The organism is Corallococcus silvisoli (assembly GCF_009909145.1).
GTDB classification, from domain to species: domain Bacteria; phylum Myxococcota; class Myxococcia; order Myxococcales; family Myxococcaceae; genus Corallococcus; species Corallococcus silvisoli.
This window is the reverse complement of the sequence record NZ_JAAAPJ010000018.1, coordinates 1-115,343: the sequence shown is the minus strand read 5'-3', so window position 1 is coordinate 115,343 and position 115,343 is coordinate 1. Positions and strand designations below refer to the sequence as shown.

The window sequence follows — 115,343 nt, the reverse complement described above, 5'->3', positions numbered from 1 at the left end:
GGTTGCGCATTCACTCCAGTTCACTGGAAGAATACGGTTTCCATGGTTGCCTACCTGCACGCAGCACCGCCGCCTGAATCCGCCACGCCCCCAGGAGGTCGCCCGGCACTCGACCCGTCGGGTGGGGTCGGGAGTTCGGTGTTGTTGGTGGGCGCGGAGGCGCGTCCGGCGGTGACGGAGGCGCTCGTCGCGGAAGGCTTCGAGCCCGTGCGCGTGGAGGGCATGGGTGACGCGCTGGCGTGGCTGGGCTCGCGGGCGGAGCTGCCCCGGCTGGTCATCATCGACGCGGACCTTCCGGACGGAGACGGCTTCAGCCTCTGCGGCGCGCTCCGGGCGGACGCGAAGGTGGCGCACCTGCCGGTGCTGCTGGTGGCCCGCCATCAGGAGGAGTTCCACCGCGACCTCGCGGCGGGCGTGGGCGCGGACGAATACCTGGTGGAGCCGGTGGACGCGCGCGACGTGGCGGTGCTCGCGCGGCTGAAGGTCGGCCGGCGCGCCGAGGAGGACGTCTACGACGCGCACAGCGGGACGCTGCCCTGGGTGGACCTGGTGCGCGCGCTCCTGTCGGGGGTGCGCTCGGGCCGGGTGACGCTGACGGAGGACACGGGGGCCTTCACCTTCCGCCATGGCCTGGTGGTGGACGCGACCTTCCACGGTGAGCGCGGCAGCCTCGCGTTCCGGCGCCTGCTCTTCTTCGGCGCGGGCGCGTACACGGTGACGTTCGGCCCGGAGCTCCAGCGGGGCACCTTCACCATGGACCGCTCCTTCCTGTGTGAACAGGTGGTGCCGGGCCTGGAGCGCTTCGAGGCGCTGCGCATCCGGGGCCTGCCCCTGGCGGCGCGGCTCACGGTGGACTTCAACCGGTTGGCGCGCGAGCTGCCCTCGCTGCCCGAGGACGTCGAACAGGTGGTGCGCCTCTTCGACGGACGGCGCACGGTGCGCGCGATGCTGCTGGAGTGCCGCTTCCCGGAGGCCCTGGCCTACGAGGCGGCGACCCGGCTGTTCATGCTGGGCGTGCTGGTGCCCGCCATCCTGGTGGAGGAGCGCGAGCGCGCCCGGGAGTCCGCGGGGCCGCCGCGCCTGTTCGAGCCCGCCGCCGCGCCGGACACGGCTCCCGACCCCGAGCAGCAGCCGGAGCCGGCCGGGAGGCCCGCCACCGAGCCCGGCCCGGACGCGTCGTGAGGGTTTGACTCGGGCGGCCTGCTCGGGGCACAAGGCCGGAGACGCCCCGGGCTGAACGCCCGTCCACCCCACGCCGAAGCCGCCGCCATGTCCGGTCACAACCGATGGTCGAAGATCAAGCGCCAGAAGGCCGCGATGGGCGCGACCAAGGGCAAGCTCTACTCGAAGCTCATCAAGGAGCTGACCGTCGCCGCGCGCCTGGGCGGAGGTGAGCCCTCCGGCAACGCCCGGCTGCGCGTGGCCATGGGCCTGGCGCGCGAGGCGAACATCCCCCGCGACACCATCGAGCGCGCCGTCAAGAAGGGCACGGGCGAACTCGCTGGCGAGTCCTACGAAGAAGTGACGTACGAGGGCTACGGACCCGGCGGCGTCGCGCTCATCATCGAGTGCCTCACGGACAACCGGAACCGCTCCGCCAGCGACGTGCGCAACCTGCTGGGCAACTCCGGAGGCAACCTGGGCTCCGAGGGCGCGGTGGGCTGGATGTTCCACCGAAAGGGCGTCATCACCGTCAAGCCCGGCCCCAGCGAGGACCAGGTGATGGAGCAGGCCCTGGATGCCGGCGCGGAGGATGTCGTGGACCAGGGGCCGGACGGCTTCGAGGTGCGCACCGCGCCCGCGGACCTGCACGCGGTGGGCGCGAAGCTGGAGGCCGCGGGCCTTTCCCTGGGCGAGCAGAAGTGGACCTTCGTGCCGCAGAACACCGTGAAGGTGGAGGGCGACAACGCGAAGCGCCTGTTGAAGCTGATGGACGCGCTCGATGAGAACGACGACGTGCAGCACGTGCACGCCAACTTCGAGATCGACGAATCCCTGATGGAGTCGCTGTCCGCGTGAGGCCCTTCCAGGGCGCGTGGGAAAGGAACGGGCGGGTGCGTGTGCTCGGCGTGGACCCCGGCAGCCGCTTCATGGGCTTCGGGGTGGTGGAGGAGAAGAAGGGCCGGCTCGTGCACCTGGGGCACGGCGTCATCAAGGTCGTGGAGTCCGCGCCCCTGGCGGAGCGCTTGAAGGACCTGCACGCCGCGCTCGGCGCCGCGCTCCAGCGCTACAAGCCGGAGGCCGTGGCGGTGGAGGGCCTGTTCACCTTCCGCAACGCCCGGAGCGCCCTGGTGCTGGGGCATGCGCGAGGCGTGGCGCTGCTCGCCGCGGCGCAGGCCGGCCTGCCGGTGCACGAATACGCCCCCGCGAGCGTGAAGAAGTCCGTGGGCGCCAGCGGCGCGGGCGGCAAGGACGCGGTGGCGCGCATGGTGCGCACGCTGCTGGGCGTGGATGAAGCCACGCTGGAGCGCGCGGATGCCAGCGACGCGCTCGCCGTCGCGCTGTGCCACCTGAACCAGTTCCGCGTGGGCATGCCCCGCGCGAGCGCGCCCGCGAAGGGCAAGCGCAAGGGCGCCGCGTCGGTGCTCGCGGATCGCCTGTCGTCCGCCTACAAGCGCCCGGAGGCCCGATGATCGCCCGGTTGCGTGGAAACGTGTTGGAGAAGGGCGCGGAGGACGCCGTCATCGACGTGCACGGCGTGGGCTACCGCGTGAACCTCTCCACGATTGCTCTGGGCAAGCTGCCCGCGGATGGCCAGCCCGTGGACATCCGCATCCGCACCGTGGTGCGCGAGGACGCCTTCGAGCTGTTCGGCTTCCTCAGCCCGCAGGAGGAGGACCTCTTCCAGTTGCTCAACAGCGTGTCTCGCATTGGCCCGCGCATGGCCCTGGGCGTGCTGTCTGGCATGGAGGTGGGGGAGCTCATCGCGGCGCTGTCACGCGGTGAGGTGGCCCGGCTCGCCAAGATTCACGGCGTGGGCAAGAAGACCGCTGAACGGCTCGTCCTGGAGCTCAAGGACAAGGTGAAGAACCTCCACGCGGAGGCCGTCGCGCGCGGCACCGCCGCCCCGGCGCCCGCTTCGTCCGGCACGAAGTCCGACCTCGTCTCCGCGCTGCTCAACCTGGGCTACAAGCCGCCCCAGGCGGAGAAGGCCGCGGACGTGGCCTCCGAGCGGCTGGGCCCGGATGCCTCCTTCCAGGTGCTCTTCCGCGAAGCCCTGAAGGTCCTGCGCTCCGGTTCGTAAGCCAGACAACACCCCCTCGATCCAGGGGGTGAGTCGCGGTGTCTCCGATAACAAGAAGTCCTCGGAATCGCGGCGCAAGGCTTATTCCCGTACGAATCCGCTGGCGTTGTCCGACCAACGAATTTGCCGTTGGTTCAAAGTCATACGTCGATCCACGGCGCTCACGGGCTGACACAGCTGTGCAATCGCAGCCGGTGGCGAGCTGGCTCATTCCGCTGAAAACATCAATTTGCAGTGCGGGTGCGGTGGTCCCATGGGGATCGCGCCGCCCTCAGGAGGCGTGTGTGATGGCGGCGTGGCGTGGTGTCGCGGTCCTCGTGCTGATGCTCTCCGGTGTCGTCGGGGTGGGGTGTGGCGCGGTCGACGGTGAGGGAGTGGAGGCGTGGGGCGGAGTGTCGGGGGCGGTGCGGGAGGCGGCGCTCACGGGAGGGGACCCCCAGCCCTGCGGTCGATCTCCGTGGCCCGTGGGCGACCTCCATCCTGGCGAGGAGGGCTCGAGCCCGGAGCCGATGGTGGTGGTGGGCGAGCAGGTCTTCTACGCGGCGGATGACGGCGTCTCGGGCCGGGAGCTGTGGGTGACGGATGCGGGGAGCATGGCGTCGGGGCGGGTGAAGGACCTGCGGCCCGGGGCGCAGGGCGGCACGCCGCGCTTCCTCACGCGGGTGGGAGGGCGGCTGTTCTTCGTCGCGGACGACGGCGTGCACGGGCCGGAGCTGTGGCTGTCGGATGGCACGGAGCAGGGGACGGTGCTGGTGGCGGACATCCGGCCGGGGGCGCAGGGCAGCGCGCCGGATGGGCTGACGGCGGTGGGCGGGCGGCTGTACTTCACCGCGGATGACGGCGTGCATGGCCGCGAGCTGTGGAGCTCCGACGGGACCCTCAGGGGCACGCAGCTCACGCAGGAGTTCGCGCCCGGGCCGGACTCGTTCGTCCTGGATGACCTGACGGAGTGGGACGGACGGCTGGCGCTGGTGGCGTACGGCGCGGACTCGGTGACGCTGTGGGTGACGGAGGGGGACACCGGCACCGCGCGCGTGTTCTACCGGGGCCCGGCGCAGACGGTGCTCTTCTCCCTGACGCCGGCGGGGCGCGACCGCCTCTACTTCCTCGTGGACCAGGGCCGGGGGGAGGCGGACCTCTGGGTGACGTGGGGCCTGCCCCTGCTCACCCTCCCGCTGCTCCACTTCCCGGGGGACTACCCGGTGGCGCTCACGCCGCTGGGCGACACCGTGTACTTCATGGCCGGCGCGGAGGGCTTCTTCGGCGAGCCCGGGGACCTGCTCCACGGCGGGGAGCTGTGGAAGAGCGACGGCACGCTGGTGGGCACCCGCCTGGTGAAGGATGTGCGGCCGGGGCCGCTGGGCTCGCTGCCGTCGGGACTGACCGCGATGGACGGGCAGCTGTACTTCGCGGCGGATGACGGCGTGCACGGCCGCGAGCTGTGGCGCTCCGACGGCACGGCGCAGGGCACGGTGCTGGTGCAGGACCTGGAGCCGGGCCCCGAGGGCAGCGCCCCCACGGCCCTCGCGGTGGAGGACGGGTGGCTCTTCTTCTCCGCGACGACGGCGGGGCGGGGCCGCGAGGCCTGGTTCTCCAATGGCGCCATGGACCGCGCGGAGCCGATGCGCGACATCGCGCCCGCCGGACTGAGCGCCGACCCCCGCGGCTTCGTGCGCGCGGGCGGCTACGTCTTCTTCGTCGCCACCGACCCGGAGCGGGGCGAGGAGCCCTGGGCGCTGCCCTTCCTCCCCGCGGCCCGCTGCTCGCGGCAGTAGGCGCGCGCGCCCGGCTTCAGGCCGCGCGCCGCAGCGCGGGCGTGGGGTGCAGTCCGCCCGTGTTCGGCGCGGGCAGCACCACGGTGGGGCCCAGGCCGGGGGCCAGCAGGTGCGCGGTGAGCAGCGAGGACGGGTGGAAGTTCACGAACGACGCGTCGCGCGCGGAGGGGCCGGCGAAGAGCTTCTCCACCACCATGGACGCGTACTGCTCCAGCGAGTCCTCGCGCGTGTTGCCGTTGAGCACCACCTCCCAGCCCATCTGCTCCGCGAAGCGGCGCACGCCGGGGATGCGCGACAGCAGCGGCGTGTAGCTCTCCGTGCTCACGCCGTTCTCGCTCACCACGAAGACCTCGTTGGCGGTGGCCACCGCCAGGGACATGTTGCCCTGGGTGTGCCCGGGCGTGCTGAGCAGCGCCGCGCCCTGGCCCAGCCACGCGTCCCCGTCCAGCAGCACCACGCGGTCCTCGGGAATCTCCGTGCCCCCGGGCACGAACCACACCTGCTGCATGGGGTGCAGGTGCTTCACCAGGGTCCACTCGGCGCGCTGCACCAGGAGCTTCGCGCGCGGGAAGACGGGCGGGGCGCCCGCGCCGCCCAGCCAGCCTCGCAGGTCCTGGATGTGCAGGTGGTCGAAGGCCAGGTAGTCCACGTCCGACGTGGTCAGCCCCAACTGCTCCAGGTGTCCCTGCACCGTGCCGTGGCGGGTGGACATCACCTTGTCGGAGAGGAACGCGCCGTAGCGCTCGCGCAGCGCGCGGTAGAAGGGGGCCGCGTAGCCCCGCTCGTAGTCGGTGGGGTTGAAGAGCAGCGTGCGCCGCAGGCCCGTGCCGGCCTCCGCGAACTGCACCACCTGCATGCGGTTCGTCATCATCACGTACGGCGCCGGGGACAGCGCCGCCCCGCTGAAGGCGAACAGCGTGGGGTAGGGGAACGTGATGAGGTCGCACGTGGCCACCGCCGCCACCGGCCCGTCGCGCACGAAGGCCTCGCGGGCCTCCAGCGCGGCGCGGCGAAGCTTCTGCAGGCGGGCCCCGGGTGAGCGCTCGGCGCGGGCCTCCGTCAAGAGGGGCAGGGGACGGAACGGGGAGGAAGAGGAAATCATGGACGCGACTCCCTTCGAGCAGGGCAGCGGGCCCCCTGGTTGGCCGGTCGGCGTGCCGCTCCGAGTCTAGCGCCGCCAGAAGGGCAGCGACACGCGCCCCCTTCGCTGTATAGGGTCGGAATGGCGATGGCGAGGAAGTCTGACGACACCCTCTCGGGAGATGTTCAGCCGGAAGACATCCGGTTGGAGGCCTCCCTGCGCCCGCGCACCTTCGACGAGTACGTGGGACAGGGCGCGGTCGTCGAGAAGCTCAAGGTCTACGTGGCCGCGGCGAAGAGCCGGGGCGAGGCGCTGGACCACTGCCTGTTCTCCGGGCCCCCCGGCCTGGGCAAGACGTCGCTCGCGCACCTCATCGCGAACGAGCTGGGCGTGGGCATCCACGTCACCAGCGGCCCCGCGCTGGAGCGCAAGGGCGACCTGGCGGGCCTGCTCACCAACCTCAACGAGCGGGACATCCTCTTCATCGACGAAATCCACCGCCTCAACGCCGCCGTGGAGGAATACCTCTACCCGGCGATGGAGGACTTCCGGCTGGACATCACCATCGACACCGGGCCCGCGGCCCGCGCGATGAAGATCGACCTGCCGCCCTTCACGCTGGTGGGCGCCACCACGCGCACGGGCCTGCTCACGTCGCCGCTGCGCGACCGCTTCCAGATTCAAGAGCGGCTGGAGTACTACGAGCCGAAGTTCCTGGAGCAGATCCTCGACCGCTCCGCGCGCATCCTCGGCGTGCCCCTGGACCGCGCCGCCAGCCGTGAAATCTCCACCCGCTCGCGTGGCACGCCCCGCATCGCCAACCGCCTCCTGCGCCGCCTTCGCGACTTCGCCCAGGTGGAGGGCAACGGCCGCATCACCTACGAGCTGGCGCACGACTCGCTGAGCCGCCTGGGCGTGGACGCCAGCGGCCTGGACGCGATGGACCGGAAGATCCTCCTGACCATCGTGGAGAAGTTCGGCGGCGGCCCGGTGGGCGTGGAGACCATCGCCGCGAGCGTGGGCGAACAGCGCGACACGCTCGAGGACGTCTACGAGCCCTTCCTCATGCAGGAGGGCTTCCTCATGCGCACGCCCCGGGGCCGCACCGCCACGCTGCGCACCTACCAGTACTTCAAGAAGACACCGCCCCCCAGCTCACCCCAGGGGACCCTCTTCTAGCCCCCGCCCTCCGCCATGAGCCAAGCCCCCGCGCCCGCCGTGCCCACGGTCCTCTCCAGTCCCCGCGACTTCTACGGTGACCTGATGCGCGCCTCGCAGGCCACGCGCGCGGGCTTCCTCGCGGAGCGCGAGCGCTGGCTCCGGGGCGTCCCGGTGGAGGGCCGCGAGGAGCTGCTCTTCGAGTTCGAGATGTGGCTGCGCGCCGTGGAGCGCTACCTGAACCTCCACAACGCCGTGGTGGACGCCCGCGCGCGGCCGCTCGTCACCCGCGACTTCCACGAGGAGCTGGTGGACGTGCGCGACGCCATGGAGCGCGCCGTGCGCGTCGCCCGGCACCTGCAGGACCCGGACAGCGACCCGAAGATGGTCTTCCGCAAGTACGTGGAGACCCAGCTCGCGGACGACCGCGTGCGCCGGCTGCTGATTGAAGAGGAGCTGGACCAGGAGACCCCCCCGGAGAGCCTCTTCGTCGTGCGCGAGGCGTTCGACGCGCTCAAGAACCTGCTCGACAACCTCCTCCAGCTGCCGCTCATCGGCCTGTCGCTGTTCCAGGACGTGGGCAAGCTGACGCTCCGGGAGATCGTCCTCAACCGCTACTTCCGCCCGTTCCGCCCGCTGGAGTTCCGCGTCGAATACGACCGGCTTCGCTCCGTGCGGCTGCTGGACGTGCTGGGCGCGCTGCCCCACGACACGCGGCCCCTCTTCACCACCGCCTTCCTGGGCCTCTTCCGCGTGCTGCACTACCTGTCGCACGTGGACCCGGAGATGCAGCCGCCCGCGCCCCGCCGCGTGCGCGTCCTCCTGTCGCTGGTGCGAGGTGAGGTCTCCGCCGTCGCCAGCTACCTGCACACGGAGCTGTCCCCCAAGGCCGGCACGAAGCCGCTCCAGGCCGCCACGCTGCGCGCCGCGCGCGACCTGGCCCGCGAGACGGACCGCATCGCCCGCGAGGTGATGGTGGACCTGGACCGCGACCCCGCCGCCCCGCTGCGCGCCGCGGAGGCCTTCACCACGCTGCTGCGCCAGCAGATCGTCGCGCTGGTGGACGCCCTGGCCCCCAACGGCGCCCTGGGGGAAGAGGCCTTCGCCCACCTCACCAGCGCCCAGGACGCCGCGCTGCGTCTGCGCAAGGACCTGTGGGTCTACGCCCAGCTGTGCCGCGCCGCCGAGGGCCACCTGCGCGCCGACGACGTCACCGCCGCGGAGCGCGTGCTGGACGCCCTCAAGTCGTTCCTCGACTACTTCCACGACGGCGGCTACCAGCTGCTGCGCTACGCGGACTACGACGCCTTCGACCGCTTCACCTCGCTGCTGGTGGAGCTGCCCTGGCCGCCGGAGGGCCCCGGCATCCGCAGCCGCCTGGCGGAGGACCTCCGGCGCTTCTCGCAGACGCTGGAGACCACCTTCCACGCCGTCAGCCGCCGCTCCCTCCTCCAGGGCCGCGGGTTTGATCGCCCGGACGCCGAAGCCCTTCGCGACCGCTTCCTGCCGCCCGCGGCCCGCTGACCCCCCAGGGGCGGCGCGATTCCCGTCAAGCCCTGGACTCCCCGCGAAGCCCGTGAGTGCGTTTGCTTCCAGGCACTCGCCTGCGATAGAGACGCGCCGCTGTCGCGTGGGTGACACGCACTCCCGGTTGGCGTGAGACCTTCCGGGAGCGCCGGGGTTTGAAGGATGAATTCCGGACATCGCTGTCACGGTGGGCGGAGCGGTGCTGGGTTTCCCAAGAGGGGTGTCCGTGCCCCGGTCCGCGCGGTCCTGTCTCTGGACCCTGGGATCACCAGCAGTTCCAAGGGGTTGGGTCGGATGGGGCGGTCTCGCGAGGCAGTTCTTGTGTCACGGGCTGGTGGCATGTTGATTGCTGCGATGTGCAACGCGTCAGACCGCCGCGGAACGGTCTGCCGGGTCCGTACCCTGCGTGCGTCAGTTCGAAGCAGTTCCTAGAGGCGACACCGACATGCTCCAGTTCACCGACTTCCAGCGCACCCTCTCCCAGCCGGCCATCTGCCGGGGCGTGGGGCTCCACTCCGGGGCTCCCGTGACGCTGACCCTGAAGCCCGCGCCCGCGGGGCACGGCATCGTCTTCGTGCGCACGGACCTGGAGCGGCCGGTGAGCATCCCCGCGCTGGCGGAGTACGTGGTGGACACGTCGCTGGCCACCACCCTGGGCCGCGACGGCGTGAAGGTCGGCACGGTGGAGCACCTGATGTCGGCCCTGGCGGGCATGGGCATCGACAACGTGCGCGCGGAGCTGGACGGGCCGGAAGTGCCCATCATGGACGGCAGCGCCCAGCCCTTCACCCACGCCATCATGGAGGCCGGGTCGCGTGAGCTGGACGCGCCGCGCGAGTACCTGGTCATCAAGAAGAGCGTGGCGGTGACGGACGGCGACAAGCAGGCCTCGCTCACCCCGGCCCGCCGCTTCCGCATCAGCTGCACCATCGACTTCGAGCACCCGGTCATCCAGGGCCAGTCCTTCGACGTGGACGTGAACGACCGCGGCTTCTCGCGGGAGATCTCCCGCGCGCGCACCTTCGGCTTCCTTCGCGACGTGGAGAAGCTGAAGACGCTGGGCCTGGCGCGCGGGGGGTCGCTGGAGAACGCCGTCGTCGTGGACGAGGCCGCCATCCTCAATCCGGACGGCCTGCGCTTCCCGGACGAGTTCGTCCGCCACAAGATCCTCGACGCCATCGGTGACGTGTCCCTGTTTGGCCGGCCCGTCATCGGGCACATGACGGCGTTCAAGACGGGCCACGCGCTCAATCACAAGCTGGTGCGCAAGGTGCTGGCGGACCCGTCCTGCTTCGACATCGTCGTCGCGAGCCGCCGGGTGGTGGAAGGCCGCGAGCCGGGTCGCCCGAGCCTCGCGGGTGCGTTGGAGCTGGAGCCCCTGGTCGCCTGAGCGACCGGTTGGCAATTGCTTGCCAGCCCCGGGGACCTCTATTAAGTCGGCGGCCTATGTCCATGCGCTCTACTCGCATCGCTCTGGCCGCTCTCCTCGCGGCATCCCTCACCGCCGGCTGCAACAAGGAGAAGGCACCGGCCAATGCCCAGGCGCCCGCGGCACAGGCCCAGGCCGGCAATGCCGCGGAGCCCGCACCGGACACGGTGGTGGCGACCTTCGGCAACGGTCAGAAGGTGACGTTTGGTGAGCTCAACGAGCGCATCAAGGAGCCGCTGGCGAACCTGGACAAGCAGAAGTACCAGCTGCGCAAGCGCGGCCTGGAGGGGCTCGTCACCGAGCGCCTGGTGAAGGAAGAGGCGGCGAAGCGCAACATCACCGAAGACCAGCTGCTCAAGGCGGAGATCGACGACAAGATCCCCGCGCCTCCGGAAGAGAAGATCAAGGAGGTCTTCGAGGGCGCCAAGGGCCAGCTGCCCCCGGGCGCGACCTACGAGCAGATGAAGCCGCAGATCGTGGACTTCCTCTCCGGCCAGCAGAAGCAGGACGTGGCCCAGAAGTTCTTCGAGTCCCTGCGCCAGAACGCGAACGTGAAGTACGAGCTGCCGGAGCCCCCGCGCGGCCCGGTGGAGCGCAAGCAGGTCGCCGCCACCGGCCCGGCCAAGGGCCCGGAGAACGCGCCGGTCACCATCGTGGAGTTCAGCGACTTCCAGTGCCCGTTCTGCAGCCGCGCCATCGGCACGGTGGACGAGGTGACGAAGACCTACGGCGACAAGGTGCGCCTGGTGTTCCGCCAGTTCCCCCTGGACTTCCACAAGCAGGCGCAGAAGGCCGCCGAGGCCTCGCTGTGCGCCAACGACCAGGGCAAGTTCTGGGACATGCACGACAAGCTCTTCGCCAACCAGTCGGCGCTGGGCGTGGATGACCTGAAGAAGTACGCGGGCGAGCTGAAGCTGGACACCGCCAAGTTCAACGCCTGCCTCGACTCCGGCGAGAAGGCCGCGACGGTGAAGGCGGACCAGGCGGACGGCTCCAAGGTGGGCGTCAACGGCACGCCGGCGTTCTTCATCAACGGCATCATGCTGTCGGGCGCGCAGCCCTTCAGCGAGTTCCAGAGCGTCATCGATGCGGAGCTGAAGGGCGCGAAGTAGCTTCCAGCGCGCATCGAGGGAGGGATGCGGTGGCGTCCAAACCCAGGGCCACGCCCCGCGTGAGCGGTGAGGCGGCTTCGCTCGAATTGGAGCGGCCGCTCGCCGCCGTCGTTTCTCCCACCCGGCCCCTTTCGGCGCACTTCCTCGCGCCGGAGGGGCTGGTGCTCCTCCCGGAGTCCCACGGCGCGTCCGGCTTCTTCGCCGGCAGCCTGGGGACGCTCTCGGTCGAGGAGGTGTTCGCCCAGATTCTCTCGGGCATCCGCACCGGCCAGCTCGTCGTGCAGCACGGCGCCGTGCGCCGCACGGTGGCCTTCCGCGACGGCCAGGTGGTGTTCGCCACCTCCAGCGAGCGGTGGGAGCGGCTGGGCGCGGTGATGGTGCGGCTGGGGCTCATCACGGAAGGGCGCCTCACCCAGGCGCTCGCGCAGGTGACGCCCGCGCGCCGCATTGGCCAGGTGCTCACGTCGCAGGGCATCGTCACCGAGGCCAGCCTCTACAGCGCGATGACGTTCGTGGTGCGCGAGGTGGTGCTCAACCTCTTCGAGATGGTGGAGGGCAGCTTCCTCTTCCTGGAGGCCAAGGCCCCGGCGGTGGACGCGGTGAAGCTGCCGGAGCGCACGCGCGACCTGGTGCTCACCGGCATCAAGCGCGCGGAGGAGACGGGCCGGCTGCGCCGCCGCTTCCCGGACGACATGCACGTGACGCCCGGCCTCCAGGGCGCGCTGCCTGGCGAGGAGGCCCTGTTCGCGAAGCTGGGCGGGGGCACGTCGCTGGGGACGCTGCGGGCCGCGTACGCGGGCAGCCAGTACGCCTTCTACAGCGGCGTGGAGGAGGCGGTGCGCGGCGGCCACCTGTCCGTCCGGGCCGCGGAGGTGGTGCCCACTCCGGGCCCCGCGGTGGAGGGCATGGCCTGGGAGCTGCTGTCCGCGGAGGAGCGCTACAACCTCCTCCTGTCGCTGGTGCACCGCGCGCTGCGCGAGGCGGGCCGCGACGTGGACCTGTTGCGTGGCTTCGTGGATGCGCCGCCCCCGGGCCTGGAGAACGCCTACCAGGGCGTCACGGTGGGGCCGGACGGGCGCGTGGACGTGGCCCGCCTGCGCGCCAACGTGTCCACCAGCGGCGGCGAGGCGGTGGGCCGCGCCATGGCGTTGGAGGCGCTGGACGCGTTCGTGTCCTACGCCCTGTTCTCCGCGCGCAACGTGCTGCCGGCGGACGTGGCGGAGCGCCTGGCCAACACCTACCGCACCCTCCAGGGGGGACTGTCGTAGCGCGCCGCCGCGGGAGTTTCCGCCGTCGGACACCGCCCCCGGAGCCCCCCCATGTGCCCCTGGCGGCCCCTGGCCCGGGTGGCCACGTTCGTCGCCACGGTTGGTGGCTGGCGGGGGACGAGCGACATGGGCGCGATGCGGATGTTGGGGTGGGGAGTGCTTCTGCTGAGCACGGCGTGCGGCGCGTCCCGGACCGCGGTGACGAAGGGGGAGCCCGGCACGGGCGGCTCCGGCTCCGGCCATGACGATTCAGCCGTCGCGTCCACCACGCGGCGCTACGTGGACGAGGACCTGGGGTTTGAAATCGTCCGGCCCACGGCGGAGTGGTCGCTGGACGAGACGAACGAGCGCACCCCGGAGGGGCTCGCGATTCCCGTCGTCCTGCGCCACCGCGTGACGGGGGCCCAGGTCGTGCTGCAGGTGGCGCCCGGCGTGGCGACGCCCACCCAGTTCGCGGAGCGGCTGACGCAGGGGCTGCGCCAGCAGCCGGGCTTCACCACCACGGATCCCCAGCCCATCGCGCTGTCGGACAGCGCGGTGGGGTTCGACTTCCAGGTGGGGGAGGGCGTGCGCGGCAAGGTGGCCGTGCGCGAGGGCAACTCCGGCCGCGTCCTGATGATGCTGGCCACCTGGCCCACGGAGGCCTCCGCCGACATCACGGCGAGCGTGGACGCCCTGATGGCGGGCGTCCGTCCGCTGCCCGAGCCGAGCGTGGCCGTGCGAGCCACGCCCGGTGCGCCGGAGCCCGAACCCGGCGATCCGCGTTAGCGGCGGAGCGGGGCTCCGGGCCCGGAGCCCCTGAGCACTACCCGCGGGCCGCCTTGCCCTTGGCGCGCTTCGCGGCCTTCGCGGGGGCCGGCGGGGTGGGCTCCGGCTGCGCGGCGATGCGCGCGGCCTGCTGGCGCACCAGCTCCACCAACGTGCGCGCGCCGACGCCGGTGCCGCCCTTGTTGAGGTAGCCGCGCTCCTTGGGGCTGTTGGACGGCCCCGCGATGTCCAGGTGTACCCAAGGCGTGTCGCCGACGAACTCCTTGAGGAAGAGCGCCGCGTTGATGGCGCCGCCCCAGCGCTCGCCGGAGTTCTTCATGTCCGCCACTTCCGAGCGCAGCGCGTCCTTCTGCAGGTCGCTGACCGGCAGGCGCCACATCTCCTCGCCCGCGGTGCGCGCGGCCGTCAGCACGCTGTTCACCGCGTCATCGTCGTCGCCGAAGGCGCCCACGATGTAGTTGCCCAGCGCCACCATGCACGCGCCCGTGAGCGTCGCCAGGTCGATGATGGCGGACGGCTCGTGCTCGCCGGCCCAGGTGAGCATGTCGCCCAGCACGAGGCGGCCTTCCGCGTCCGTGTTGGTGATCTCCACCGTCTTGCCCGAGCGCGCGGTGAGGATGTCGCCCGGCTTGTACGCCGTGCCGGACGGCATGTTCTCGCACGCGCCAATGAAGGCATGCACCGGGAAGGGCGGCTTCACGACGGAGCCAATCACCTTCATGGCGGCCAGCACGGCGGCGGACCCCGCCATGTCCGTCTTCATCTCCACCATGCCCTCGGTGGGCTTGAGCGACAGGCCGCCCGAGTCGAACGTGATGGCCTTGCCCACCAGCGCCAGCGGCGCGCGCTTCGCGTCCTTCGCGTTCTTCGGCGTGTAGACCAGGTGGATGAGCCGGGGCTCCTGCACGCTGCCGGCGGTGACGCCCAGGAACATGCCCATGTTCAGGCGCTCGATCTCCTTGCGCCCGCCGATCTCCGCCTGGAGCCCGCCCTCCTTGGCGGCCTGCTGCGCGGCCTGCGCGAGCCGCGTGGGCGTCACGACGTTGGGGGGCTCGTTGACCAGGTCACGCGCCCAGTTGACGGCCTCCGCCAGCTTCACGCCCAGCGCCAGCGCGTCCTCGAGCGCGCGCGACTTCTCCGTGCCCGCGGGCAGCGACAGCGTGGCGCGGGTGAGCTTCGGGGCGCCCTTGTCCTCGCGCGCGGCGGACTTGTACTTGTCGAAGCGGTAGACGCCCAGCTCCAGGCCCTCCACCACCGCGCGCACGGCGCCCTCCGCGTTGTCCGTGGCGGGCACGCGGAAGCCGATGGCGGTGGACTTCAGCCGCTGCGCCGTCTTCGCCGCGCGGCCCGCGGCGAGCCGCAGCACCTCCGGCTGGAAGCGCGCGCGGTTGCCCAGGCCCAGCAGCAGGACGCGGTCGGAGCCCAGGCGCCCCAGGGTGTGCATCAGGAAGGATTGGTCCACCTTTCCCTTGAAGCCCTCCTGGGTGGCGGCGGCGCGCAGCTTGCCATCCAGGGCCGAGTCCGCGGCGGCCAGCGGCGCGGGGGCGGAATCACCCAGCTCGCCCTCGAAGAGGGGGATGACGAGCAGCTCACCGCTCACCGGCGCGGCTTCACCGGAGACGAGACTGAATTGCATGGCGACTTGGACTCCTGGACGCAAAGAGGGGGGAAGGCGATGATCCGAGGGGCGCGACTGTAGACGCGGGGCGTGTTGCTCGCAAAGCGCTGGTTGCCACTCCGGCATTGCAATGCCCCGGCGCGCTGGATAGCTGTGCACTCCCAATGCCCACCCTGCTGCTCCATCTGACGGCCATCGAACGGTTGGCGGCCCGCCCGGACGGGCTCCCCGCCGACTGGGTGCGCGCGTTGTCCGAGGACCTGCCGTACGCACGCTTCGGCGCGGCGCTGCCGGACCTGCCGCTGTGCGCGGGCGTGCGCGGGGGGCTGGGCCTGATGCTCCCAGAGGCCGGCTGGCCCCCCTTCGCGCGGCTGTACCACGAGCGCGCGCCGGTGGGCCTGGGCCTGAAGATGGCGGAGCTCGTCGCGTCAGGGGCCCTGGTGGGCACCGAGGCGGGCCTGGCCATCCTCGCGGGCTACTTCATGCACCTGAGCCTGGACCGGCGGCTCCACCCCCTGGTGGACCAGCTGGTCATCCGCCACCGCCGCAAGGGCGAGCGGGCCTGGGATGCGCGCCGCCAGGTGGAGTGGGCCCAGTCGCTCTTCTTCCTGCGTGAACAGGATGGCACGGACGGTGTTGGCACCGCCCGCATGCGCGAGCACTTCCAGGTGGTGAAGAGCGAGGGCATCCCGCTGCGCGGCATTGGCCGGGGCATCTACGAGCTGGTGCGGCTGGCGTCGCAGGAGCGCGTGGGGCAGGCGCCCACCAAGGCGGAGGTGGATGGCTGGGTGCGCGGTCTCTATGTCTCCGGCCTCTTCCTCGCGAGCCCGCTGGGGCGCGTGCGCGCACTGCCGGCGTACTCGCAGCTCTCCTTCCAGGAGCTGTACCGCAATGATCACTTCGACTTCACGGCGGAGGTGGACGCCGCGCTGGAGGTGACGCGCGGGCTGCTCAAGAGGCTGCACGGCTACATGGCGCGCGGCACCTATACGCCGCGTACGCGCGCGCGCTTCCTGGAGGAGTTTCCAGAGGGCACGCTGGGCGCCACCGCCTCGCAGTGAACGTGCAATCACGGCCCGAGTCCGAGGCCGTGTCCGGGTGCCGGGCATCCGGCCAGTCAAGCCCGCTGCCCTCCGGGGCGTAGCGCTATCCGAAGCGCGGAGTGCCTCCTATCCTCGATAGGGAATGACGGTATTCCTCCTCATGGCGGCGGGTGTGTTGGCGGGTGGGCTGGGGGCGCTCCTGGGCATCGGGGGCGGCATCGTCCTGGTGCCGGTCCTGGTGTTGGGATTCGGAATCCCCCTGGAGCAGGCCGTGCCCGCGAGCTTGATGTGCGTGGTGGCCAACTCCTGCGCCGCCGCCGCCAGCTACGTGGAGAACAAGCTCAGCGACTTACGGCTGGGGCTGACACTCGAGCTCGCCACGGTGATGGGGGCCATCGTGGGAGGGCTGGTCGCGGCCTTCGTCGCGGAGGCGATGGTGGCGGTGGTCTTCGGCCTCTTCACCCTCTTCGTCGCGCTGCAGATGATGCTCTTGCGCAAGCCCGTCCAGGAGCCGGCGACGGCGGCCAACTACCTGCCGCGCAACTACCCGCTGGGCATCTCCGGCTCCTTCGTGGCGGGCGGCCTGTCCGCGCTGCTGGGGGTGGGCGGGGGACCGCTGAAGGTGCCGCTGATGACCTACGGGATGCGCGTGCCCTTCAAGGTCGCCAGCGCCACCAGCAACCTGATGGTGGGCGTCACCGGCGCCGCGAGCGTGGCGGCCTACGCGTGGCGCGGCCAGCTGAACCTGGGGCTCGTGGCCCCGTTGGTGGTGGGTGTGCTGGGCGGCGCGTCCGTGGGCAGCCGGCTGATGCTGAAGCTGCCCACCGCGGTGCTGAAGAAGCTCTTCGCCGTCGTGCTGCTCGCGGTGGCCGGACAGATGTTGTGGAAGGGAGGGGAGGGGTTGTGGCCGAGTCTATGGAAATGAGTGAAACGGAGCCTGAGCTACGCGGTATCCCCCCGTCGATGAGGGTGCCGGACGCAGGGCCGCCACCGCGCGGCGCCCAGGCGACGTCGGTGGCGCTGGGAGGCGCGCTCCATCGAGAGCTCCAGCAAGAGCCCATCACCCAACCGGAGACGCACACCCGCGTCCGGCGGGGGGAGGGGCGGCTCGCCGCCGGTGAGCGGTGGATCGCGCGCATGCTGCGCACCGGGGCGGTCATCAGCGGCGGGCTGTTCATCGCGTCGCTCGTGCTGGAGCTGCTGCCGCGCGACGAGTCCGTGCACGTGGCCATCGACCTGCTGCGCAAGGCAGCGGCGTCCATGCTCCTGGTGACGCCGGTGGCGCGGCTGGCGATGGCGGGAACGCTGCTGGGCTTGCGCGGCGAGTGGCGCTACGCCGCCATCGCCGCGGGCGTCATCAGTCTGCTGGCGATCGCGGTGGGCGCGGGCTTCCAGGCCTGACGTTGGAGGCGCACGCACCGGACCGCGCGCGGGCTACATGCCGCGCGCGGTGAAGTGCGCGAGCACGTTCTTCACCTTCGCCACCTCGTCGTGCTGCTGGAGGTCCTCGTACATCGGCAGCACCGCCTCGAACTGCTCGCGGGCCGCTGGGAAGTCCTGGAGGTAGTAGCAGGACAGCCCCAGGTCCCACCGGGCGCGGGCCTCGTAGACGTGGTCGTGCAGCTCGCCGTACACGTCCACCGCGCGCAGCAGGTGCGGCCGGGCGTTGTCGTGGTGGCCCAGCAGCCCTTCGGATTCGCCCAGCAGGAGGTGGCCCAGCGCGAGCGCCTCCGGGTCCTCCCCCTGCTCCAGGAGCGGCACCGCTTCCAGGAAGCGCTTCCGCGCGGGCTCGTACTCGCCCTTGGCCATGCGCAGGTCGCCAATGTCCAGGAGCAGCCGCGCCATCCGCTCCGTGTTGCGCGTCTGGCGGAAGAGGATGAGCGCCTCCTGGTACTTCTCCTCGGCGGCGTCCGCCTGGCCCAGGGCGCGCAGGGACTCGCCGATGCAGGCGCGGGTGAGGGCCTCGCCCTCGCGGTCGCGCGACTCGTTGAAGAGCAGGGCGGCGGTGGCCATCTGCTCGATGGCGCCCTTGTGGTCCTCGAAGTGGGCCTTCACCACGCCCAGGCCGAAGAGGGCCTGCGCCTGGCCGGGCTTGTTGCCCGCGGTCTTGAAGAAGCCCAGGGCCTCCTCGTAGTGCTCACGGCTCTGCGCGTGGTCTTCCAACATCCCGTGCAGCTCCGCGAGCGCCACCAGCCCCTGGCCCACCTCCGTGGGGGCGCCGGTGATGCGCAGGGTGGCGAGCGCGTTCTTCTGCTTCTGGATGGCGTCGGTGATGTGGGCGCGTTCGGTGTCGGACGGGTGCATGTCAGTTCTCGTGAACCTTGCGGCGGCGGGCGCCCCTGTCCAGCGAATCGTGCTTCTCGCCGCCTTCAGCCCCGTTTCCAGCCGGCTCGTGGTGCCCGTTGCGCTCGCCCTTCTCCTTCTCGTGGACCAGCAGCGGGGAGAAGAAGCAGTCCTTCTTCGTGTATTCGTCGAACGCGAACGCGAAGCGGTAGCTGGCGGCCGCGCGCTGGTTGCAGTCCGTGCGCTCGCAGAAGCGGCAGGAGATGCCGCTGGGGATGGCGTCCTTGCGCAGGTCGTTGGTGGGCAGGCCGTACGCCAGGTACTTCGCGTTCTCCGCGTGCGTGCCCAGGCCGATGGAGTACGCCGTGCCCTTCACGATGGAGCCCTCGATGGGCTGCAGCTGCACCTTGGCGAAGCAGAAGTACGTCGTGCCATCCGGCATGATGGAGTACTGCCGGGTGATCTGCGACGGGTTGAGGAACGCCAGGTGCACCGCCCACTTCGCGCATGAGCCGCCGCCCGACGCGAAGCGGATGCCGGTGCCGCTGTAGCGCTTGGAGATGTTCCCCGCGATGTCCGCGCGCAGGAAGTGGAACGGCAGCCCCTGGCGCTTGGGGTCGGACAGGTTGCAGATGCGGTGGGCCACCGTCTCGTAGGTGGTGCCGAAGACGTTGGAGAGCAGCTCCACGTCGTAGCGCGTGCGCTGCACCTCCTTGAAGAACTCGCCGTAGGGCAGCATCAGCGCGCCGGCGAAGTAGTTCGCCAGGTTCACCTTGATGAGCCGCTCCGTCTCACCGTGCCGCATGCGCCCGGCGCCCAGGATGCGCTCCACCAGCTTCTCGCGGTCCATCACCATCAGGCCAATGGAGGCCGCCACCTGGAACTTCAGGGGCTGCTCGGTGAGGTCCGGCGACAGCGTGAGCGTGCGCGCGTCCAGGTCCAGCCGGCGCACCACGGATGAGCCGCTGGCGGCGCGCTCGATCTGCACCCGGAAGTCGAAGCGCTCCTCCAGCATCCGGATGAGCTGGCTGCTGGTGAGCTGCTGCTCCAGGCGGAAGTCGCGGCGCAGCCCTTCCGCCTGCTCCTCCAGCTCCGGGAAGTAGTTGCGGTGCTTCTCCAGGAAGTCGCTGACCTCGTCGAAGGGCGAGTAGTCGAAGCGCACGCCCGGCGTGTTGCCCACCCCGGAGGGCGAGCCCTGCGTGCGCGTGCGCTCCTCCACGTTGAGCTGCGCGAGCACGTTCTCCAGCTGCGTGCGCGTGTTCTTGTAGAGGTTGAAGAGCGCCGCGACGGTGCCCGCCAGCTTCGGTTCGGCGGACAGCGACTGGAGCGACTCCGAGTCGATGTCCAGGCTCTTGAGCAGCGGTTCGTCCAACAGCTTCGCCAGGGCCTCGTCCACGCGGCCCTCACCCAGCGTGGACATGAACTGTTCAGGGTCCTGCTCGAAGTAGCGCAGCGCCTTCCAGAGCAGCGGGAAGGGCATCACGCGCTTGCCCTTCTCGATGAGGTTCAGGTACGCGGGCGACACGCCCAGGTCCTTGGCGGCGTCCGCCTGCTTGATGTTCCGCTGCAAACGCAGGCCTCGAAGCTTCAGCCCCACGTTCGCGTTCAGAGCGTTGTCGTTGTTCATGGCTCCAACCCCCGGCGGGCCCCGTCAGGCGACGTGTTCCGACACCGGGTCTCTGGATCCACTCTGCAAATCGATTTACCGATTTGCAATCAACGTTTTCGATCCACCGCAGCGCTGTCCCGCAGGCGACGCGCGAAGGGTTGACTGCCCCCACCCTGGACTCAGGTTCACGTAATTACATGTAATCACAGCGCTTTCAGCCGGCCCCGGTGTGCGGCGGGCGCGCCGGGAGGCCGCGCTGTCAACCCTTGACCAACGCGGTGCGGCAGGACTGGGGAAAAGTCAGTAAACGGGCGCCAGATTTTTTACAACGCGCTACCGAGCCCCCGGGGCCCGTTGGAAGACGAGGGCGACGTTGGTGCCGCCGAAGCCGAAGGAGTTGCTCATCACGGCGTTCACGCGCGTCTCGCGGGCGGTGTTGGGCACGCAGTCGAGCGGGATGCGCGGGTCCTGGTGGTCCAGGTTGATGGTGGGGGGCAGGACGCCCCGGGTGAGGGCGAGGATGCTGATGACGGCCTCCGCGGCCCCGGCCGCGCCGTTCATGTGGCCCGTCATGGACTTGGTGGAGGAGATGGCCAGCGTCTTCGCCGCGTCGCCGAAGACGCGGGCGACGCCCTCCATCTCCAGCAGGTCGCCGATGTCCGTCGAGGTGCCGTGCGCGTTGAGGTAGCCGATGTCGGCGGGGGCGAGGCGCGCGTCCTTCAGGGCCGCCCTCATCGCGCGCTGGGCGCCCTCGTGTTCGGGCGCGGGGGCGGTGACATGGTGGGCGTCGGAGCTGGCGCCGTAGCCCGTCAGCTCCGCGAGGATGCGGGCCCCCCGGGCGCGGGCGAATTCGTACTCCTCCAGGACGAGGATGCCCGCCCCTTCCGCGAGCACGAAGCCGTCGCGGTCCCGGTCGAACGGGCGGCTGGCGGCCTGGGGGGCGTCATTGCGGGTGGACAGCGCCTTCATCGCGGCGAAGCCGCCCACGCCCAGCAGGGAGATGGGCGCCTCCGCGCCGCCGGCCACCGCCACGTCGAACTCGCCGCGCTGGATGCCGCGCAGGGCCTCGCCGATGGCGTGGGCGCTGGTGGAGCACGCGGAGTTGGTGGACCAGGACGGGCCCTTGAGGCCGTGGCGCATGGAGACGTAGCCGGGCGCCATGTTGATGATCATTTGGAGGATGAAGAAGGGGCTGATGCGGTCCGGGCCCTTCTCCAGCGCCTTCTTGTACGTCTCCTCCAGGCTGGAGATGCCGCCAATGCCGGAGCCGATGATGGCCGCCACGCGCTCGGCGTTCTCCGGGGTGATGACGAGCCCCGCGTCCGCGATGGCCATGTCCGCCGCCACCACCGCGAATTGCGCGAAGCGATCCATGCGCCGCGCCTCGCGCCGCTCGATGTACGCCTCCGGGTCGAAGTCCTTCACCTCGCCCGCGAAGCGGCAGTCCAGCGGGCTGGCGTCGAAGAGGGTGATGGGCCCCACGCCGCTCCGGCCGTTCACCAGCGACTCCCAGCTCTTCTCCACGCCGGTGCCACACGGGCTGATGAGCCCCATTCCCGTCACCACGACGCGTCGCTGCCCCATGGAAGCCTCCTTGACCCCGGTCATTGAACGGGATGGTATTATGACCATCCTTCCATCCATTCAAGCCTGAGACTCACGGACGGAGCAGGCGTCCGGGCATTCAAGCGGCGGATGGAATGATGTGGGTCATTCAACCGGAAGAGGAGCCCCCTGATGAGCGAGCAGCCCGTGAACCCGCGCACGCGGACGGTGACGTGGAAGGACCCCCGGGAGGGCGCCGCGGCGGCGAAGACGCTGTCCGGGTTGGAGTACCTGCGCGCCATCCAGCGCGGCGAGCTGCCGGGGCCGCCCATCGCGGAGCTGATGGGCTTCGCGCCGGTGGAGGTGGAGGAGGGGCGGGTGGTGTTCTCGGTGAAGCCCGGGGAGTACCACTACAACCCCATCGGCATGGTGCACGGCGGGCTGGCGGCCACGCTGATGGACTCCGCCATGGGGTGCGCCATCCACTCGCTGCTGCCGGTGGGCGCGGGCTACACGACGCTGGAGCTCCACGTGAACTACGTGAAGGGCATCGCGCATGACACCGGGCCGCTGCTCTGCAAGGGGGAGGTCATCCACCTGGGGGGGCGCGTGGCGACGGCGCAGGGACGGCTGGTGGACGAGAAGGGGACGCTCTACGCGCACGGCACCACGACGTGCATGGTGTTCCGGCCGCCGGCTCCGGGCGGCAAGGAGTAGGAGCCCGCGATGCGCTACACCGCCGAACACAAGCATGCCACGCACGCGCGCATCCTCGCGGCCGCGGAGAAGCTGTTCCGCGCGGAGGGCTTCAGCGGGGCGAGCGTGGAGCGGGTGATGCGCGCCGCGGGCCTGACGGTGGGCGGCTTCTACGCCCACTTCGCGTCCAAGGAGGCGCTGCTCGCGGAGTCGCTGCGCGCGTTCATGGAGGAGCGCAGGTCGCTCTGGCTCTCGGGGCTGGAGGGGCTGAAGGGCCCGGCGTTCCTGGAGCACTTCGCGCGGCGCTACCTGAGCCTCTACAACCGGGACACGGGGCAGACGAGCTGCATGATGCCGTCGCTCCTGTCGGACCTGACGCGCGCGACGCCCCGGGTGCAGGCCGCGTTCGTCCAGGGGCTGGAGGACCTGACGTCCGCGGGACAGGAGCAGCTCCCGGCCCGCGAAGGCGCGACGCCCCGGCAGCAGATGCTGGCCACGGTGGCGCTGTGCTTCGGCGCGATGACGCTCGCGAGGGCCACCGGGTCGCGAGCCCTGTCGGGGGAGATCCTCGACGCGGCGCGAGCGCTGCTGCTCGCGGGCCCACCGGTGCCAGGGGCCGGGGAGGCGGGCCCGCGGCTGCGCTCGGGGCAGGACGACGCCAGGGCGTCCTCCTCTCGGAAGAAGGCCTCGGTCCGGACGCCGCGCGCCGGTCGTTCCCGGGGGGCCAGTGGCCCGCGTCGCTCCCCGCCCGCACGGAAGCCGAAGCCCCACTGAGCCCCGGCCCTGCACCCTGGCGGCCGCCCACCTTCCGACGCTCGTCCTCGCGAGGCGTCACTCGGGACTGGACGGCATGGGGGGCGCCGTGGGGTCCTTGTCGCCGGACCGCGATGCGTGGGGGGCTGATGAGTCACGGGATGACGACGGGGCCTCGCGCCTGGCTCCTGGGCCTCGCGCTCATGCTGAACGCGTGTGCGGTGGTTCCACCCGCGCTGCCCTCGAAGGACTCCGCGTCCCTTCGCTACAACATCGCGTACACGCGCGAGCCCGAGCCGGCCCTGGACGTGGAGATCGTCCTCCTGCCGTCGTCCCCGAGCGACTTCCTCTTCCGGCAGCCGGAGCGCGTGGACACGGTGTGGGCCTGGCGCGAGGACGGCTCCTCGGACGCCCTGCGCCTGCGTGACGGCGCGGTGCACGTGCCCCCAGGGACGCGCTTCCTTCGCTACCACTACCCGCTGGCTCCCTCGCGCGGAGGCGGCTGGTCCTTCTTCTCCGGCATGGGGGACCAGGACTCCTGGCACGTCGCCGGAAAGGCCTACCTCCTGCGCCCGCGCACGGTGACGCCCCGCCTGCGCGTGGACCTCACCGTGTCCGGCACGTCCGCGCTCCTCCCCTGGCGCGCGGATGACGGCGGCGTGTACCACCTGCGCGGCGAGGACCTGGTGGACTCGGGCTTCCACGGCTTCGGGGGCCGCAGGTGCGAGGCGCGCGTCGGCGCCTCCGTGCTGGAGGTCGCGCTGCTGGGCTCCTTCACGCACCTGTCGGACGCGGACCTCTGCGCGTGGCTCCAGCAGGCCGCTCGTGAAGTGGGCACCATCCGCAAGGCCTTCCCACACCCGCGCATCACCGTGCGCGTCGTGCCCGTGCCCGGCGAGGACTCGCCCGCGCTCTTCGGCATGGTCCAGTGGAGCTCCCCGCCCAGCATCTCCATCCTCGTGGGCCAGGACGCCACCGCCGCGTCCTTCGCGGGGGACTGGGTCGCCCTCCACGAGATGCTGCACCTGGCGCACCCGACGCTGCTGCCCCGCGTGGCCTGGCTCACGGAAGGGCTGGCCACCTACTACACGGAGGTCGCCCGCGCCCGCTCCGGGCGCCAGACGGCGGAGCAGGCCTGGAAGGAGCTGACGTCGGGCTTCGCGCGCGGCCGGTCCGCCGCCCGCTCCCGCACCATGGCGGAGGTCGTCGCGCGCGAGGGCGAGTGGCAGGGCATCTACTGGACCGGCGCGTTCTTCGCGCTCCACCTGGACGTCGAGCTGCGGCGCGTGACGCACGGCCGGGCCCGCCTGGAGGACGTGCTGGAACTGCTCGCCACTCGCGGGCCCACGTCCTCGCTCGGGAGCTTCGGCGCCGCCGTGGACACCGTCGCCGGCCAGCCGCTCTTCGACGCGCTGCTCGCCCGCCACCTCACGACTCCAGCCTTCTCAGAATTAGATGCCTTGTTGGATAATCTTGGCGTCCGAATTGCCCCGGGTGGCGTCAAGCTCCATGCTGCGCCCGGCAGCCGGCTGCGTGAGGCGATGGACGGTGAGCGGTCCCCGGATGACGGGGGGTGAACACCCGGAAAGGGAAAGGGCTGTAACCGGTGTTTCGTATGGCGCGTATGGCATGCATCCGCGAGGTCCGCGGCTTCCGTAGATGAGGTCCGCCATGTTCCGCAGCGTCCTGATGCTCGCCGCCGCCCTGTCGCTGTCCGCGTCCGCCGCCGAGCCTGCTCCCGCGCCCGCCACCGCCGAGAAGCGCTTCGTCTTCAACGACCCGAACAGCCGGGACACGGTGATGTTCGTGCTGGACGCGCCGCTGGAGGTCATCAACGGCCTCTCCAACCAGGTGCGGGGGCAGGTGGAGGTGAAGGGCCAGAAGGCCAGTGGCCGCTTCCAGGTCCCGGTGAGCTCCATCAAGACGGGCAACGAGACGCGTGACGGCCACCTGCAGAACGACCGCTGGCTGGATGCGGCGAAGTTCCCGGCCATCGTCTTCGAGTTCAAGGACGTGGCCCTGCCCGCGCCGCTCGCCAACGCGAAGCCGGTGGTGGTGAAGACGAAGGGCACGTTCTCCATCCATGGCGTCACGCGCGAGGAGCCCGTGGAGGTGACGGCGACGTACCTCCAGGAGACGGCCGAGACGAAGAACCGCGCCGCGGGCGAGCTCTTGCGCGTGCGCGCGAAGTTCCAGATTCCCCTGGAGGCCTACGGCATCCAGCGCACCGAGGCGCTGCTGCTGAAGGTGGGCGAGAAGGCGGAGGTCACCGTCGACGCCTGGGGCTCCACGCAGTTCAAGCCGTAGTTGATGATCCTCCCTGTAGTCACACCCCCCACGCGGTACGAAAGGAAGCAACACATGAACGTCAAGGCTCTTGCGGCGGTTGTCGGCACCCTGTCCCTCGGCGCGCTGGCCACCGGCTGTGCGTCCACGAAGGCGGCGGAGGGCTCGCAGGCCGCTTCGTCCGAGAAGGCCGCCGAGGCCAACTGCAGCGCGAAGCCCGCGGATGCGAAGGGCGCCGAGGGCAGCTGCGGCACGAAGCCGGCCGCGACCCCGGAGAAGGGCGCCGAGGGCAGCTGTGGCGCGGGCTCCTGCGGCTCCGGTTCCTGCGGCGGCAAGAAGTAGTCAGCCCCTCGGGAGGGCCTGGGTGACAGGCCTCCTCCCAGGCTCGCGGGCGGTGGGAAGGGTTCTTCCTGCCGCCCGTGTTGTTTCCACCCCCGCCAGAGCCGTCTTCGAGCTCCGAGTTCCAGGAGGAGTGCCGCATGTCGCCCCGCTACGCAGACCGCCATGGGTTGAAGCCGCTGGGGGCGGGCATCGGGCTGCGCCGCGACTTCTACGAAGCGCTGCCGCGCACGCCGCGCGCCCTGGACTGGGTGGAGATCATCCCGGAGAACTTCCTCACGCTGGGCGGGCGCTCCCAGCGCGCCCTGGATGCGTGCCGTGAGCGCTGGACGCTCCTGCCGCACGGGGTGGGGCTGGACATTGGCGGGCCGGACGCGCTGGACGACGACTACGTGACCCGGCTGGCCGCGCTGGTGAAGCGCCTGGACTCGCCGTTCTTCTCCGACCACCTGTGCTACTCGCGGCTGGGCGGCGTGTACCTGCATGACCTGCTGCCGCTGCCCTTCACGGAGGCCGCGGTGGAGCACGTGGTGCCGCGCGTGCGCGAGGTGATGGCGCGCGTGGAGCGGCCCTTCCTCCTGGAGAACCCCAGCTACTACGCGGCCATGCCCGGCGGCACGTTGAAGGAGGCGGACTTCCTGCGCCAGGTGGTGGAGGCCGCGGACTGCGGCCTGCTGCTGGACGTGAACAACGTCTGGGTCAACGCGAAGAACCACGGCTACGACCCGCGCGCCTTCGTGGACGCGCTGCCCCTGGAGCGCGTGGTGCAGGTGCACCTGGCCGGGCACGACGTGGGGGAGACGGTGCTCATCGACACGCACGGCGACCGTGTCTGCGACGACGTGTGGGCGCTGTACCGCTACACGCTGGCGCGCACCGGCCCGGTGTCCACGCTGGTGGAGTGGGACCAGTCCATCCCCTCCCTGGACGCGGTCCTGGACGAGGCGGACCTGGCGCGGGGCGTGCTCGCGGAGGGCGCGCGATGAAGGCCTCGCTGAAGCACTTCTTCGACAGCATGGAGGCGTACCTCGCGGGGCCGCCGGGCGCGGAGGGCGTGTCGGCGCTGGCCGCGACGCATCCGGGCTGGGTCGTGGACCCGGAGCGCATGGCGCTCTATGGCCAGTTCGTGCGCGGCCACGTGCGCTCCACGCTGGAGAAGCTCTTCCCGCTGACGCGCAAGGCCGTGTCCGCCGACGCCTGGGACGCGCTGGTGGAGGGCTACACCGGCACGCGGCCCGCGCGCCACCACGAGCTCAACCGGCTGGGCGAGGGCTTCGCGCCCTTCGTCTCGGACGTCACCGGCGCGCGGGGGCTGCCCGCGTTCCTGCCCGCGCTGGCGCGCTTCGAGTGGACGGACTTCGCGGTGTTCGCCTCAGAGGAGGTCGTGCCCGAGCGTGTGGAGCGCCTGACGCCCAACCCGACGCTCGCGGTGCTGGAGCACCCCTACCGCCTCTGCGCGTTCGTGCGGAGCCGGGGCGAGGAGGCCCCTCCGGCCGAGGGGGGCGAGCTGGCGCTGCTCTGGCGCCACCCGGAGCGGCTGGTGACCTTCTACATGGAGGCCACGCCGCCCGCGCTGCTGGTGCTGAAGATGGCGGTGGAGGGGCTGTCCGAGGAGGCCGTCTCCCAGGCCACCGGGATGGCGGCCCCGGACGTCCACGCGGAGGTGGTGCGCTTCGCGAAGGACGGGCTGGTGCTGCCGCCGGCGGAGCGCTCCTGACAGGAGGCGGACGGGCGCGACGCTTCGCGCTGGCCTCCGGGGGCCGGTCGGGGGGAAGAATGGGGGGACGTCGTTCCCCACCGTGAGGTCCCCGCCATGCGCGTCATCAACTTCAACGCCGGCCCCGCCGGCCTGCCCCTGCCGGCCCTGGAGCAGGCCCGGGATGAGCTGCTCGACTTCCACGGCACGGGCATGTCCGTGATGGAGCACAGCCACCGTGGCAAGGACTACGAGGGCGTCCACGACCAGGCCGTCGCGCTGCTGACGGAGCTGTTGGGCATCCCGGCCACGCACCAAGTGCTGTTCCTCACCGGCGGCGCGTCCCAGCAGTTCGCCCAGGTGCCCATGAACTTCCTCACGCAGGGGGCCTCCGCCGACTACCTGATGACCGGGGTGTGGAGCGAGAAGGCCTTCGACGAGGCGAAGTACTTCGGCGCGCCGCGCGTCGCGGCCACCACCGTGCAGGCGGACAAGCGCTACCAGCGCGTCCCCAGGCAGGCCGAGCTCCAGCTCGACCCCCAGGCCGCGTACGTGCACCTGACGAGCAACAACACCATCTTCGGCTCGCAGTGGCACACCTTCCCGGACGTGGGCCGCGTGCCGCTGGTGGCGGACATGAGCTCCGACTTCCTCTGGAAGCCCACCGACGTGAGCCGCTTCGCGCTCATCTACGCGGGCGCGCAGAAGAACCTGGGGCCCTCCGGCGTCACGCTGATCATCGCCGCGAAGGACTTCATCGCGAAGGGGCGCAAGGACATCCCCAAGTACTTCCGCTACAGCACGCACGCGGAGAACAACTCGCTCTACAACACGCCCCCCACCCTGGCCATCTATCTGGTGCGCAACGTGCTCGCGTGGGTGAAGGGGTTGGGCGGCCTGCCCGCGCTGGAGCGGCGCAACCGGGAGAAGGCGGAAGACTTGTACGCCGCCATCGACCGGAATCCGGGGTTCTACCGGGCCCCGGTGGAGCGCGAGTCCCGTTCAGTGATGAACGTCGTCTTCCACCTCCCCACGGAGGAGCTGGATGCGGCCTTTGTCGCCGAGGCGAAGCAGGCGCAGATGGTGGGCCTCAAGGGCCACCGCACCGCGGGCGGCATCCGCGTGTCGCTCTACAACGCGGTTTCGCCGCAGGACGTCAAAACACTGACGTCCTTCATGGATCACTTCGTGAAGATGCACGGCTAGGCTCACGTCGACATTGCGCGTACCCACCTGGAGGCATTTCGTGAAGAAGACGCTGACCGCCGTGCTGCTGTCGCTGACCCTCGCCGCGCCTGTCATGGCCAAGGAGATCGCGGGGGTGAAGTACCCCGACACCGCCACCGTTGGCGGCAAGGAGCTGAAGCTCAACGGTGTCGGCCTGCGCAAGAAGGCCATCTTCAAGGTCTACACCGTCGGCCTCTACGTGGAGAACCCCACGAAGGACGCCACGGCGCTGCTCAACGCGGATGAGATCAAGCGCGTGCGCATGTTCATGAAGCGCGACCTCAAGAAGGAGCAGATCACCGAGGCCATCGAGAACGGCTTCAAGAAGAACGCCGGCGCGAACCTGCCCAAGCTCCAGGCGCGACTGGAGACCTTCAAGAACGCCATCCCGGCGGAGGTGAAGGAGGGGGAGGAGCTGGTCCTCACGTACATCCCTGGCAAGGGCACGAACGTGCACACCAGCGATGGCAAGTCCATCGACGTGGAGGGCAAGGACTTCGCGGACGCGCTCTTCTCCGTGTGGCTGGGCAAGGAGCCCGTGGATGGCGGACTGAAGGACGGGATGCTGGGCAAGGAAGACTGACGAAGCCGCGTCCCCTGGAAGCGGTGTCGCGCCCCGAGGGCGTCCCTCCTTCACGGAGGGTCGTCGCGAGGGGCGCCGCTGTTTCAACGGTGACGTCGTCCCTGCTTCAATGGTGGACAGCCCACGGCGCCCCTGTCAGACGCGCGTGAGCTGCCCCTGGAATGCCCTGGCGCATCGGGCGTTGATGCGCGCCGAGTTGCACCCACCCCTCGCTCGTGCTTGGAGACTGCTTTGAAGCGATTGGCCCTGTTCGCCGCCTCCTGTGTCCTTGGCGCCGCCTGCAAGACGGCGGAGCCCACCCCCGAGCCGCCCCGGGCCACCCCCCCGGCCCCCGTGGCCGCCGCCGCTCCAGTCGAACCGGCCTCCGCGCAGGCCTCCGTGCCCATGGCGGAGCGTCCCGTGCCTCCCGGGCTGGACGCCGCGGTGATGGATCCGTCGGTGAACCCCTGTGACGACTTCTACAAGTACGCGTGCGGCGGCTGGCTGAAGGCCACGGAGATCCCCGCCGAGCGCGCGCGCTGGAGCCGCGGCTTCGAGACCGTGGCCGAGCGCAACCAGACCGTGCTGCGCGACATCCTCACGCGCGCCGCGGAAGGGCAGGGGGAGAACACGCCGGACGACAAGCTGCTGGGCGACTACTACGGCGCCTGCATGGACGAGGCGAAGCTGGAGCAGTCGCTGCCCGTGCTGCGCGCGTACCTGAAGAAGCTCACCGCGCTGAAGACCCCGCAGGACGTGGCGAAGGCGGTGGCGTGGCTGCACGCGCGCGACGTGAACGCGCTCTTCCATGTGGCGTCGGATCAGGACCAGAAGGACGCCACGCAGGTCATCGCCGTGGTGGACGCGGGCGGGCTGGGGCTGCCGGACCGCGACTACTACCTGAAGCCGGACGTGAAGATGCGCGAGGCGCGCGCGGCCTATCAGGCGCACGTGCAGAAGGTGTTCGAGCTGTTGGGCGACGCGCCCTTCGTCGCCAGCCGCAAGGCCACGGGCATCCTCGCCATCGAGACCCGGCTCGCCACCGCGCGGATGCCCAAGGAGGAGACGCGCGAGCCGGAGAAGGTCTACCACCGGCTGGAGCGCAAGGGCCTGAAGCAGCTGGCGCCCGCCTTCCAGTGGGACACCTACTTCGCGGAGGTGGGCCTGCCCGCGGGCGAAGCGCTCAACGTGACGCAGCCGAAGTTCTTCGCGGAGGTCTCCGCGCTGGTGCGTCAGCAGCGCCCGCCCGACATGGGGCCGTACCTCTCCTTCCACCTGGTGAGCGCGGTGCGGGAGTCGCTGCCCAAGGCGGTGCGCGACGAGTTCTTCCGCTTCGAGTCGACGGTGCTCACCGGCGCGAAGGCGGACCTGACGCGCTGGAAGAAGTGCGTGGAGGCCACCGACGAAGCGCTGCCGCACGCGCTCGCGCGGCCCTTCATCGCGCGCACCTTCGGCGCGGACGGCAAGGCCACCACGCTGGACATGGTCCAGCAGATCGAGCAGTCCTTCGAGCGCAACCTGGACACGCTCACGTGGATGGACGCCGCCACCAAGGCGCAGGCCCTGGTGAAGGTGAAGCAGATCACCAACAAGATTGGCTACCCGGACCAGTGGCGCCGCTATGACGGGCTGGCGCTGAAGCGCGACTCGTTCCTGGACAACCTGCTGGCGGCGGACGCGTTCGAGCAGGCCCGCCAGCTGCGCAAGGTGGGGCAGCCGGTGGACAAGAGCGAGTGGTTCATGTCGCCGCCCACGGTGAACGCCTACTACAACGCGGCGACCAACGAGATTGTCTTCCCGGCGGGCATCCTCCAGCCGCCCTTCTTCGGGCGGGACGCCTCCGCGGCGGTGAACTTCGGCGCGATGGGCATGGTGGTGGGCCACGAAATCACCCACGGCTTCGACGACGAGGGCCGCCAGTTCGACGCGGACGGCAACCTGCGCACGTGGTGGACCCCGGCGTCCGACAAGGCCTTCCGCGAGCGCGTGGCGTGCGTGCGCAACCAGTTCGACCAGTACACGGCGGTGGACGACGTGAAGGTGAACGGCAAGCTCACCCTGGGCGAGAACGTGGCGGACCTGGGCGGCCTCAAGCTGGCGTACGCGGCGATGGAGGCCTACCTGGCGAAGCACCCGGACCAGCAGGCGAAGGTGGAGTCCTACCGCTTCACGCCGGGGCAGCAGTTCTTCCTCGCGCACGCGCAATCGTGGTGCTCGAAGATTCGTAATGAAGCGGCGAGGCAGCGGGCGCTGACGGATTCGCATTCGCCCGCCTTCCTGCGCGTCAACGGGCCGGTGACGAACCTGCCGCAGTTCCAGCAGGCCTTCTCCTGCCAGGAGGGGGCCAAGATGGTGGCGCCCGCTGCGAATCGCTGTGAGGTCTGGTAAGGCTCCGGCCCTACCTGTGGGAGGACGGCATGGGACTCTGCTCGTGGCTGGTGTTGGGCGGTATCGCGGGCTGGCTGGCCAGCATCATCAAGGGCACCAACGCCCGCATGGGGATGTTCGCCAACATCATCGCCGGCATCGTCGGCGCGATGGTGGGCGGGTGGGTGTTCAGCTTCTTCGGTGGCCGGGGCGTGACGGGCTTCAACCTGTACTCGCTGCTGGTGGCCACCGTGGGCGCGGTCATCCTGCTGTCCGTCCTGCAAGCCCTCCGGAAATAGCCTGAGGCGGACCCCGCGCCCCGGCGTCGCCTAGAAGAGCGACAGCTGGGGCGAGGTGGACGGCCGCGCGGGACGCCGGAAGGTGTCCGGCGCGGCCTCCGTGACGGACGAGGCGCGCATGCCCACCTTGCGCGCCGCCGTCGCGAAGAGCTGGTGGATGGTCTGGGCGTACAGGCCCTCGCCGCGCATGCGGTGCTTGAAGCGGTTGTCGGTGAGCTCCCCGCCGCGCGTCTCGCGGATGCGGTGCAGCACCCGCTCCGCGCGCAGGGGCAGCTTCGCGCGCAGGCGCTCCTCGAAGACGGCCTGCACCGGCCCGGGAAGCCGCAGCAGCGTGTAGTGCGCGCGCGTGGCCCCGGCCTCCCTGGCCGCCGCGAGGACCCGGGCGATGTCCTCGTCGTTGAGGCCGGGGATGATGGGCGCCACGGACACCGCCACGTCGATGCCGGCCTCCGTGAGCTTGCGGATGGTGCCCAGGCGTCGCTTCGGGGTGGCGACGACGGGCTCCATGGCGCGCGCCAGCTCCTCGTTGTGGAAGGGGAGGCTGATGCTCACGAACAGGCGGGCCTCGGTCGCGAGGCGCTGGAGGACGTCCAGGTCGCGCTCGATCAGCACGCCCTTGGTGATGATGCCCACGGGGTTGCGGTACTCGGCGCAGACCTCCAGGCACTGCCGGGTGAGCCGGAGCGAGGCCTCCAGGGGCTGATAGCAGTCGGTGACGCCGCTGAAGACGACGGTCTCGCCCTTCCACGACGGGCGCTCGAAGGCCTCCCGCAGCAGCTCCGGGGCCTGCGGCTTGACGACGAGGCGGGTCTCGAAGTCGGTGCCCGCGCCGAAGTCCAGGTACTGGTGCGTGGGGCGCGCGTAGCAGTAGGCGCAGGCGTGGAGGCAGCCCCGGTACGGGTTGACGCTCCAGCTGAAGCACACGTCGGGGCTGTCGTTGCTCGCCACGATGGAGCGGCTGTGGTCCTCCCAGACCTCCAGCTTCGCGGGAGGAATCTCATCCAGGTACTCCACCGCGGTGCTGGCCCAGGGGTTGGGCGGATTGTCGACGGGGCGTGCCTTCACCCGGCAACGGTGCGGCTGAATGCCTGTTCAGTCAAGGGGCTAGCGGCCGTCGATGACCTGCGCGCGGGCCTGGCGCACCATCTCCGCGGCGGTGCGGGTGTCGCGGTCGCCCAGCGGATCGATGGCCGCTCCCAGGAGGGACGGGAGGTGCGGCGCCATGGCCAGGGGCGTGTTGCGGAGGACCTCCATCGCGCCGGAGACGCCGATGGGGAGGTTGGTGAAGGAGCCGCCGTTCTCGTGGAAGGCGGTCGCGTGGTTGCGGATGAACTGTGGGTACTCGTCGCGCGGGAGCACCCGGCCAGTGGCCCCGGCGAACTGGAGCACCGCCGTCGCGTGGAGCGTCAGGCGCATGGACTCGCTGTAGGCGCGCGTGGTGGGGGACTCGTTCGCTTCTCCCGCCGCGAAGGACTGCTGCACGCCGGCCATCTGACGCCAGGCACCGGCGTTGCCCGTGTCCAACTCCGCGACCCGTTCGTAGAACCCGGGCGTGCCCACCGCGTCCACCAGCGGGCGCAGCCGCTGCTGGTCCTCGGGGCGCAGCCGCGAGAGCTGCTCATCGAGCATGCCCCGGACCCGCGCGTTGACGTCGGCCTGCCGCTCCGGAGGAACGGTGCGCAGCTCCGCCTGGCGCGTGGGCCCATAGAAGGGGAAGGCGGAGCGCGGCTGGACACCGGTGCTCCGCATCTCCTGGACGCGGTTGTAGCTGTCCAGCGTCCGGTTCACCCACGCGGCGCCGGGGAGCGACTGGAGGTCCAGCGCCACCGGCCGCGCGCGGGCGTCCTCGAAGCGGCTCTCCGAGGAGTACCCCGGCGTCCGGGTGGGGGCCGGCGTGGACTGCTGCACGTAGGCAGGCGCGGGCTCCCGGGGGACCGGGCGGGCGGAGATGGCGGGAGACGGGTTGCGGGCGATGGGGAGCATGATGGCTCGGAGCAGGGGCTGGCCGGATTATCTCAGAATTCCAGGGTAGGGGGCCGACCCCGAGTCACGCCAGGGGAGGAGGGCGGCGGGCGCCTCGCTCGTCAGCCCGGGGCGAGGGACGTGCGCGACATCACGGGCGATCCGGGAGGGACAGCCAGAGGGCCGGATGCTTTCCGACGATTCGCTGCGCGGCCCCGGGCTGGATTCGTGCACGAAGCAAGCCCTTGTCGTGCGCCGGGCGTCACGAATGCTCACCTACGGGGTGTGGAGCCGCACATCCATGACAGAGTGGGGGCTATCCGAATCCTCATCTCGATTGCGTTCTGGACCTTCCTCGCGCTGTCCAGCGGGGTGTTGTTCCTTGGAGCGCTCCTGCTGTGGGCGCTCACCCGCCCGTTTGACGCGAATGGGCGCGTGCTTCACCTGTACTCGTGCTTCTGGGCACAGCTGTACTTCTACGTGAACCCGATGTGGCACCTGCGGGTGGAGGGCCGCGAACGCCTGCCCTGGAAGGGCGCGGCGGTGCTGGTCTCCAACCACGAGTCGCTGGGGGACATCCTGGTCCTCTTCGGCCTCTACCGGCCCTTCAAGTGGGTCTCCAAGGCGGAGAACTTCAAGCTGCCGCTCATCGGCTGGAACATGCGCCTCAACCGCTATGTGCCGCTCATCCGCGGGGACCGCGCGAGCATCATCCAGATGATGGCCGGGTGTGAGTACTGGCTGTCGCGCGGCGTCCCCATCCTGATGTTTCCCGAAGGCACCCGCTCCCAGGACGGAGAGGTGAAGGCCTTCAAGGACGGCGCCTTCACGCTGTCCATCCAGCAGCGCTGCCCCATCATCCCCGTGGTCCTCACCGGAACCGCGCGGACCATGCCCAAGCACGGGCTCATCCTTCAGCAGGCGGTCCACGCCCGCGTGCGCGTGCTGGAGCCCATCGACCCGGCGGGCTTCGCTGGGGACGTCCACGCCCTGCGCGACCACGTGCGCGACGTCATCGTCCGCGAGAAGGCGCGCATGGAAGCCGAACGTTGAGCCTCACGCGCCGGTGAAAAGCCCACGGCGCGTCAGGCATTGTCCATGACTGGCGTTCGTTGCATGTCAAAGGCCAGCGGTCCGCGCTGGCAGTCCAGGCGGCTTCCTCGTGGATGAGTGATTGCTTCCGGCAATCAATTGACTGCTCATTGGACCCGGGCCGACGTGTCACGGCGAACCCCCTGTGGAGGGGAGTGCCGGCCCCATGATGGGGTCTGGGCATGGCCTCTTCATGACTCGAGGGTGGACATGACGAAGCGGAACGTCTGGATGCTCTGTGCCTGGCTGGGGTTGAGCCTTGGCTGCGAACAGGTCGTGGAGGAGGCGCCCCTGCCCGCGGGGGACCCGGCGTCGCACGGCCAAGGGGAGGCCCTGGACGGAGTCGCCGCCCCATACCAGTGGGAGTGCTACCCGGAGCGCTATGGCTTCACTCCATCTCCCGCAGGCCTGCGCTTCCCGGCCGAGCACGAACTCCCCGGCTCACTGCTCCTGAGCTGGGAGGGGCCGGGATGCGACCGTCCGGAACAGCTCGCGCTCATCTTCGCCGCGCTGGGGCGCATCCCGGTGCATGTGGTCGCGGCGGAGTCGCTCCACGCGGGGATTCGCCAATGCCTTTCACAAGCGGGCGCGAGCCCGGCGCAGGTTTGGGCGGTCGACTTGATCCCCTTCAAGGTGGACACTGCGTGGATCCGCGACTTCGGGCCGGATGTCGTGGTGGGCCCGGATGGGAAGCAGCGCTACGTGGACAACGTCCTTCGTCCCATGCAGGCCTTCCAGTGCTTCAGCTTCGTGCTCTACGAGCATGCAGACCGAATCCCAGGCGACCTGGGTTGGTACAGGAGCATCCCCGTGGACCGGCCCGCCGTGGTGCTGTCGGGCAGCAACCTGCTGACGGACGGCGCGGGCCGGTGCTTCCGCGCCCGGCGTGACACCAATGCGAGCAACTGCTTCGCGCAATGGTGCTACTCGGAGGAGGAGACGAATGAAGTCCTCGGCCGCGCGCACGGCTGCGACGTCGTCACCTTGGAGTCGCTGGCGGGAGGCGTCATCGACCACATCGATATGTGGATGGCGGTGCTGTCCGCCAGGACGGTGCTCGTCGGCCGCTACGACGTCCGCGACGACGCCGTCAACGCGGCCATCCTGGACCGCAACGCGCGGCGGCTGGCGGACCTGGGCTACGACGTCGTACGCATCCCCATGCCTACGCCCTACTGCCAGGACGTCGGCGACTCCTGCCTGGGAGAACCCGGGCGCGTCCGGGAGTGCGACGGCACCAACACCCGCGTCTGGGCCACGTATCTCAACTCCATCCGTCTGGGGGATGTGATGGCGGTGCCCGTCTACCGTTGGGCTCCGGCCTCCCAGGCGCACCGCCTCCAGGGACAGGAGCAGGAGGCGCTCGCCACCTATCAGTGGGCGCTGGATCGCGACTTCGGTCCAGGCGCGGTGAAGGTGGTCCCCATCCCCTCTGACACGGTCATCCCGTGCCAGGGCTCACTGCACCGGCTCGCGAAGACGCTGCTGCCCTGAGCGCGGCCCCCACGGCAGACGCTGGGGGCCCGCGTCAAACGGGGCCTGGATTGGGGGCGGACTTCAGGGTCGCGCTGAATTTCTCCAGCCCGGACTCCAGAGAAAGACAGACGGGCTCCCAGCCCGCCACCTGCCGGGCATCCCAGGCCCGTTGGATCGCGTCTTCCACCTGCTCGGACTCCTCCAGCACCGCGAGGAGCCTCTCGGGACCCAGTGTCGGCTTGGCCACGGTCAGGAACCAGTGATCGAGCCGCTCATCCAGTTCAAGGAGCTCCCGAGCCGCCGTGATGGCACGAGCGGGAGCTCCGGGTTCGGTCATCATCCGCGGGAGGAGCTTCTGGAGCCCGAATGGGGATTCGTTGCTCTGCGCTGTCTTGCCCATGCCGCACCTCTCGCGCCAGCCATCGAACACGCTGGCGCGGGCCACATACCATTCCCGCTCACGGCGCCTGGATTTGGAGCATTCGCGGGGCCCGGAAACACGAAGGCCGGTAGCCCTGAGTTTCCTCAAGAACTACCGGCCTTGATGAGTGAGCGGCGGAAGGGATTCGAACCCTCGACCCCGAGCTTGGGAAGCTCGTGCTCTACCAACTGAGCTACCACCGCAGGCGACGCGCGAAGCAGGGCCCAAAGTAGGGGCGAGGCCTGGCCTTGTCAACCGGAAGAAGTGGCGGTGTCCTCCACCCTGCCATCGCGTCGAATCCGAGGCAGGGCGCGGGGCGACCCAGGCTTCGCCGCCCCGCGGGCGCTACTCCCCCTCCTCGACGGTGAGCTGGTACGAGTCCTGGAAGTTGGCCTCGCGGTTGCGCGAGTCGCGCACCTCGAAGACGTAGACGCCGGGCTCCGCGCTGTAGCGGATGGTCTCCGGCTGGTCGCCCTTGGCGCGGTCGGACGTCTGCACCAGCGTCAGCTTCCCGTCCGGCTGCACGCGGTGCAGGTACAGCCCCACGTCCACCTTGAGGATGCCCAGCAGCGTCGCGGTGATGGCCGTGCGCACCGGCCGGTCGGACAGGTCCACCCGGAAGTAGTCCACGTCCTTCGCCGGATACACCGTGCCGCGCACCGCCTTGCCCAGCGTCAGGTCCTGCGCGCGGTCCGGCGTGTTGTTGGGCTCGCGCTCCTCGCTCCCGTTGTCCGGAACCGTGGTGACGGTGATGCGGTAGGGCTGGTCCGCGTTCTCGAAGTCCTTCACGAACTTGCCGTTCACCTTGCGGAACGACCCCTCCACCCGGAAGTAGCAGGTGCCGTTGCAGGCGACGTTGTTGAGCCGCTCCGGCTCCTTGATGGCGCCGTCGTTCGCCTTCAGCAGCACCGTCTCCTTCTGCCCGTCCCCCTGCGGCGGCTCCACCATGGACAACGTCAGGTCCAGGCGGTCCACGCCCGACAGCTCCACCTTCGCCAGCACCGGCTCGCGCGTCGTCAGCACGTAGTTGTCCACGTCCGACTTGGGCGACAGGAAGCCCTCGCGGTAGCCCGCGCCCGTCAGCGGCGTGGCCTTCAACAGCTCGTCGTTGGGCTCCAGCTCCGCGTGCGCCCCCGCCTCCTCCTGCGACACGGTCAGCGTGTACGGCACCTGCGCGTTGTACGTGCGCCGCTGCGCCTTGCCCGTCCCCACCCAGCCGCCCTTCACCACCACGTAGACGACCCGGTCCGTGGCCCTCACGCCGATGTTGCGCAGCGCGAGCGGCTCGCCCTCCTTGCCCTGAAGGGTGAACAGCGGCGCCTCCGCGGCGGACAGGACGGAGATCTCCGGCCGCACGCCCTCCACGGCGGACAGCTCGATCTTCAGCGCCACCGAGGGGACCTCGGGCTCGGGCGGTACGCCCGCATCCACCGCCGCGGCGGCCAGCTCACCGGCGAGCTCTCCCGCGTGCTCCGGCTTCGCCGCCGGCGGCTCCCCACCCGCGAAGGTGCCCTCCGGGGCAGGGGAGGGGGCCGTGCTGTCATCGATGACCGGCGTCTCGTCCGGCACGGACGGGGGCGGGATGGCCGCGCCCGTGGGAGCCGGCGTCGGCGCCCCCGGGGCCGCGGGCGTCGTGCCCGGGGCCTGCGCCCCGCTGTCCTGGGCGGGGGGCTCGCCCGGGCCGGGCAGCTCCACCCGGTACCAGTCCTCGTCCCCCGAGTGCCCCAGGTACGCCGTCACCGTCTGCCCCAGCGGCAGGGCCGCGGCGTCCACGGCGCGGTCATTGGGCTCCCGCTCCTCGCCATCGTTGGGCTGGCGGTACTTCACCTCCAACGTGTAGGCGCCGCCCATGCCCTTGCGCGCGGGCGACACCACCACCCAGCGCTCCTTCTCCACATAGAGGTTGGGGAGGCGCTCGCCCTTGCCCTCGCCCTCGCTGTTGACGCCCACCAGCCGGTTGCGGTCCTGGTCGTAGACGTCCAGCTTGATGTCCCCGCCCGGCAGGCCGGACACCGTCACGTCCGCGATGCGCGGGGTGCCAGGGGCCAGCCGGTACCAGTCCTCGTCCAGCTTGTTGGGCTCCGCCGCCAGCCCCGCCGTCACCACGCTGTCGCGCGTGAGGGCCAGCGCCTGGTCGGGCCGCTCGTTGGGCTCCTGCTCCGTGAGGGCGGTGGGGCCCGTCTCCACCGCGCCCGCGTCCGGCGGCTCCGGCGGCACGTCCTTCTTGCATGCGGCCATCCCCAGCCCCAGCACACAGACCCAGCCCCAACGTCGCATCACGTCTTCCTCCTCGGTCGGTCCGCCTTGTCGGCCTGGGCGTGTCCGGGTGTCAAGCACCCCAACCCGCGCCGGGCCTCTTTCATCCGGAGCCCTCTCCGACATGGCCGGGCCCCGGGTCCGGTGGCGGCGGAAGGTGCGCACCCGGACTGGAGCCCCGGGCCGGGGACGATCCAAGATGCACCCATGCGACGCCTGTCCCTGGCCTCCCTGCTCCTCGTGTCCCCGTCCGTCCTCGCCGCCGCGCCGGCCGCGCCCGGCTACGCCCAGGCGGAGACCTGGGTGGACCAGGAAGCGCACCCGGAGCACTACGTGCCCCTGAACCTGCTGGACGGCCGGGACACCACCGCGTGGTGCGTGGAAGGGGCGAAGCCCGCGCACGTCTTCATCGGCTTCAAGGAGCCCGTCACCCTGGACGAGGTGCGCGTCTACACGGGCGACGGCACGTCCCGCGACGCCTTCAAGGCCAACGGCCGGGTGCGCAAGTTCACGCTCACCAGCGTGGACGCCTCCCGCAGCGTCACCGTGCAGGACAAGCGCGGCCTGCAGGCCGTGCCCCTGTCCCAACCGCTGTTCGGCGCGCGCTTCACCCTGGAGGTGGCGGACCGCTTCCCAGGCGCGAAGGACGACGCCCCGGTGTGCATCACCGACCTCATCCTCTACTCGGGCGGCAAGCCGCTCAACGGCCCCGCGCTCGCCACCCGCTTCAAGTACGACGCGCGCGTGGCCCCGCTCGTGGGCACCTGGTTCGGCGGCCACGAGGGCGCCCCGGAGCGCTTCCTGTCCTTCTTCGTGGATGGCACCTGGCGCTTCTCGCTGGAGCCCTTGGAGACGCCCGAGCCCACCACGGTCGTCACCGGCACCTACACCGTGACGGGCAACCGCGTGACGCTGGACATCCCCAAGAAGGGCAAGGTGGCGGCCCGCTTCGAGCGGACGCCCGCCGGCGAGGGGCCGAAGGCGGCCGCCGCGCTGTCGCTGGACGGGACGCTCCCCGAGGAGTGGGGGAGCACCTTCCGCGGCCAGCCGTGAGGGCGTCCGGGCGCTTGAGGGGCCCGGCCGACGCCTAGATGGCGGCCTTGGCTTTCAGCTTGGCGCTGAAGGCGCGGAAGAATTCGATGATCTTCTTCTCCGCCGCCTCGGTGTCCGCCGCGTCCGCGAACTCGGACTCCAGGAAGATGCCGCCGCACGACTCGCAGGTGTCGAACTGCAAGGGGTGCTGCCGGTCGCCGCCGACGTAGCGCACCAGGTCGACCTGGCAGTCGGGGCACTGACCGGTCAGGGCCTCGGCGTCCATCTTCCCGCCCTGGCCCTCCAGCCCCGGAAGGTTGTTGTGAAGGAGGATCCGATTCAGATCCGCGACATCGATCCACAACCCGCCGCACTCTTTACATTCCCGCAACGTCTCGTGATCTCCTTCGAGATCAGTCATTTCGGCGTTGCAACCGGGGCAATTCATGGGGCGGCTCGTTCTCCTGAAGGGGGGAGCAATGGTGCTCCCCGGTGAATGGAGAATGATAGGTCGCCCAAAAATTGGGATGCAACCCGGGCCGCAGCTTCTGTTGTCAACGTGCCGTCAGGCAGCCCCCAGGGCTCAGGCACGCTCCTTCACACGGCGGATGTCGGCGCCCAGGCCCCGCAGCTTGCGCTCCAGGCGTTCGTACCCGCGGTCCAGGTGGTACACGCGGCTGACCTCGGTGTGCCCGTCGGCCCGCAGGCCGGCCAGGATGAGCGACGCGCTGGCGCGCAGGTCGGTGGCCATCACCGGCGCCCCGCTCAGCGCCTTCACGCCCTTCACCACCGCGGTGTGCCCCTGGATGGTGATGTCCGCGCCCAGCCGGTGCAGCTCGGGCACATGCATGAAGCGGTTCTCGAAGATGTTCTCGGAGATGACCGACGTGCCGTGGCTCACCGTCATCAGCGCCATCAACTGCGCCTGCATGTCCGTGGGGAAGCCCGGGTGCTCCGTGGTGGTGATGTTCACCGACTTGAGCGTCTTCGGCGCCTTGCAGCGCAGGCCGCCACCCTCGGCGGTGAGGGTGCAGCCGGCCTCACGCAGCTTGTCGATGACCGCGTCCAGGTGCTCCGGCCGCGCGTGCTTCACCAGCACGTTGCCCCCGCTGATGGCCGCCGCCACCAGCAGCGTGCCCGCCTCGATGCGGTCCGGCAGGATGGCGTGGTCCACCGGGTTGAGCGACTCCACGCCCTCGATGGTGATGACGGACGTCCCCGCGCCCTCCACCTTCGCGCCCATCTTGTTGAGCACCCGCGCCAGCTCCTCCACCTCCGGCTCGCGCGCGCAGTTCTCCATCACCGTGCGGCCCTTCGCGAGCACCGCCGCCATCATCACGTTCTCCGTGCCGGTGACGGTGATGACGTCGAAGTTGACCATGCCGCCCTTGAGCTGCTTCGCCCGGGCCTCCACGTAGCCTTCGGTCAGGTGGATGTCCGCGCCCAGCGCCTTGAGGCCCTTCAGGTGCTGGTCGATGGGGCGCGCGCCAATGGCGCACCCGCCCGGCATGGACACGCGCGCCCGCCCGAAGCGCGCCACCAGCGGCCCCAGCACCAGGACGCTGGCGCGCATGGTCTTCACCAGCTCATAGGGGGCCTCCGGGGTGATCTCCCCGGCGATGCTGATCTCACACGTGTCCGCCTTCTTGCCCGTCAGCCGCGCGGCCTCGCACCCCATCGTGCGGAGCACCTCCAGCATCGTGGCCACGTCCGCCAGGTCCGGCACGTTGCGGAAGGTGTTCGTGCCGTCCGCCAGCAGCGCGGAGGCCAGGATGGGCAGCGCCGCGTTCTTCGCGCCGGAGACCTCCACCTCGCCGTGCAGCGCGGTGCCGCCCTTCATGACGATCTTGTCCATGTCTTTGCGTGCCTTCTTCCGTGCTGCTTCCGGGCCTCACGGCCGTGGCCCTCAGGCCGCGGGCTGTGTCCCGAACGCCATGCGTTCGCGCCGCTCCAGGTCCTTCTCCACTCTCGCGTCCGCGTACCCCGCGGCCCGCAGGAGCTCCAGGACGGCGCTGCCCTGGGTCTCCCCCATCTCCAATGCAAGCAGCCCGCCAGGTTCCAGCACCCGCCGGGCGCCCTGAATCACCCGCCGGAGCGCGGCCAGGCCATCCGGTCCGCCATCCAGCGCCAGCCGGGGCTCGCGCCGCACCTCCGCCGACAGCCCGGCGATGTCCCCGGAGTCGATGTACGGCGGGTTGGACACCACCACCCGGAACGTCGCGTCCGGGGGCAGGGGCGCGAACAGGTCGCCCTCCAGCACGCGGACGCGCTCGCCCACGCCCAGGGCCTGGGCGTTCTCACGCGCCAGCGCGCACGCGTCCTTCGACAGGTCGGTGGCGAGCACCGTGGCCTGGGGCCGCTCCGCCGCCACGCTGATGGCGATGCAGCCGGAGCCCGTGCACACGTCCAGCACGCGCGACGGCGCGTCCTTGGGCACCGCGTGCAGCACGGCCTCCACCAGCAGCTCCGTCTCCGGCCGGGGGATGAGCACGCGCGCGTCCACCTTGAAGGGGCGGTTGTAGAACTCCTTCGCGCCCGTCAGGTAGTTGGTGGGCTCGCCCGCGAGCCTGCGCTCGATGAGCGCGCGGAAGGCCCCCAGCTCGTCCTTCGTCAGGGGGCGGTCCAGGTCCACGTAGAGGCGCACCCGGCCCGTCTTGAGCACGTGCGCCAGCAGGATCTCCGTCGTGAGACGGGGGGCGTCCACCTGGCGCTTCTCGAAGTGCTGCGTCGTCCAGGTGAGGACCCGGCGGATCGTCCAGACGTCGCTCATGCTTCGCTGGGGGGCCGCCCGCCGCCCGTCTGCGCCTTGAGGGCTTCGGCCTGGTAGTGGGTGCGGCAGGCGGTGATGACCTCGTCCACGTTGCCCACCATGATGGCCGGCAGGTTGTGCACGGTGAGGCCGATGCGGTGGTCGGTGAGCCGGTCCTGCGGGAAGTTGTACGTGCGGATCTTCTCGCTGCGGTCGCCCGTGCCCACCTGGCCGCGGCGCATGGAGTCGCGCTCGTTGCGGATGCGCTCCTGCTCGATTTCGTAGAGCTTCGCGCGCAGCATGCGCATGGCCATGGCGCGGTTCTTCCCCTGGCTCTTCTCCTGCTGGCACTTCACCACGATGCCGGACGGCTTGTGGATGAGGCGCACCGCGGAGTCCGTGGTGTTGACGCTCTGGCCGCCGGAGCCCGTGGAGCGCATCACCTGCATCTCGATGTCCGCCGGGTTCACCTGCACGTCCACGTCCTCCGCCTCCGGCATCACCGACACGGTGATGGTGGAGGTGTGGATGCGTCCCTGCGTCTCCGTGGCCGGCACGCGCTGCACGCGGTGCACCCCGGACTCGTACTTCAGGTTGCTGAACACCGCGTCGCCGGACAGCGTCACCGTGGCGTCCTTCACGCCGCCGGCGTTGCCCGCGCTCATGTCCACGATGTCCGCCTTCCAGCCCCGGCGGTCCGCGTAGCGCAGGTACATCTGCATCACTTCCTCCGCGAAGAGCGCGGCCTCGTCGCCGCCCGCGCCCGCGCGGATCTCCAGGATGACGTTCTTGTCGTCATTGGGGTCCTTGGGCAGCAGCAGGATCTTGAGCGACGCCTCCAGCTCCTCGCGCTGCGCCTTCAGGCCGGGCAGGGCCTCCTTCGCGTAGGCCTTCTCGTCGGGGTCGGCGCTGGACAGCCACGCCTCCACCTCGCCCAGGTCCGCCAGCACCTTGCGGTAGCTCCGGAAGGTCTCGACGAGCCGCTCCAGCCCGGCGCGCTCCTTGGACACCTTCTGGAGCTTCGCCGTATCAGCGAGGATATCGGGGTTCGACAGGTCGGCCGTGAGCCGCTCGAAGCGGCGCTCGACCTCTTCCAATTTGTCAATCATGCGTGGGTCCCGGGGCGTCTTGCCCCTTTGGCCGCCCCGTGGCAAGGGCCGAGGGCGTCAAGGAAAACCTTGGCCGTGCGGGCAGCGGCATGTAAGAACGCCCCCCGTCGCCGCCCGGTGCGGCTCGATTCACGCTCAACACGGAGTCCTTCAACATGGCCGCACAGAAGGGAAATCGTTCCAAGAAGAAGCTCAAGAACCGCGCCAAGACCCGGAAGGCGCAGCTGAAGCGCCGCCGCACGCGCTTCAAGCGCGGCCAGCGCAACAACAAGTAGGCACGAAGGCTACTCCCCCCCTCGGACACTGGAGGAGGGGAGCGGCCGGGCCCCAGGCTCCCCCGCCTCCAGGGCCGGAAGCATCCGCTCCAGGCCGGGGGCCTGCGACGCGGTGCGCAGCAGCGTCATCACCCCTTCGGCCTCGGCACCCGTCACGGGCACCGGCTGGACGGGGAACTCGGGATAGCGGTCGGTCCTGAGGGGCAGCACGTCACTGGAGAGATAACCCGTGGAATCGAAGCGCGCCCGCCACAGGACGCTGCGCTTGTCCCGGGGATTCCAGTTCCCGCCGAACACGAAGTTGCCCAGCGAGTAGAGCACCGGCCTGCCCCGGTAGAGCTCCATGGACTGGAGCACGTGGGGGTGGCTGCCGAGCACGCCCGCGGCGCCCGCGTCGATGGCCGCGTGCGCCAGCCGCACCTGGTACGGCTCCGGGGTGGTGTTGCCCTCGATGCCCCAGTGGAAGAAGGGCAGCACCAGGTCCGCCCGGGCCTTCGCCGCGGCGATGTCCTCGCGCAGCATCCGCTCCATCACCTCCACGTCGGAGAAGTGCCCGGCCACGCCCGGCGTGGTGTCCGTGGCGTAGACCTGGGGCGGCTCGATGTTGCGCGAGCCCAGGAAGAAGTAGCCCAGGAACGCGATGCGCTGGCCCCCCACGTCGAGGAGGGCGGGGCGGCGGGCCTCCGCGAGGGTGCGCCCCGCGCCGAAATAGGGGATGCGCGCGGCCTCCAGGGCGGTGAGGGTGTCCAGGAGCCCCTGCGCGCCGTAGTCCATCATGTGGTTGTTGGCCAGGCTCACCACGCCCACGCGCCCCGCGGTGAGCACGTTCACCAGCTCCGGCCGCGCCTTGAAGTTGAAGTTCTTGGGCAGCTTCTGCGTGCTGTCCGTGTACGGGCACTCCAGGTTCACGACGAACAGGTCGCCGGAGTCCACGATGGGCATCACCTCGCGCAGGCCGTACGCGAACATCTCCTCGCGCGAGCGGCCCTGGGCCACCTGCGCGTCGAAGTACTCCTCGTAGTGGTACCCCACCGTCACGTCGCCGCCCACCACCAGCGTCACCGGGCGGGCGGGTGCGGGCCCGGCAGGCCGTCCGGAGGCGCTCGCGGGGGACTGGCCGTCCGGGGGACCGCCCGGGTGTCCGGTAGTGGACCCGCCCGGGGCGCCCTGGGTGCCCCCTGGAGCCGGCTCCGTCCCGGGCGGGGGCGTCGTCAGCCCTGGGGGCGGAGGCGCGGGCGTCGCGGGGCGGGGATGGCAGGCGGCGAGCGACAGCAGGAGCAGCAAGGCGGCGTGGCGCATGGGCAAGGGGAAACTCTACCTTGCACCGGGAAACGCGCGACGCGTAGATTGCCGCGCGCTCCATGGCCCGGGAAAAGGACAACATCGCTCTGTCCGATGAGCACAACACCCGCGGCATCGAGCTGGCGGATCGCGGCTGGCTGGACGAGGCCATCAAGGAGTTCCGCAAGGCCATCGACCTGGACCCCACGTCGGCGCACGCGCACGACAACCTGGCCACGGTCTACGCGGAGAAGAAGCAGTTCCGCGAGGCGCTGGCGGAGTACCTCACCGCGCTCAAGCTGGAGCCGGAGAGCGCCACCGCGCACTACAACCTGGCCTGCTTCCTCTCCACGCACGCCAGCGAGATGGCGGTGGAGGAGTACAAGGAAGCCATCGAGCTGGATCCGGAGTACCCGGACGCCCACCTCAACCTGGGCCTCACGTACGCGGACCAGGGGCGGGTGGAGGAGGCGATGCGCGAGCTGCAATCCGCCATCGAGCTGGATCCGCAGGACGCCTTCCCCCGGCACGAGCTGGCGGCGCTGATGATGGACGAGGGCGACTACCGCTCCTCCATCACCCAGCTGAAGGAAGTGGTGCGGCTGGAGCCGGACAACTTCGAGGCGCAGCTGGACCTGGGTATCTGCTACGCCCAGAAGGGCTTCTACGCGGAAGCCGAGCGCGCCTACGAGCGCGCCCGGGCGCTCAATCCGGACGACCTGCTTCTCAACTACAACCTGGCGGCGCTGTACGCGCTGTGGGGCCGTCCGAAGGACGCCGTCCAGTACCTGCAGAAGGCGCTGGCGGCGGACCGGCAGAAGGTCCTGGGGTGGCTGTCCGCGGACCCCATGTTCGACGTGCTCAAGGGCGATCCGGACTTCGAAGCCCTCTTCTGAGGGAATCACGCAATGGAATGGGTTTTCCTGGGGCTGGCGCTGCTGCTGGTCGTCGCGAACGGCTTCTTCGTGGCGACGGAGTTCGCCATCGTGAAGATCCGCGCCACGCGCCTGCAGTCCCTGGCGGATGAAGGCACGCCCGGCGCGAACATGGCCCTGAAGATGGTGGGCGAGCTGGACGCGTACCTGTCCGCCACGCAGTTCGGCATCACGCTCGCGTCGCTGGGGCTGGGCTGGCTGGGAGAGCCCGCGTTCGCGCACCTGCTGGAGCCGGTGCTGACGCGGCTGGTGCCGGAGGGCTCCGCGACCACCGTCGCCCACAGCGTGGCGGTGGTCATCTCGTTCAGCATCATCACGTTCCTGCACATCGTGCTGGGGGAGCTGGCGCCCAAGAGCCTCGCCATCCAGCGCGCGGAGCAGACGACGCTGGCGGTCGCGCTGCCCATGCGCGTGTTCTACTTCCTCTTCTACCCGGCCATCCGGCTGCTCAACGGGTTGGCGGCGCTGGTGCTCAAGGCGTTCGGGCTGCACTCGGCCAGCGAGTCGCACGAGGCGACGAACGAAGAGGAGCTGCGCGTCATCCTGCACAGCTCCGCGCAGGCGGGCGCCATCACCACGGCGCGCGCGGAGCTCCTGGAGCGCGCGCTGGAGATGGCGCAGAAGACCGCGCGTCAGGTGATGGTGCCCCGCAACCAGATGCGCTACCTGGACGTGGAGGAGACGCTGGACAAGAACGTCATCGACGCGCGGGCGTCCGGGCACACGTGGCTGCCGGTGTGTCGGGGCAACCTCGACGAGCTCGAGGGCGTGGTCAACGTGAAGGACCTGTTCTTCCTCCTGTCGCGCGGTGAGCTGCGCAGCCTGTCCCAGGTGCAGCGGCCGGTGCTCTTCATCCCGGAGAACGCGACGCTGGAGCAGCTGCTCACGGAGTTCCGCCGGCGCCGGCGGCAGATCGCCATGGTGGTGGACGAGCACGGCGGCACGTCTGGCCTCGTCACCATCGCGGACGTGGTGGCGGAGGTGGTGGGCGACGTGGCGGAGCTGGGCCGGCGAGTGGAGGAGGTCCGGGCGCTGCCGGGAGGCCGCTTCGAGCTGCCGGGCACCGCCCAACTGGACGACCTGGAAGCGCAGCTGGACGTGACCTTCGACCTGAGCGACGACGAGAAGGGCGAGGTCACCACCATCGCCGGCTACCTGATGACGAAGCTGGGCCGGGTGCCGGAGAAGGGCGACAGCCTCAAGCTCGACATGTGGCGCATCCTCGTGGACGAGGTGGACGGCCCGCGCGTGGTGCGCGTGACCGTGGAGCCCCAGTCGCGCGCCGGCGCGCAGGCCCCCGGGACGGGCCGCCCGCCGGAGCCTCCCGCGTCGTCCGGCGAGACGGGGTAGGGCCCCGCTCCAAGCCGAGCGCCCCCAGGAGGCGTCAGCCCTTGGTGGCCCGCGTCTTCTTCTTCGCGCCCCCCTGGATGGAGGCCGGCTTCACCTTGGCGGCGGGCCGCTCCACCTTGAGCAGCTCCAGGTGCGTCTCCCCGTCGGTGGTCAGCTTGAGGATGCCCACGTCCGGCGCGAACCACATGTAGCTCTCCATGGACCGCCCCTCCGAACCGGGGCGGCTGGCGCGGGCCGTGGTGATGTTGCGGATCTTCAGGGCCTTGAAGGTGCCCGCCTGCACGGTGATCTCCTCCTCGCCCACCACCGTGGCCTCCTTGTCGAAGGTCGTGGCGATGATGGGGCGCAGGCCGCCCTTCCTCGCCGGCGGCTGGAGCTTCACCGACAGGCTGTTCTTCCAGGTGCCCCCGGGGACCATCACGGAAGGGGCCGGCACGGCCGCGCCCTCCGCGCTGACCACCTGCACGTCCATGCCGGACGCGGACAGGAGCGTGCCCTCCAGGCCGCCCAGGCCCGTGCGCACGCCCTGCGCGTCGCAGGTCAGCTCCGTCTGGCCGCTCCGGCCCTTGAGGCTCACCGCCAGCGTCGCCTTCACCGTGCCATCCGGCGCGGGCACGACGTCCTTCGTCGCCAGCACCAGCTCCGACGCGTGGCCCGCCCGGTACGTCAGCGTCAGGCCGTCCTCCATGGGAAACCAGGGGTTCGGACAGGGGGCCGGCGCCGCCGCCACCACCATGTCAGACCGGGGTGCTACCTGGGACGTCGGGGACGCACCTACGAGGAGCGACAGGGCGAGCAAGGGCTGGAACGTAGGACGCCTCCAGAAAGATCAAGAGGAAGGTAGGGTGGGTCGGCTGCTTTGCAAGGGTGATGCGAGGCCGCCTGCCCTCCATCCTGTAGCACTGGACGTAGGGTCATGCGTGGCATGGTCACGCTTGATCACCGGTGGGGTGCTTGGTACTCCTGCCGGACGCTGCGGAGCCGATTTTCCGGCCTCGCGCGCGTTTTCATCCCGTCTCACCGTCGGCCTGTAGGGAGCCCGCTGGCATGCGAATCAAGCGCCTGGACATCACCGGCTTCAAGTCGTTCATGGAGCGGAGCGTCTTCTCCTTCGACGAGGGCGTCACCGGCGTCGTCGGCCCCAACGGGTGTGGCAAATCCAACGTCGTGGACGCCATCCGCTGGGTGATGGGCGAGCAGAGCGCGAAGAACCTGCGCGGCCGCGGCATGGAAGACGTCATCTTCAACGGCTCGGAGAACAAGCCGCCCCTGTCCATGGCGGAGGTGTCGCTCACCTTCCTGGTGGACGACACGGACACGCTGGCGCCGCAGTACCAGGGCTTCAGCGAGATCACCGTGACCCGGCGCCTGTTCCGCAACGGCGACTCCGAGTACCTCATCAACAAGACGCTCTGCCGCCTGCTGGACATCACCGAGCTGTTCCTCGGCACGGGCGTGGGCACCAAGGCCTACTCCATCATCGAGCAGGGCCGCGTGGGCCTCATCGTCTCCAGCAAGCCGGAGGACCGCCGGCACCTCTTGGAGGAGGCCGCGGGCGTCACCAAGTACAAGGCCCGCCGCAAGGCCGCCGAGCGCAAGATGGAGGCCACCGAGGCCAACCTCCTGCGCGTCAACGACATCACGGGCGAGCTGGAGAAGCGGCTCGACACGCTGTCGCGTCAGGCGAAGAAGGCGGAGAAGTACCGCAAGCTCAAGGCGCGCATGCGGGAGATCGACCTGCACTCAGCCAGCCACCGCTCGCTGGAGCTGATGGCGGAGAAGCGCGTGCTCCAGTCGCGCCTGGAGAACCTGGGCGGCGAGGAGCGCGAGGGCCTGGACCGGGTGAAGGAGCTGGAGGAGGTCATCACCCGGCGCCGCGCGGAGCTGGACGCGGAAGGCGCCGCGCTCCAGCAGTTCGCGGGAGAGGTCCACGGGCTGGAGAGCGCCCTGCAGCGCGACGCGCAGGAGCTGGCGTACGGCCGGCGCGACTTCGAGGAGACCGGCACGCGCGTGGACGCGGCGCAGGCGGAGCTGGACGCGCTGCTCGCGCGGCAGGCGGAGGTCGTGGAGACCATGACGGCCCGCGAGGCGGAGCTGTCGGGCATCGCCGGCTCGTACAAGGAAGACGAAGTGGCCATGCAGGTGGCCCTGGAGGAGCAGCGCCGCGTCTCCGTGCTCCAGACGGAGATCTCCCTGCGCCTGGAGCAGGAGCGGGCGGGCCTGGTCGCCGTGGCCACGCGGCTGGCGAACCACGAGAGCAACCTGGTCAACCTGGCGCGGCAGCGCACCGACCTGGAGGCCCGCCGCGCGAAGCTGTCCGCCGAACTGGAGACGCTGCACGCCCAGGAGCAGGCGCTGGACGGCGTGCGCACCCAGGCGGCGAAGCACGTGGAGGACACCCGCCACCTGGCCTCCGAGCTGGCCGAGCGCCGGGGCCAGGAGGAGGAGGCCCTCACCCGCACGCGCGAGGCCTTCACGGAGAACGAGGTCCAGGTCATCGCGCTGCGCGAGGAGCTGAGCGACAAGCGCAGCCGCCTGTCCTCGCTGGAGGACATCCAGAAGAACTACGACGGCTTCGACCGGGGCGTGCGCGCCGTGATGGTGCGCGCGGCGGAGGCGGCGCGGGAGCAGGGCATCTTCGGCCTGGTGGCGGACGTGCTCACGGTGAACTCGCCGCGCTATGAGCGCGCGGTGGAGGCCGCCCTGGGCGAGCGGCTCCAGCACGTCATCGTGGACAGCCGCGAGAAGGGCGTGGAGCTGGTGGAGTACCTGAAGGGCCACGCGGAAGGGCGCGGCACCTTCCTGCCGGTGCCCAGCGGGGAGCAGGGCCGGGGCCTCGTGGAGCCGGACCTCACGCGCCCGGGCGTCCTCGCCCACGCGCTGCGCGAGGTGTCCTGCGAGCCCGCGCTGGAGCCGGTGCTGCGGCTCTTGCTGGGCGACGTGGTCATCGTCCAGGACCTGCTCGCCGCCCGCGAGTACGCCGAAGCCAGCCCCGTCCCGTGCACGCTCGTCACGCTGGAGGGCGAGGTCTTCCGCACCGACGGCTCCATCACCGGCGGTGAGCGCGAGGGCGCGGCGGTGGGCGCGCTCCAGAAGAAGCGGGAGATCGCCGAGCTGGCGTCGGAAGTGGCGCGGGTGGAGGAGCGCTACAACGAGATCCTCACCCGCCACTACACGCTCCAGAAGCAGATGGGGCAGGCGGAGGCCGTCCTCAAGGGCCTGGGCAAGGAGCAGCACGCGGAGGAGGTCAACCTGGCCAGCCAGGAGAAGGACCTCCACAAGGCGAGCGAGGACCTGGCCCGGGTGCGCGAGCGGCTGCGCTCGCTGGAGGGCGAGGCGGGGCAGCTGTCGCAGAGCCACACCGCGCTCGCCAACGAGGAGGAGTCCAGCCGGGGCGAGGTGGCCCACGGCCAGGCGGACCGCGAGGCGCGCGAGGAGCGCGTGCGCCAGTACGCCGGGGAGCTGGAGGGGCTGCGCCAGCGCGCGGACATGGCGTCCTCGGACCTGATGGGCCTGCGCGTGAAGGTGGCCGCCGGCAGCGAGCGCGGCGAGTCCGCGCGCAAGGAGCTGGAGAGCCTGGTGTCCCAGCGCCGGGACATGGAGGCGCGCGTCGGCCGGCTGCAGGGCACCGTGACGGAGGGCCGGGCCAAGGTGGAGACGCTCCAGGGCCGGCTCGCGGAGCTGGAGTCCACCCGGGAGCAGCGCGCGGAGGCGCACCGCGGGGCGGCGGAGACCCTGGAGGCGCGCCGCGCCGCGCACACCGCGGCCACCACCGAGGTGCGTGAGCAGGACACCGCCTTCCGCGAGCTGCGCGGCCGGCTGGATGAGCTCATGCAGGGCCTGTCCCAGATTTCGCTGCGCGAGAAGGAGATCGCCCTGGAGATGGAGCACCTGGCCTCCGGCATCCGCGAGCGCTACCAGCTGGAGCTGGCCGCGGAGCTGCACCAGTACCACCTGCTGCCGCCGCTCTCGGACGAGGTGGAGGGGGAGCTCAAGGACCTGCGCGCGCAGGTGGAGAAGATGGGGGAGATCAACCTCACCGCCATCGACGAGCACGCGGAGCTGTCCAAGCGCTACGAGTTCCTCTCCACGCAGCGCCAGGACCTCCAGGCGTCCATCAGCCAGCTGAAGGAAGCCATCGTCCGCATCGACGCGACGAGCCGCGAGCGCTTCAAGCAGACCTTCGACGTGGTGAACGACAAGTTCCAGGCCATCTTCCCGCGCCTGTTCGGCGGTGGCCGCGCCAGCCTGGTGCTGACGCAGGAAGGCCCCAACGGCGAGCCGGGCGTGGAGATCGTGGCCCAGCCGCCGGGCAAGAAGCTCCAGAGCGTCAACCTGCTGTCCGGTGGCGAGAAGGCGCTCACCGCCGTGGCGCTCATCTTCGGCATCTTCCTCATCAAGCCCACCCCCTTCTGCCTCCTGGACGAGGTCGACGCCCCGCTGGATGAGGGCAACGTGGGCCGCTACAACGACATGGTGAAGGAGATGAGCCGCCAGTCGCAGTTCATCCTCATCACCCACAACAAGCGCACCATGGAGGTCGCCGACACGCTCTACGGCGTCACCATGGAGGAGCCCGGCATCTCCAAGCTGGTCAGCGTGAAGATGCGCGAGGCCGCCGCGCACAACGACGACAAGGTCCCCGCCGCGTCGTAGCGCGGCAGGGCAGGGACTCCGGGGCCTCTCCAGAGGCTCCAGAAAAGACGACGGGCGCCCCGGGAAGTCTCCCCGGAGCGCCCGTTCTCTTTCGACCGCCGGGAGGACTCCCGGTGGCCCGCGTGCCTACTTCTTCTTGGGCGCGGTGTAGTTCACCTTCGGGCAGGCGCTCTGGTCCGCGGCCAGACGCTGCTGGGCGCCGGCGACGTCCTTCTGGGTGTTGGCGAGCGCCTCCTGGCTGGCGGTCTCCACGGGGGCCCAGTTCTCCTCCTTGGCCTTCAGGCCCTGCACCAGGGTGAGCGTGGTCTGGTCCACCGTCTCCTGCGCCTTGAGGGCGTTCACCCACGCGGTGGCGGACTCCACCAGCGCGTTGCACTTGGAGGACAGCTCGCTGGCGAGCTTGTAGTCCTTCGTCTTGGTGTACTTCTGAACGACGGCGTCATACGTCTCCGCCGCGTTGCTGCGCTCGCCGTAGGCGATGGCGGACGCGGCGGCCGTCTGGGTGCGCGCCAGCTCCAACTGGAAGAAGCGCAGCTCCGGCGGCATGTCCGCGGAGGCCTCCAGCGGGGCCTGCGAGTTGAAGTACACGAAGCGGAAGGGGAACTTCAGCTCGCCCGTCGCCTTGGTGGGCATCGCCGCGACCTTCGCCTTCAGGCAGGACGCGAGCTGGTCGCCCTCCGTGCTTCCGGTGGGCTTGAAGGTGACCTCCGTGGGGTTCGGCTGGCCCTTCATGATGTGGATGTCGAAGGCCAGCACCGGCGGCGTGGACGCCTTGTAGCCGGCGAAGCACTCACACCAGTCCTTCTCCGCAAGGCGCACCGCGCCGGAGAAGTCCGAACCCTCGTTGATGCCCAGGGTAACGGAGGGGTTGTTGGCCGTGGCGTGTTCGTACTCGTACGTGGACTCCACCGGCTGGGCGTTCGCCGCCAGCGCCGCGGGCTTCACGTACGTGTCCACCACCTTCTGGACGCACTGGGTGCCCGCCGGGGTGAGGTTCTCCCCGGAGACGGCGTGCGTGGTGCCCTGGGCGCTGACGGTCGTCTTCACCACCACCTTGGTGTTGGCCGCGGGGCCGCGGTTCGCCGGATCCACCAGGCACTCCAGCACGTCCGGACGGACGCTCAGGAGCGCGCCCACGAGGATGCCCTGGTTGGCGGGGGCGGGCAGGGTCCGCTCATGCGGGAAGCAGGAGGCCAGGTCGAAGGGCGGCTGGTTGGTGATGCGCAGCCGCTCTTCCTTGGTCATCTCCTTCTGACCTTCGGTGGCGTCGCCGGTCTTCTGCTGACCGGCACAGGCGGCGGTGAGGATGACGGAGGCGACGGCGAGACGTCTCAGCATGGTGAGGCTTTCTCCCGGTGGGGTGGGGTGGGTGGGTGCTGCGGTCGGGCTCTCACTTCTCCAGTCCCTCGGCGTTCTTGAGGTCCTTGAGGCGGAGTCCGTTCTTCTTCAACAGGCGATAGAGGCTCTGCATGGACAGGCCGGTGCGCTGCTCCGCGGCCTTCATGTCGAAGGCCACCTCGCGCATGATCTCCGCGAAGTACAGTCGCTCGAAGTCCGCGAGCACGCGGTCCTTGGCCTCGTGGTACGGCATGCCGGAGACGATGGCGGCCACGTTGGTGGCGGGCTCGCTGCCCTCCGCGCGCTTGGGCGTGTGCGCCAGGAAGTCCAGCCAGCTGGTGTTGCCCGTCTCCTGCATCAGGGCGCCGCGCTCCAGCACGTTGCGCAGCTCCCGCACGTTGCCCGGCCAGTCGTAGCCCTCGAAGAGGGCCAGCGTCTGCGGCGTCAATTCCAGGGCGGCCTTCATCCCGCGCGACAGCGCCTGCGAGAGCGTGGGGATGTCGTCTCGGCGGGTGCGCAGGGGCGGCAGCCGCACGCGCGCCACCGCGAGCCGGAAGTAGAGGTCCGCGCGGAAGCGGCCCTGGCGCACGTCCTCCTCCAGGTTGCGGTGCGTGGAGGCGATGACGCGCACGTCCACCGCCACCGGCTGCCCGTCCAGGGACGGCACCTCCCGCGTCTCCAGCACGCGCAGGAGCTTGCCCTGCACGGACATGGGCAGCTCGCCCACCTCGTCCAGGAAGAGGGTGCCGCCGCGCGCCGCCTCGAAGATGCCGCGCGCGCCCTTGTCCTCGTTCTCCCCGGCGCGCAGCCCGCCGAACAGCTCGCGCTCCGCCTTCTCCTCGGAGATGAGGTTGCAGTCCACGACCTTGAAGGCGCCGTGGCGGCGCAGCGAGTGCTGATGCACCGCGCGCGCGGCCAGCTCCTTGCCGGTGCCCGTCTCACCCTCGACGAGCAGGTTCATGTCCTCGCGGGCGATGCGGCGCAGCTCCGTGAAGACCCAGCGCATCTTCTCCGAGCTGCCCACGAGCTGCCCGAAGGACTCCGTGCCGGCGACCTCCACCTCCGTCGCGCGGGCGGCCACCTTCACCGCGAGCTTCGTCTTGCCCAGCTCCACCTTGTCGCCGCTGGAGACGAAGGCCTGGAGGATGCGGCGGCCGTCGATGAACGTGCCGTTGCGGCTGCCGGTGTCGCGCAGCAGCAGGCCCTGCGGCAGCCGCTCCACCTCCAGGTGGCGGCGGCTCACCGTCGGGTCGCTCAGCACCAGGTCCCCCGCGCTGTCGGAACCCACACGCACCAGCGAATCCCGCGTGGTGACCTTCTTCCCCTTGTCCGGACCCCCCACGACTTCCACCGTCCACTCGTGGAGGGGGACGCGGGTGGACTGCCCCTCGCGCTCCGCCTGCACGGTTTCGGTGACATCCGGTCTGTCAATCATGATCACGGACCCCTGGTCGCACCGGGTCGCGGGGGGCGAAAGGACCCCTCCCCGCCCTGAATCCCGCCTGTTTAGGGGGGACTGCACACAGGGGGCAAGCGGAAGAAGTGGACTCGGAAACGTCCGTTGAAGGTGAAGACAGATGGAGCCCGCGCGCCCCTACCGGGGACGTCGGGCTCGTTTCCGGGCGTGTCTTCGCGCGTCAGTACGTCCCTGGGGCGTCGCTCGCGGGGAACGACTCCTTGGACTGCTCATCCACGGAGTCATCCCCGGGGCTCCCCCCGGAGCGCACGCTGGCGTTGGTGGGCTCCCGCACCTCGCCCGCTGACGCCTCGCTGGAGGCGTTCGCCTTGCCCCTGGGGCGCTTGGACGGGGCCGGGGAGGGGGGGCGGCGGCGGGGGGCGGCCTGCGCGTTCACCATGCGCGCGCCCAGCAGGTTCTTGGCGCGCTCGGCCAGGTTTCGCTGTTCGTCCCGCCAGTCGCGGAAGAGCTGCGCCAGCTCCGGGTCTCCGGAGGCTTCGGCTTCGCGCAGGTACTGCTCGCTCGCCGACGCGCCCTTGAGCAGGTGGTAGAGCGTGCTGATGAGGGCGTGGTGTTCGTCCCGGGTCCCCGCCGTTGCCTGTCCGCCCGCCATGGTGTTCCTCCCGTCAAAGGGGTGAATTCCGCTGGAGAGAAGGTAGGCACGGCGGGCGCGGGTGGCGTCCGGACCCGGGGCCCGGACGCCTGCCTGCTTCTAGCCCTGGAGCAGGGGGTCCAGCCGCTGCTCCTTATCCAGCTGCGCCAGGTCCGAATAGCCGCCCACGTGCGTGTCGCCGATGAAGATCTGCGGCACGGTGCGCTGGCCGTTGCTCATCTCCACCAGCTTCTCGCGGGCGTCGTCGTCGCCGGTGACGTCGACCTCCTCGTACGCCACGCCCTTGCGCTTGAGCAGGTCCTTGGCGCGCACGCAAAAGCCACAGTAGGTCGTCGTGTAGATCTTCACGGGTTTCATGGATTCGATTCCTCCTGGAGTTCCTGATGCCAGACCCGGGGGCCCGTTGCACGCGGGGCCAAGGGGGGCCGGGTGCCGGGCCGCTTGAAACACGACGGCCCCCGGAGCCCGTGGGGGCGCCGGAGGCCGTCAGGTCCATCCCCTGTGTCGCGCGGGGACGGGGGGCGACTACATGCCCATGCCGCCCATACCGCCCATGCCACCCATGCCGCCCATGCCACCGCCCGCGGCGCCCTTGTCGTCGTCCGCCTTCGGGCGCTCGGCGACCATGGCCTCCGTGGTGAGCATCAGCGAGGCGACCGACGCGGCGTTCTGCAGCGCGGTGCGGCTCACCTTGGCCGGGTCGATGACGCCGGCGGCCAGCAGGTCCTCGTAGGTCCCGGTCGCGGCGTTGAAGCCGTAGGCGCCCGTGCCCTCCTTGACCTTGTTCACCACCACGCTGCCCTCCAGGCCGCCGTTGCCGACGATCTGACGCAGCGGCTCCTCGACGGAGCGGCGGATGATGTCCACGCCGGACTTCTCGCCGTCGCCGACCTTCAGGGTGTCCAGCGCCTTGAGGCAGCGGATGTAGGCGACGCCGCCGCCGGGCACCACGCCCTCCTCGACGGCCGCGCGGGTCGCGTTGAGCGCGTCCTCCACGCGGGCCTTCTTCTCCTTCATCTCCGTCTCGGTCGCGGCGCCCACGTTGATGACGGCCACGCCGCCCACGAGCTTCGCGAGGCGCTCCTGGAGCTTCTCACGGTCGTAGTCGCTGGTGGTGTCCTCCACCTGCGCGCGGATCTGCTTCACGCGCGCCTCGATTTCGGACTGGCTACCCGCGCCATCGACGATGGTCGTGTTGTCCTTGTCGATGGTCACGCGCTTCGCGCGGCCCAGGTCCTGGAGCGTCAGCGTGTCCAGCTTGATGCCCAGGTCCTCGGCGATCATCCGGCCGCCGGTGAGGGTCGCGATGTCCTCGAGCATGGCCTTGCGGCGGTCGCCGAAGCCCGGCGCCTTCACCGCGGCCACGTTCAGCACGCCGCGGATCTTGTTCACCACCAGGGTGGCCAGGGCCTCGCCCTCGACCTCCTCCGCGATGATGAGCAGCGGCTTCCCGGCGCGCGCCACCTGCTCCAGGATGGGCAGCAGGTCCTTCATCGACGAGATCTTCTTCTCGTTGATGAGGATGAGGGGGTCGTTCAGCACGACCTCCATGCGCTCCGGATCCGTCACGAAGTACGGGGACAGGTAGCCGCGGTCGAACTGCATGCCCTCGACGACGTCCAGGGTGGTGTCCAGGCCCTTGGCCTCTTCCACCGTGATGACGCCCTCCTTGCCGACCTTCTCCATCGCGTCCGCGATGATCTGGCCGATGGTGGTGTCGCCGTTGGCGGAGATGGTGCCAACCTGGGCGATTTCCTTGTTGCCCTTGGTCGGCTTCGCCAGCGTCTTCAGCTCGGCGGTGATGGCGGCGACGGCCTTGTCGATGCCGCGCTTGATGTCCATCGGGTTGTGGCCCGCGGCGACCAGCTTCGCGCCCTCGCGGAAGATGGCCTGCGCCAGCACGGTGGCCGTGGTGGTGCCGTCACCGGCGACGTCCGACGTCTTGGAGGCGACCTCCTTGACCATCTGGGCGCCCATGTTCTCGAACTTGTTCTCCAGTTCGATTTCCTTCGCCACCGTCACGCCGTCCTTCGTGATGGTGGGGGAGCCGAAGCTCTTCTCGATGACGACGTTGCGGCCCTTGGGCCCCAGGGTCACCTTGACCGCGTCGGCCAGGATGTTCACGCCGCGCAGGATGGCGTCGCGCGCGCGCACTTCGAAAATGATGTCCTTCGCCATGGTCTGAATCCTCTAGAAGTTGTGGGTGGGAAGACGAACGGCGGGCTTCACTTCTCGATGATGCCCAGCACGTCCTCTTCGCGGAGGATCAGGTGATCCTCGCCGTCCAGCTTGATCTCCGTGCCCGCGTACTTGCTGAACAGGATGGTGTCGCCCGCCTTGATGTCCATGGCGCGCACCTTGCCGTCCTCCAGCACCTTGCCGTTGCCGACCGCCACGACCTTGCCCTCGAGCGGCTTCTCCTTCGCCGTGTCGGGGATGAAGAGGCCGCCCTTGGTCTTGTTCTCCTCGGCGACGCGCTTGATGATGAGCCGATCCTGCAGGGGACGAATCTTCATGGCTTGCTCCTGTGAACCGCGGCTGCCGGAGGCGGACGGAAGGGTCCGGACCGGGACGCCGCTGGGGGTTGAAAAGGGCCTGTGGGCCCCGGCGTTGGCACTCGCACCTGCTGAGTGCTAACGCCTAGGCGCGGCGGATAATAACCAGGGACTTCACCTCGTCAAGCGACGTCGGGGCATCCGTCCGTACGCGGCTAAACACCCGTCCCGCCTGCGCTTTTCCTGGAAGATTCCCCCTGGGCCACGCCTGCCCGCCAGGCCGTCCCAGGTGTCGGCCCGTTGGCACTCGTCCATTCCGAGTGCCAACGTAAGTCCTTGATAAGACTTGAGTCCCTTTTGCCGACGCCGTGCGACATGGCTACGCTTGCCCGAAGCGTCTCCTGGAGGCCATGGCGCCTTCCAGGGACCCCTCGGGAGGTGTGCTCGATGAGCGGACTGGTGACGTCCTCTTCCTCGCTGAAGGAGTTCTTCCGCGAACTGCTCCTGGAGGCCGCGGCCCGGCAGCGGGTGGCGCTGGGAGAGTCCACCGAGTTCTACCTGGTGAACCTGCTGGCGGAGTTCGCGGCCACGGACAAGCTGTTCAGCCGGGACGCGGAAGGCCGGCGCGACCACGAGCCGCTGGCGGAGCTGTACCACCGGGCGCTGCAGCAGGAGCGCGACGAGCGCATCCGCACGCTGCGGCGGCTGGGCGACGTGTCGCTCTACAAAGTGGGCTTCTTCTCTGGCGCGCTGCAGCAGGGGATGGTGGGCCCGGACTACTACATCCAGATGGGCGGAGCGGCGTACGGCCAGGTCGCGGAGCTGGTGCCCCCGGGGGGCTTCACCGGCGTGTACCGCGAGCTGTGCGACAAGTTCCGGTCGCTGGTGGAGGTGCTGGAGGAGATCAGCGCGCGCGGGCTGGTGAGCGCGGGGCCCGCTGGCGCGCTGCGCGTCTACGAGTCCTGGGCGCGCACCGGCAGCGACACGCTGGAGCGCGTGCTGGTGGACGCCGGGTGGGTTCCGCGCAAGAGCTCCCTTGCCAACTGACGCCGCGGACTTCCCGCTCGTGGGGCGGCTCCAGGCCCACCTGGAGGCCATCTACGGCTTCCGCTGCGAGGCGCGCGCGGAGGCCTTCGTGGTGGTGGACGCGGAGGTGGCCGCGCTCCTGGGCGGCACCGGCCGCGCGCCGGAGGAGCTGCTGGTGCTGGAGGCCCGGGGCGGACTGGAGCTGGCGCTCTACCTGGCCCCGGCGCTGCGCGAGCGCATGGAGCGCTATGACGCCAGCCCCCTGGGCTCCGTGCTGGAGGGCGACCTGGATGGCTACTGCCAGGTGACCGAGGGCGTCAGCCACTTCCTCTACGTCGCGCACACGGCGCACTACGAGCGCACGGTGTCGCTGCTGGAGTTGGAGGCCCAGGCGGAGGTGGACAAGTTCGTGGTGTGCCTGCTGCACCGCTGGGGCGAGGGGGTCGCCGGGTGGTCCCGCGAGCTGTTGGGCCGCCTCTTCGACCGCGTGGCGTACCAGCCCCGGCTGTCGGTGGAGGAGCGCTGGCGCTACGAGGAGGCGAACCGGCTCTCCCGCCGCTTCTGCGTGCGGCTCATGGGGCACGTCGCGAGCCGGCGGTTGGACAAGCTCCTCGGCGACCTGCGTTATGCCTACCGCCTGGGGGCGGAAGCCAAGCTGCGGCACTTCGCGCACGGCGGTTGATGGCCCGGCCGCCCCTCGCTTCGGGTAGGGTGGAGCCATGCCGCGCGAGGCGTCCTCAGGAGGCATCGTCATTCGCTTCCAGGAGGGCGCCTGGGAGGTGGCGGTCATCCGTCCGCACGGGCGGCACCTGTGGGCGCTGCCCAAGGGGCACGTGGATCCGGGAGAGACGCCGGAGCAGACCGCGCGCCGCGAGGTGCGGGAGGAGACGGGGCTCTCCGTGGCGCTGCTCGCGCCGCTGGGGGAGATCCGCTACGTCTACCAGTTCCGCGGGCAGCGCATCTTCAAGCGCGTCCACTTCTTCCTCTTCCGCTACGAGGCGGGAGAGCTGGGGCCGCTGCCGGGGCCGCGCGTGGAGGTGGACGAGGTGCGCTGGCTGCCCTTGGAAGGGCTGATTCCGGCGCTGGGGTACAAGGGTGAGAAGGCCGTCGCCGGCCGGGCGCTGCGGTGGATGCGCGCCCAGGGCCTGGCGCCCGGGGCTCCTCCCTCCGTGGAGGGGAAGGAGCCGGCGTAGCGGCAAGCGGGGGAGGCTACTTCTTGGCTTCCTCGCCCACGTACTTGCCGGAGAGCGCCTCGCGCACGTCGCGGTCGAACTTCACGCGCTGGGTGGCGACCTCGCGCAGGGCGAGCACGGGCGGCTTGTTCTTGGAGGTCTCCAGGATGGGCCGGGCGCCGGCCATCAGCTGGCGCGCGCGCTTGGCGCCCAGCAGCACCAGCGCGAACCGGTTGTCCACGTAGGGGAGGCAGTCTTCAACGGTAACGCGGGCCATGGAACATCCTTCTTGGCTCTGGTGAGCCGGTGGAAGCCTCTCAACCTAAAGAGCAGGGTTGGATCAGTCAAGGAAGGATGGCGGGCCGCACGCCCCGCCTGAAGCCCGGCCGGGCTTCGCCTGCCCGTCCGCCCCCTGCTCCTCCCCACGCCTGCTCCCAGGCCTCCCGTGTTGGGTGCCGCACACCGGGTTCTCATCCTCCGGAATTCAAGAGCGGGTGGCCTCAACGGATCAGGAGGGGTGCGTTTTTCCGAGGTGGGAATGGGATGTGAAGGTGGGTCTAAACCACCCCGTGCCGGAGGATGTCCGGCGCCGCGGGTTCGCATGAGGAGTCTTCCGCATGAGCGCAGTGGCATCGCGCGGCGCCGGCCGTGCCGGGTGCATGTCGGGTGGGAGGGGCGGGCCATGGGAGGGGCGTCCGTGAGCGGGCCGGTGCTGGTGACCGGGCCCACGGGCAACGTGGGGCGCGCGGTGGTGCGGGCGCTGCTGGCGGAAGGGGTGGCGGTGCGCGCGGCGGTGAAGTCGCCGGAGCACGCCACGTCGCTGCTCAAGGAGATGGACGGGGACGTGGCGCCGGTCCCGCTGGATTTCCTGCGGCCGGAGACGTTCCTTCCCGCGCTGGAGGGCGTGCGGGGCGTGTTCCTGATGCGGCCGCCGGCCATCTCCCACGCGGAAGGGGCGCTCAACGCGTTCATCGACGCGGCCGCGGCGCAGGGCGTGAAGCAGGTGGTGTTCCTGTCCATGGCGGGCGCGGAGAAGCGCTCATGGGCGCCGCACCGCGCGGTGGAGGAGCACCTGAAGCGCGCGTCCGTCGGGTGGACGCTGCTGCGTCCGGCGTTCTTCGCTCAGAACCTGGGGGACGCGTACCGCGAGGACATCCGGCAGGACGGCCGGCTCTACATGCCCGCGGGCCACGGCAAGGTGGCCTTCGTGGACGTGCGCGACATGGGCGAGGTGGCTGCGCGGGCGCTGCTGGACACATCCCTGCGCGACCGCGCCTTCACCCTCACCGGGCAGGAGGCGGTCACGTTCGGCGAGGTGGCGTCGGTGCTGTCGGAGGTGCTGGGCCGGCCCATCCGCTACGTGCCCGCTTCGGTGCCTGGCTACGTGCACCACCTGCACCAGCGCCGGCTGTCGTGGGGACAGCTGGGCATGCAGACCCTGATGCACGTGGGCCTGCGGTTCGGGAAGGCGGAGCAGGTGAACCCCACGCTCACCAACCTCCTGGGCCGCCCCACGCGCACGGTGCGCCAGTACATCGAGGACCACGCGCCGCTCTGGCGCTGACCGTCCTCAGACGTACCAGAGCGCCCACAGGATGAGCACCCCCTGCAGCGGCAGCCGCAGCCAGAGCAGGGCCGGGGGAAGCTTCCGGAACCGCTCCGGGTGCAGGGCCATGTGGAGGTTCGCGGGGAACACCGCCACGAAGAGCGCCACCAGCCCCCAGGCCGCCAGCCGCGTCGTGGCGGGCACCACCAGGAACACGCCCAGCAGCACCTCCGCCACGCCGCTGAGCAGCACCAGCTCCTTCGGGCGGGGCAGGTACGCCGGCATCATGCGCATGTACACGCGGGGGTTGAGGAAGTGGTTCACCCCCGCGCCGACCATGGACACCGCGAGCAGGTACTGCAGGACTGTCTTCACATCCATGGGGGTGGGGCTCCTCGCGGCGGCATCGAAGCCTGGGCGGGGCGCCCCGTCCACGCCTACTTTCCGGCGAACGCCTCTCCGACGATGGCGCGCGCCTCCTGGACGATGGTGTCCAGGTGCGCCTGGTCGCGGAAGCTCTCCGCGTAGATCTTGTAGACGTCCTCCGTGCCGGACGGGCGCGCGGCGAACCAGCCGTTCTCCGTCGTCACCTTGAGCCCGCCCAGCTCCGCGTTGTTGCCCGGCGCGCGGGTGAGGCGCTGGAGGATGGGCTCCCCCGCGAGCGACGTGGCCTTCACGGCCTCCGGCGTCAGCTTCTTCAGCGCGGCCTTCTGCGCGGACGTGGCCGGCTGATCGATGCGCGTGTACAGCGGCGCGCCGAACGTCTTCGCCAGGTCCTGGTAGTGCTGGCCGGGGTCCTTGCCGGTGCGCGCGAGGATCTCCGCCGCGAGCAGGTCCAGGATGATGCCGTCCTTGTCGGTGGTCCACACGGTGCCGTCGCGGCGCAGGAAGGACGCGCCGGCGCTCTCCTCGCCGCCGAAGCCCAGCGACCCGTCCAGCAGCCCGTCCACGAACCACTTGAAGCCCACCGGCACCTCCACCACGCGGCGGCCCAGGTCCTTCGCCACGCGGTCGATGAGGCTGCTGCTCACCAGCGTCTTGCCCACCGCCGCGTCCGCCTTCCAGCCCGGCCGGTTGCGGAACAGGTAGCTGATGGCGACGGCGAGGTAGTGGTTGGGGTTCATCAGCCCCTGGCTGCGGGTGACGATGCCGTGGCGGTCGGAGTCCGTGTCATTGCCGAAGGCGAGCGCGTACTGGTCCTTGAGCTTCACCAGGTTCGCCATCGCGTACGGCGACGAGCAGTCCATGCGGATCTTCCCGTCGTGGTCCGCGGGCATGAAGCCGAAGGTGGGGTCCACCGTGGGGTTCACCACCGTCAGGTCCAGGCCGTACTTCCGCGCGAGCGGCGCCCAGTAGTCCAGGTTGGAGCCCCCCAGCGGATCCGCGCCCAGGTGGAGCTTCGCGCCCCGGATGGCCTCCAGGTCCACCACGTTCGCCAGGTCCGCCACGTACGGGGTGATGAAGTCGTAGGCCTTCACCGTGGCGCTGGCGCGCGCCCGCTCGTAGGGGACGCGCTGGACGCCCTGGTTGCCCGCGGCCATCAGCTCGTTGGCGCGCTTCTCCACCCGCGAGGTGACCTGGGTGTCCGCGGGGCCGCCGTTGGGCGGGTTGTACTTGATGCCGCCGTCCTCCGGCGGGTTGTGGGACGGGGTGATGACGATGCCGTCCGCGAGCCCGCTCGTTCGACCCCGGTTGTACGTGAGGATGGCGTGGGAGATGACCGGCGTGGGCGTGGCGCCGTCCGTGTAGCGGACCTCGACGCCGTGGGCGGCCAGCACCTCCAGCGTGGTGCGCTGGGCGGGCTCCGACAATGCGTGGGTGTCCATGCCCAGGAACAGCGGACCGTCATAGCCCTGCTGCTTGCGGTACTCGCACAGGGCCTGCACCACCGCGAGGATGTGCGGCTCGTTGAAGCTGCGGCGCGCGGCGCTCCCGCGGTGCCCGGAGGTGCCGAAGGCGACGCGGTGCTCGGCCACGGACGCGTCGGGCGTGTCGTCGTAGTACTGCGCGCGCAGCTTCTCGGGGTCGATGAGCAGGTCGCGCGAAAGGGGCTTGCCAGCGGAGGGGTGGGCCATGACGGAGCCACCCTAGTCGCGCGCGCTGACGGAGGGGAGCCGAAGTCGCGGTCCCTGTCGGGCGCCGCACCGGTCATGACGCGCTCCGTCCAGTAGCGGGCGGGAGCGCGGACCGGGCGGGTAGGGGCGCGTGTCCGGAAGCCGTCAGCGCGCGGCGGCGACGGAGGGCGCCGTGGGCGGCATGGCCTCTGGCGCGGAGGGGGGCTCCTCCTCCACGGGTTGGGCCGCGTTCTCGGGCAGGAACATCAGCAGCACCAGCGCGGGGATGGCCGCCACGGCGGTGAAGCCGAAGAAGGTGGGCCAGCCCATCCACGTCGCCAGGTAGCCGGACACGGAGCCGATGAGCCGGTTGGCGATGGTGCCCAGCGCGGACAGCAGCGCGTACTGCGTGGCGCTGAAGCTCTTGTGGCACAGCGACATCAAGAACGCCGCGAACGCGGTCACGCCCAGGCCCGTGCACACGTTGTCCACGGCGATGGTGCTCGCGAGCATCACGTCGTTCTTGCCCACCAGCGCCAGCGCCATGAAGGCCAGGTTGGTGATGCCCTGCGCGGCGCCGAAGATGAAGAGCGCGCGGCGCATGCTGAGCTTCACCATCAGCAGTCCGCCTATCAGGCCGCCTCCGATGGTGGCCAACATCCCCAGCGTCTTGCTGAGCGCGCCAATCTCCGTGTTGGAGAAGCCCAGCTCGATGTAGAACGGCGTCACCATGCTGGCGGCGATGGCGTCTCCCAGCTTGTAGAGCACCAGGAACGCCAGCACCCCCAGCGCGTACTTGCGGCGGAAGTAGTCCACGAAGGGCCGCACCACCGCGTCCGCCAGGTTGCGCGGGGGCCGGACGCTCTGCGGCTCTGGGGCCAGCAGCGTGGCCAACACGCCCACGCCCATGAGCACGCCCATCACGTAGTACGTCCGGGACCAGCCCAGGTGGTCCGACAGGATGAACGCGAGCCCGCCCGCGACGAGCATGCCCAGCCGGTAGCCGGTGACGTAGATCGAGTTGCCGAGCCCGCGCTCCTCCATCGTGAGGCTGTCCGTGCGCCACGCGTCCGCGACGATGTCCTGGCTGGCGGACAGGAACGTCACCACCACGGCCATGCACGCCATGGCCACCGGCGCGTCCTTCGGGTTGACGAGCCCCATGGCCGCGATGGCGCCCATGAGCAGCACCTGCGTGAGCAGCATCCAGCCGCGGCGGCGGCCCAGGAAGGGCAGGGTGTAGCGGTCCATCAGCGGCGCCCACAGCACCTTGAAGGTGTAGGGCAGCGCCACCAGGCTGAAGATGCCGATGGTCTTGAGGTTCACCCCCTCGTTCTTCATCCACGCGGACAGCGTGACGCCGGTCAACCACAGGGGGAGGCCGGACGCGAAGCCGACGGCCATCAGGAGCCAGATGCGCCGGCTCTTCAAGACGGTGAGAAGCGAGGAATTGGGCATGGAGGGCGCGGGAGAACAGCCGCCAGCATAGAGAATCCACCCGGCGCGTCACCTTCCATGGGGCAGGGACTGTCCGCCCGGCTGCCCACCGGGCCGAAACCCGGGCCGCTTCCGGGGCTCAGAGGTCCAGCGCGGACACGTCCGGGCAGGTGCTTCGGTTGCCTTCGGTGGGATTGAGGAAGTCCCAGTTGCGCTGCATGAAGGTGATTCGCGTCCGGGCGTCCCAGCACTCGGTGTACTTCGCGCCCTTCGCGTCCCCCTCCAGGATGGTGAGCACCAGCACGCCCCGGCCGTCTGGCGTCCAGCGCGCCACGATGTCCAGCGTCTCCAGGAGCCCGCCGGGCACCAGGTCCTCCCCTGGCAGCCGGAAGGCCATCTCCCCCAGCCCCTCCGGCGTCTGACGCGACGCATAGCGCGTGTCGGGGAGCGCGGCGCCCTTGGCGGTGAACAGCAGCAGCACGTTCGTGGGCGGCGTCTTCGTCTGGTAGGCGATGTCCAGCCGGTCCACCCCCTCCGCGCCCTTCGTGTCGAAGCCCTTCGCGCGGGCCGCCTTGAAGTCCAGCGCGAGCGTCCCCTCGCCCTTGCGGATGCCGCCGTCCGCCTTGAAGCTGCCAGGCAGGTACGTCCACCAATCGCCTTCGCCCGCGCCCTGGGGACGGAACTGGAGGAGGTAGTTGAACTCCGCGCCGGTGCGCTCCATCACGAAGCGCAGCTCGTGGCCCGGGTGGTCGTCCGCGGGGAAGGGACCCCAGATGCGCCGGTCCGTCTCTCGCGTGGTGGGCGGGGCGTTGCGGAACAGCTCCAGCAGCGCGAGCAGGCCGTCCACGCTCGCGTTGAACTGCGAGCCCGCCGTGTACGCCTGGAGCGCCAGGCCCGACGTGCCCCCCAGCACCTGGAGGCCCAGCCGCTGGGTGCGCGTGCCCAGGCCCTGGCTGGCGCGGGCGGAGGCCGGCAGCTTCGCGGCCAGGTCCTCGCGCTGGGGCAGGGCGTTCTGGAACTCCAGGTCGTCGTTGGAGAAGTCGCCGCCGCACGCGACCGCGAGGAGGCTGGTCAGGGCCAGGGCTAGGTTTCGCATCACGTGCTCCCTCATGGCTCGTACGTGAGGAGCGCCGCCAGCTCCCAGTACCCCAGGGAGCGCTGCGCATCGACCGTGTATTGGAGATACTGCAGGCGGCTTCGCGCGGTGAGCTGCACGCGGGGCGTGAGCCGGAAGCGCGCTCCGGTCACCAGTCCCGGCGACACCATGGCGAAGTGCTGATCCGGGAACGCCGCGTCGTCGAACCGGCGGTTCATGACCAGGTACGCGACCCGCGCGCCCACGAAGGGCGCGACGCGGCCCAGGGGCCACTCGGCGGTGAGGCTGGTGCCCACGTTCACCACGGAGTACCGGTAGGCCGGCCCCGCGAGCGTGGGCAGCGCCAGCACGCTCTTCGTGCCGCCCACCACCGCGTCGAAGCCCCAGATCCAGTCGCGTCTGAAGTAGTCGTGCAGCTCGGCCTCCGCGCCGAAGAGGGGCACGGAGAGGAAGAGCGACTGGCGCACTTCCGGGTCGAAGAAGGACTGGAGGCCTCCGGTGAGCCCGAAGGCCCACCAGGAGCCCCGGTCCCGCGCCGCGCCCTTCACGGGATCGTCGGAGAAGGGGGCGTCCTTCAGCCGCGGCTCCTGCAACACGGTGGTCCGGCCGCGAGTGACCTCCACCTCGCCAATGCGCAGCCGGTCACTGAGCCGGCGCTTCACGCGGTACGTGCCGGGAGCCAGGGCCACGCGGCGCTCCGCGTCCTCGGCCTTGTCCAGCTCCGCGACGACGAGGCCGCCTGGATCCACGAAGTAGTACGAGCCCGCCGGGGCGCTGCCGGGCACGACCAGCCCCTCGGCGCTCGCGCGCAGGTCGGTGAGGACGAGGTCGCCGTTGCCCGCGAGGTCGTAGCTGAAGGTGGGGTGCTGGGGGCCCGCGCTGCTGTCGGCGGTGTCCGCGACGGTGCGCGCGTAGGCGTGCGAATAGGCCTCGAAGAGCGTCACGCGCCCATCGCCGCTGCGGTCCGCGTCGCCCAGCAGCCCGCTCGCCAGGTGGTGGGAGAAGTAGCTGCCACCCAGCGCGTCCGACTCCTGGGAGTCCTCGTCCGCGGCGCTGGAGGTGAGGATGACGACGCCGCGGGCATCGCGCGCCGCGCCGGACTCCACGTCGAAGGCGGGGGCCTTGCGCGCGCCCTTGGTGCGCGTGAGCGCGCCGGAGCGGCACGAGTCCAGGATGGCGATGCGGATGTCCACGGGGGCGTCGGCCAACCGGCGCTTGAGCGCGTCGAAGGCCAGCCGGGAGTCACCCAGGCGCAGCGCGCCGTCCTTCGCATGTCCGGAGTAGTAGACGAACAGCGCGGTGCGCTCGCCTCGCGCCTGCGCCGCGCGCGCCCGTTGCTCCAGCTCCGACAGCGCGAGGAGGAAGTCCTTCGCGTCGTTGTTCAGCAGGAGCTTCGCGTCGGACGGCGCGACACCGCCCAGCCGCGTGAGCAGGTCGTGCATCTTGCGCGCATCGCCGCGCGCGTAGCTCAAGGGCCGCGTGTCCGCTCCGCCTGCGTCGTTGCCCGCGATGAGCGCGAAGCGGTGCAGCGTGTCCGCGTGGGCGGTGGACACCCAGGCGACCACGAGCAGGGGAAGCCATGCGCGCGCGCTCGCGATAAAGGGGGCCGCTCTTTGTCCTGGCGCGCGAAGGCCCCGCACGACGGCCGACACCCACGCGGGGATGGAGGCCACCACGGCTCGCGTCCGGCGGAGCTGGACAGGCGGTGTCCGTCCCGGCGCGCGGTGTCTGACGGGGCCGTTGCTCATGGCTTCAGCAGGACCCACTGCGTCTGCGCTCCCGCCACATCCAGCGGGGCCATGCGCGTGACGTCCCGCCCCGCCGCCGCGAAGGCCTTCCGGGCCGCGTCGCTCAACGTGTCCATCGACACAGGCGTGTCCGTCAGGACCAGCACCACGCGCTCCGCGCCCGCGCCGGTGAACTCCACGCTCTCTGGCAGCCAGTGCTGTCCGGCGCCCGGCTCGACCGACAGGCTGTCGCCGGACTCGGGATACAGCGGCGTCACCTCACCCTGCGCATCCACCGACAGCGCCGCCACATAGCGGAACGCCTCCGCTGAATAGCCCAGCCGCACCCGCTCCCCGGGCCGCAGCCCCTCCGGCGCGTCCACGCTCGCCACGCGCTGTGGTTCCCCGCCGCCACCGATGCGCAGCTCCGCGCTCGCGCCGCCCTTGAGCCGGTTGCCCGCCACCGGATCCGAAACCCCGCCGCGCTCCAGCATCGGCCGCGCCAACACCAGCACCCCCACCGACGCCGCCACCGCCATCAGCGGCCGGACCCAGCGCGTGCTGGGCGCCGGCTCACTCCGTGCCTGGGGCTGCTTCTCGCGGGCCCGCTCCACGCCCGCCTCGAAGCGTTCGAAGGGCACCTCCGCCTCGAAGGAGGCCTGCGCCTCCGCGAACGAGCGGAGCGTCGCGCCACACCTCTCGCACGCGTCGGCGTGCTCCCGGGCGCGGGTGGCTTCCAGGGCGGGCAGCTCGCCGGCGTGCAGGCGACGCAATGTCCAGGTCGACTCGTGCGCGCTCATCGGACGCTCAGCTCCTCTCCACCCAGCTCCGCGAAATGCTCCAACCGCTTCCTCACCGTGGGCACCGACCGCCCCAGCACCCCGGCCACCTCTTCCAGGGTCATTCCATCCACGTGGTAGTGGATCGCCGCGGCCTGCGTCTCCGGGTCCACCCGGGCCAGCAGCTTGCGCACCAGGTCCCGCGTCTCCATCTCCTCCGCTCCGCCGTGGCCCTCCGAGCGGGCCGCCGCGTCCCTCGCGAACCACCGGCGCCACGCCGCCCCTTCCGAGCGCAGCTGGTTGAGGCAGTGGTGCGTGGCGATCTTCATCAGCCACGTGAGCGGAGAGGCCTCCGCCCGGAACGAATCCCCGTGCACCAGCGCGCGGGCGAAGACGTCGTGCATCGCGTCCTCCGCCCGGCTCGCGTCCTTCAGCAGATAACGGCAGCGCTCACGCACGCTGCCGCCGTACTTCACATACAGCTCGCGCAGGACGGCCCGCCGGTCCTCGGTGGGACGGGGAGGCACCACCTTCAGGGCCAGCGGGGTCGGTCCGGTCACGCGCGGCTCAGCCTACCGCGAGGAACCTCACAGCGACGAGTACACCGCCGCGTTGAAGCCACCGCAGGCGGCCTCCACTTCGCCGTAGCCCAGGCGGGGGTCCAGGCTGACGCGGAAGTAGGTGCTGAGGAAGTTGGCATCCCAGCACTCGTTCAGCGTGGCCTCGCCCACCAGGTCGCCCCCCGTCACCTTCACGTCCGAGCGGCCCACGCCCGTCGCCGCCCAACGGCTCTTGATGGACAGCTTCTCCAGCTTCGCGCGCAGCGGGTTGCCGTTGTCGATGTCCTTGTACGTCGCGAACTCGAACTCGCCGCCCGCCGTCGCGGACGCCTTGTAGTGGTAGTTCCCGTCCACGCGCTTGCTGGCGTCGTTCTCGTCACGCACCTGGTGGAAGTCCGCGTCCACCGTGGCCTCCGCCGTGGCGCTCGGGCGCGCGTAGCGGATCTCCACCGTGCCCACGTTGTCGTCGGCGTCCGGCAGGGTGCGCGACGCGTCCCAGTCGATGAGCAGCTCGCCGGAGCCGAAGCCCTTCATGCGCTCGCCGTTCGCGTCCACCGCCACCACCTGCGTGCCGGACAGCACCGCGCGGAACGCGCTGTCGTCCGCCGCCTTCGCCTTGCCCTCCAGCACCCACGAGAACGACGCGTCCCCTGACTTCGTCACCGTCAGCCGCCACGTCGTGGGGCTCAGGGCCTCCGTGCTCGGACCCCACACCGCCTTGTTCTCCTCCAGCGTCGTCGGCGGGTACTTGGTGATCTGCTCGATGAGGCCGAGCACCCACAGCGTGCCGCCGTTCACCGCCAGCGTGGCCGCCACCGTGGCCTGGTAGTACTCGGCCTTCTGCCCCTGTCCGTACATCGCGGACGGCCCCTCCGCCGTCAGGCCCTGGCCGTTCTGCTTCGGCGCCTTCACCTGCGTCATCTCCTTGGAGGGCAGGCCATCGCGGAACGTGTCGGCGTCGGTGCTCTGGGCATCGTTGCAGCCGGCGAACAGCAGGGAGGCACACAGCAGGCTCTTGCGCAGCATGGCGTCGTGTCCTTTCGGGGCCCGTCATGCGGGCCGTGCGGCAGGGAATTCGCTCCTATGGACACAGGCCCGCCGAAAAACAGAAAAGGGGCTCGCTTGGCTTGGAAACGCCCAATGAAACCAGGGGCTTGGCGGCTGGCTGGCTGCTCTCCGGCCGCCCTCGGCCGCCTGCCCGACGGTCGAAATGGGCCGTCCCTACCTTTCGCCCATGGAAAAACGACACCCGAACCATCCCGGGGAGATGGGTACGGACGCCACGCTGGCCGAGCGGGAGCGTGCTCCGGACGAGATCAACGCCCGGGCCAGAGCCGTCGGCCTGCTCCATGAGGCCGGGATCCCGTTCGTGGTGGGGGGGGCGTATGCCTACGCCACCTATACCGGCATCTATCGCGACACGAAGGACCTGGACCTGTTCCCCCGCAAGCGGGACGCCATCCGGGCCCTGGCCGTGCTGGAGAAGGATGGGTGGCGCACCGAGCGCCCCGACGAGGTGTGGCTCTACAAGGCCTTCAAGGGCGACTACTTCGTCGACTTCATCTTCTCCTCCGGCAACGGCGTGGCGACGGTGGACGACGAGTGGTTCACCCACGCGAAGAAGGCCACCATCTTCGGCTACGAGTGCCTCATCGCGCCGGCCGAGGAGATGATCTGGTCCAAGGCCTTCGTCACCGAGCGGGAGCGCTACGACGGCGCGGACATCAACCACCTCATCCTCAAGGCGGGGCGGGAGATGGACTGGGAGCGCATCCTCCGGCGGTTCGACCGCTATTGGGAGGTGCTCCTCAGCCACCTGATGATGTTCCGCTTCGCCTATCCCAGCGAGCGCGACATCGTGCCCAACTTCGTGATGACGGAGCTGATGGGGCGCACGCTCCAGACCGTGCGCGACGGCGGTTGGGATGAGCGCCTGTGCCGCGGCAACCTCGTGTCCAAGGTGAACTACCACGTGGACATCCACCACTGGGGATTTGGGGACGGCCGGGCGTGGGACGAGCAGGAAAGACCCGAGGGGGGAACACGTGGCGCGAGATCCGAGCTCGAAGATACGGCTGGCGGCGGTCGGTGACCTGCATTGCCGGGACGACCAGCACGGGCGCTTCCGTCAGCTCATCAAGCAGGTGAACGCCTCGGCGGACCTGCTGTTGCTGTGCGGGGACCTGACGGATCGCGGGATGATTGAAGAAGGCAAGGTGCTGGCCGAGGAGCTGTCGGCCCTGCGAGTCCCGTGCGCGGCGGTGCTGGGCAACCACGACTATGACCACGGGCAGGTGAAGGACATCTGCTCGGAGCTCTCCAAGGTCGGTGTGCACATCCTCGACGGCGACCATTTCATCTTCGAGAAGGTGCTGGGCGTCGCGGGCGTGAAGGGCTTCGGCGGTGGCTTCGGCAACGCGACGTTGCAGGCGTTCGGCGAGGGGCAGACGAAGTCCTTCGTGCAGGAGGCCGTCACGGAGTCGCTCAAGCTGGAGGCGGCGCTCAGCCACCTGGACACGCCCAAGAAGGTCGTGATCATGCACTACGCCCCCATCCCGGAGACGCTGGAGGGGGAGAACATCGAGATCCGCCCCTTCCTGGGGACGAGCCGCCTGTCGATGCCCATCGACCACTATGGCGCGGCCTATGTCTTCCACGGCCACGCGCACCACGGCGCGCGCGAAGGCAAGACGAAGAGCGGCATCCCGGTGCTCAACGTGGCCATGCCGCTGCTCACCAAGTTCACGCCCGAGCAGCGCTTCGCCCTGTTGGAGGTGTAGCGCTCCTTCAGGGCGCGGGGGCTCCGGCGTCGGGGCCCCCGGGCGGCGCCTCCTGAAGATCCGCGGCGTGCGTGGGCAGATCCTCGACCGCGCTCGCGGACAGCTCCACCAGGTCCGGGCCGGAGCCGCGCGCGTAGAGCCGTTCTTCCTCGCCGGGGACCGCGTCGCCCAGCCACAGCCGCGCCAGCTCGCGCCCCTCCGCGTCCCGGAGCACGACGCCCCGGAACGCGTCGCGGATGCCGTAGCGCTCCCAGCGCTTCACATTCGCTTCGCCAAACGCGGCGGCTCTCAAGGTCTCCAGCCTGCCCAGGAGCTTCACCACGCGGAAGTGCAGGGCGCGGCCTCCGTCAGGCCCCTCCACCTTCCACGCATCGCCGCCTTCCGCGCCGCGAGACACCACCACGGGGGCCGCCTTGCCCCCGGGGTGGAACTCCATGCGCCGCACGGCCTCGCGTGGGAACGCGAGCACGCGCCGGTCCTTCAGCTCCTGCACGCCAACATCCAGCGTCGTCAGCGCGCGCGCATCCACCTCCGCCAGCGTGGCCTGCGTGCCCTGCTCGCGCAGGGCATGGACCGTGGGAGTTCCCTCTCGCGTCACCTGGGCCAGCCGCACGCGGATGGGCTCGCCGGAAGAGGGGACGAAGCGCGCATCCACGACCGGGGTGTCCAGGCCCAGGGCCTTGCGCTGGGCGGCGGTGTCCTCGGGGAACGACAGGGCCTGCTGGCCCGCGAACTCCTTGAGCAGCTCCGCCAGGCGGCCGGCGTTCGCGCGGGTCTTCTCCGGCTTGTCCATCCGCCACGCCTTGCCGTCCACTTCGCGCGTCAGCACGTACGCGTGGCCCTTCGCCGTGACCTCGATGGACTGGAGCGACGCGACGTCCAGCGGCCCCAGGAACTCCTTGGCGCGCAGCTCGAAGGGGCCCTTGTCGAGCGAGTACCGCACGGCGCCGTCCGCCGCGTAGACGGTCGCATCTCCCTCACGGCGCACGTAGACGGAGCCATCGAAGGGGTTCTCATCCCCGCCAGCCAACGTCACCGTGCGCTGCCGGGCTGGGGTGTCCGCGCCTTCGCCGTTCGAGTCCGGAAGGTAGGCCCGCGCGGTCACGGTGAAGGCCGGCGACGCAAGGCCGTACTTCCTCAGGTCTGCGTCCGACGGCGAGGCATTCACCGTGGCCTTGAACTTCGCCGAGGTGAGCTGTTGAACCAGGGCCTCCACCGCGTACGGATCCGCCTTCGCCTCCACGGGGGCCACGAGCCGCCAGCCCTCCGGGGTGTGTTCCAGCTCTGTGGTGGCGCCCCGGGCCTTCACCGTCAGGTGGGTGAAGACGGGCGCCGCCGAAGGCGCCGGGCCGCGCACTGCTTCCACGGGCTCCGTCGCGAAGAGCCTGGGCGGTGGTGGGGGCTTCTCCGCTTCGCGTGAACACGCCAGGGGCCACACGGCCACGAAGCCCAGCAGCACCCCGGCGAAGGGCCTCACCGGTTCCTCCGCGACAGCCAGACGGCCAGCCCCACCCCCAGCAGCGACAGCGGGAGCAGGTCGGTGGAGACGAAGCGCAGCGTCCGCATCTGGTCCTCGCTCAGCTCCAGGGTGGAGGTCTCCCGGTCGGGCGGGCGCAGGGTGATCTTCTCCACCTGATGGGAGGCCCAGCCCAGGGCATTCATCACCAGGTTGCGGTTGGCCTCATGGCCCCAGTTCGGATCCAGCAGCAGCTCCGAATCCCCCACCGCCACCAGCCGTGCCTCGTCGAAGCGTCGGGCTTCCGCGCCGCGCGTGTCCCGGGTCGCGGCGGCCACGAGCGTGAGCTGCCCCATCTTCTCGCCGTCGGACGGCGTGGTGTCCTCCTGGGGCTTCGTCTCCACCCAGGCATAGGGCGAGCTCAGCAGCACGGGCTCCACCGCCACCCCGGGCAGGAAGCCCTCGCGGAACAGCGTGAAGCTGCGCACGGTGGGCAGCTGCACGTTGAACCCGCGCTCCTGGAGGGGGCGGGTGATGACGTGCTTGCCGTAGAAGTTGGACACGAGGACGAACGGGTTGCCCGAGTTGAACTGCGAGTCCGCCGCCACGCCTTCGTCCACCTGGATGCCGTAGTCCGCGAGGAACAGGCCCAGGCCGTCCGCCGTGTTCACGTCGGTGAAGTACAGCAGCCGGCCGCCCTCGCCCAGGTAGGTGCGGAGGGCCGCCACCTCCGGCGCCGTGTAGTCCTCCTTCGCTCCCGCGATGACCAGCAGCCCCGCGTCGCGAGGCACCTCCTTCAGGCCCAGGAGGTTGAGGGGTTCGGGGCGATAGCCTTCACGCAGCAACTGGCGCCGGAGCTCCGACAGTCCGTCGCCAGGACCCTGGGGGCCCTGCGGTGTCTCCAGGGGCCACTCGCCGTGCCCCTCGACGAAGTACACCTTCTGCGTGCCCGCCGCGCCCAGCTGGATCAGGGCGTTGGTCAGCTCCTGCTCGGAAGGAATCGGCAGCGGGGTGTGCGGCGCGGCGTCACCCTCGCCGCGGGACACGACGACTAGCGTCTGGCCTTCCTTGAGCTGGTACTTCGCGGCCAGGGACGGCTCGCGGCGCGGATCCACGAAGGCGAAGTCGAACGTGTCCGGTGCCGCCTCGTGGTAGCGCCGGAACAGCTCCTCCAGCTCGCCATAGGACGGGTGCGTGGGCGGGATGAGCGCCAGCGCGTGCGCCCGCTCCTTCAGGCGCGCGAGCGTCTGGAGCGTCTGGGGCGCGAGCGAGAAGATGCGCTCCCGCGTCAGGTCCCACCGCCGGTTCTTCTGGAAGGCGATGACGTTGAGCGCCACCAGCACGCCCAGCACGCCCAGCGTGGTGAGCACCGTGGACGCGAGGAACCGGCCCGTGCGGCGCGAGCCCGCGCGCCTCAGCTCCTGGCGGTGCGTGACGACGTACGCCGCGAGCATCGCCGCGCCCAGCACGGCCTTGCCTCCCGCGAGCGCCACGCTGCCGGAGGTGAGGAACAGCGTGAACGGGCTGGACAGCAGGAGCAGCAGGCCAAAGGCCCCCAGCACCCGGGTGACGTGGGTCGCTCTCATGGTCACGCGTAGCGCTGCGCTTCCACCGCGCGGTGGGTGAGCAGCAGCGAGAACAGGATGACGGACGCGAAGAACACCAGCGCCTGCACTTCCAGGACGCCCTGGATCATGCCCTGCAACTGGGTATCGAAGGACAGGTAGCTCAGGAACGAGCGCAGGGGCTCCGCGGTGGACTGGGCCACGCCCCGCAGGAGCATCCACGGCAGCAGCACGGTGAAGGTGAGGAAGGCCGCGAGCATCTGGCTCTCCGTGAGCGCGGAGATGAACAGCCCCACCGCCATGCAGGTGGCGCCCCAGAGCAACACCGCGCCGTAGCCCAGGAGCACCGTGGGCCACTCGAGCGCGGGCCCGGATACGCCCGAGCCCACCACGGACAGGAGCACCGGGAACACCAGCGTCAGCCCCAGCGTCACGAAGATGAGCCCCAGCCCGCCCAGGTACTTGCCCAGCACGATGTCCACCGGCCGCACCGGCGTCGTCAGGAGCAGCGCGAACGTCTTCTGGCGCTTCTCCTCCGCGAACAGGCGCATGGACAGGAAGGGCGCGACGAAGAGCGTGATGATCAGCACCACGCCCCACAGCTGCACCACCACGCCGTCGGTGAGGTTGCGATAGACGATGGAGTCCGGAGGCAGCCGGCTCCAGCCGTGCTCGCGCGCCAGGGACTGCACCTGCTGGAACTGCTCCAGCAGGCTGACGAAGAAGAACGACGACAGCGCCGCCATGGCCGTGAACACGGCATAGGCCCACGGGGTGGTGAAGGCGACGGCCAGTTCCTTGCGGGCAATGGCCAGGGCGGTGCGCATGCGCGGAGGTTCCTTGGGGAGGGGGAGGGCGCGGCCGTCAGGCGGCGGTCAGCTTGATGAAGACTTCTTCCAGCGACGCGTGCTCCGCCTGGCCATGGGACTTCGCCAGCCGGTCGATGGCGTCATGGGCCACCACGCGGCCCTGGTGGAGGATGAGCACCTTCTCGCACGTCACGGTCACCTCCGGGAGGATGTGCGTGGAGAGCAGCACCGTGTGCTTCCCCGACAGGCCGCGAATCAGTGCCCGCAGGTCCGCGCGCTGCGCGGGATCCAGGCCCTCTGTGGGCTCGTCGAGGATGAGCACCGGCGGTGACCCGATGAGCGCCTGCGCGATGCCCACGCGCTGCTGGAAGCCCTTGGACAGGTTCTGGAGCACGCGGCCCAGCACGTCGCTCACGCCGGTGAGCCCCGCCACCCGCTCCACCTCCGCCTTCACGGCGCGGCCGGGCAGCTGCTTGAGCGCGGCCACGAACGCCAGGTAGCCGTGCACCGTCAGCTCCGGATACAGCGGGGGTGTCTCTGGCAGGTACCCGATGCGCCGTTTGACCTCCATCGGGTGCGTGGACACGTCGAAGCCCGCCACCTTCGCGCTGCCCTCGGAGGGCGGCAGGAAGCCGGTGAGGATCTTCATCGTGGTGGACTTGCCCGCGCCGTTGGGCCCGAGGAAGCCCAGCAGCTCCCCCTCACCCACGGTGAAGGACAGGTCCTCGATGGCCACGCGATCGCGGTAGCGCCGGGTGAGGTTGCGCACCTCGATGATGGGCTTCTCGGTGATTGGCATGCGCGGGGGTGAACTCTACACTGCCCGGGAAGCGAGGCGTGGATGCCAATCGTGGTGCAGAAGTACGGCGGCTCATCGGTCGCTGATGCGGAGAAGCTGGGCAAGGTCGCCCGTCGCGTGAAGCAGAAGCGGGACGCGGGGTACCAGGTCGTGGTCGTGGTCAGCGCCATGGGCGACACCACGGACGACCTGCTGGCGCTGGCCAAGGGCGTGTCCCAGGATCCGCCCCGGCGTGAACTGGACATGCTCCTGACCTGCGGCGAGCGCATCTCCATGGCGCTCCTGTCCATGGCGCTCCAGGAGCAGGGCGTGCCGGCCATCAGCTTCACCGGCAGCCAGAGCGGCATCATCACCAACGACGCGCACGCGCAGGCGCGCATCGTGGAGGTGCGGCCGTATCGCATCCAGGACGAGCTGGCCAACGGCAAGGTCGTCATCGTCGCGGGCTACCAGGGCGTCTCCTACAAGAAGGAGGTGACGACGCTGGGGCGCGGCGGCTCGGACACCACCGCGGTCGCGCTGGCGGCGGCGCTGGAGGCGGAGGCCTGTGAAATCTACTCGGACGTGGACGGCGTCTTCAGCGCGGATCCGCGCGTCGTGCCGGACGCGCGCAAGCTGGAGTCGCTGAGCTACGACGAGATGCAGGAGCTGGCGAGCGCCGGAGCCAAGGTGCTCAACGCCCAGGCCGTGGAGTGGGCCAAGTCGCGCGGCATCACCATCCTCGCGCGCACCGCGCACGGTCAGGGCACCGGCACCCGCGTGCAGGAGCTGGCCGTGCCCACCGACAGCCGCGTCAAGGGCGTGACGGCCGACGCGGAGATGGCCGTGCTCGTCGCCCACGCCAGCGTGCCCTTGCAAGAGCTGCTGGAGTTCCTGGACGCGCGCGCGGTGCGCGGCCGCACGCTGGCCCATGACGCCCTGCCGGGTGCGCAGGGGCGCGCGTTCCTCGCGGTGCCGCTCGCGGATGTGCACGGCCCGGAGGCGCTCCAGCGCGAGCTGGCCACGCGGTTCGGCGCGGCGGTGGAGTGGCGGGACACATGGGGCACCGTCACCTGTGTGGGTGTGGGGCTCAACGCGGACTGGGTGCCGCTGCGCAAGGCCCTGTCCGCGGCCGAGGACCTGTCCGCCCAGGTGCACGCCGTGAGCACCTCGCCGCTCCAGGTGACGCTCCTGGTCGACAAGACCCACCTCAAGACGTTGACGGCCCGCCTGCACCGCGAACTGCTGGGCAGCTGACATCCGCGGCGCCGCCGGACCTTCGTTGATCCGGTGACTTGCGCGCCGCACTGGGGGGCAGGCGGCCATCAACTGTCGAACGCCGGTTCCCTATCAGGGGAGGGCGCTTCCCTCCCTGAAGTCGATGCCTACCCTCCGTTCCTGAACACCGGGGAGGGTCGGGCATGCGACACGGGCATGGGTGGATGGGGCTGGGGGTGGTGTTGGCGCTCCTGGCGACGGGCGCCACCGGATGCAAGGACTCCGGCCCGGCGCCTGGAACGCCTCCGCCCGGCGACCGCCACGATGAGCCACCCCTCAGCCATGACGGCGGGGGTGTGTGGGCCGGCTCTGACGGTGGCGTCGTCGTTCCCGAATACGACGCGGGCATGCCGGAAGACGAATCGGATGCTGGCACGCTGCCGGACGGGGGCTTGGCGCTGCCCGCGCGTGACGCGGACGCGGTGCGCCGGGAGAACCAGAGGAAGGGCACCACCAGCTGGCGCATCGACAAGAACGCCAACAGCCGGGAGATTGAAGGCTACGCCCTCCAGTCCACCGTGAAGCCGGGTGAGTCGCTGCGGGTGGCGGTTTCCTTGTCGGAGGCGCGGAAGTTCTCCTGGTTCGTCTACCGCATGGGCTACTACGGCGGCACGGGAGCCCGCGAGGTCGCGCGCGGCGGCCCGGTGCAAGGCACCCGGCAGCCGGACTGTCCGGTGGATCCGACGACGGGCATCATCGCCTGTGGCTGGTCGCCCACGCTCGACATCCCCATCCGGGAGGACTGGGTCCGCGGCGTGTACGTGGTGAAGCTCGTGCGTGACGACCGGCCCTCACGCTACGTGCCCTTCTTCGTTCGCGACGCCAACCCTCGCTCGGAAGTGGCGGTGCTCATCCCCACCGCCACCTGGGCGGCCTACAACACCTGGGGCGGCACCAGCCTCTACGATGATCAGCAGGGCGTGATGAAGGCGCATGGTGTCTCGCGCGCCTTCCAGTCCTCGTATGACCGGCCCTTCTACCGGGGGCAGGGGGCAGGGCACCTGATGACGGACGACCTCAGCCTCGTGACGTGGCTGGAGTCCCAGGACCTGGACGTGGGCTACTTCACCGACGAGGACCTGGACGAAACCTACGATGTCCTGCGGGGCGCGAAGGTGTTCGTGATGTCCGGCCACGATGAGTACTGGTCATCCCGGCAGCGCGACTTCGCGGACCGCGCGCTCTCCGAGGGCCGGTCCGTCCTCAACCTGGGCGCGAACAACGCCTACTGGCAGGTGCGCTTCGAGCCCTCGGCGGACGGACGGCCGCGCCGGATCGTCACCTGCTACAAGGGCGCGCCCGAGGACCCCTACAAGGACCAGCGCAGGACGGTGAAGTTCCGCGACCTGCCCGCGCCCCGTCCGGAGAACGCGCTGCTGGGCGTGCAGTTCGCGGCGCGCTGGCACCAGTGGCCCTTTCCCTCCGTCATCACCCGCCCGGACCACTGGGCCCTCGCGGGCACGGGCCTCAAGGCAGGGGACACGCTGTGGATGGCGAACGGCTACGAGATGGACCAACTGGTGGACAACGGCCGCCAGCCCGCTGGCGTGGACGTGCTCGCCGAGTCCCCGGCGCTCTCGCTCCAGGGTGGCTTTGGCTTCTCTCACATGGTCGTGCGCAAGCAGGGGGACGCGTACGTGTTCTCGGCGGGCGGCATCGACTTCGTGCAGAAGCTGGCCGGGGTGACGGAGCGCGAGGCGGATCCACGCGCGGCCCGTATCGTGGCCAACGTGCTCTACAAGGCGCTGGGCCAGAAGGTGCCGGCGGACCTGGTGCGGTTCCAGCCCCCCGCGGCCCCCGCGGCCCAGGGGCCCTTCGCGCAGTCCGTGCAGACGGTGGCGGGGACCCCTGGCAAGCGCTGCCACTCGGACAGCAAGGTGGCGCCGGATGCGCTGGGCGCACCGCTCGCGGTCGCCGTGTTGCCGGACGGCGGCTGGGCGGTGGCGGACGCGCTGGGCAACGCCGTCAAGCGCGTGGCTGTGGGCGGACAGGTCCGCACGATCCTCACCGGGCTCTCCGGCCCCATGGGCCTCGCCGCGGACGCGCTGGGCAACCTCTACGTGTCCGACACAGAGAACGCGCTCATCCGGCGCATCACCCCCGAGGGCCGGGCGGACGTGTTCGCGGGCAGCACCCCTGGCTATCAGGATGGCCCCGCGCACGATGCGACCTTCAACCAGCCCGCGGGCCTGTCTTTCACCGCGGATGGCACGGCGCTGCTCGTGGCGGACCTGAACAACGGCGTCATCCGCCGCATCGACATGGTGACGCCCGGCAATCCGGTGACGACCCTCCCCGGCGACTGGCTCTACCGGCCCTCCGCGGTGGCGCAGGCGGCGGATGGCACCACGTACGTGGTGGAGAGCGGGATGGCCCGGGTGGTGCGCGTGCGCGACGGCGTCACCCGCGTGATGACGGGCTCGACGCCCGGCTTCAGCGACGGAGACGCGAGGGACGCCCAGCTCATGCCGTATCTGGGCCTGGCGCTGCTGACGGATGGTTCGCTCGCGATCTCCGACCCCGGCAACTACCGCGTGCGCCGGCTCGTCTTCGACGCGGCGGGTGAGCCGCGGAAGCTGACCACGCTCGCGGGCAGCGGCCGTTATGGCGCCGAGGATGGCGCAGGCAAGGAGGCCCAGCTGGTGCTCCCCGCGGGGCTCGCGGTGGGGCCGGAGGGCACCCTCTACGTGGCGGACGCCGGCAACTCGCTGATCCGCGCCATCAAGCGCTGAGGTGTCCGCCCGAAAGGACGCGGCTCCACGGCGGACGCCGCGGATCAACGCCCCGGGTTGCGCATCCCGCCCAGCGGCGGCGGGGCGTCCATCTCCTGCCGCGTGCGCCGCCGGTCCGGGGTGTCGCGCGGCAGCTCCACGAAGGTGCACATCTCGCACAGCCGGCTGTAGATGCGCTCGCCCACGCGCTCGCGCAGCAGCTCCGCGTCCTTCATCGCGGACCTCGCGTCATCCGTGGTGCGGTAGCCCGTGGGCGCGCTGCTCCGCGTGCCCTTGCGCTCGGGCTCCAGCGAGTAGTTCGTCGCGAAGAGCGTCGTGCGCCCCGCGTTGTAGCGCCGGGCGATCAGCTCATCGAGCGTCTCCATCTCGAACGGACTGCCACGCCCCTTGCCCAGCTCGTCGATGGCCAGCACCTCGACCTCCGACAGCGGCCCGATGATCTCTCCGCCGCTCTTGCCGTCCTGGAAGCCGCGCCGGATGGTCGCGTACAGGAGGGAGATCTCCACGTACCGGGCCCGCACGCCCATCTCCAGCACCAGGTGCGCGAGCGTCGCCGCCAGCAGGTGCGTCTTGCCCGTCCCCACCGGCCCGCTCAGCACGTAGCCCTTGTTGGTGGCGCCCTTCACGTACTGGTGGGCGAAGTGCATCGCCACGCCCCGGCCCCGGTCCTGGGCCTCGTTGAAGGGGCGGTAGTTGTCGAACGACGCGTGCGCCATGACCCCCGGCATCTGCACGTCGTTGTAGAGCGCGACCCGCGTGCGCCGCAGCGTGCACACGCACGGCTCCAGCACTTCGTACGTCCGGGCGCCCACCTTCGTGCTGAAGGTCCCTTCCTTCTGCACCAGGATGTGACCGCGCCCGCCGCACACCGGGCAGTCCTCCGAGCACGTACACACCCGCGCCGACGCAAGCTCCCCGCGCCGCTCGATGAGGTACGTCCGCCCGCCGCACTGCCCACACGCCTCGCCGTTCGCCTTGGCAGCCATCGCAAGCCCAGCCATACCACCGCGCCCCGTGGCCGTCAGTATGCTGCTCTTTCGTTCAGGCGTCCGGGGTTCGGCCAACCCCTCAGGTCTCCTTCATGTCCAGCCGCCGTCTGACGGCCGCCTGCAGCCGGAAACGCCGGGCCACGCGCCGCGCCCGCGCCGTCATCAGCTGCTGTTCACCGGTGCGCGCATCGCGCCACACCGTGCGTCGCTCCGCGAAGGGCAGGGCGCGCAGGAGCGCCAGCAGCGCCCAGGTCTCCTGCTGATCCATCGCCGCGGGCTCGCGCGGCACGCTCCCGAGCACCGTGTCCAGCAGCCGGTGCACCCGGGGCGCGAGGGCGGCCTCACGCTCCGTCAAGGCACGGAGCGCCGAGCACAGGCGCGCGTGGCGGACCTCCTCCCACGACCGCGCGGGGCGCTTCTTCGCGGCGGTGGAGGGGGGCTCTTCACCCTGGCCCGCGGACAGGTCGCGGTACTTGCGGATCTCCGTCTCCACCTGCCGCCGGCATGAACGCAGCGAACGCAGCACCGGCTCACCGGGACGCGCGTCCCACAGCGCCTTCTCCGCCGAGCGCGAGATGCCCCGCGCCACCACCTCGAAGGGCACGCCCTCCTGCGCCCACGCGATGACCAGCTCCGTGTCCAGCGCGGACAGCATCAGCCCCGCGCCTCGCACCGCGAGGAAGTAGTCCTGCACCAGCTCCGCGAAGCTGGCGCTCTCCGGCAGAAGGCTCATGATCCGCGAAAGCTCCAGACAGGGCGGCCAGACATCCGGCCGTCAGCCTCCCATACCCCCTGGGTCCAACAGTGCAACCTTCCTCTCGCTGGCCGGAGTGCCCTCGGGCGCACAGCGAAATTGAAGTTTTCCCGCTTGCTTTCCAACGGACCAAAGGTCCGTCCGTCCAAGTTGACCCGCCTTGCGGAAACCGCGCATAGTGCGGGTCCCCTCATGGAAATTCCCGAAGATTCCCGGACACTTGCCAAGCAAGCAGGCATCCGTGGACGCCGGTTCCTCGCTCCTAGGAAGACCATGCGCCGCTCGCTACTCGTTTGCCTCGTTCTCCTGACTTCCATGGCTTCGGCCCAGGAGAAGAAAGCACTGCGCGACGCTGACCTGGGCAAGAAGTCCACCACCACCGTGGACAAGTCCCTCGCTGGCGACATCACGCGCCCGAAGGAAGCCCAGCAGGCCGCTCCCGCGCTTCAGTATGATCAGTTCCGCCTGGGCGTGGAGGTGCAGGTCGCCTCGAAGCGCCGCGAGCAGATCGAATCGCTGAAGAAGATCATCTCGCTGTCTCCGGATCAGAAGGAAGCCCCCAGCCTGCTGTTCCGCCTGGGCGAGCTCTACTGGGAGGAGTCGAAGTTCTTCTTCTTCGAAGCCAACCGGAAGGATGACGAGCTCATCGTCGCCATGAACCGCAACGACGCCGCGGGCCAGCAGAAGGCCAAGGCGGAGAAGGCGGAGTTGATGGCGAAGGTGAAGGAGAACGGCAAGTACGCCGTGGAGCAGTACACGAAGATCGTCCAGGAGTACCCGAAGTTCGAGCGCACGGACGAAGTGCTCTTCTTCCTCGGCCAGTACCTGATGGAGGACGGCCAGGACAAGAAGGCGCTCGTCGCGTTCAAGCGCCTCGTGGAGAAGTACCCGCAGTCCAAGTACCTCCCGGACGCGTACTTCGCCTTCGGCGAGTACTACTTCAACAACTCCAAGGGCAAGCGCCCGGAGCTGGAGAAGGCGCTCGCCGCGTACAAGAAGGCGGCCGAGTACCCGGAGAATCAGGTCTACGCCTTCGCCCTCTACAAGCAGGGCTGGTGCTACTTCAACATGGGCGAGTACGAGTCCGCGAAGGACAAGTACAAGACCGTGGTCCTCTACGGCGAACTGGCGGGCGCCGCCGCCGTGGAGAAGGACGGCAAGTCCAAGGCGAAGGGGTCGCTCGTGCGTGAAGCGCGCGCGGACTACGTGCGCGCGTTCGCCCGCGAGGGTGACGTGACGCAGGCCCGCGCGGACTTCAGCAAGGTCGCCACCAATCCAGAGGACCGCTTCGCGATGATGAAGCAGCTCGCGAACCTCTACTACGGCGACGGCAAGGACCGCGAAGCGGCCATCACCTTCAACGCGCTGATCAAGGAGAAGCCGCTGTCGCCGGAGGCCCCGGGCTTCCAGGGGAAGATCGTCGACTGCATCCTGCGCATGGGCAACAAGGAGCGCACCGTGGCCCAGGTGCGCCGGCTCGTGAAGATCATGAAGGACGTGGAGTCCTCTGGCGTCATCAAGGACGACAAGGACAAGAAGGCGCTCGACGAGGCGAAGGAGCTGTCCGAGCGCACGCTCTCCAACCTCGCCGTCACCTGGCACAACGAGGGCAAGAAGACGCGCAACGAGGAGACGTTCAAGTACGCGGACGCCGTGTACAGCGACTACCTCACGCTCTTCCCGGAGAACCCCAAGGCGTACGACCTGCGCTTCTTCTGGGCGGAGCTCCTCAACGACAGCCTCCAGAACTTCGACAAGGCGGCCGCCAACTACACGCTCGTCGTCCTCCAGGACGCCAAGGTGCTGGAGGCCAAGGACGACAAGGGCAAGCCCAAGCCGGGCAAGCCGGGCAAGTGGCTGACCAACGCCTCCTACAACGCCGTCCTCGCCTATGACGAGGTCGTCAAGGCGGCCGAGGCGCGCGGCGAGGCCAAGAGCGAGTCGGCGGGCACGGACATCACGAAGAAGATCGCCATCCCCACGCTGAAGAAGTCGCTGCTCGACGCGTGCGAGCGCTACCTCAAGTACGTCCCCAAGGGCGACAAGCGCGTGGAGATCGCCTTCAAGGCGGCCAACATCTACTACCGCCACAACCACTTCGACGAAGCGGTGCTGCGCTTCAGCGAGATCGCGCTCGGCTACCCCGAGTACAAGTTCGAGGACGGCCAGCGCGCCGGGGAGATCGCCGCCAACCTCATCCTGGACTCGTACAACCTGCTGGGCGACTTCGCGAAGGTGAACGAGTGGGCCCGCCGCTTCTACGCCAACGACAAGCTGGCCACCGGCAAGTTCCGCGACGACCTGGCGAAGCTCATCGAGCAGTCGTCGTTCAAGCTGGTCAGCCAACTGGAGGAGAAGAAGGAGTTCTCCAAGGCGGCCGAGGCATACCTGAACTTCGTCCACGACTTCCCGCAGACGGAGATCGCGGACCTGGCGCTCTACAACGCGTCCGTCGACTATTACAAGGCGAAGAGCCTGGACAAGGCCATCGAGGTCCGCAAGCGCCTGTTCGCGGAGTACCCCCGGTCCAAGTACGTACCGGACTCCATCTACGCGAACGCGGAGGCGCTGGAGGCCATCGGCGACTTCGAGGACGCGGCGGGCACCTACGAACTCTACGTGCGCGGCTATGAGCGCAACCTGAGCGAGAAGGGCGGCTCCCCCGCGGCGAAGTCCAAGGCGAAGGGCGGCAAGCACGCCAAGGCGAAGCAGGCCGCCAACGACGACGCGCCCGCGAAGCCCGGCGTGGTGCAGAAGTGGGACGAGTCCAAGGCGCAGATCGCCCTGTTCAACGCGGCCACCTACCGCGAGGGCCTGGGCCAGCTGAAGGCCGCGCTCAAGAACCGCGAGCACTACCTGGAGCTGTGGCCCAAGTCGAAGGACGCCGAGGACGTGTTCCTCTCCATCGTGGACCTGCACGTGAAGCAGGGCGTCTACATGAAGGCCATCAAGCTGCTGGAGGAGTACGAGCGCGACAACATGCGCTCCTCCAGCAAGTTCCTGATGGCGGAAGGCCGCATCGTCGACATCTACGCGAAGATGAAGAAGACGAACGACGTGCGGCGCATGAACAAGCGCATCTTCGACTACTTCGACCAGCTGCCCCGCCGGCAGCAGACCACGCTGGAGAAGCCCGCGCTGGCCGCCGCCGCGCAGGCGAACCTGCTGGCCATCGAGCCGGACTGGAACGAGTTCAAGCGCCTGAAGCTGTACTGGGGCGTGCCGCCGTCGCCGGAGCGCTTCAAGGGCTCGCTGGCCGACAAGGGCCGCGCGCTGGAGGTCGTGCAGAAGAAGTACGTGCAGACGGTGGCCCTGGGCGCCCCGGATCCGGCCATCTGCGCGCTGCAGCGCATTGGCCTCGCGTACGACCACATGGCCGACCTGGTGGTGAACGCGCCCATGCCGCGCGGCCTGGACGAGGAGTCGCAGCAGGCGCTGCGCGACGAGTTCAGCAACCAGGCGCAGCCGCTCAAGGACAAGGCCACGGAGGCCTTCTCCGGCGCGGTGGCCAAGAGCCGTGAGCTGGGCGTGTTCAACGACTGCGCCGCGGCGAGCCTGAAGATCCTCCGCAACACCTACGCGCCGGACCGGTACCCGGAGGTGCTGGAGGAGAAGGTGGCGCTGAAGAACAAGCAGCTGGTGCTGGGGGGTGACGTGCTGGCCGCCGTGCAGGACATCCCGCCCCCGGTCGCCAAGGCCGAACCGGAGAAGCTGGCCAAGAGCGAGGCGCTCAACGAGGACCTGTCGGCGCTCACCAATCAGCTGCGCCAGCAGACCGAGTCCGAGCTGGCCAAGCCCGCCGCCGCGGCCAAGGACGGCAACGCCCCCAAGAAGACCGTTGATGATCAGGAGCCGGAGGACTTCCTCTAATGAACCGCACGCACTCGTTCCGCCCCCTCCTGCTGGCCACGCTGGCGCTGACCGCCGTCGGCTGCTCCACCACCCAGACCGCGGCCCCGCCGCCGGTGGCGAAGCCCGTCGCCGCCCCCACGGGCCCGGTGTCCATCTCCAACCGCGCCATGCTGCTGTTCGATGACGCGGTGAAGTCCTTCGACGCGCAGAAGAAGGCCAAGGCGTTCGACTACCCGTCGCTGGAGCGCAAGTTCAAGGCCGCCCTGGAGGCGGACCAGAACCTCGCGGAGGCCGAGTACAACCTGGGCGTCATCGCCGAGCGCATGGGCAAGCCCGACGAGGCGAAGGCGCGCTACGCGTCCGCGCTCACCAAGAAGCCGTCCCTGCGGCAGGCGTCGGACAACCTGGCCATCATGCGCCAGAACGGCGGCGACGTGGCCGGCGCGGTGGCGCTCTACCAGGACGTGCTCACCCGCTACCCGGACGACGCCGGCTCGCGCGCACGCCTGGCGGAGATCTACCGGCAGAACAACGACCACGACAAGGCGATGGAGCTGTCTCGCGCCGCGCTCATGCGCGACCCGATGAACACCAACGCCTTGAAGGTGATGATCCGCAGCTACCTGGAGCGCAAGCAGCTGGCGATGGCGAAGCTGGTCGCGCTGCGCGCGGTGAAGCTGGACGGCGCGGATCCGGAGCTGCACCACGCCGTGGGCCTCATCCTGCTGAAGGAGGGCGACACCGAGGGCGCGCGCCTGCAGTTCAAGAGCGCGCTGGAGGCGAAGGCGGACTACGTGCCGTCGCACGTGGAGCTGGCCCAGCTGGCGCTCAACGCGGAGGACTTCCCCGGCGCGGAGGAGCACCTGCGCCGCATCCTCCAGGCGGATGGCAAGAACGCCGCCGCGCACGTGGACCTGGGCATCGCGCTCAAGGGCCAGGGCCAGTTCGACAAGGCCATGCAGGAGTACGACGAGGCGGAGAAGCTCAACCCGGACCTGGGCGCCACGTACCTCAACCGCGGCATCATCCTGCACAAGGTGAAGGACGCCCCCGAGCGCGCGGTGGAGCTGTACAAGAAGTACATCGCCCTGGCGGGCGGCGAGGTCGCGCTCCACGCGGAGGCCCCCGTCTTTGGCCTGATGCGCGAGGCGGACAGCATCGTGCAGGCCAAGCGCGAGGCGAAGGCCGCGGAGGACCAGGCCAAGCAGATGGAGGCGCTCCAGGCCCAGCAGCAGGCCGCGATGAAGGCCGAGGAGGCGAAGCAGAAGGGCGCGCCCGCGCCCAACGCCGCGACGCCCGCTTCCGGCACGGGGACCGGCACCGCTCCGCAGGCCACCCCGGCGGCCGCCACCGGCAAGCAGCCGCAGGCCACCCCCGCGGGCGGCACCCAGACGGCGCCTGCCCAGAAGAATGCAGCGCCGGCGGACTCCGAGGAACCTTCGGACGACCTGCTGTGATGTGGGAGACGCCCGCCAGTGGCTTCACGCTGGCGGTGCGGCTCGGGAAGATGCGAACCTTGCGGTCCCCTCGCGCGTCATGCGGGGGCCGCCATGCGGAAACACCAGTGGGCCCGGGACGTGGCCCCACGTGGAGGCAGGATGCGGAAGTGGCTGATGCTGTGCGTGACGCTGTCGGTGGCCCCGGCTTTCGCCCAGGACGAGGGCGGCAAGGCGCAGGGCGGTGGTGCGGGTGGTGGCGCCAAGATGCAGAAGACGACCAACGTCGACTTCGAGGACGACACCATCGAGGGTGACCTCACGAAGCCGGATGGCGAGTACGTCGAGGCGCGCAAGACCGTGAAGCACTCCAACCTCATCCGCATCCGCGAAGACTTCGAGGACAAGGTGATGCAGTCCGTGGGCGAGCTGTAATCCGCCACCACGCACTGACGGTGGGAACCTCCCGCCGGCACCGTTGTCCAAGAGCGCCAAAGCCTACCGGGAGCCGTCCATGGCCGTACCCCTGACACTCAAGGTCTTCAAGGGCGACACGCTGGTCGCCTCCAAGGACTACGAGCGCGACATCATCAAGATTGGCCGTCTGTCCTCCGCGCACCTGTGCCTGGAGGATGAGAAGGTCAGCCGCATCCACTCCGTCATCGAGGTCGCGGCCGACGGCTCCATGTCCATCATCGACATGGGCAGCGTCGAAGGCACCTACGTCAACGGCAAGCGCGTCAACAAGGGGCAGGTCTCCTTCGGTGACGAGATCCGCGTGGGCGGCACCACCATCCGCCTGGAGAACCCGGCCGCCGTGGCCGCGGTGAACCTGGCCGCCGCCGTCGCGCAGGCGGACGCGCCCACGGACAAGAACCCCACCGTCGCGCCCGTGGTCCCCGCCGCCGCCATCGCGCAGGCCGTGGCCGCTCCGGTCGCGCCCGCCGTGACGGCGCCCGTCGCCGCGCCGCCCGCGCCCGCCGCGGCGATGGATGCGTCCGTCGCGCCCACGCAGAAGAACGCCGTGGCGCCCACCGCCCGTGCGCCGGAGGCCCCCGCGGAGGAAGCGGAGGCCTCGCCGCGCGTGCGCACCGTGCGCCGCACCAAGTCCAGCGGCCCGCAGGGCGTGTCGCTGCGCCTGCTCTGGGGCGACCAGCGCGTGGGCGAGTTCTTCGTGCCCCCCGGCGCGAAGAAGGGCTTCACGGTGGGCAGCGCCAAGGGCGTGGACTTCGTGATGGGCGACGCCAAGCTGGGCGGCCCCGCGTTCGAAGTGCTGCGCACCGACGGCCAGGGCTTCAGCGTGCGCTTCGCGCGCAAGATGAAGGGCGAGCTCACCCGCAAGGGCGAGACGCTGGACCTGGAAGCCGTCATGGAGTCCGGCAAGGCTTCGCAGGATGGGGACGCCTACGCGCTGACGCTCGAGGCGGACGACTTCTTCTGGGTGGACCTGGGCGGCCTCACGCTGGAGGCGCAGTTCCAACCGGTGCCCAAGCGCGTCGTCGTGCCGGTGGGCGAGAACATCGACTACACGGCGCTCAACATCTTCCTGGTGATGTTCTTCATCGCCACCGCGTTCGTCATCCACTCCATGAACCGGAGCGGGGAAGGGGACGAGTACGCGGACGAACTCGCGGGCAATGACGCGCGCATCGCGAAGCTGATCATCAAGCCCCCCGAGACCCAGAAGAACAAGTTCCTGGAGAAGCTGAACCAGCAGAAGGAGAAGAAGTCCGGCGAGATCGCCCAGAAGTCGCGCAACGACGAAGGCCAGATGGGCAAGAAGGACGCGGCCAAGGCGAACACCCGCACCGTGACCAAGGGCGACCCGAACAAGAAGGACGAGGCGCGCGCCCTCACCGCCAAGATCTTCGGCGGCGGCAAGGGAGGCATCTCCACCATCTTCGGCAAGGCGGGCCTGGGCGGCGAGCTCAAGAGCGCCATGGGCAACATGTTCGGCGCCAAGACGGGCGACGCGGGCGGCTTCGGCGGCCTGGGGCTGCGCGGCAGCGGCGGCGGCGGTGGCGGCACCGGTGACAGCATTGGCATCGGCGGCATCGGCACCAAGGGCCGCGGTGGCGGCAGCGGCAGCTACGGCACCGGCGTGGGCACGCTGGGCGGCAAGCAGAGCGTGGACGTGGGCATCACGTCCTCGGATCCGGAGGTCATGGGCTCGCTGGACAAGGAGCTCATCCGCCAGGTCATCCAGCGCAACCGCGGGCAGATCCGCTACTGCTACGAGAGCCTGCTCAACCGCTTCCCCAAGCTGGGCGGCAAGGTGTCCGTGAAGTTCATCATCAGCGCCAACGGCTCGGTGGCCACGTCCAACGTCGCGCAGTCCACGGCGGGCAACTCGGACCTGGAGACCTGCGTCGCGGGCCGCGTGCGCACCTGGAAGTTCCCGGAGCCCAAGGGTGGCGGCTCCGTGATCGTCACCTATCCGTTCATCTTCAAGCAGGCCGGTGACTGACCTGGAATCAACACATCCGAGTTTCTCGCGGGCGGTCCTGGCGACAGGGCTGCCCGCTTCTTCACTTCAGCCTCCCGTCCCCGCGGGATTCCCGCCATCCCCCAGGCCGCCTTCCATGCAGAAAGTCCTTGCTCCTCTCGCCCTGTGCGCCGCGTTCCTCCTTCCCGCGATGGCGGGCGCGCAGGACACCCCCAGTGCCGGTTCCAATGCGACACAGGACCGGCCCGCGGTGACCTTCAACGAGGTCGAGCGCGGTGTGTACTTCGGCGTGTACGGCGGCCCGTCGTGGATCGCCAACCCGCCTGCTTCCCAGGGGCCTCGGCCCTTCTCCTCCGGACAGATGGCCCAGGTGGAGCTGGGCGTCGACCTGGGGGAGCGCCTGTCGCTGGGCGTCTTCTTCATGGGGGCCGTGAACCGCGCGGGGTCCGACTATGTCGGTTATTCGCAGGGTGCGGCCTCCGGTGACTTCTCCATGCTGGTGCCTGGCGCCGTGCTGCGCGCCCGCCTGGTGGGCTTCGCCGACAGCCAGGAGGTCAAGCGCACCTGGATCTACGCCCGCGTGGGTGCGGGGTACGCGATGTTCTCTCCCAAGAAGCTCCTTCCGGATTCCGACATTCTTGTGTTTGCCGGGCCCGGAGTGGAGTACTACACGCGGCTGCGCCACTTCTCGGTGGGGCTGGAGGTCACGGGGAACTACCTCGCCTCCAAGGGCGCCTTCGGGTTCGCGGTGGCGCCCAACATTCGCTACGCGTTCTAGCGGGAGATTCACGTGGCTCAGGAGAATGGAAGCGGTGGATCGCGTCCGGGTGGACGCGGTCCGAATGGGGGCGCGCCGGGCCAGGGGCCTCGCCGTGATGGACCGGGCGGCTTCGGTGGCCGGGGTGGCCCTGGCGGTGGCCGGGGTGAAGGACGCGGCCGGGGAGAAGGCCGTGGCCGTGATCGCGACGCGGGCCCGGTGGGGCCCGGCCAGCGCGTCATCGCCGAGTTGAGCGTGCTGGAGAAGGCGCTCTCCAAGAACGACTTCCCCGCCGAAAAGGGTCCGCTGGAGGCCATCGTCCGCTCGCTGCGGCCCATGAACCTCAAGTCGCTGGACGACCTGGACCTCAACACGCGCGGTCGCCTCATCACCACGCTCCTTCGCGTGCAGCGCCAGCCGAAGCCGGCCCTGCCGGAAGCGGGCGCCGAGGCCGCGGCTCCGGAAGCCGCCGCATCGACGGAAGCCGCCGCTCCCTCCGAGGCTCCGGCCGCGGAAGGTGCTGGCGAGGGCGCCGCGCCGGCCGAAGGGGGGGCGCCCGCCGAGGCCGCCCCCGCGGCTCCGGCCGTGGATCCCGCGAAGGAGAAGCACGCGGCCTGGGTGGACGTGATGGCGCTGGTGGGCCGCGTCTGGCGCGCCGCTGGCGACTCCGAGCGTTCCCAGTCGGCCTTCGCCCTGAGCGGTCGCGAGCCGTCGCCGGAGCCCGAGGCGCCTGCCCGGAGCGAGGAGCGCCGCGAGCGCTCCGACCGTCCGGAGCGCGGCGGTCCTGGCGAGCGCCGGGAGCGTGGCGAGCGTCCTCCCCGCGGGGAGCGTCCTCCTCGCGGCGAGCGCTCGGAAGCGGGCGCGGCCGGTGAGCGGCGCGAGCGTCCGCCCCGGGGCGACCGTCCGGAGCGTGGCGAGCGTCCTCCTCGCGGTGAGCGCCCCGAGCGCGCGCCGATGCCGGAGCTGACGGGCGACTGGAAGGAGCAGGCGACGCAGCTGGAGGCCATGGGCCGCACGCGCGACGCGGCGCGGCTGCACGAGCGCAACAACGGCTTCGCCGACGCCACCCGCCTGTTCGAGGCGGGCGGGGACCTGAAGAGCGCGCTGCGCACGGCGCTGTCCGGCCAGGACAACGACGCGGCCCGCCGGCTCGTGGGCACGCTGCCCGCGGAGCAGATCGGCCCCACGCTGGAGAAGGCCGGTGCGTACGAGCTGCTCATGGAGCACTACGTCGCCAAGGCCGACTTCGAGAACGTCGCCCGCCTGTACGAGCGCGCGCGTCAGTTCGACCAGGCGGCGCTCGCGTACGAGCGCGCGAACAAGCTGACCCTGGCGCGCAAGGCGTACGAGCGTGCCCGGGACATGGCCAGCGCCAACCGCATCCGGGGCATGGAGGTGAAGGCCCTGGTGGAGCGTGGCGACCGGCTGGGCGCGGCGACCCTGCTGGTGGCCGTGGGCCAGCGGCGCGAGGCCGTGGAGGTGCTGAGCCCCCTGCCGCCGCCCAAGGCGTTCCACTTCATGCAGCGGCTCACGCTGGAGGACGAGGCCAAGGAGCTCGCGCAGCGCGAGCTGGCCCGCGCCGAACAGGAGCAGAAGCCGGCTGGCCGCGCCCGCTGGCTGGAGCTGCTGGGCGACACCGCCGCCGCCGCGGAGACGTGGACGCAGGCGGGCCGCAAGGACAAGGCGCTTCCCCTGTACGAGAAGCTCGGGGACCTGCCCCGCGCCGCGCAGCTCGCGGAGGAGCTGCAGCAGCGGGACAAGGCCGTCGCCCTGTACACGCAGCTCAACGACAGCGCGGGTCTGGAGCGGGCCAAGGCCCTTCCGGAAGCCCCCGCCACGCCCCCCGCGGACAGCAAGTCGGACGCCGGTGACGACGCGGACTCCGCGGCGACGCCGACGGAAAATGCCTCCTCGGCTGGCGAGCAAGAAAGCCAATAATTCCCGCCGTTTGACGGGTTTTGCTTGATTGCCCGGGGGCGCCCGCGGCCGGTACACTCCGGCCGCTGGCGCCCTCGTTTCATTCCCCCCCTTGGCCAACGAGCATCATGGAACAGCCTTCCACCCCTGCGCGTCCCACGCTGCGTGTGACCGATGACCGTTCCTTCGTCGAGACCGAAGCGGCCCTGGAGAAGACGGGCCGGGTCGAGGAGCTGATCCGTCTGTACGAGGGGCGCTCGCGGGACGTGCCCACGGACGAGGCGACTCGCCTGCTCTGCCGCGCGGCGGAGCTCGCTCACGAGCGGCAGCGCAACGCGCCGCGCGCGGAGGATCTGCTCAAGCGGGCGCTGCTGGTGGCCAGGGACCCGATGCCCGCGTTGCGAGGTCTCAAGCGACTGCATGAGATCCGCCAGGACTCGTCGTCGCTGGTGGACGTGCTGGAGCGGCTGGGCGCCGCCACGCAGGGGGAGGAGAGCGCGGGCCACTACCTGAAGGCCGCGGACCTGTACGAGCAGAAGCTCTTCCGTCGCGATCGCGCGGTGCTGTGCCTGCAGCGCGCGGCGCGGGTGAAGCCGGACCGCGCGACGTTCCGGCGGGTGCGCCAGCTGTTGTTGTCCGAGGAGCGCTTCCAGCCGGCCTTCGAGGCGCTGCAGCGCGAGCGCGCGGCGCTGGGCGACGCGGGGATGGCGGAGGAGTACGCCGCGCTCGCGGAGCGGCTGGTGGATGACCCCACCGAGCACGCGCTGGCGCAGCAGGTGCTGGACGTGGCGCGCGAGCTGGACCCGCAGAACGCGCGCGCGGAGAAGGCCACGCGGGCGATGCAGCGCTTCGAGCAGGTGTGGCGCGACAAGGTGCGCATGCTGCGCGGCATGTCGCTGGAGGAGCGCGACCGCAAGAGCGCCGCGCGCCTGTCGCTGCTCGTGGCGAAGCTGTTCGCCTGGTACGACCCGGGGTCCACCGCGAAGGTGAAGGAGGCGTTGGATCGCTGCTTCCTGTTGTGGCCGGGCATGCCCGAAGCGCTCACGCTCATCGAGCGGATGGCGGCGCGCGCGGGTGACCACGGGCCGGCCATCGCGCAGCTGGAGGCGATGGCGGGCGAGGCGAAGGACCGCACGGCGCAGGTGGACCTGTGGCTGCGCGTGGGCACGCTGAAGCTGGGGCGGATGAACGACTCCGCCGGGGCGCTGGCCGCCTTCGAGAGGGCCGTGGCGGCGGACGCGTCGCGTGCGGACGCGGCCAGCCTCGCCGCGGAGCTGATGCTGGGCCAGGAGCGCTACGCGGACGCGGTGGCCACGCTGGAGCGCTACCTGGGAACGGTGAAGGACCGCTCGCAGCAGGCGAGCCTGCGCCTGCGGTTGGCGGACCTGTGCATGCAGCAGCTGCAGGACGCGGACGCGTCGCGCGCGCACCTGGAGGCGGCGCTGAAGCTGGAGCCCACCAACGCGCTCGCGGCCTTCCAACTGTCGCGCCTGCTGGCGGAGGACGAGAAGTTGGACGAAGTGCTGCCGCTCCTGGAGCTGGCCATGCTCGCGCCGCGTCCGCGCGCCGAGCGCGTGGCGTTCTGTGAGGCGCTGGCGCTGATGTTCGAGGAGCAGGAGAACGCGCGCGGTGCCTTCGAGGTGCTGGCGCGCGCGCTGGAGCTGGAGCCGGGACGGCCGCTGCTGCTCAACACGGTGGTGGAGCACGCGGAGAAGGCCAACGCCCAGCCAGCGCTGGCGCACGCGCTGCTGCGTGCCGCGCAGGGGGCGACGCCCCCGGCCGTGGCGGTGGCGCTGTGGCGGCACCTGGCGCAGCTGCTCCAGGGGCCGCTGGCGGATCCCGTGCGCGCGGAGGCCGCGTGGCGCGAGGTGCTCTCGCGCGTGCCGGGAGACTCCGCGGCGAGCGAAGCGGTGAAGTCGCTGCAGGCGGTCGCCGCGCTCGCGGATGATCCGAAGACGCGGCTGGAGACGGACATCGCGCGGCGTGAAGCGTCCGGTGCGTCGCCCGTGGAGCTGGAGCCGCTGGTGCGCCAGTGGGTGCAGCTGGCACCCGAGGACACCCAGGCCTTGCAGCGGTTGCAGGCGCTGTGCGTGGCGCTGTCGAAGTTCGACGAGGCGGCGACCCTGGCGGGCAAGCTGTCGACGCTGTCCGAGTCGCAGCTGGAGCGCAACGAGTGGACCGCGCGGCAGGCGAAGCTGTACGCGGAGCGCCTGAACCGCCAGGAGGACGCGGCGGACCTGTTCCTGGCGCTGCTGGCGGAGAACGTGTCCACCGGCGTGGTGGTGGGGGGGCTGGAGCGGCTCGCGGCTGGCGGCGTGCGCACGCCCGAGCTGACCGAGGCGCTGGCGAACCACTACGGTCGCACGGGTGATCATCAGCGGCAGGTGGCCGCGCTCCAGCAGCAGCTGGACTCCACGACGGACGCGCCGACGCGCAAGCGCTTGCTGACCGTGCTGGCCGGCATCCACGAGAAGCAGCTCGCGGACAGCCGCGCCGCGTTCGATACGCGGCTGCGCATGGTGCGCGAGGAGCCCAAGGATGAGTCGGGCCGCGCGGAGACGGCGCGCCTCGCGCGCGACCTGTCCGCGCACGCCGAGCTGGGCCGGGTGCTGCGCACGCTCGCCACGGAGTCCGAGGATCCGGTCCTGGCCGTGCAGCTGCTCTCCGAGGCGTCGGTGCTGGCGGAGGAGGGTGGGATGGCGGCGGAGGCCATCACCGCGCTGGAGGCCGCGCTGTCGCGCTCGCCCGAGTCGCCGCAGGTGCTCCAGCGCCTCGTGCGGCTGTATGGGCGCGCGGGCCGGTCGGCGGACGCGGAGACGCTGCTGCGCAAGCGCATCCACGCCACGCGGGGCCCGGAGCGGTTGGAGCTGCTCCTGCGCCTCGTGGACCTCAACGTCGAGCTGGGCCGGCCGCAGCAGGCCGCGGAAGCGCTCCAGTCCGCCATCACCCACGGTGGCGAGGAGGGCCGGCACCTGTCGCGCCTGGCGGAGCTCTACGAGAAGGCGGGCATGAGCCGCGAGCTGGGGGACACCCTGGCGCGGATGATTGGCCTGGCGGAGACGGCGGGGGACGCGGACCACGTGTCGCGGCTGAAGCTGCGCCGCGCGCAGCTGTTGCAGGGGTCGCAGGACGGCAGCGCGGAGGCGGTGCAGAGCTACGCGGACCTGCTGCGGCAGCGCCCGTCGGATCCGGACGCGCTCGCGGCGCTGGAGGCGATGCTGGCCTCGGGCCCGTCGCGCGAGGCGGCGGCGCGCGCGCTGATTCCCGCGTACGAGCGCACCAAGGAGCACCGCAAGCTGGTGGCGACGCTGGATGTGCTCTCCGAAGTGGCGCGCGATGACGCGGGGCGGGTGCAGGCGCTGCGCTACGCGGCCCAGGTGCACCTGGCGCACCTGCGGCAGCCGGAGCTGGCCTTCGCGTCGCTCGCGCGGGCGATGCGTCTGGCCCCGGCGGACGCGGGCCTGCGGGCCGCCGCGCGACAGGCCGCGGAGGACGCGGATTCGGTCGACAGCTTCGCGGAGATCCTCGTCGAGCTGACGGAGGAGGGCGATATCGGTCAGTCGCGCGCGGCGCTGCTGCGCGAGCTGGCGGAGGTGCAGGAGAAGAAGCTCGATGACCGGCCCGGGGCGGTGAAGGCCCTGCGCGCGTTGCTGGAGCTGGAGCCGGGCAACCTCGACAGCCTGCGGGCACTGCAGCGGCTGCACCGCGCGGGTGAGGAGTGGGCGGCGCTGGCGGAGGTGCTGGAGAAGTTGGCCGCTGCCACGCAAGAGCCCGCGGATCAGCTCGTGTGCCTGCGCGAGGCCGCGCTCCTGCATGAGGCGAAGCTCACCGACAAGGAGAGCGCCGCTTCCGCGTGGCGTGCCATCGCGGAGCGCGACCCCGCGCAGCGCGAGGCCGCGACGGCGCTGGACCGTCTCTACACGGACCTCAACCGTCCCAAGGACCTGGCGTGGACGCTCGCGCTGCGGCGCAACCAGGAGGGCCAGAGCCCGCAGGGGCGTGAGGTGTCGTTCCGCCTGGCGGAGCTGTTGCGCACGGTGCTGGACGACGCAAACGCGGCGCTGGGGCTCTACAAGCGCATCCTGACCGAGGACCCCGGCCACCCGGGCGCGAGGGCCGCGCTGGAGGCTTGGGTGAAGGCGGCGGTGCCGACCAGCGGCGCGGCGCTGGAGGTGCTGGACAAGGTGCTGGCGCAGGTGGGCGACCATGCCCGCCGGGTGGCGCTGCGCGAGACGCGGATGGAGTCCGCGCTCACGGTGGAGAAGATCATCCTCGCCGGGGAGATTCGCCGCATCTACGAGCGCGACATGCAGCAGCCGTCGCTCGCGTTCATGGCGTCGGTGAAGGCGTTCGCCAACGGCCTGGACCGCGAGGGCGTGCGTCCGGACCTGGAGCGGCTGGCGCGCGAGACGGGCAGCCACGAGGTGCTGGCGGAGATCTACGAGAGCGCCGCGGTGGACCTCACCTCCGGTGACCCGGTGGCGTTGGATCTGCTGCGCCGCGCGGCGGAGCTGCGCGAGGGACTGGATCAGCCCGAGGAGGCCACGCGCCTCTGGAAGAACCTGTTGGCGGACGCGCCGCAGGACCGTCAGGCGCTGGAGGCGCTGTCCCGGCTGTACGAGAAGGGCCAGAACGCGAAGAGCCTGTCGGAGGTGTACGCCCGCCAGTCGCAGCTCGCCACGGATCCGGAGACACGGCTGGGCCTGCTGCTCAAGGCGGGCGAGGCCTACGCGAGCGCGGGGGAGGACGCGAAGGCCATCGAAGTCCTTCGCTCCGCGCTGGCGCTCAGCAAGGTGCCGGAAGGGCTGCTGGCGCTCGACAAGCTGTACGCGAAGACGCGCCGCTTCGTGGAGCAGGCGGACGTGTTGGATCAGCTCGCGGAGCTCGCGCCGGATGAACCCGGCCGGCGCGCGTACCTGCTTCGCCGCGCGCAGCTGCTGGAGAAGGAAGTCGGTCCCTCCGAAGCGCTGCCGGTGTACCGCCGGCTGCTGGAGCTGTCGCCGGGCGACAATCAGGTGGTGGCGGGCCTGGAGCGCCTGCTCGCGCACGACAGTCCCCGGCTGGAGGCGGCGCGGCTGCTGGAGCCCGTCTACCGCGGCCTCAACGACACGCGGAAGCTGGTGGACGTGCTGGAAGTGCTCCTGCCGGGTGTCCCGCCGGAGAAGCGCCTGGAGCGGCTGCAGGAGATCGCCATCCTGCGCGAGGGACTGGGCCAGACGTCGCTGGCCTTCGTCGCGCGCCTGCGAGCGTTCAACGAGCAGCCGTCGGAGGCGGGGGTTCGTGACGAACTGGAGCGGCTCGCTGCGGACTCGGGCTCCTTCGAGGAAGTGGCGGCGGCCTACGAGGATCAGCTGGAGCGCGACCCCGCGGAGCCCCTGGCGGGCGACCTGTGGCGGCGTCTGGCGGCCATCTATGACAACCGCCTGAAGCGCTATGACCTGGCGGTGCGCGCGCTGGAGCAGGTGAGCCGGCGCGACCCGATGAACAAGCCGGTGTTGGAGGCCATCGCCCGCGTGCACCGTCGCACGGGCGCGCACCGGGAGCTGGCGCTCGTCATGCGCCGGCAGGTGGCCGCGGAAGTGAACCCCTCCTCGCAGATCAACCTGCTCTTCGAGCTGGCGCATCTGGCCGAGGAGACGCTGGCGGACAAGTCGCTCGCGGCGCAGGCGTACCGTGAGGTCCTGGAGCGCCGCCCGGAGAACGCCAACGCGCTGAAGCTGCTGGGCCGCGTGCTCGCGGACATGGAGCGCTGGGCGGAGCTCGCGCAGCACGTCGAGCGCGAAATCCAGATGGCGGATGCGCGCGACGCGCAGGAAGAGGCCTCCGACCTGCGGGTGCGCCTGGGGCGCCTGAAGGTGTCTCGCCTGGATGATCCGCGTGGCGCCCTGGAGCTGTATCAGGCGGTGCTCGCGCGGCGCGCGGGCCACCCGGGCGCGGTGGGGGCGTTGGAGGAGCTGGCGCGCTCGGACAGCCCGCTGCGTGGCGCCGCGGCGAGCGCCCTGGAGCCGATCTTCGCGTCGGTGGGCAACCACCTGAAGCAGGTGGAGATGCTGGAGTCGCGCGCCTCCGCGGAGGCCGTGCCCCAGGAGCGGGCCGCGCTCCTGCGCCGCATCGCGGAGATCTACGCCTCCGCGCTGGAGAACGCGGAGATGGCGTTCCTCTCCGCCACGCGCGCGCTGCGCGAGCTGCCGGAGGATCCGCGCTCGCTGGAGCTCTGCGTGTCGCTGGTGGACAAGGCGGAAGCGCCCGAGGAGCTGTGCGCGGTGCTGGCGGAGGTGGCCCCCAAGGCCAGCGACGCGGCCCGCGCGGAGCTGTACCGCGCGCTCGCGCGGCTGCAGGTGGACCTGGGCGAGCCGGCGGAGGCGCTGCAGTCGTGGAAGCGCGTGCTGGAGCTCAAGCCCACGGACAACGAGGCGCTGGATGGCACCGCGCGGCTGGTGGCCTCGCAGGGCCGTCCGTCGGAGCTGCTGGAGGTGCTGCGCCGTCAGCTCGCGCTGTCGGAGGAGCCGTCGCGGCGCGCGGCGGTGCTGCACCAGATCGGCGCGTTGCAGGAGGAGCAGCTCAAGGATCCGCTGGGCGCGCTGGCCACCTTCCGGCGGCTGCTGGAGCTTCAGCCGGACGACGCGGTGGCGCTGTCGCGGATGGACGGGCTCTGCCAGAAGCAGGAGCGTTGGCCCGAGCTCGCGGACGTCCTCGCGCGGCGCATCGCGCTGATGCCGCCGGAGGAGGGCCTGGAGCTGAAGTTCCGCCTCGCGACGGTGCGCGAGTCCAAGCTGCTCGACAAGACGGGCGCGCTGTCGCTGTACGGCGAGGTGCTGGCCGTGCAGCCCAACCACCCGGGCGCGGTGGGTCGCATGGAAGCGCTGGTGGCGCGCGAGCCCCAGAACCTGCTCGCGGTGGAGACGCTGCTGCGCGCCTTCCGCGCGAGCGGCGACGTCATGCGGCTGGCGCAGCTGATTGAAACGCGCGTGGGCGTGTCTCCGGACGCCATCGAGCGCAAGCAGCTGCTCGGCGAGCTGGCCACGCTGCGCGAGACGCAGGGCGAGGGGGAGCTGGCCTTCCTCGCGCTCTACCGCGGCTTCAAGGAGGACCCGAACGACAGCGAGGTCCGCCGCCGCCTGGAGAACGCCACCGACGTCGCGGGCAGCTACGACGAACTGGTGGTGCTCTACGAAGAAGCCCTCCCGCGCATCGCCGAGGCCGCCGACGCGGCCCAGGTGTGCCTCAAGCTGGGGCAGGTCCTGGAGACGCGCCTCCGCGATCCGGACCGCGCGGTGTCCTACTTCGAGCGTGCGCGCACGTTGCACGCGTCGGTGCAGGAGCGGTCGCTCGTCGCGTTGGATCGCCTCTACCTGCACCTGGAGGCGTGGCCGGAGCTGGCCGGCGTGATGGAGGCGCTGGCGACCGGCGCGGCCAACCCGGTGGACAAGATTGGCTTCCTCTTCCGCCTGGGGCAGCTCTACCAGGAGCGGATGGACAGCCCGGATCGCGCGGCGGGGGCCTACGAGGCCATCCTCGCGCTGGATCCGGGGCACCTCGCCTCGGCGCGGCTCCTGGAGGGCATCTACGAGGGCGCGGGCGCCTCTGAGAAGCTCTACGGCATCCTGAAGCTCCAGGCGGACAAGGTGTCCGGCAGCGAGCGCGACCGCGTGCTCGGGAAGATGGCGCAGGTGTCCGCCGAGGGGCTGTCCGACCTGGGCCGCTCCATCGAGCTGTACCGCGAGCTGCTGGCGAAGAACCCGCGCAACGAGCAGGTCTTCTCCGCGCTGGAGTCGCTGTACGAGCGCGCCGACCGTCCGCAGGAATTGCGCGAACTGCTCGAGGGCCGTCTGGCCCACACGTTGGACCCGCGCGAGGTGGTGCGGCTCAACGAGCGGCTGGGCCGCGTGGTGTACCGCCTGCTCAAGCAGCCGGACGCGGCGGTGCCGTACTTCAAGGCGGCGCTGGACCGCGACGCGCGACACCGCGGCGTGCTGGACACGCTGCGCGAGCTGTACGACGAGACGGGCCAGCGCGAGGAGTTGGTGGGCGTGCTGCGTCGCCTCATCCCGCTGCAGGAGAACAGCGATGGGGTGAAGGCGCTGCGCCTGCGGATGGCGGAGGTGCTCGCGGGCATGGGCCGGCGCGAGGAGTCGCTGGACGCGGCCCGCCGCGCGCTGGAAGTGGAGCCGCACGTCGTCTCCGACCTGGAGCGCGTGTACGCGCTGTCCGTGTCGCTGCGCGCGTGGAACGACGCCGTGCGGGCCCTGGAGCTCAAGGTCCAGGTGCACCTGGCGACCGAGGAGCGCGACCCCGCCATCGCCGCGTACTTCACCGTCGCGGAGCTGTGGGAAGGGCAGGGCGGCAAGCCCGAGCTGTCCGCGGGCGCGCTGGAGAAGGTGCTGGAGCTCGACCCGGCCAACCGCACCGCCTACGAGCGCGTGTGCACGCTGTACCGGACGCACAACGACTGGCGCGCGTACGCCACGGTGATGGACCGCTACATGCCCAACCTCGTCACCGACGAGGAGAAGCTGGCGGCCCTGCGAGAAATCGCCCGGGTGCAGGAGGAGCGTCTGGGCCAGAAGGACGTGGCCTTCCTGGCGCTGTGCCGTGCGCTGCAGCTGGATGCGACGGAGGACGCGCTTCGCGAAGAGGTGGAGCGCCTCGCGGATGAGACGGGCAGCCACGAGGAGCTGGCGGCGGTCTACGAGGAGGTCGCGGACGAACTGCCGAGGGGCCCGCTCGCGGAGCGTCTGTACGCCACGCTCGCGCGCATCCATGACACGCGCCTGGATGATCCGCAGGCCGCGGAGGCCGCGTTCCGCAAGATCCTCGAGTTCGACCCCACCAACGCCACCGCGCTGGATGGTCTGGCCGCGGTGTTCCAGCGGCGTGGGCGGGACCGGGAGTACGTCGTCGCGCTGGAGCAGAAGCTGGAGGCCGCGGGCTCCATCGAGGCGCGCAAGGGCATCCTCAAGGAGATCGCCCGGGTCTGGGACGAGACGTTGGAGGATCCCACCGAGGCGGCCAGCGCCCTGCTTCGCGCGCTGGAGCTGGAGCCGGACCTGGAGACGCTGGGCGTCCTGACGCGCCTGTACCGGCGTGGAAACGCGTTCCGCGACGTGACCACCACGCTGCTCCGGGCCCGCGATCTCGCGGCCTCCAACGAAGAGCGTGCGCGCATCCAGGTGGAGGTGGCGACCGTCTACGAGCGCGACCTCAAGGATGATGAGTCCGCAGTCTCCGCGTTCCGCATGGCCTTGGAGTTCGACCCCGTCAACCGTGAGGCGCTGGAGTCACTGGAGCGGCTGCACACGCGGTTGGATCAGCCGGCGGACCTGCTCGCCATCTACGAGCGGATGCTGGAGCTGAGCCAGGACTACCGCGAGAAGGTCCGCGTCCTCTTCCGCAGCGCGACCATCTGGGAGGACACGTACCAGAACCCGGCCAACGCGGACGCATGCGTGGAGGGCGTGCTCTCCATCGACCCGCAGAACGTGCCGGCCATCAAGTCCCTCATCCGGCTGCGCCGCGCGCAGGCCCGGTGGGAGGACCTCATCCTCGCGTACGAGCGGCAGCTCGCGCTCGCCACCAGCCCGCAGGAGCAGGCGGAGCTGTACGTGGAGATCGGCAACGTCCAGTACCAGCAGCTCAAGGTGGTGGACCGCGCGGTGAACAGCTACCACGCGGCGCTCGCCACGGACCCGGAGTCCCGTCAGGCGCTGCACGCCCTGGGCAACCTCTACGAGCGCAGCGGCAACTGGCCCTTCGCGCTGGAGATGCTCCAGAAGGAAGCGGAGGTCGTGGGCAGCAACCCCGCGGCGGTGGAGCTGTGGCACCGGCTGGGGAAGATCAACGAGGACATGCTGTCGGACATGTCGAGCGCGCGGAACGCGTACCAGCAGGCGCTCGCCATCGACCCGGGCCACCTGCCCACCATCCGCGCCCTCAAGGGCATCCAGGAGCAGGAGAAGGACTGGGGCGGTTACGAGCAGACGCTCTTGCAGGAGGCGCAGCAGACGGATGATCCGGCGGCCAAGGCGCGCGCGCTGCTGGATGTCGCGCGCTACCACGCGGAGACGCGTGAGGACCGCGAGACGGCCACGCCCTACTGGGAGGAGACGCTCAAGCACGTCCCGGACAGCCTGGAGGCCGCGCGCCCGCTGGCGGACGTCTACATCGCGCGCGAGGACTGGTCGTCCGCGGAGCGGATGCTCGACATCGTCACGCGCAAGATGGCGGAGAAGGCCATGGCGGAGAAGGACGCCGCCATCGCGCAGGACCTCTGCCGCCAGCTCTACCGGCTGGGCTACGTGACGGAGAAGCTGGGCCGGCGCGACAAGGCCCTGGCCTCGTATGAGAAGGCCTATGGCCTGGATGCCACCTACCTCCCCTCGCTGGAGGGCTACGGCAACCTGCTGGTGCAGGCGAAGCGGTACGAGGACGCGCTCAAGGTCTTCCAGACCATCCTCATCCACCACCGCGAGGAGCTGACCGACCTGGAGGTGGTGGAGGTCTACTGGCAGCTGGGGGACGTGCACGCCGCGCTCGGCCAGACGGACCGCGCGCAGAACCACTTCGAGAAGGCGCTCGCCATCGACCCGCAGCACGAACCGACGCTGCGCGCGTTGGTGACGCTGATGGACAAGGCGGGCCGCTACGAGAAGTCCGCGGAGCTGCGCCAGGATCTCGTCAACAGCCTGGAGGGCGAGGCCAAGGTCAAGGTCTACCTGGAGCTGGGCCGCATCGCGCGCGACGAGCTGCACGACCCGTACATGGCCATCGACGCGTTCACGGGCGCCCTCAAGGTGCAGCCGGAAGCGCCGGAGGTGATGGACGCGCTCTACCGCCTGCTGCGCGAGACGCGTCAGGGCCAGAAGGCCGCGGACGTGCTGGGCCGCATGCTGTCCCTGTCCGCACTCACCTCCGAACCGCACAAGGCCAAGCGCGTGTGGTTCGCGCTCGGTGAGATCCGCCGCGACGAGCTGAAGGACGTGGAGGGCGCGACGCAGGCCTTCAACGCCGCGCTCGACCTGGACCACCGCTTCGTGGAGGCCTTCAGCGCGCTGGAGGCGATGCTCGGCGGCGCGCGCCAGTGGAAGGTGCTGGAGGAGAACTACACGCGCATGCTCGCGCGCCTGCCCAAGACGCCGGATACGCACCCGGCGCGCATGACGCTGTGGCGCGCGCTGGGCGACCTGTACCTCCAGGTGCTCAAGCACCCGGAAGGCGCGGTGGCCGCCTATGGCGTCGCGGCGAAGGGGCTGCCGGACGACGCGTCCATCCAGGAGTTGTTCGCGGAAGTCGCGGGGCAGATGCCGGGCCGTGAAGAAGAGGCCATCGTGGCGCTGCGCCGCGCGCTGCCGCACACGGAGAACGCTCGCAAGGTGGTGGGGCACCTGGTGCGGCTGTCCGCGGTGCGCAAGGACTACGACGCCGCGTGGCTCGCAGCGCAGGCGGTGTCAGGCCTGCTGGGCGAGGCAGGCGAGGACGAGCAGGAGATCCTCACCAAGCTGGGGCCCTACGCGAAGAAGAAGGAACTGGCGCAGCGCCCGCTGACGGACCGGCTGTGGCAGACCGCGCTCTTCCACCCGAAGGTGCGCGGGCCGCTGTCGGAGCTCCTGGGCCTGCTCTTCGAGAAGGCGGGGCACCTGTACGCGGTGCCCTTCCCGCAGTACCAGCTGGTCCCCAAGCGCCACCGCATCGACGTGGCGACGGCGCAGGAGTACCACGTCAACCACTACCGCTACGTCGCGCGGCTCTTCGGCATGGAGGCGGTGGAGCTGTACTCGCCCTTCCTCGTGGCCACGCGCGAGCGGTTGGCGAAGCGCTCCAACGAACCGGCGCCCGAACCGCTCGTCAACGTGGACTTGCTCCAGACGCATCCCGCGTGCGTGCGTGTGGGCGGCAAGTACTTCGCGGAACAGGGGCAGAAGGAGGTGTACTACCTCCTGGGTCGTACGCTGGCCCTGGCCCGTCCGGAGCTGGCGTTCAGCCAGCGCGTCGCGCCCGAGCGGCTGGAGGCCGTGGTGCAGGCGGCGCTCAGCCTGGTGGTGGGCAACGTGCGCTTCACGGTGGATCCGCGCCTGGTGGACGCCGAACGGCAGCTGCTCCAGAAGAGCCTGAGCGAGCCGGACCGGGCCGCCCTGGCGAAGGTCGCGCGGGCCTACCTGCCCACGGCGACGCCGCAGGATGTGCGCACGTGGCTGGAGGGCGCGGAGCTCACTGCGTCGCGCGCGGGCCTCTTCGCCGCGGGCGAACTGGAGCCCGTGCGCCGCATGGTGCAGGGTGAGACGGGCTCGTCGTTCCGGGTCGTCCCGCGCACCAAGCTGCGGGAGTTGCTGGTGTTCGCCACCTCCGAGGACCTCCACGAGCTGCGTGTGGCCGTTGGCACACACGTGGAAGTCCAGGTGCGAAAGTAGGGCCCTCAGACCGGGGCGAGGGTTCACGCGTTGAAAGCAGGCGGGCGTTCGAGGCCGGCGTCCTTGATCTCACCCGGTGGCCACTTCTACGATTCCGACGGGATTTCGCCCGTCATTTCTGAGGCTTACGGGAACGATGCGTTTCGTCTGCGACAGCTGCCGCGCCCAGTACATGATCAGCGACGACAAGGTTGGCCCCAAGGGGGTCAAGCTTCGTTGCAAGAAGTGTGGTCACACCATCCTGGTGAGGCCCGCAGGAGCATCGGCGGCGAAGGAGGGAGGGGCGGAGGCTGCCGCGTCGCCGGAGGCCAAGAGCGGCGGGGCGGATGCGAATGCTCCGCGCATCGTGGAGTCGTCCGGCACGGGGCTGCCCGCCACGCTGGGCACGCCGCCGGAGGGCGGCCTCTTCACCGACGTGGAAGAGGACGAGATTGGAGCGGTCTTCGACCAGGTGCTGAGCACCGGCTCGCAGAAGATCAAGGCCGCGGAAGCGGAGGCGGAGGCCAAGGCCGCGAAGGCGGAGGCGGTGCGCAAGCTCGCCGAAGCCGAGTCCGCGGAGCCGTCGCCCGAGGACGCGAAGGCCGCCTCGTCGCATGAGTGGTACGTCGCCATCGACGAGAAGCAGGTGGGCCCCTGGTCGGTGGAGAAGGTGAAGGACGCCTGGGACCGAGGCGAAGTGGGCCCGGACAACCTCTGCTGGCGTTCGGGCTTCAGTGACTGGATTCCGCTGTCGGAGACGGCGGAGCTGGCGTCGGTGCTGGCGCCGCGGCCGGCCAAGCCGGTCATCGTCGCGCCCGCGCCGGTCTCCACGTCGTCGCCGGTGATTCCCGCGGGGCCGGTGGAGTCCGCCTTCAGCGCGGGCAGCTCCCGTCCGGGCCTGGGTGGCAATTCGGCCGTGGCCGAGGAGCCGGTCGGCTGGAAGCCCTCAGCCGCGAGCGTGCTGGCCTCGCTGGTGAAGGAGGAGAACGACGCCCTCACCAAGCCGCCGCCGCGTCCGGCGCCCTCTCTGGAGCGCGAGCCGGTGTCGCAGGCGCGTCTGCTGGATGTGCCCATGCCGCCGCCGGAGCCGGTGTCGTCGCCCGCGATGGCCGGGGCCATGATGGGAGGCGCGCCGGGAATGGCCGCTCCCTCGGCCTACGCACCGCAGCCGCCGCAGGGGTATGCACCGCAGCCGGTGCAGCCGTACGCGCAGCCGCAGCCGGTGGCCTATCCCCCGCAGCAGGCGCAGATACCCTACGGACAGCAGCCGCAGGGCTACCCACCTCAGGGGTATCCCGCGGCCTATCCTCCGCCCGCGGCGGCACCCACGGGTGGCAAGGGTCGCACGGTCATGCTGATCGCGGTGACCGCCGGGGTGCTGGTGATGGCCGGTGCCGCGGTCGTCGTCGTGGCGCGCGGCAACTCGTCCGAGCGCCCCGTGGAGCCGCCGGCCCAGGTGGCGACCGCACCGACTCCCAAGGTGGAGCTGCCTCCCATGCCGCCTCCTCCCGCGGCCGTACAGCCTCCGCCCGCGGCGGTGCAGCCCACGGCGCAGGCGACCCCTCCGGCCCCGGCGCCTGGCGAGGGTGCTCCGGCGACCGCGGCGGTGACACCTGCTGCCGCTACCGCTGGCACCGCCCCTGTCGCCGCGGCCACACCTCCCGCGACCGCTCCGGCCGTGGCGGTGGCTCCGGCCGCGACTCCGCCTCCGCCCGTCGCGGCGGTGCAGCCCGCGGTGGCGCCGAACATGGGCACGGCGGTCGCGCGGGTGGACTCGCGCAACCATCGCAAGACGGGTTCCGGCAGCAGCCGTGGCTCCCAGCGTGATGAGGACGATGGCGACGCGATCACGGTGTCGAAGCCTTCGAGTTCGTCATCGTCGTCGTCCGCGTCGAACTCGGGGGGCGGGGACGACGACTTCGACGAGCTGTTCGGCACGAAGAAGGCCGCGTCCAGCGCGAAGCCGGCGGGCAAGCCGACGGCGACGGCGTACATCCCGCCCGAGCCTGGAGGCGGCACGCCGGAGCGCTTGCAGCAGTCGGACATCATGCAGGTGGTGCTGAACAACAAGCCCGCCATCGTGAAGTGTGTGAACGAGCAGAAGCAGAAGGATCCGTCGCTCAGCGGCAAGCTGGTGATGCGCTGGACGGTCCAGACGAGCGGCAAGACGACGGGCGTGTCGTGCCGCACGGACGAGTTCCGCACGAGCTACATGGCCACGTGCATCACGGGCCTCATCAAGGGATGGGCCTTCCCGAAGCACCAGAAGCAGGGCGACCCCATCGATTTCCCTTTCACGTTCTGAGAGCCAGGAGCGACATCGCCGTCACGTATGACGGCGATGTCGTTGTGCCGTGCGTCTGGACTGTGTGCTTTCGTGAACAGTGAATTTCCCAGGGCTTGAGGCGTTGGAACGAGGGTCGACACTCGTTGACACGTCTGGAGCGAGAGGACTAAAGCCCGCTCGACTTGAACCCCGGTGTCTGGAGTCAGGTGGCCGGAGACACCGGGCGACGTAACCCATCCAGGAGGAAGTCCCGAATGCAGCTTCGCAAGATGATGGTGATGCTCGCCGCACTGAGCACGATGAGCCTGGCGCTGACGGCCTGTGGCGACGACACGACGCCGGGCGTCGAGTCCTGTAAGGCGGACACCGACTGCTCCACCGGCTACTGCAACACGGCCGCGAGCGTCTGTATGACCACGTGCGACAGCGGCTCGGACTGCCCCGACACGGAGAAGAACTGCGCCGTGCTGGCCGGGTCCACGAGCCCGCAGAAGGTCTGCCAGTGCCAGACGAACCAGCTGTGCAACAAGGACAGCTCCACGAGCCTCGTCTGCGGCACCGTGTCCAAGATCTGCGAGGAGCCCGGCTCCACCACGGGTTGCACCAAGGACACGGACTGCGCCACCGGCAACACCTGCAACATCTCCACGGGCGTGTGCAGCCCGGCCGCGACCACCTGCACGGGTGAGGGCAAGGCGACCTGCGCGTACGGCTCGGCCTGCTACAGCAACACCTGCTCGGCGCCCCCGGCCCCGACCTGCCAGAACTACGACAAGTTCACCAACAAGGCGGCGCTGGGCACCACGGGGCCGATCATCTTCAGCGTTTCGACTGTTAGCGGCGCGGTCGATAGCTTCTGCGATGCGAGCGCCCCCAAGCGCGTGAAGATCAAGATCTCGGCCTACTCCAGCACGGCATTTCCGCAGACGGCTGCCGAGCTGAATGGCTTCCTCTACGTGCTGGTCGATGGCTCCACGAAGACCCCGGTCATCAGCACCTCGTCCGGAAACTACACGGTGACTGGCACCAACCGGGAGCGCGCGGACATCATCGCCAACATCTGCGTGTCCTCGACGAGCACCACCACCTCCCTTGGGTACTACTTCACAGGCGGAAACTTCTTCTGCCACCAGGCCAGCTACTAGGCACTGGCTGATGGGGGACTGAGTCCAGGCCCCCATGTAGTTCACGGCATTCGGAGCCCCGCCCAGGAATCATGGGGCGGGGCTCTTCGTTTCCGTCCCATTTGAGGTAGCAGGCCATGCTGGTTGAGCCCGTCCTCGGTGCGGATGGGAGCCATGAATTTCATCTGGCGCTTTCCCGTCTTGTCGGATGCGCGCACGGGCATTCCGGCGACTTCGAAAAGGAGACTCCATGCAGTCCAAGACGCTGATGCAGATGTTCACCCTGGGCTTGGCTCTCGCCGCTCCGGTCGCTTTCGCCGGCGAGTCCGCCACCCAGCTGACCTGCCCCCAGGGGACCAAGCAGTCCGGCTCCAAGGAGGAAGGGCTGTTCTGCCGCAAGAGCGAACTCGCGGGTGGCAGCTTCGTGGCAGAAGGGCCCTATCGCTCGTTCCATCCGAACGGCAAGAAGGCCGCGGTGGGGCAGTACGCGAACGGCTTCAAGACGGGCACTTGGTATTTCTACGACGAGGCGGGTACCCAATACGGCAAGACGGAGTTCCGTGAGAGCAACTACCATGGGACGCGGACGCTCTACTTCGCCAGCGGGAAGCCGCACTTCATCGAGCAGTACCAGAACGGGCTGAAGGATGGTGTCGTGCAGGAACTGAGCGAGGACGGCAAGGTCGTCCACGAGAGCCGCTTCGAGAAGGGCAAGGAAGTCGCCGTCAAGTAGCCACGGGGTTGTGGTCATGAGGGCCCCTGCCTGCTCCCAGGTCGGGGCCCTTCTCATTGCGGGGCTTTCCCTTGGGGCTCCAGCCGGATAGGAACAACGCTGTGAAGGCCCCCTCCCTCGCACCAGTCCTACCCGCTGTCCCTGTCTGCACGGTGCCGCAGATGGGCTTGCGCGAGCTTGAGCGCATCCGGCTCATCCTGAGAGGTGGATCCGTCATCGACTGGCGGCGAATGCACTTCCAGACCCGGGACGAAGTTGACCGGTTCCTGCGCCTCTGCCAACTCGACGTATCGCGGCCCTATGACGATGCCTGGGGCCGGACGGTGCTCGCGGACGCGGTGGAGTACCTGCGCAAGACCTTCGACTACCGAGTCGCGGACGCGGTGGCTCAGCCGGAGGAACTCCATGATCTCTTCCTCTTTGCTTCGGGCGCAAAGGGACTGGCACGCTACCGGCGGATTGCCTGCATCGTCCTGAAGGTGATGCATGTCATCCAGCACATCGAAGGGCGTGACCTGCTCTTCCGGTTGGCTGCCTCCGAGGCTGAACTGGCTGAGATGGTCACGGAGAAGGTGCTGGGCGTCGCGAAGGAGATGAAGGAGATGGGGCTGCCCATCGTGGAGTTCGCCCACTCCATCAAGACGCGCGACTCCCTGGTCACGAAGCTGATCGCCAAAAAGGAGACGGTCGCCGCCCAGGTGTATGACCGCACTCGGTTCCGAGTCATCACCCGGAAGCGGGAGGACCTGCTGCCGGTCCTCTACTTCCTCACGCAGCGCCTGTTCCCCTTCAACTTCGTGGTCCCAGGCCAGACGGAGAACACGCTACTGCCGTTCAAGGGGCTCCTGGCTGAGAACCCCCATTTCGAGCAGTTCATCCCGCAGCTACACCTGGACCGCGACTTCGAGGACCGCGAAGACCGGACTGGCAATGCGTTTTCGGGAAGTTCCTACCGGGTGCTCAACTTCGTTGTGGACCTTCCCTTGAGGATGGATCCGTATCTTCCTCCGCCTGAAAGTGACACCCGTCCTCGTAAGGGACGGGTCACCTTCGCCTTGGTTGAGTTCCAGATCGCGGATGAGGAGACGGCTCGCACCAACGAAGTCGGGGACAACGCTCACGAGAGCTACAAGCGCAGACAAAAGCGGCGAGTGCTCAACCGCCTGAGCCGAGGATTGGTTGTTCCGAAGCGTCAGTAATGAGTTTTGGCCGGTAGTAGCTCACGCGCCCGCATCGTTTGGCGCAGACCCGCAGAGTGCGAGCGAATCGGAGTGCACATCCGCCAGCCTCAGGGATGTGCCTCCGCTTATGGCGTGGTGACGCAAGTCTCGTTGCCGTCAGAGAAGAAAAATCCCGCTGTGTAGTTCGTAGTTTCGCTGGGAAGGCAGAGGCTGACGTCGAAAGTGATGTGTTGGTTATTGGTTGCCGTCATGATGTTTTGGACGGCTGTCACACTGATCTGCCCTCCCGATGGGGTGACAAAATAGAACCGACCATAGAATCCGCTGTTGGATGTCGGCAGGTCGGCCACGGGCGAATAGGCCTTGAGGCGGTAGCGCGCCCGCTTCGTCAATGGAGTTCCGCAGAAGTTGGGGTCAGGAGCAAAGCTGAGCACCGTGGCGGAATAGATGACAGGCCCTGTCGACGTATTGGCATCCCAACTGGTTCCATGAGTCATGAAATTGGTGCAGGTGGGGAGCGGAGTTGCTACGCATTTGCTGGTGGTGACGAGGCAGTATTCACCGTAATTACAAATCCCGGGTTGGCCCTCGCTCTTTGCGCAGGTTTCTCCGATTGCGAATGAACTTGACTGTGTGTTGGGTTCGCTTTGTGCGTCTCTTGGGAGCAGGTCGGGGCCACATCCAGAAGTCAAAATGATTGTTGCCAGGAGTGCTCGGGTCGAATGGCTCTGCTTGATGTTCATTGTGTCTCCGTGTTGGGCGTTCTGTGTTTTTTGGAGTGCTGCTAAAAGTTTGGGCCGCATGTCCCTCATTTCAGGAATCTAGGGGCTGGAATTTATCGGACACGATGGGGGGGAGGTCATGCTCCGATAAATACATTTTCTGGAAATTCTAGTTGTTGAGGTGGGAGACGTAGATGCTGGCAGAGGTGGTGTCTTCCTCGGTCCATGCGACGATTGGTCGGCCCGCAGTGGTCATTGAAGCTGCTGGTCCAGAGGCTGGTGCGCTGGTTTCGGGTAATGCATTCAGCTGTTGGGGAATGATTTGCCAGGTGCCTGAGATCCAGCGACCAACAAAAATGCTCCGTCTGGCGTCGAGGATTCCACTCCATGTGATGGTGTATGGATTTCCCTTGGTCATGCTCAGTACGGGGTTTGTGTTTCCTGTTGCGGGTGTATCGAGCTGCCTTGGGGATGTCCAATACGTGCCCTCCCATCGAGACCAGTAGATCGAACCGCCTGCCCCTGAACCTGAGGGGGCTTCTGACCAAGTGATCCAAGGGCGGTTGTTGCTGTCGAGCGCGATAGACGGGGTGGCTGCTGCTGTGCCCAATAGGCTGTTTCCTGATGGTGCGGAGTCGTTTTCAGCAACCTCGATTCCTATGCGGCCATTGCCAGTGCCAGATAGGTCAAGAAAGTTGTATGCGACGACTGTTTTTGTTCCGAGGCTCGATGTGGAAAAGGAATAGACCCGGGGAGACTGTTGCGGCCTTGGTAGCGCGTTGCGCGCCCATGATTGGCTGCCGGATGCGAGTTGGTAGTGTCCAATTTCCGCAGTTCCTTCGTTTGAGTTGAGTGCGTAAAGATGCAATGTGCCATTTGATTCTGAAGCCATGGATGGAGCGGATATGGCATAGTCGCCAGTTTCCAGGGGGATCGATGGTAGGGCCTCCCATTCGTTACCCGACCACTGGCGAGCGAAGATGTGTTGAGCATCGCCAGTGCTAGACTTCTCCTGCCACGCAACGATGGGGCGACTAGTTGCGTCGATGAGAAGCGTTGGACGCGTTGCGTCCGTCCCTGCGCCGCTCAGGCCACTCAATCCGCCACCCAACATGAGCCACTCAGTCCCCGTCCAGCGCGCCACATAGATGTTCTTGGCCACGCCATCCGATTCCGTCCAGGCAATCACTGGCTGGTCATTGCGGTCCATCTTCAGCACAACATCCTCCGCGGACGTCTTTCCTTCCACGGCGCTGATAGCTCCACCGAGCGGCAGCCACGTTGGCACCGTGAATGTCCATGCCGGTGCGGTAGGCACTCCATTACCGGCCAGGTCCGTGAGGGTGCCCACCAGGGCCGCGAGATCCACGGAGACGGTGTCAGGCGCCACCAGCGGATTGCGCGGAGTGACCGTGAGGGTCTTCCCATCCACGGAGAGCGCAACTGACTTGGAGATGGCGATACCCGCGCCAGTCTTGAGCCCCACGGCCGCCTCTGTCACCGAGTGCGGATTCATCGGCTCGCTGAACGTCACCTGGATGGCGTCGTGGACCCCGACCGTCGCGGCGTTGCTGGCCGGGAGATAGGTCGTCACGGTGGGCGCCGTCCTGTCGACAATGACGGTGCGGGGGGCACTCGCGAAGAGCACGCCACCCCGGGTCGCACGAATGGACAACTCGTAGCTGCCCTCCGCTTCTTGGGTCGTGTCCCAGGTGAACGAGTACGGGGAGCCCGTGGGCTTCACCAGGACACTCGAGCCCTTCAGGATCTCCACCGCGTCCGCGGCGCCTCCTTCCACCGTGAACTGGAGGAGGAGCGGACCTCGGGTGTAGGCCTTGCCGGGCGTCGGTAACCGTCCGGCCAACGACGTGCCGGAAGGATTGAAGGCGGACTACGACCGTGCTCGGCGGGCGCCGCGATGCGCGAGCTGTTCAGGGACTGAGCTGGAGGGGTGAATCCGGTGGGTCAGCAGCGCGTCGCCACTTCCACTCGTGGGGTAGCAGTTCACCGATGCGCGAGTGAGGGTGTGTCTGCACGCGCAGCAGCACGTCAGCGAGGTAGGCCTCGGGATTGACGCCGTTGGCCTCGCAGGTGGCCACCAGGGCGTAGAGGCCTGCGAGGTTGGCCCCCGCGGCCTCATGGCCGACGAAGAGGAAATTCTTTCGGCCCAGGGCCGCCTTGCGCAGCGCGGCCTCGGAGCGGTTGTTGTCCAGGGGAAGGCGCGCGTCGGAAGCAAAGCGCGTCAGGGCGTCCCACTGCTTCAGGGCGTAGCAGAGGGCCTGGCCCATGGGGCCCTTGGGCAGGTGGCGCGGGGCCTGTGCTTCCATCCACGCGCGCAGTGCCGTGAGGATGGGGAAGCTTTGCTGCTGGCGCAGCTCGCGGTGCGCGTCCGTGCGTACGACGCCCGCGTCACGGGCCAGCGCCTCCACCCGGTAGAGGGCGAGGATGAAGTCCAGGGCCTCGCGGGCCTCGGGCGCGGTGGGCAGCGCGTCGAAGAAGCGGCGACGCACGTGGGCCCAGCACCCGACGCGCACTCGGCCCTCGGGCAGCGTCACCGCGTTGTAGCCGGTGTACGCGTCCACCACGAGGGCCCCCGTGGTGCCGCCCAGGACTTCCTTCGGCGTCTTGCTGGCCCGGCCCATGCTGAAGCGGTAGCCGATGAGCCACTGCCCCGCCTCATTCTGGGTGAGGAAAGTCCAGAGGTAGCCCAGCTTCGTCTTCTTCACGTCCAGCACGCGCAGCGGCGTCTCGTCGGCCCACACCACGTCCGCGGACGCAATGCAGTGCAAGAGGTGCTGGGACAGCGGCAGCAACACCGAGGCGGCCTGGTGGAAGAGGTCCGTCAGCGTGCTGCGGCTCATGGGCACGCCACTTCGCTCCACCCGCTGTGCGAGTCGGTGCAGGGGCATCGCGTCGGCGCACTTGGAAACCACCACGTGGGAGAGGAAGCCGGGGCCGTACTCGCCCCTGTCCACCACCCGGACCGGAGGCGGGGCCGTGACGACGCCCCGGCCGCATGCGCACGCCAGCACCTCCTGCACGTGCACCTGCTTCTCGAATCTCGCGGGCACGTATTCGTACATCACCGAGGTGCGGCCCTGGCCCAGCGGCTTCAAGTCCTCGCCGCCGCACGCCGGGCAGTGGCGCTCCTCGGCCGGCACCGCGTGGCGAATCTCCCGCGCTGGTGCCTCCTCGGCCTTACGGGCGGCCCGCTCGCGCCGCTTCTCTTTCGCGGCCTCCGCCCGGGCCGCCGTCGAGTCCGCGTCCTTACGCAGCTCGGCGGCCACCGTGGGCAGCTTCTCCGCCCTCCGGCCAAAGACGTGGCGCTCCAGCGTCGCCATCTTCGCCTCCAGCGACGTCAGGCGCTCCTTGAGTTCCTCGGCCTCCTCACGCCAGGGGCAGAAGTGGTCCTGTGGAAGGTCGCGGGGCACCTGGCCTCAACACGCCACCGCCGTTCAGCGTCCCGGACCGAGTGCATCAGGTGCCTGTGCGCCCGGGAGGCGTCCAGGCGGGCTGGCGCCTCACCTGGGCCACGTCGATGCCGTCCAGCAGCATCGCCAGCTGCGTGGCGTCCAGCGTCACCGCCTGCGCGCCCGCGTCCACCGGCGGTAGCCGGAATCTCCCCGTCTCCAGCCGCTTGTACAGCAGCACGAAGCCGCCCCGGCTCCACGTCAGCACCTTGATGCGGTCCCCTTTGCGCGAGACGAAGGCGAAGAGGTGCCCCGAGTAGACGTCCTCGCCCCAGGCCGTGCGCACCAGCGCCATCAGCCCGTCAATCGACTTGCG

General features: G+C 70.0%; 91 protein-coding genes and 1 tRNA gene. 51 read left to right on the top strand and 41 right to left on the bottom strand.

The window, feature by feature from the left end; genetic code table 11:
• Positions 1-42 precede the first annotated feature (42 nt).
• The 5 genes from GTY96_RS30160 to GTY96_RS30140 all read left to right on the top strand — a co-directional run bounded on the left by GTY96_RS30160 (position 43) and on the right by GTY96_RS30140 (position 5,019).
• A complete protein-coding gene (locus GTY96_RS30160; protein WP_143907282.1) occupies positions 43-1,182 on the top strand; it encodes a response regulator in 1,140 nt (379 codons plus the stop codon).
• An 87-nt stretch (positions 1,183-1,269) separates the two neighbouring features.
• On the top strand, positions 1,270-2,019 hold the full coding sequence (locus GTY96_RS30155) for a YebC/PmpR family DNA-binding transcriptional regulator (RefSeq protein ID WP_143907280.1): 750 nt from the start codon (positions 1,270-1,272) through the stop codon (positions 2,017-2,019).
• 35 nt (positions 2,020-2,054) lie between these two features.
• Positions 2,055-2,633, top strand: coding sequence for a crossover junction endodeoxyribonuclease RuvC (ruvC, locus tag GTY96_RS30150; protein WP_143907278.1), 579 nt, complete (start codon positions 2,055-2,057; stop codon positions 2,631-2,633).
• Positions 2,630-3,244: a Holliday junction branch migration protein RuvA gene (gene ruvA, locus GTY96_RS30145; protein ID WP_161666532.1), complete on the top strand. Its 615-nt coding sequence runs from the start codon at positions 2,630-2,632 to the stop codon at positions 3,242-3,244. The genes ruvC and ruvA overlap by 4 nt, the downstream gene beginning before the upstream one ends.
• A gap of 287 nt (positions 3,245-3,531) precedes the next feature.
• Positions 3,532-5,019: an ELWxxDGT repeat protein gene (locus GTY96_RS30140; protein WP_161666531.1), complete on the top strand. Its 1,488-nt coding sequence runs from the start codon at positions 3,532-3,534 to the stop codon at positions 5,017-5,019.
• A 16-nt stretch (positions 5,020-5,035) separates the two neighbouring features.
• On the opposite strand, the gene GTY96_RS30135 is transcribed toward GTY96_RS30140, so the two are convergent.
• A complete protein-coding gene (locus GTY96_RS30135) occupies positions 5,036-6,121 on the bottom strand; it encodes an MBL fold metallo-hydrolase (protein ID WP_161666530.1) in 1,086 nt (361 codons plus the stop codon).
• 120 nt (positions 6,122-6,241) lie between these two features.
• On the opposite strand from GTY96_RS30135, the gene ruvB reads away from it, so the two are divergent.
• The 6 genes from ruvB (at position 6,242) to GTY96_RS30105 (ending at position 13,362) form a co-directional block, all read left to right on the top strand.
• Entirely contained in the window at positions 6,242-7,279 is a 1,038-nt protein-coding gene (gene ruvB / locus GTY96_RS30130) for a Holliday junction branch migration DNA helicase RuvB (RefSeq protein WP_143907270.1), read from the top strand.
• Positions 7,280-7,294: 15 nt separating this feature from the next.
• The gene (locus GTY96_RS30125; RefSeq protein WP_161666529.1) at positions 7,295-8,782 is read left to right on the top strand and encodes a hypothetical protein; all 1,488 of its coding nucleotides are present in this window, start codon (positions 7,295-7,297) and stop codon (positions 8,780-8,782) included.
• Positions 8,783-9,230: 448 nt separating this feature from the next.
• Positions 9,231-10,175: a UDP-3-O-acyl-N-acetylglucosamine deacetylase gene (lpxC, locus tag GTY96_RS30120; RefSeq protein ID WP_143907267.1), complete on the top strand. Its 945-nt coding sequence runs from the start codon at positions 9,231-9,233 to the stop codon at positions 10,173-10,175.
• Positions 10,176-10,231: 56 nt separating this feature from the next.
• Positions 10,232-11,326: a thioredoxin domain-containing protein gene (locus tag GTY96_RS30115; RefSeq protein ID WP_143907265.1), complete on the top strand. Its 1,095-nt coding sequence runs from the start codon at positions 10,232-10,234 to the stop codon at positions 11,324-11,326.
• Positions 11,327-11,355: 29 nt separating this feature from the next.
• The gene (locus tag GTY96_RS30110; RefSeq protein WP_143907263.1) at positions 11,356-12,594 is read left to right on the top strand and encodes a DUF4388 domain-containing protein; all 1,239 of its coding nucleotides are present in this window, start codon (positions 11,356-11,358) and stop codon (positions 12,592-12,594) included.
• A 126-nt stretch (positions 12,595-12,720) separates the two neighbouring features.
• Positions 12,721-13,362: a hypothetical protein gene (locus GTY96_RS30105; RefSeq protein ID WP_143907457.1), complete on the top strand. Its 642-nt coding sequence runs from the start codon at positions 12,721-12,723 to the stop codon at positions 13,360-13,362.
• Between the two features lie 37 nt (positions 13,363-13,399).
• On the opposite strand, the gene GTY96_RS30100 is transcribed toward GTY96_RS30105, so the two are convergent.
• Positions 13,400-14,998 (bottom strand): leucyl aminopeptidase, encoded by a 1,599-nt coding sequence (locus tag GTY96_RS30100; protein ID WP_161666528.1) that lies wholly within the window; start codon positions 14,996-14,998, stop codon positions 13,400-13,402.
• A gap of 146 nt (positions 14,999-15,144) precedes the next feature.
• Between GTY96_RS30100 and GTY96_RS30095 the strand changes: the two genes are divergently transcribed.
• The 3 genes from GTY96_RS30095 (at position 15,145) to GTY96_RS30085 (ending at position 17,424) form a co-directional block, all read left to right on the top strand.
• Positions 15,145-16,041, top strand: a complete 897-nt coding sequence (locus GTY96_RS30095) for a hypothetical protein (protein WP_143907259.1) — start codon at positions 15,145-15,147, stop codon at positions 16,039-16,041.
• A 124-nt stretch (positions 16,042-16,165) separates the two neighbouring features.
• Positions 16,166-16,948 carry a sulfite exporter TauE/SafE family protein gene (locus GTY96_RS30090; RefSeq protein ID WP_143907257.1) on the top strand — a complete coding sequence of 261 codons (783 nt, stop codon included), beginning with the start codon at positions 16,166-16,168 and terminating at the stop codon, positions 16,946-16,948.
• A gap of 38 nt (positions 16,949-16,986) precedes the next feature.
• Positions 16,987-17,424 carry a hypothetical protein gene (locus GTY96_RS30085; protein ID WP_143907255.1) on the top strand — a complete coding sequence of 146 codons (438 nt, stop codon included), beginning with the start codon at positions 16,987-16,989 and terminating at the stop codon, positions 17,422-17,424.
• 33 nt (positions 17,425-17,457) lie between these two features.
• On the opposite strand, the gene GTY96_RS30080 is transcribed toward GTY96_RS30085, so the two are convergent.
• The 3 genes from GTY96_RS30080 to fabF form a co-directional block, all read right to left on the bottom strand.
• On the bottom strand, positions 17,458-18,327 hold the full coding sequence (locus GTY96_RS30080; protein ID WP_161666527.1) for a tetratricopeptide repeat protein: 870 nt from the start codon (positions 18,325-18,327) through the stop codon (positions 17,458-17,460).
• Position 18,328: 1 nt separating this feature from the next.
• Positions 18,329-19,933 carry a helix-turn-helix domain-containing protein gene (locus tag GTY96_RS30075; RefSeq protein WP_143907251.1) on the bottom strand — a complete coding sequence of 535 codons (1,605 nt, stop codon included), beginning with the start codon at positions 19,931-19,933 and terminating at the stop codon, positions 18,329-18,331.
• Between the two features lie 315 nt (positions 19,934-20,248).
• Positions 20,249-21,499, bottom strand: coding sequence for a beta-ketoacyl-ACP synthase II (gene fabF / locus GTY96_RS30070; RefSeq protein WP_143907249.1), 1,251 nt, complete (start codon positions 21,497-21,499; stop codon positions 20,249-20,251).
• Positions 21,500-21,652: 153 nt separating this feature from the next.
• Here fabF and GTY96_RS30065 point away from each other — a divergent pair, with 153 nt between their 5' ends.
• From GTY96_RS30065 to GTY96_RS30015, 11 genes are all read left to right on the top strand, one after another.
• Positions 21,653-22,177, top strand: coding sequence for a PaaI family thioesterase (locus tag GTY96_RS30065; RefSeq protein WP_143907247.1), 525 nt, complete (start codon positions 21,653-21,655; stop codon positions 22,175-22,177).
• 9 nt (positions 22,178-22,186) lie between these two features.
• On the top strand, positions 22,187-22,930 hold the full coding sequence (locus tag GTY96_RS30060) for a TetR/AcrR family transcriptional regulator (protein WP_161666526.1): 744 nt from the start codon (positions 22,187-22,189) through the stop codon (positions 22,928-22,930).
• A gap of 140 nt (positions 22,931-23,070) precedes the next feature.
• Positions 23,071-24,486 (top strand): M61 metallopeptidase family protein, encoded by a 1,416-nt coding sequence (locus GTY96_RS30055; protein ID WP_161666525.1) that lies wholly within the window; start codon positions 23,071-23,073, stop codon positions 24,484-24,486.
• 94 nt (positions 24,487-24,580) lie between these two features.
• Positions 24,581-25,216: a YceI family protein gene (locus tag GTY96_RS30050; RefSeq protein ID WP_143907241.1), complete on the top strand. Its 636-nt coding sequence runs from the start codon at positions 24,581-24,583 to the stop codon at positions 25,214-25,216.
• A 54-nt stretch (positions 25,217-25,270) separates the two neighbouring features.
• Complete coding sequence (locus GTY96_RS30045) at positions 25,271-25,537, top strand: hypothetical protein (RefSeq protein WP_186002131.1); 267 nt, start codon at positions 25,271-25,273, stop codon at positions 25,535-25,537.
• A 137-nt stretch (positions 25,538-25,674) separates the two neighbouring features.
• Positions 25,675-26,520, top strand: a complete 846-nt coding sequence (bufB, locus tag GTY96_RS30040) for an MNIO family bufferin maturase (RefSeq protein ID WP_161666524.1) — start codon at positions 25,675-25,677, stop codon at positions 26,518-26,520.
• Positions 26,517-27,251 (top strand): HvfC/BufC N-terminal domain-containing protein, encoded by a 735-nt coding sequence (locus tag GTY96_RS30035; protein WP_161666523.1) that lies wholly within the window; start codon positions 26,517-26,519, stop codon positions 27,249-27,251. The genes bufB and GTY96_RS30035 overlap by 4 nt, the downstream gene beginning before the upstream one ends.
• Positions 27,252-27,347: 96 nt before the next feature.
• Entirely contained in the window at positions 27,348-28,436 is a 1,089-nt protein-coding gene (gene serC / locus GTY96_RS30030; RefSeq protein ID WP_161666522.1) for a 3-phosphoserine/phosphohydroxythreonine transaminase, read from the top strand.
• Between the two features lie 40 nt (positions 28,437-28,476).
• Positions 28,477-29,040, top strand: coding sequence for a chalcone isomerase family protein (locus GTY96_RS30025; RefSeq protein WP_161666521.1), 564 nt, complete (start codon positions 28,477-28,479; stop codon positions 29,038-29,040).
• A gap of 231 nt (positions 29,041-29,271) precedes the next feature.
• Entirely contained in the window at positions 29,272-31,407 is a 2,136-nt protein-coding gene (locus GTY96_RS30020) for a M13 family metallopeptidase (protein WP_161666520.1), read from the top strand.
• A gap of 29 nt (positions 31,408-31,436) precedes the next feature.
• Positions 31,437-31,685: a GlsB/YeaQ/YmgE family stress response membrane protein gene (locus tag GTY96_RS30015; protein ID WP_161666519.1), complete on the top strand. Its 249-nt coding sequence runs from the start codon at positions 31,437-31,439 to the stop codon at positions 31,683-31,685.
• A gap of 30 nt (positions 31,686-31,715) precedes the next feature.
• Here the strand turns inward: GTY96_RS30015 and GTY96_RS30010 are convergent, their stop codons facing one another.
• Positions 31,716-32,750, bottom strand: coding sequence for a PA0069 family radical SAM protein (locus GTY96_RS30010; protein ID WP_161666518.1), 1,035 nt, complete (start codon positions 32,748-32,750; stop codon positions 31,716-31,718).
• A gap of 39 nt (positions 32,751-32,789) precedes the next feature.
• Complete coding sequence (locus GTY96_RS30005; protein ID WP_161666517.1) at positions 32,790-33,668, bottom strand: hypothetical protein; 879 nt, start codon at positions 33,666-33,668, stop codon at positions 32,790-32,792.
• 297 nt (positions 33,669-33,965) lie between these two features.
• Between GTY96_RS30005 and GTY96_RS30000 the strand changes: the two genes are divergently transcribed.
• Together GTY96_RS30000 and GTY96_RS29995 are read left to right on the top strand one after the other, a co-directional pair.
• On the top strand, positions 33,966-34,700 hold the full coding sequence (locus GTY96_RS30000) for a lysophospholipid acyltransferase family protein (RefSeq protein WP_328701063.1): 735 nt from the start codon (positions 33,966-33,968) through the stop codon (positions 34,698-34,700).
• Between the two features lie 249 nt (positions 34,701-34,949).
• Complete coding sequence (locus tag GTY96_RS29995; protein WP_161666515.1) at positions 34,950-36,233, top strand: agmatine deiminase family protein; 1,284 nt, start codon at positions 34,950-34,952, stop codon at positions 36,231-36,233.
• 34 nt (positions 36,234-36,267) lie between these two features.
• Here GTY96_RS29995 and GTY96_RS29990 read toward each other — a convergent pair whose 3' ends face one another.
• The 3 genes from GTY96_RS29990 to GTY96_RS29980 form a co-directional block, all read right to left on the bottom strand.
• Positions 36,268-36,615: a hypothetical protein gene (locus GTY96_RS29990; protein ID WP_143907215.1), complete on the bottom strand. Its 348-nt coding sequence runs from the start codon at positions 36,613-36,615 to the stop codon at positions 36,268-36,270.
• Between the two features lie 151 nt (positions 36,616-36,766).
• Positions 36,767-36,839 (bottom strand) — tRNA-Gly (locus tag GTY96_RS29985).
• A gap of 142 nt (positions 36,840-36,981) precedes the next feature.
• The gene (locus GTY96_RS29980; protein WP_143907455.1) at positions 36,982-38,913 is read right to left on the bottom strand and encodes an ABC transporter substrate-binding protein; all 1,932 of its coding nucleotides are present in this window, start codon (positions 38,911-38,913) and stop codon (positions 36,982-36,984) included.
• A gap of 186 nt (positions 38,914-39,099) precedes the next feature.
• Between GTY96_RS29980 and GTY96_RS29975 the strand changes: the two genes are divergently transcribed.
• A complete protein-coding gene (locus GTY96_RS29975) occupies positions 39,100-39,945 on the top strand; it encodes a discoidin domain-containing protein (protein ID WP_143907213.1) in 846 nt (281 codons plus the stop codon).
• A 34-nt stretch (positions 39,946-39,979) separates the two neighbouring features.
• On the opposite strand, the gene GTY96_RS29970 is transcribed toward GTY96_RS29975, so the two are convergent.
• The 5 genes from GTY96_RS29970 to GTY96_RS29950 form a co-directional block, all read right to left on the bottom strand.
• Positions 39,980-40,372 carry a zf-TFIIB domain-containing protein gene (locus GTY96_RS29970; RefSeq protein ID WP_143907211.1) on the bottom strand — a complete coding sequence of 131 codons (393 nt, stop codon included), beginning with the start codon at positions 40,370-40,372 and terminating at the stop codon, positions 39,980-39,982.
• A gap of 135 nt (positions 40,373-40,507) precedes the next feature.
• The gene (gene murA, locus GTY96_RS29965; protein ID WP_143907209.1) at positions 40,508-41,779 is read right to left on the bottom strand and encodes a UDP-N-acetylglucosamine 1-carboxyvinyltransferase; all 1,272 of its coding nucleotides are present in this window, start codon (positions 41,777-41,779) and stop codon (positions 40,508-40,510) included.
• Between the two features lie 51 nt (positions 41,780-41,830).
• Entirely contained in the window at positions 41,831-42,694 is an 864-nt protein-coding gene (prmC, locus tag GTY96_RS29960) for a peptide chain release factor N(5)-glutamine methyltransferase (RefSeq protein ID WP_143907207.1), read from the bottom strand.
• A complete protein-coding gene (gene prfA / locus GTY96_RS29955) occupies positions 42,691-43,782 on the bottom strand; it encodes a peptide chain release factor 1 (protein ID WP_143907205.1) in 1,092 nt (363 codons plus the stop codon). Before prfA ends, prmC begins: the two co-directional genes overlap by 4 nt.
• 284 nt (positions 43,783-44,066) lie before the next feature.
• Positions 44,067-45,356 (bottom strand): CapA family protein, encoded by a 1,290-nt coding sequence (locus tag GTY96_RS29950; RefSeq protein ID WP_161666514.1) that lies wholly within the window; start codon positions 45,354-45,356, stop codon positions 44,067-44,069.
• A gap of 62 nt (positions 45,357-45,418) precedes the next feature.
• On the opposite strand from GTY96_RS29950, the gene GTY96_RS29945 reads away from it, so the two are divergent.
• Positions 45,419-46,234 carry a tetratricopeptide repeat protein gene (locus GTY96_RS29945; protein WP_143907201.1) on the top strand — a complete coding sequence of 272 codons (816 nt, stop codon included), beginning with the start codon at positions 45,419-45,421 and terminating at the stop codon, positions 46,232-46,234.
• 12 nt (positions 46,235-46,246) lie between these two features.
• The gene (locus GTY96_RS29940; RefSeq protein WP_143907200.1) at positions 46,247-47,623 is read left to right on the top strand and encodes a hemolysin family protein; all 1,377 of its coding nucleotides are present in this window, start codon (positions 46,247-46,249) and stop codon (positions 47,621-47,623) included.
• A 34-nt stretch (positions 47,624-47,657) separates the two neighbouring features.
• Here GTY96_RS29940 and GTY96_RS29935 read toward each other — a convergent pair whose 3' ends face one another.
• Positions 47,658-48,311, bottom strand: a complete 654-nt coding sequence (locus tag GTY96_RS29935) for a TapB family protein (RefSeq protein ID WP_235685978.1) — start codon at positions 48,309-48,311, stop codon at positions 47,658-47,660.
• Between the two features lie 359 nt (positions 48,312-48,670).
• On the opposite strand from GTY96_RS29935, the gene smc reads away from it, so the two are divergent.
• Positions 48,671-52,279: a chromosome segregation protein SMC gene (gene smc / locus GTY96_RS29930; protein WP_143907196.1), complete on the top strand. Its 3,609-nt coding sequence runs from the start codon at positions 48,671-48,673 to the stop codon at positions 52,277-52,279.
• Positions 52,280-52,405: 126 nt separating this feature from the next.
• Here smc and GTY96_RS29925 read toward each other — a convergent pair whose 3' ends face one another.
• The 6 genes from GTY96_RS29925 to groES all read right to left on the bottom strand — a co-directional run bounded on the left by GTY96_RS29925 (position 52,406) and on the right by groES (position 58,202).
• Positions 52,406-53,617 (bottom strand): hypothetical protein, encoded by a 1,212-nt coding sequence (locus GTY96_RS29925; RefSeq protein WP_143907194.1) that lies wholly within the window; start codon positions 53,615-53,617, stop codon positions 52,406-52,408.
• A 52-nt stretch (positions 53,618-53,669) separates the two neighbouring features.
• Positions 53,670-55,052, bottom strand: a complete 1,383-nt coding sequence (locus GTY96_RS29920) for a sigma 54-interacting transcriptional regulator (protein WP_143907192.1) — start codon at positions 55,050-55,052, stop codon at positions 53,670-53,672.
• A gap of 202 nt (positions 55,053-55,254) precedes the next feature.
• Positions 55,255-55,686, bottom strand: a complete 432-nt coding sequence (locus GTY96_RS29915) for a hypothetical protein (RefSeq protein WP_161666513.1) — start codon at positions 55,684-55,686, stop codon at positions 55,255-55,257.
• Between the two features lie 99 nt (positions 55,687-55,785).
• A complete protein-coding gene (gene grxC, locus GTY96_RS29910) occupies positions 55,786-56,043 on the bottom strand; it encodes a glutaredoxin 3 (protein ID WP_143907188.1) in 258 nt (85 codons plus the stop codon).
• 168 nt (positions 56,044-56,211) lie between these two features.
• Positions 56,212-57,864, bottom strand: a complete 1,653-nt coding sequence (gene groL / locus GTY96_RS29905; RefSeq protein WP_143907186.1) for a chaperonin GroEL — start codon at positions 57,862-57,864, stop codon at positions 56,212-56,214.
• Between the two features lie 47 nt (positions 57,865-57,911).
• Positions 57,912-58,202 carry a co-chaperone GroES gene (groES, locus tag GTY96_RS29900; protein WP_120600169.1) on the bottom strand — a complete coding sequence of 97 codons (291 nt, stop codon included), beginning with the start codon at positions 58,200-58,202 and terminating at the stop codon, positions 57,912-57,914.
• A gap of 426 nt (positions 58,203-58,628) precedes the next feature.
• Between groES and GTY96_RS29895 the strand changes: the two genes are divergently transcribed.
• From GTY96_RS29895 to GTY96_RS29885, 3 genes are read left to right on the top strand one after another with little or no spacing between them, the layout of a single operon-like run.
• Positions 58,629-59,228 (top strand): hypothetical protein, encoded by a 600-nt coding sequence (locus tag GTY96_RS29895; RefSeq protein WP_143907184.1) that lies wholly within the window; start codon positions 58,629-58,631, stop codon positions 59,226-59,228.
• Positions 59,218-59,889, top strand: coding sequence for a hypothetical protein (locus GTY96_RS29890; RefSeq protein ID WP_161666512.1), 672 nt, complete (start codon positions 59,218-59,220; stop codon positions 59,887-59,889). The genes GTY96_RS29895 and GTY96_RS29890 overlap by 11 nt, the downstream gene beginning before the upstream one ends.
• Before the next feature lie 37 nt (positions 59,890-59,926).
• The gene (locus GTY96_RS29885; RefSeq protein ID WP_161666511.1) at positions 59,927-60,400 is read left to right on the top strand and encodes an NUDIX hydrolase; all 474 of its coding nucleotides are present in this window, start codon (positions 59,927-59,929) and stop codon (positions 60,398-60,400) included.
• A 16-nt stretch (positions 60,401-60,416) separates the two neighbouring features.
• Here GTY96_RS29885 and rpoZ read toward each other — a convergent pair whose 3' ends face one another.
• Positions 60,417-60,656, bottom strand: coding sequence for a DNA-directed RNA polymerase subunit omega (rpoZ, locus tag GTY96_RS29880; RefSeq protein WP_143907178.1), 240 nt, complete (start codon positions 60,654-60,656; stop codon positions 60,417-60,419).
• A 405-nt stretch (positions 60,657-61,061) separates the two neighbouring features.
• Between rpoZ and GTY96_RS29875 the strand changes: the two genes are divergently transcribed.
• Positions 61,062-61,943: an SDR family oxidoreductase gene (locus GTY96_RS29875; protein ID WP_201756528.1), complete on the top strand. Its 882-nt coding sequence runs from the start codon at positions 61,062-61,064 to the stop codon at positions 61,941-61,943.
• Positions 61,944-61,949: 6 nt separating this feature from the next.
• Here GTY96_RS29875 and GTY96_RS29870 read toward each other — a convergent pair whose 3' ends face one another.
• The 8 genes from GTY96_RS29870 to GTY96_RS29835 all read right to left on the bottom strand — a co-directional run bounded on the left by GTY96_RS29870 (position 61,950) and on the right by GTY96_RS29835 (position 70,604).
• A complete protein-coding gene (locus GTY96_RS29870) occupies positions 61,950-62,306 on the bottom strand; it encodes a DoxX family protein (RefSeq protein ID WP_143907176.1) in 357 nt (118 codons plus the stop codon).
• A 56-nt stretch (positions 62,307-62,362) separates the two neighbouring features.
• Positions 62,363-64,000 carry a phosphoglucomutase (alpha-D-glucose-1,6-bisphosphate-dependent) gene (pgm, locus tag GTY96_RS29865; protein WP_161666510.1) on the bottom strand — a complete coding sequence of 546 codons (1,638 nt, stop codon included), beginning with the start codon at positions 63,998-64,000 and terminating at the stop codon, positions 62,363-62,365.
• Between the two features lie 144 nt (positions 64,001-64,144).
• The gene (locus GTY96_RS29860; RefSeq protein WP_161666509.1) at positions 64,145-65,437 is read right to left on the bottom strand and encodes an AmpG family muropeptide MFS transporter; all 1,293 of its coding nucleotides are present in this window, start codon (positions 65,435-65,437) and stop codon (positions 64,145-64,147) included.
• Positions 65,438-65,555: 118 nt separating this feature from the next.
• Positions 65,556-66,512: a hypothetical protein gene (locus tag GTY96_RS29855; RefSeq protein ID WP_201756527.1), complete on the bottom strand. Its 957-nt coding sequence runs from the start codon at positions 66,510-66,512 to the stop codon at positions 65,556-65,558.
• 11 nt (positions 66,513-66,523) lie between these two features.
• Positions 66,524-68,260: a caspase family protein gene (locus GTY96_RS29850; protein WP_407926988.1), complete on the bottom strand. Its 1,737-nt coding sequence runs from the start codon at positions 68,258-68,260 to the stop codon at positions 66,524-66,526.
• Positions 68,257-69,039 (bottom strand): DUF4384 domain-containing protein, encoded by a 783-nt coding sequence (locus GTY96_RS29845; RefSeq protein ID WP_161666507.1) that lies wholly within the window; start codon positions 69,037-69,039, stop codon positions 68,257-68,259. Before GTY96_RS29845 ends, GTY96_RS29850 begins: the two co-directional genes overlap by 4 nt.
• A complete protein-coding gene (locus tag GTY96_RS29840) occupies positions 69,036-69,578 on the bottom strand; it encodes an RNA polymerase sigma factor (protein WP_255442839.1) in 543 nt (180 codons plus the stop codon). The genes GTY96_RS29845 and GTY96_RS29840 overlap by 4 nt, the downstream gene beginning before the upstream one ends.
• A gap of 27 nt (positions 69,579-69,605) precedes the next feature.
• Positions 69,606-70,604 (bottom strand): hypothetical protein, encoded by a 999-nt coding sequence (locus GTY96_RS29835; protein ID WP_143907166.1) that lies wholly within the window; start codon positions 70,602-70,604, stop codon positions 69,606-69,608.
• 241 nt (positions 70,605-70,845) lie between these two features.
• Here GTY96_RS29835 and GTY96_RS29830 point away from each other — a divergent pair, with 241 nt between their 5' ends.
• Both GTY96_RS29830 and GTY96_RS29825 read left to right on the top strand, forming a co-directional pair.
• The gene (locus tag GTY96_RS29830) at positions 70,846-71,670 is read left to right on the top strand and encodes a nucleotidyltransferase (RefSeq protein WP_143907164.1); all 825 of its coding nucleotides are present in this window, start codon (positions 70,846-70,848) and stop codon (positions 71,668-71,670) included.
• Complete coding sequence (locus tag GTY96_RS29825; RefSeq protein WP_143907447.1) at positions 71,654-72,358, top strand: metallophosphoesterase family protein; 705 nt, start codon at positions 71,654-71,656, stop codon at positions 72,356-72,358. The genes GTY96_RS29830 and GTY96_RS29825 overlap by 17 nt, the downstream gene beginning before the upstream one ends.
• 7 nt (positions 72,359-72,365) lie before the next feature.
• Here the strand turns inward: GTY96_RS29825 and GTY96_RS29820 are convergent, their stop codons facing one another.
• From GTY96_RS29820 to GTY96_RS29805, 4 genes are read right to left on the bottom strand one after another with little or no spacing between them, the layout of a single operon-like run.
• Positions 72,366-73,835: a DUF4340 domain-containing protein gene (locus tag GTY96_RS29820; protein WP_161666506.1), complete on the bottom strand. Its 1,470-nt coding sequence runs from the start codon at positions 73,833-73,835 to the stop codon at positions 72,366-72,368.
• Complete coding sequence (locus tag GTY96_RS29815; protein ID WP_161666505.1) at positions 73,832-75,400, bottom strand: GldG family protein; 1,569 nt, start codon at positions 75,398-75,400, stop codon at positions 73,832-73,834. The genes GTY96_RS29820 and GTY96_RS29815 overlap by 4 nt, the downstream gene beginning before the upstream one ends.
• Positions 75,401-75,402: 2 nt before the next feature.
• Entirely contained in the window at positions 75,403-76,206 is an 804-nt protein-coding gene (locus tag GTY96_RS29810; RefSeq protein ID WP_143907158.1) for an ABC transporter permease, read from the bottom strand.
• 37 nt (positions 76,207-76,243) lie between these two features.
• The gene (locus GTY96_RS29805; protein WP_186002129.1) at positions 76,244-76,987 is read right to left on the bottom strand and encodes an ABC transporter ATP-binding protein; all 744 of its coding nucleotides are present in this window, start codon (positions 76,985-76,987) and stop codon (positions 76,244-76,246) included.
• Between the two features lie 42 nt (positions 76,988-77,029).
• Between GTY96_RS29805 and GTY96_RS29800 the strand changes: the two genes are divergently transcribed.
• Positions 77,030-78,223 (top strand): aspartate kinase, encoded by a 1,194-nt coding sequence (locus GTY96_RS29800; RefSeq protein ID WP_143907156.1) that lies wholly within the window; start codon positions 77,030-77,032, stop codon positions 78,221-78,223.
• 164 nt (positions 78,224-78,387) lie between these two features.
• A complete protein-coding gene (locus tag GTY96_RS29795) occupies positions 78,388-80,976 on the top strand; it encodes a N,N-dimethylformamidase beta subunit family domain-containing protein (RefSeq protein WP_161666504.1) in 2,589 nt (862 codons plus the stop codon).
• Positions 80,977-81,020: 44 nt separating this feature from the next.
• On the opposite strand, the gene GTY96_RS29790 is transcribed toward GTY96_RS29795, so the two are convergent.
• Both GTY96_RS29790 and GTY96_RS29785 read right to left on the bottom strand, forming a co-directional pair.
• On the bottom strand, positions 81,021-81,977 hold the full coding sequence (locus tag GTY96_RS29790; protein ID WP_143907151.1) for an ATP-binding protein: 957 nt from the start codon (positions 81,975-81,977) through the stop codon (positions 81,021-81,023).
• A 67-nt stretch (positions 81,978-82,044) separates the two neighbouring features.
• Positions 82,045-82,698 carry a hypothetical protein gene (locus GTY96_RS29785; protein ID WP_143907150.1) on the bottom strand — a complete coding sequence of 218 codons (654 nt, stop codon included), beginning with the start codon at positions 82,696-82,698 and terminating at the stop codon, positions 82,045-82,047.
• Between the two features lie 294 nt (positions 82,699-82,992).
• Here GTY96_RS29785 and GTY96_RS29780 point away from each other — a divergent pair, with 294 nt between their 5' ends.
• The 12 genes from GTY96_RS29780 to GTY96_RS29730 all read left to right on the top strand — a co-directional run bounded on the left by GTY96_RS29780 (position 82,993) and on the right by GTY96_RS29730 (position 110,853).
• Positions 82,993-86,589, top strand: coding sequence for a tetratricopeptide repeat protein (locus tag GTY96_RS29780; RefSeq protein WP_201756526.1), 3,597 nt, complete (start codon positions 82,993-82,995; stop codon positions 86,587-86,589).
• Positions 86,589-88,028 (top strand): adventurous gliding motility TPR repeat lipoprotein GltE, encoded by a 1,440-nt coding sequence (gene gltE / locus GTY96_RS29775; RefSeq protein WP_143907146.1) that lies wholly within the window; start codon positions 86,589-86,591, stop codon positions 88,026-88,028. Before GTY96_RS29780 ends, gltE begins: the two co-directional genes overlap by 1 nt.
• Positions 88,029-88,169: 141 nt before the next feature.
• On the top strand, positions 88,170-88,442 hold the full coding sequence (gene cglF / locus GTY96_RS29770; RefSeq protein WP_143907144.1) for an adventurous gliding motility protein CglF: 273 nt from the start codon (positions 88,170-88,172) through the stop codon (positions 88,440-88,442).
• Positions 88,443-88,521: 79 nt separating this feature from the next.
• Complete coding sequence (gltG, locus tag GTY96_RS29765) at positions 88,522-90,474, top strand: adventurous gliding motility protein GltG (RefSeq protein ID WP_143907142.1); 1,953 nt, start codon at positions 88,522-88,524, stop codon at positions 90,472-90,474.
• 115 nt (positions 90,475-90,589) lie between these two features.
• Positions 90,590-91,231 (top strand): adventurous gliding motility protein CglE, encoded by a 642-nt coding sequence (gene cglE, locus GTY96_RS29760; RefSeq protein ID WP_143907140.1) that lies wholly within the window; start codon positions 90,590-90,592, stop codon positions 91,229-91,231.
• 25 nt (positions 91,232-91,256) lie between these two features.
• The gene (locus tag GTY96_RS37320; RefSeq protein WP_370456612.1) at positions 91,257-91,463 is read left to right on the top strand and encodes a hypothetical protein; all 207 of its coding nucleotides are present in this window, start codon (positions 91,257-91,259) and stop codon (positions 91,461-91,463) included.
• Positions 91,430-93,148, top strand: a complete 1,719-nt coding sequence (locus GTY96_RS29755) for a DEAD/DEAH box helicase (protein WP_186002126.1) — start codon at positions 91,430-91,432, stop codon at positions 93,146-93,148. The genes GTY96_RS37320 and GTY96_RS29755 overlap by 34 nt, the downstream gene beginning before the upstream one ends.
• Before the next feature lie 107 nt (positions 93,149-93,255).
• On the top strand, positions 93,256-105,531 hold the full coding sequence (locus GTY96_RS29750; RefSeq protein ID WP_161666502.1) for a tetratricopeptide repeat protein: 12,276 nt from the start codon (positions 93,256-93,258) through the stop codon (positions 105,529-105,531).
• A 136-nt stretch (positions 105,532-105,667) separates the two neighbouring features.
• A complete protein-coding gene (gene gltJ / locus GTY96_RS29745) occupies positions 105,668-107,815 on the top strand; it encodes an adventurous gliding motility protein GltJ (protein ID WP_161666501.1) in 2,148 nt (715 codons plus the stop codon).
• Positions 107,816-108,051: 236 nt separating this feature from the next.
• Positions 108,052-108,942, top strand: a complete 891-nt coding sequence (locus GTY96_RS29740; RefSeq protein WP_161666500.1) for a hypothetical protein — start codon at positions 108,052-108,054, stop codon at positions 108,940-108,942.
• A 229-nt stretch (positions 108,943-109,171) separates the two neighbouring features.
• Positions 109,172-109,654 (top strand): toxin-antitoxin system YwqK family antitoxin, encoded by a 483-nt coding sequence (locus GTY96_RS29735; protein ID WP_161666499.1) that lies wholly within the window; start codon positions 109,172-109,174, stop codon positions 109,652-109,654.
• A gap of 101 nt (positions 109,655-109,755) precedes the next feature.
• Positions 109,756-110,853 carry a TIGR04552 family protein gene (locus tag GTY96_RS29730; RefSeq protein WP_328701054.1) on the top strand — a complete coding sequence of 366 codons (1,098 nt, stop codon included), beginning with the start codon at positions 109,756-109,758 and terminating at the stop codon, positions 110,851-110,853.
• 107 nt (positions 110,854-110,960) lie between these two features.
• Here GTY96_RS29730 and GTY96_RS29725 read toward each other — a convergent pair whose 3' ends face one another.
• The 4 genes from GTY96_RS29725 to tnpB all read right to left on the bottom strand — a co-directional run.
• Entirely contained in the window at positions 110,961-111,578 is a 618-nt protein-coding gene (locus tag GTY96_RS29725) for a hypothetical protein (protein ID WP_161666497.1), read from the bottom strand.
• Positions 111,579-111,726: 148 nt separating this feature from the next.
• Positions 111,727-113,421, bottom strand: a complete 1,695-nt coding sequence (locus GTY96_RS29720; RefSeq protein ID WP_407926987.1) for an Ig-like domain-containing protein — start codon at positions 113,419-113,421, stop codon at positions 111,727-111,729.
• Positions 113,422-113,488: 67 nt separating this feature from the next.
• Positions 113,489-114,988 (bottom strand): IS66 family transposase, encoded by a 1,500-nt coding sequence (tnpC, locus tag GTY96_RS29715; RefSeq protein ID WP_161666495.1) that lies wholly within the window; start codon positions 114,986-114,988, stop codon positions 113,489-113,491.
• Between the two features lie 46 nt (positions 114,989-115,034).
• Positions 115,035-115,343: IS66 family insertion sequence element accessory protein TnpB (gene tnpB, locus GTY96_RS29710; protein ID WP_161666494.1), on the bottom strand; the 309-nt coding region annotated here is incomplete at its 5' end.

Excerpts from the sequence above, each read along its gene's own strand:
- GTY96_RS30035 (WP_161666523.1), top strand. The coding sequence starts at position 26,517 with ATGAAGGCCTCGCTGAAGCACTTCTTCGACAGCATGGAGGCGTACCTC.
- rpoZ (WP_143907178.1), bottom strand. The coding sequence starts at position 60,656 with ATGGCCCGCGTTACCGTTGAAGACTGCCTCCCCTACGTGGACAACCGG.
- GTY96_RS29725 (WP_161666497.1), bottom strand. The coding sequence starts at position 111,578 with ATGAACATCAAGCAGAGCCATTCGACCCGAGCACTCCTGGCAACAATC.
- GTY96_RS30100 (WP_161666528.1), bottom strand. The coding sequence starts at position 14,998 with ATGCAATTCAGTCTCGTCTCCGGTGAAGCCGCGCCGGTGAGCGGTGAG.
- GTY96_RS29990 (WP_143907215.1), bottom strand. The coding sequence starts at position 36,615 with ATGGGCAAGACAGCGCAGAGCAACGAATCCCCATTCGGGCTCCAGAAG.
- GTY96_RS29940 (WP_143907200.1), top strand. The coding sequence starts at position 46,247 with ATGGAATGGGTTTTCCTGGGGCTGGCGCTGCTGCTGGTCGTCGCGAAC.
- GTY96_RS30160 (WP_143907282.1), top strand. The coding sequence starts at position 43 with ATGGTTGCCTACCTGCACGCAGCACCGCCGCCTGAATCCGCCACGCCC.
- GTY96_RS29855 (WP_201756527.1), bottom strand. The coding sequence starts at position 66,512 with ATGCGAAACCTAGCCCTGGCCCTGACCAGCCTCCTCGCGGTCGCGTGC.
- smc (WP_143907196.1), top strand. The coding sequence starts at position 48,671 with ATGCGAATCAAGCGCCTGGACATCACCGGCTTCAAGTCGTTCATGGAG.
- GTY96_RS29970 (WP_143907211.1), bottom strand. The coding sequence starts at position 40,372 with ATGAATTGCCCCGGTTGCAACGCCGAAATGACTGATCTCGAAGGAGAT.
- serC (WP_161666522.1), top strand. The coding sequence starts at position 27,348 with ATGCGCGTCATCAACTTCAACGCCGGCCCCGCCGGCCTGCCCCTGCCG.
- bufB (WP_161666524.1), top strand. The coding sequence starts at position 25,675 with ATGTCGCCCCGCTACGCAGACCGCCATGGGTTGAAGCCGCTGGGGGCG.
- groES (WP_120600169.1), bottom strand. The coding sequence starts at position 58,202 with ATGAAGATTCGTCCCCTGCAGGATCGGCTCATCATCAAGCGCGTCGCC.
- GTY96_RS29895 (WP_143907184.1), top strand. The coding sequence starts at position 58,629 with ATGAGCGGACTGGTGACGTCCTCTTCCTCGCTGAAGGAGTTCTTCCGC.
- GTY96_RS29810 (WP_143907158.1), bottom strand. The coding sequence starts at position 76,206 with ATGCGCACCGCCCTGGCCATTGCCCGCAAGGAACTGGCCGTCGCCTTC.
- murA (WP_143907209.1), bottom strand. The coding sequence starts at position 41,779 with ATGGACAAGATCGTCATGAAGGGCGGCACCGCGCTGCACGGCGAGGTG.
- GTY96_RS30115 (WP_143907265.1), top strand. The coding sequence starts at position 10,232 with ATGTCCATGCGCTCTACTCGCATCGCTCTGGCCGCTCTCCTCGCGGCA.
- GTY96_RS29860 (WP_161666509.1), bottom strand. The coding sequence starts at position 65,437 with ATGCCCAATTCCTCGCTTCTCACCGTCTTGAAGAGCCGGCGCATCTGG.
- grxC (WP_143907188.1), bottom strand. The coding sequence starts at position 56,043 with ATGAAACCCGTGAAGATCTACACGACGACCTACTGTGGCTTTTGCGTG.
- cglF (WP_143907144.1), top strand. The coding sequence starts at position 88,170 with ATGCGGAAGTGGCTGATGCTGTGCGTGACGCTGTCGGTGGCCCCGGCT.
- GTY96_RS29805 (WP_186002129.1), bottom strand. The coding sequence starts at position 76,987 with ATGCCAATCACCGAGAAGCCCATCATCGAGGTGCGCAACCTCACCCGG.
- lpxC (WP_143907267.1), top strand. The coding sequence starts at position 9,231 with ATGCTCCAGTTCACCGACTTCCAGCGCACCCTCTCCCAGCCGGCCATC.
- fabF (WP_143907249.1), bottom strand. The coding sequence starts at position 21,499 with ATGGGGCAGCGACGCGTCGTGGTGACGGGAATGGGGCTCATCAGCCCG.
- GTY96_RS30060 (WP_161666526.1), top strand. The coding sequence starts at position 22,187 with ATGCGCTACACCGCCGAACACAAGCATGCCACGCACGCGCGCATCCTC.
- GTY96_RS30065 (WP_143907247.1), top strand. The coding sequence starts at position 21,653 with ATGAGCGAGCAGCCCGTGAACCCGCGCACGCGGACGGTGACGTGGAAG.
- GTY96_RS30085 (WP_143907255.1), top strand. The coding sequence starts at position 16,987 with ATGAGGGTGCCGGACGCAGGGCCGCCACCGCGCGGCGCCCAGGCGACG.
- GTY96_RS29790 (WP_143907151.1), bottom strand. The coding sequence starts at position 81,977 with ATGGCTGGGCTTGCGATGGCTGCCAAGGCGAACGGCGAGGCGTGTGGG.
- GTY96_RS29780 (WP_201756526.1), top strand. The coding sequence starts at position 82,993 with ATGCGCCGCTCGCTACTCGTTTGCCTCGTTCTCCTGACTTCCATGGCT.
- GTY96_RS29835 (WP_143907166.1), bottom strand. The coding sequence starts at position 70,604 with ATGCTGCGCAAGAGCCTGCTGTGTGCCTCCCTGCTGTTCGCCGGCTGC.
- GTY96_RS30095 (WP_143907259.1), top strand. The coding sequence starts at position 15,145 with ATGCCCACCCTGCTGCTCCATCTGACGGCCATCGAACGGTTGGCGGCC.
- GTY96_RS29845 (WP_161666507.1), bottom strand. The coding sequence starts at position 69,039 with ATGAGCGCGCACGAGTCGACCTGGACATTGCGTCGCCTGCACGCCGGC.
- GTY96_RS29995 (WP_161666515.1), top strand. The coding sequence starts at position 34,950 with ATGACGAAGCGGAACGTCTGGATGCTCTGTGCCTGGCTGGGGTTGAGC.
- GTY96_RS29885 (WP_161666511.1), top strand. The coding sequence starts at position 59,927 with ATGCCGCGCGAGGCGTCCTCAGGAGGCATCGTCATTCGCTTCCAGGAG.
- GTY96_RS30125 (WP_161666529.1), top strand. The coding sequence starts at position 7,295 with ATGAGCCAAGCCCCCGCGCCCGCCGTGCCCACGGTCCTCTCCAGTCCC.
- GTY96_RS30140 (WP_161666531.1), top strand. The coding sequence starts at position 3,532 with ATGGCGGCGTGGCGTGGTGTCGCGGTCCTCGTGCTGATGCTCTCCGGT.
- GTY96_RS30055 (WP_161666525.1), top strand. The coding sequence starts at position 23,071 with ATGACGACGGGGCCTCGCGCCTGGCTCCTGGGCCTCGCGCTCATGCTG.
- GTY96_RS29735 (WP_161666499.1), top strand. The coding sequence starts at position 109,172 with ATGCAGTCCAAGACGCTGATGCAGATGTTCACCCTGGGCTTGGCTCTC.
- GTY96_RS30135 (WP_161666530.1), bottom strand. The coding sequence starts at position 6,121 with ATGATTTCCTCTTCCTCCCCGTTCCGTCCCCTGCCCCTCTTGACGGAG.
- GTY96_RS30075 (WP_143907251.1), bottom strand. The coding sequence starts at position 19,933 with ATGAACAACGACAACGCTCTGAACGCGAACGTGGGGCTGAAGCTTCGA.
- prfA (WP_143907205.1), bottom strand. The coding sequence starts at position 43,782 with ATGATTGACAAATTGGAAGAGGTCGAGCGCCGCTTCGAGCGGCTCACG.
- GTY96_RS29875 (WP_201756528.1), top strand. The coding sequence starts at position 61,062 with ATGGGAGGGGCGTCCGTGAGCGGGCCGGTGCTGGTGACCGGGCCCACG.
- GTY96_RS30050 (WP_143907241.1), top strand. The coding sequence starts at position 24,581 with ATGTTCCGCAGCGTCCTGATGCTCGCCGCCGCCCTGTCGCTGTCCGCG.
- cglE (WP_143907140.1), top strand. The coding sequence starts at position 90,590 with ATGCAGAAAGTCCTTGCTCCTCTCGCCCTGTGCGCCGCGTTCCTCCTT.
- GTY96_RS29750 (WP_161666502.1), top strand. The coding sequence starts at position 93,256 with ATGGAACAGCCTTCCACCCCTGCGCGTCCCACGCTGCGTGTGACCGAT.
- ruvB (WP_143907270.1), top strand. The coding sequence starts at position 6,242 with ATGGCGATGGCGAGGAAGTCTGACGACACCCTCTCGGGAGATGTTCAG.
- GTY96_RS30155 (WP_143907280.1), top strand. The coding sequence starts at position 1,270 with ATGTCCGGTCACAACCGATGGTCGAAGATCAAGCGCCAGAAGGCCGCG.
- GTY96_RS29785 (WP_143907150.1), bottom strand. The coding sequence starts at position 82,698 with ATGAGCCTTCTGCCGGAGAGCGCCAGCTTCGCGGAGCTGGTGCAGGAC.
- GTY96_RS29975 (WP_143907213.1), top strand. The coding sequence starts at position 39,100 with ATGCGACGCCTGTCCCTGGCCTCCCTGCTCCTCGTGTCCCCGTCCGTC.
- GTY96_RS29850 (WP_407926988.1), bottom strand. The coding sequence starts at position 68,260 with ATGAGCAACGGCCCCGTCAGACACCGCGCGCCGGGACGGACACCGCCT.
- pgm (WP_161666510.1), bottom strand. The coding sequence starts at position 64,000 with ATGGCCCACCCCTCCGCTGGCAAGCCCCTTTCGCGCGACCTGCTCATC.
- GTY96_RS29935 (WP_235685978.1), bottom strand. The coding sequence starts at position 48,311 with ATGGAGGACGGCCTGACGCTGACGTACCGGGCGGGCCACGCGTCGGAG.
- GTY96_RS30080 (WP_161666527.1), bottom strand. The coding sequence starts at position 18,327 with ATGCACCCGTCCGACACCGAACGCGCCCACATCACCGACGCCATCCAG.
- GTY96_RS29945 (WP_143907201.1), top strand. The coding sequence starts at position 45,419 with ATGGCCCGGGAAAAGGACAACATCGCTCTGTCCGATGAGCACAACACC.
- ruvA (WP_161666532.1), top strand. The coding sequence starts at position 2,630 with ATGATCGCCCGGTTGCGTGGAAACGTGTTGGAGAAGGGCGCGGAGGAC.
- GTY96_RS29980 (WP_143907455.1), bottom strand. The coding sequence starts at position 38,913 with ATGCGACGTTGGGGCTGGGTCTGTGTGCTGGGGCTGGGGATGGCCGCA.
- GTY96_RS30090 (WP_143907257.1), top strand. The coding sequence starts at position 16,166 with ATGACGGTATTCCTCCTCATGGCGGCGGGTGTGTTGGCGGGTGGGCTG.
- GTY96_RS29915 (WP_161666513.1), bottom strand. The coding sequence starts at position 55,686 with ATGGCGGGCGGACAGGCAACGGCGGGGACCCGGGACGAACACCACGCC.
- GTY96_RS29920 (WP_143907192.1), bottom strand. The coding sequence starts at position 55,052 with ATGATTGACAGACCGGATGTCACCGAAACCGTGCAGGCGGAGCGCGAG.
- GTY96_RS29950 (WP_161666514.1), bottom strand. The coding sequence starts at position 45,356 with ATGCGCCACGCCGCCTTGCTGCTCCTGCTGTCGCTCGCCGCCTGCCAT.
- GTY96_RS29870 (WP_143907176.1), bottom strand. The coding sequence starts at position 62,306 with ATGGATGTGAAGACAGTCCTGCAGTACCTGCTCGCGGTGTCCATGGTC.
- gltE (WP_143907146.1), top strand. The coding sequence starts at position 86,589 with ATGAACCGCACGCACTCGTTCCGCCCCCTCCTGCTGGCCACGCTGGCG.
- GTY96_RS30015 (WP_161666519.1), top strand. The coding sequence starts at position 31,437 with ATGGGACTCTGCTCGTGGCTGGTGTTGGGCGGTATCGCGGGCTGGCTG.
- GTY96_RS29800 (WP_143907156.1), top strand. The coding sequence starts at position 77,030 with ATGCCAATCGTGGTGCAGAAGTACGGCGGCTCATCGGTCGCTGATGCG.
- GTY96_RS29925 (WP_143907194.1), bottom strand. The coding sequence starts at position 53,617 with ATGCTGAGACGTCTCGCCGTCGCCTCCGTCATCCTCACCGCCGCCTGT.
- GTY96_RS30045 (WP_186002131.1), top strand. The coding sequence starts at position 25,271 with ATGAACGTCAAGGCTCTTGCGGCGGTTGTCGGCACCCTGTCCCTCGGC.
- GTY96_RS30105 (WP_143907457.1), top strand. The coding sequence starts at position 12,721 with ATGGGCGCGATGCGGATGTTGGGGTGGGGAGTGCTTCTGCTGAGCACG.
- prmC (WP_143907207.1), bottom strand. The coding sequence starts at position 42,694 with ATGAGCGACGTCTGGACGATCCGCCGGGTCCTCACCTGGACGACGCAG.
- gltJ (WP_161666501.1), top strand. The coding sequence starts at position 105,668 with ATGCGTTTCGTCTGCGACAGCTGCCGCGCCCAGTACATGATCAGCGAC.
- gltG (WP_143907142.1), top strand. The coding sequence starts at position 88,522 with ATGGCCGTACCCCTGACACTCAAGGTCTTCAAGGGCGACACGCTGGTC.
- GTY96_RS29795 (WP_161666504.1), top strand. The coding sequence starts at position 78,388 with ATGCGACACGGGCATGGGTGGATGGGGCTGGGGGTGGTGTTGGCGCTC.
- GTY96_RS29740 (WP_161666500.1), top strand. The coding sequence starts at position 108,052 with ATGCAGCTTCGCAAGATGATGGTGATGCTCGCCGCACTGAGCACGATG.
- GTY96_RS29815 (WP_161666505.1), bottom strand. The coding sequence starts at position 75,400 with ATGAGAGCGACCCACGTCACCCGGGTGCTGGGGGCCTTTGGCCTGCTG.
- GTY96_RS37320 (WP_370456612.1), top strand. The coding sequence starts at position 91,257 with ATGGAAGCGGTGGATCGCGTCCGGGTGGACGCGGTCCGAATGGGGGCG.
- GTY96_RS30005 (WP_161666517.1), bottom strand. The coding sequence starts at position 33,668 with ATGCTCCCCATCGCCCGCAACCCGTCTCCCGCCATCTCCGCCCGCCCG.
- GTY96_RS29830 (WP_143907164.1), top strand. The coding sequence starts at position 70,846 with ATGGGTACGGACGCCACGCTGGCCGAGCGGGAGCGTGCTCCGGACGAG.
- groL (WP_143907186.1), bottom strand. The coding sequence starts at position 57,864 with ATGGCGAAGGACATCATTTTCGAAGTGCGCGCGCGCGACGCCATCCTG.